Below are 107,734 nucleotides of genomic sequence, written 5' to 3'. Positions count from 1 at the left end.
CCGCCCCCGCGGTTTTGCGCCTGACTTGTTAACCCACCGTCCCCACGATCGACACATCCCGGTTCTCGGGAATCTCGTTGTACGACAGCACATGCAGCCCCGGCGCGAACAGGCGCGCGTAGCGGGCCAGCAGCGGGCGCACCTGCGGCAGCACCAGCAGCAGCGGCGGCGTGTGCGCCTGCTTCATTTGCTCGCGCGCCACCGGCATGTTGATCTGCAGCTGGGACAGCAACTGGGGATCGATCGGGAAGTTGTCCAGCGCCACCTTGCCGCCGCCGTTCTGGCGCGCCTGGTTCAGGGAACCGAGCAGCATGTTCTCCAGTTCGGCCGACAGGTTAAAGGCCGGCATCTCCTTCTTCTTGCCGTACAGGCCGGACACGATCTGGCGGCGCAGCGCGCAGCGCACCTCGGCCGCCAGCAGGATCGGATCCTTGGTGGTTTCCGAGCTGTCCAGCAAGGTGGTGGCGATCACCACGATGTCCTTGAGCGAGACGCTCTCGGCCAGCAGCACGCGGAACACACGCAGCAGCTGGGTGTGGGTCAGCGCCTTGTCCAGCGCGGCGGCCAGCTTGGGCGAGAGCGCGGTCAGGCGCTCCAGGATGGCCGGCACGTCTTCGTGACGGAACAGCTCGTGCAGGTATTCGCGCACCACCTTCGAGGTATGGGTCGCGATCGCGCTCGCCACTTCGACCACCTGGTAGCCCAGGCCCAGCGCATGCGCCTTCTGGTCCGGCGTGATCCAGGTGATCGCCATGCCGTAGGCCGGCTCGATGCCCGGGATGCCGTCCAGCTGGCCGTAGACGTTGGGCGACGGGATCGCCATCAGGTGCTCGGGCATGACCTCGGCCTCGGCCACCACGGTGCCCGACAGGCTGATCGAATACTGGGACGGACGCAGGGCCAGGTCGTCGCGCACGCCGATCGCGGGCAGCAGCATGCCCATCTGCTCCGACAGGCTCTGGCGCACGCCCTTGATGCGCTTCGTCAGCGTCTCGCCCTGGGCCTTGTCCAGCATGCCGACCAGCTTGTAGCCGACCGCCACCGTGACCGGCTGGACCACCGGCAGCGCCTGCCAATCCAGTTCCGGCGCGCGCTCGTCGCGCAGGGCCGCTTCGATGGCGGCCACGCCCGCGGTGTCGGGCGCCTTGACGCGCTTGCTCAGCTTCCAGCCGACATAGAACAGCACGCCGGCGAAGATGAAGAAGGTAATGGTCGGCATGCCCGGCACCAGGCCGAGGATGACCATCACGCCACCGGCCGCGAACAGCACCGCCGGCTGGGCCAGCAGCTGGCCGCCGACCTGGTTCTCGAGGTCGCCCGACTCGCCGATGCGGGTCACCAGGATCGCGGCGGCGGCCGACAGCAGCAGCGCCGGGATCTGGGCCACCAGGCCGTCACCGATGGTCAGCAGCGCATACACGCGGAAGGCTTCGCCCATCGGCAGGCCGTGCATCAGGGCGCCGATGGCGATACCGCCGACCAGGTTGATGATCAGGATCAGGATCGACGCGATGGCGTCGCCGCGCACGAACTTCGAGGCGCCGTCCATGGCGCCGTAGAAGTCGGCCTCGGCCGCCACGTCCTTGCGGCGCTGGGTAGCCTGTTCCTGGTTGATCAGGCCGGCGTTCAGGTCGGCGTCGATCGCCATCTGCTTGCCCGGCAGCGCATCCAGGGTGAAGCGCGCCGACACTTCGGAGATACGTTCCGCGCCCTTGGTCACCACGATGAAGTTGATGATCATCAGGATCACGAACACCACCAGGCCGACCACGAAGTTGCCGCCGATGACGACATTGGCGAAGGATTCGATCACATGGCCGGCCGCGTCCGGGCCGTTGTGGCCATTCAGCAGGACCACGCGGGTCGAGGCCACGTTCAGCGCCAGGCGCATCAGGGTGGTGCCCAGGATCACGGTCGGGAAGACCGAGAAGTCGAGCGGCCGCTTGGCCGAGACCGAAACCAGGATCACGATCAGCGCCAGCACGATGTTGAACGTGAACAGCACGTCCAGCAGGATCGGCGGCAGCGGGAGCATGATCATGCCCAGGAGCGCGATCAGGAAGATGGGAGCGGCGAACTTCTGGCGCTTCAGCTCCGAGATGAAGGCGTTGAAGGAATTCATGCGGAAACCTCACTCAGGTGAGATGGCACGGCCACCTCGTTGGGGAACCGTGGGGGCGCGGGGCGCCGGCCTGCACGGAACGCATTCAGTTGTAGGACGTAATTCAGGACCTGCGACACCGCCTGGTACAGCTGGGCGGGAATCTGCTGCTGGACCTGGCTGGTGTTGTAGATCGCGCGCGCCAGCGGCGGCAGCTCGAGCGTCTCGATCCTGTGCTCGCGCGCGATCTGCTTGATGTACAGCGCCATCTCGTCCACGCCCTTGGCCACCACGAAGGGGGCTTCGGCGCGGCTGGTGTCGTACTTCAGCGCGACCGCATAGTGTTCCGGGTTGACGATCACCACGTCCGCCGTCGGCACCGTCTTGCGCACGCTGCGGCGCGCCATCTGGTGCTGCAGCTGGCGGATGCGCTGCTTCACCTCGGGCTTGCCCTCGCTGCTCTTGTGCTCTTCCTTCACTTCCTGCTTGCTCATGCGCTGGTTGCGCATGAACAGGAAATACTGGACCGGCACGTCGATCAGGGCGAACACCAGGAACACCGCCACCAGGGCCATCAGCGCGTCGAACATCATGCCGCTGCCGTGCAGCATGGCGTCGCCCAGCGGCATGCGCTGCAGCTCGAGATAGGCCTTCATGCCGGCCCGGCTCACGTACCACAGCACCAGGCCCAGGGCCACCGCTTTCGCCGCCGAGGTCGCGAAGCCGATCCAGTGCTTCTGCGTGAACAGGTTGCCCAGGTTCTTCATGGGGCTCAGGCGGTCGAAGCGCGGCGCCAGGTTCTTGCTCGAAACCATCAGGCCGCCCGGCACCACGCTGGCCACCATGATCGCCACCGGCACCGCGGCCAGGGGCAGCACCATCTTCACCAGCAGCAGCAGCGCGCCGCTGAACACCACCGACATCGCATTCTCGACCGCACCGGTCTCGCCCAGCGGGGCGTAGACCAGCCGGAACAGGCCGCGGAAGTCATCCACATAGCCCGGCAGCAGCATCGACAGCAGCTTGAGGCTGATCAGGATGCCGACCGCGGTCGACAGGTCGCGCGAGCGGACGACCTGCCCTTCCTCGCGCGCCTTCTTCAGCTTTTGCTGTGACGGCTTTTCTGTCTTGTCGCCGCCGGTGCCGCTATCGGCCATGGGCAATCCTCATCTGCTCGCCGAGCATCTCGAGCACCTGGTTGGTCATGGAAACGTAATGGTCGGGGATGAAGCGCACCAGCTGCACCAGCATCAGCAGGCCGAAGATGGTCACCAGCGAGAAGCCCAGCGAAAACAAATTCAAGCTGGGCGCCACGCGGTTCAGGAAGCCGAAGCCGACCTGCACCACCATGGTCGAGAACACGATCGGCAGGGCCAGCAGGATCGCCGCCGCGAACACCCAGCCCAGGTTCAGGGCCACCGATTCCAGCAGCATCGGTCCCCAGCCGCCGCCCACCGGCCAGGCCTTGAAGCTCTGGGCCAGCACCGTCATCAGGATCAGGTGGCCGTCGATGGCGAAGAACACCAGCATCGCCACCAGGGCCATCAGGCCGGACACCACGTCGGACACGGCGCCGTTGACCGGATCGTTCATCTGCGCCATCGAGAAGCCGATCTGGCTCGAGGCCAGGAAGCCCAGCATCGAGATCACGGCCATCGCGAACTGCAGGGCCAGGCCGATCACGCCGCCGATCACGGCCTGCTCGAACATGGCCACCACGCCCGCCAGCGAGAACGGATCCGGCATGGCCCCGCCCTTGGTAATTGGCAGCATCAGGAAGGCCAGCACCACCGACAGCAGGGCCTTGACCGGCATCGGCACCGTGGCTTCGCCCAGCACCGGGGCGGTGGCCATCATCGCCATGATGCGGGCGAAGGGCCACCACAGGGCGCCGAGCAGGGGCAGCAGGAAGCTGACCAGTTCCATCGGGGTTCAGGTTACCAGGGTGGCGGCGCGCTGGAATACCGAGATGCAGTAATCCATCAGGGTGGTCGTCATCCAGTGGCCGGCCAGGATCAGGGCCAGCAGGGTCACCAGCAGGCGCGGCAGGAAGCTCAGGGTCTGCTCGTTGATCTGGGTGGCGGCCTGCACCAGCGCCACCACCAGGCCCATGAGCAGGCCCGGGATCACCAGGACCATCACCAGCAGCATCACGAGTTGCAGGGCTTCGACCACCAGGTCGACAGCGATATCGGGACTCATGCGAAGATTCTCTCTATCTCTAATAGCCGTGGATGCTGCCGACCAGGGTATTCACGGTCAGGGTCCAGCCATCGACCAGCACGAACAGCAGCAGCTTGAAGGGCAGCGAAATCACCAGGGGCGACAGCATCATCATGCCCATCGCCATCAGCACCGACGACACCACCAGGTCGATGATCAGGAAGGGAATGAAGAGCATCGCGCCGATCTGGAACGCGGTCTTCAGCTCGGACAGCACGAAGGCCGCCAGTTTCACGGTGAAGCCGCGCTGCTCCGGGGCCAGGTTGGCCGGCTCGCCCGCCAGGCGCGCGACCTGGGCCAGCGAGGTCTTGCTGGTCTGGGCCAGCATGAAGCGCGAGACCGGCACTTCGGCGATCTTCAGGGCCTGCTCCAGGCCGATCTTGTCCTTGTCGTAGGGCAGGAAGGCGTCGCGCCACACGGCTTCGCCCACCGGGCGCATCACCAACAGGGTGAGGATCAGCGCGATGCCGGTGATGATGCGGTTCGGCAGGCCCTGCTGCAGGCCGAGGGCCTGGCGCAGCAGCGACAGGATGATCACGAAGCGGGTGAAGCTCGTCATCATCATGACCATGACGGGCAGCAGCCCGAGCAGGGTCATGAGCACCAGGATCTGCGACTTGACCGTCATCCCCTGGCTGGAGCCGGGAATCACCCCGGGCAGCACGTCCTGCTGCTGGGCCGCGACAGGCAGGGCGATCAGCAGCAACGCCCCCGCAAGGGGAGCGGCGCGGCGCAGCCATGCGCCGCGGGAGACACCCATCATGACGCCAGCAGGTCCAGGTTCAGGCCGTCGAGATCGACGACCTTGAGGCCATACTGTTCGCCGGCCACCACGACTTCGGCGCGGCCGATCGCAGTGCCGTTCACCTTGATGACCAGCGGCTCGCCGGCCAGGGCGTCGAGCGGGACCACCGAGGACGGGCCGATGGCCATCAGTTCCTGCAGCGAGACGCGGGCCGAGCCCACTTCCAGGGTCAGGGTGACCGGGATGCGCCGCATCATCTGCGGCAGCTGGCGGCCGGCCTTCTTGCCGGCGGCGGCGGTGGCGGCTTCGACGCCGTCGAGGTCGTCGATGATGAGGTCCGCGCCAGCCAGTTGCTCGTTGAGATTCATATCCATTTATTCGGCATCTTCAAAAGAGGTTAAACACAACTTCCCTTTGTGTTCGGCCACGGCGGCCGTGAACAGGCGCGATTCATCCAGCAGCACGTCGGCGCGCCCGACCGACACGGAGATCACGTCGCCGACCTGGAGGTCGAACAGCGCCGCGAGCGTGATCTCCTTGCTGACAAGACGGCCGTCGAGCTTGACGTGCAGGCTCGCGGCCAGCGGCTCCTGGGCGCCGCGCGTACTGCGCGTACTGCCCTTCTCCGCCATCAGCCCCTGAAGGACATGGCCCATCAGTTGCTGGTCGAGACCGATCCACAGCAGGCTGTCCTGCTCGGCCTGGGGGGCGCGCAGCGCCACCCGGATCACCCAGCCGGCCTTGCCCGGCGCGGCGGCCGTGCCGACCTGGCCCGGCGGGGTCTCGGCCGGCACCGGGGCGCCCACCGCCGCCATGCCCTCGGCCACGCGGGCGTCGAGCAGCGCGGCCAGCTGCTGGGTCAGGGTCGCCGCCAGGCGTTCCTCGGTGGCGGTGACTCTTTCATTGGCCAGGTCGCGCTGGCCCGCCTGGTTGGGCGCGCGGCGGGCGTAGCGCCCTTCCAGCAAGCCCAGCAGCAGGAAGCGCTCGAAGGCGACGGCGGCGACGCCGAAGCGCCCCGCCACGCCTTGCCAGCGCAGGCCTGCCTGTTCAGGGGCGCGCTCGAACTTGAGTTCAATAAGACGGTAAGCGCCCCAATAGCGGCGCCCGGCCGGCGAGGCCATGGCTTCGCCCAGCGATTCGAACAGGCGGGCGGCGAAGGTCGGCAACAAATGCACGGGCCGGCCCAGCAGGGCCGGATCGATCACTTGATAGTCTCGCGAACGGTCGGGTGGATTGATCGGCATATGTAATTGTTACGAAGTAACGAGAAATGACGTTTTTTCATTCCCACAAGCAACTATTATACAGGGATATTTGCGTACGACACTTTGAGATTCTCCTTTGATTTCCTACTTGCCCTACGGTAAGATCTCTTCATCGCATCGCAGCAACAAGGGCCCTCTCCTCTACGCACAGAGGTAAATACAGCGTGAGAGGGGCAGAAACAAACGGGCGTTCGTAGATCAAGATTTAACAATTCAGGCCCTCTTCGAGGCTGCGGGACAACAAAATAAGTCACATTTTGTCGTCGTCAAACAACACAGAAACTGCATGGGAACCCAAATGGCTACCGAACTCGCCGGCTTGATCAAAGCCGACCTTGCACAACTGACCAATGAAGCCAACCGTCTCGCGATCCAGCCTGCCGCCGACTTCTCGGCCCAGGGTGCATTTAACAATTCGCAAGGCAGCTTCTCGTTTGCTCAGACCATGAAGGACGCCATCGCCGGCGTCGACGCCGAAGACCGCGCCGCAGGCGAGCGCATGGCGGCCGTCGATGCCGGCAAGAGCGACGACCTGGTAGGCGCGATGCTGGCGTCCCAGCAGGCCAGCCTGTCCTTCTCGATGCTGATGCAGGTCCGCAACAAAGTGATGGGCGCAGTCGACGAACTGCTCAAGCTCCCGGTCTGATCTTTTTTCCTTAACGAGACGTTCCAGTGATCTCTACCCTCAAGTCCGCTATCGGCGGCAAGCTCGCGGTTCCCGCGCTGCCGCCGGCGCTGCGCAACAACCTGTCCCTGCTGCTGGGCCTGGCTGTGGCCATCACGGCCGCCGTCATGATGTTCCTGTGGCAAGACCAGGCTAGCTACAAGCCGGTCTTCGGCGCCCGCGAGAAGGTTTCCGCGAGCGACATGATGAGCGTGCTCGAAGCCGAGCAGATTCCCTACCGGGTGCATCCGGAAAGCGGCCAGGTGATGGTCCCGTCCGGCGAGCTGGGCAAGGTGCGCATGCTGCTGGCCGCCAAGGGCGTGACCGCCCAGCTGCCGTCCGGCCTGGAACTGATGGACAAGAACGATCCGCTGGGCGTGTCGCAGTTCGTGCAGGACGTGCGCTTCCGCCGCGGCCTGGAAGGCGAGCTGGCGCAGAGCATCCTGACCATGGACGCCATCGCCTCGGCGCGCGTGCACCTGGCGATCGCCAAGACCAGCGCCTTCGTCACCGGCGCGGGCGACCAGTCCTCGGCCTCGGTCGTGGTGGCGCTGAAACCCGGCCGCAGCCTGTCGAACGAGCAGATCGCGGCCATCGTCAACATGGTCTCGAGCAGCGTCGCCAACCTGGCGCCGACTCGTGTGTCGCTGGTCGACCAGGCCGGCAACTACCTGTCCTCGCGCGTCGACCTGAGCGACGGCTTCGAGGGCGCGGTCCAGGGCGACAGCGCATCCAAGCGCTACACCGACGAGGTGCGCACCAACGTCAACGAACTGCTGGCCCCAGTGCTGGGCGCCAACAACTTCAAGCTCAGCGTCACCGCCGACGTCGACAACGACAAGGTCGAAGAGACCCAGGAAAAATACGGCGAGGCGCCGAAGGTCACCAGCGAAGCGATGCGCGAAGAGATGGAGCGCAACCGCATGGCCCTGGGCGTGCCGGGCACCCTGTCGAACCGTCCGCCGCAGCCGGCCGAAGCCGCGCCGGAAGGCCAGGCCGCCGATCCGGCCGCCGCGGCCGCCGCCGCCGCCAAGCAGGACGACGGCAGCGCGCGCAAGAACGCCACCACCCGCCAGTACGCCTACGACCGCGCGATCACCCAGATCAAGCGCTCGCGCGGCCGCCTCAAGAAGCTGTCGGTGGCGGTGGTGCTGAACAACGCGACCGCGGCCAACCCGAAGCTCGGCTATACCCCGGCCGAACTGGCCAACATCGACAAGATCCTGCGCAGCGGCCTCGGTATCGACGCGGCGCGCGGCGACGTGCTGGCTGTTTCAAGCCTGACATTCCCGGCCGCGCCGGCCGCGCAGGAATGGTGGCAGGAACGCGACAACGTGGTCGACATGACGGGCTGGGCCGTCTATGCTATCGCTGCCCTGCTCGCCTATCTCCTGCTGGCCCGCCCGCTGCTGCGCGCGGTGACCACGCGCCTGGCGCCACAGCCGCCCTTGGCCCCTGCCGCCCCTGCCCTGCCGGGTGGCGCGCCGAACGGCGCTGCCGCCGCACTGCCGGGCAACGACACCGCGCCTGCATTGGCAGGCAACCCCGCCCTGAACGCGCCGCAGCTTGCCGGCGACAAAGGCCCGGGCGCTGTCGTCCCGCTGCTCGAAAACTACGACCTGCCGCCGGCCGGTTCGCCCGTCGACGTCATGGTCGACCATTTGAAAGTCCTCGCCGGCAAAGAGCCTGAGCGCGTTGCCGAAGTCGTCAAACAATGGGTACAGAAAAAACATGGCCGAACTGAATAACTTCGACGGCGCGGAAAGCACCGTTTTGACCCCGGTCGAACAGGCCGCCATCGTGCTGCTGTCGATCGGCGAGGAAGGCGCCGCCGCCGTCCTGCGCTGCCTCGAGCGCGACGAACTGCTGGAGCTGACCCAGGTCATGTCGCGCATGAGCGGCATCAAGGTCGACGCCGTCAAGTCGGCGATCCAGACCTTCTTCGACGACTACCGCCAGCAAAGCGGCCTACACGGCGCGTCGCGCAGCTACCTCAAGCGCTCGCTCGACCTGGCGCTGGGCAGCGACATCGCCAACAGCGTGCTGAACACGATCTACGGCGACGCGATCCGTCCCAAGATGGCGCGCCTGCAGTACGCCTCGCCCAAGTGGCTGGCCGAATTCGTCGCTTCCGAGCACGTGCAGATGCAGGCCGTGTTCCTGGCCTTCCTGCCGCCGGTGCTGGCTTCCCAAATCCTGGAAGCCCTGCCTTCCGACGGCCGCGAACTGGTGCTCCTGAACATGGCGCGCCTGGACGAGATCGACCGCGACGTGCTGTACGAACTGGAAGAGCTGGTCGGCCGCTGCCTGTCGGCGCTCGACACCCAGAGCGCCAGCGTGGAAGGCGTGCGCCAGGTGGCCGAGATCCTCAACCGCCTGCAGGACAACCGCGCCGGCATGGTGGAGCTGCTGCGCGCCCACGATCCGGAAGTGGTGTCGCAGATCGAGATGTCGATGTACGACTTCTTCATCCTGTCGCGCCAGACCGAACAGGTCATCACCCGCCTGCTCGACGACGTGCCGCTCGAGCAGTGGGCGATCGCGCTCAAGGGCGCCGAGCCTGCGCTGCGCGACGCCATCCTGACCGCGATGCCGCGTCGCCAGGCGCAGAGCTTCGAAGACCTGATGCGCCGTTCGGGCCCGGTCCCGATGTCGCGCATCGAACAGACCCGCCGTGAAATCATGGTCAGCGTGAAGGCGCTGGCCGACGCCGGCGAAATCGACATCCAGCTGTTTGCCGAGGCGACCGCCGAATGAAGCAATTCCGGCCTTATCACTTCCCGCCGCTGCACCAGTTCACGACGGCGCTGCCGCCGGGCGCATCCAGCCCCGGCAACGGCGCCGGCTCGGCCGAGGAATGGCAGGCCGCGCTGGCCGACGGCTACCGCCAGGGCCAGCGCGAAGGCTATGAAGCGGGCCTGGACCAGGGCCGCGCCGACGGCTATCCGATGGGCCAGTCCGAAGGCCTTCAGCGCGGCATCGAAGAAGGCCGCGCCATGGCGCTCGAGGGGCTGGAACAGATCGCCCGGCCGGTCGACGCCATGCTCAAGGGCCTCAAGAAACTCAAGACCGACCTGCGCGCCGCGCAGCGCAAGGAAGTGGTGGAACTGGTCGGCAAGATCGCGCGCCAGGTGATCCGCGCCGAACTGGCCCTGCAGCCGGTGCAGCTGCTCACCCTGGTGGAAGAAGCGCTGGCCGTGATGCCGCCTTCGCGCGAACAGGTCGAGGTCTTCCTCAATCCGGAAGAACTGCGCCGCGTGCTGGAGCTCGATCCGAAGCGCGCCAAGAAATGGACCCTGCTGCCCGACCCGGCGCTCGAGCCGGGCGAATGCCGCGTGCGTTCGGGCGACCATGAAGTCGACGCCGGCTGCCAGGGCCGCCTCACCGCCGTGATGGACCAGGTGCGCGACCAGCTGCTGGCCGACGAGTCGGAAGAGGAAGACGCATGACCGCCCTCGCCCAACGCCTGCGTTCCGTCGAACTCGGCGCCGTGCCGGTGGCGCTGCCGACCGGCCGCCTGGTCGGCGCCCAGGGACTCCTGCTGGAATCCAGCGGATGCCGCCTTGCTACCGGCCAGCGCTGCCGCATCGAGACCGTCGACGGCGGCTGGCTGGACGCGCAGGTGGTCGGCTTCAAGGAAAAGATCTCCTACCTGATGCCTTTCAAGCAGGCCAAGGGCCTGGTGACCGGCGCGCGCGTGCTCCCGGTCCAGGAAAAGAGCGACCTGATGATCGGTCCCTCGTGGATGGGCCGCATGGTCAACGGCCTGGGCGAGCCGATCGACGGCCTGGGCAAGCTGGGCGGCGACCAGCCCCTGTCGACCACCCCGCCCAAGGTCAACCCGCTGCGCAAGGCCCCGGTCGAGGAAGCGCTCGACGTGGGCGTGCGCGCGATTAACTCCATGCTCACCATCGGCAAGGGCCAGCGCGTCGGCCTGATGGCGGGTTCCGGCGTCGGCAAGTCCGTCCTGCTGGGCCTGATCACGCGCCAGACCGTGGCCGACGTGATCGTGGTCGGCCTGATCGGCGAACGTAACCGCGAGGTGCGCGAATTCGTCGAGAAATCGCTCGGCCCGGAAGGCCTGAAGCGCGCGGTATTGGTCGTGGCCCCGGCCGACGAATCGCCCCTGATGCGCGTGATGGCGACCGAGATGTGCCATTCGATCGCGGCCCACTTCCGCGACCGCGGCCAGAACGTGCTGCTGCTGTGCGATTCGCTGACCCGCTATGCGATGGCGCTGCGCGAAGTGGCCCTGTCGCTGGGCGAGCCGCCGGCCACGCGCGGCTATCCGCCCTCGGTGTTCTCGAACCTGCCGCAGCTGGTCGAATCGGCCGGCAACGGCGAAAACCCGAAGGGCAGCATGAGCGCGATCTACACCGTGCTGGCCGAAGGCGACGACCAGCAGGACCCGGTGGTCGACTCGGCGCGCGCGATCCTGGACGGCCACATCGTCCTGACCCGCGAGCTGGCCGAGCGCGGCCACTATCCGGCGATCGACGTGGCGCAATCGATCTCGCGCTGCATGGCCCAGGTGGTGAGCCCGGAACATTCGGCCGCCTCGCGCAAGCTCAAGGCCGCGATGGCGCGCCATGCGCGCGTGCGCGACCTGATTCCGCTGGGCGCCTACGTGCCGGGCGCGGATCCGGAAACCGACAAGGCGGTGCGCCTGCAGCCGCAGATCGAAGCCTTCCTGTGCCAGGGCACGCGTGAAGAAGCGCCCCTGCCCGGCTGCATCGACCAGCTGAAAGCGATGATGGCATGAGCGGAAACAAGCAACAGATGATCGCCAGCCTCGGGACCATGGTGCAGCTGCGCAGCACCGAAGTCGAGCGCCTGCAGGCCGACCTGGCGAGCCAGGAAGCGACCCGCACCCGCTACCAGAACAACCTGGCGCGCCTGGCCTCGCTGGCCGAGGGCAGCGGCCCCTCCGGCGCGCTGGCGCCGGTGCTGGCCCTGAACTGCGGCGCCTACAAGCAGAACGTGCTGGCCATGGCCGACGCCCACAAGGTCGACCTGCAGCTGCACGAAGCGAACATGGCGGTCTCGCAGCGCAAGCTGACCGACGCCTGGACCCGGCGCGAGCTGCTGGGCAAGGTGCTGGAGCAGCAGCAGGCGCTGGCCGCGCGCGACCAGGAACGCGCCATCCGCAAGCGCGAAGACGATATCGCCACCCAGTCATGGATGGCCGGAAGGACGGCCTGAGCCGGACCCGCAGCACCAGCAGCAAGCACGACAACAAGGAGAACGACATGGCAATCAACGCACCGACCTACGATCCGACCAAGACGGCGGCAGCGCTCGCAGAAAAATACGTCTCGGCGCGCCAGCAGATCCTGGACACCCAGACCAAGCAGGCGAACGCCACCGAGTCGGCCCTGACGGAACTGGGCTCCGCCATGCGCGCTTTCCAGAACAGCCTGGCGTCGCTGACCGGCCTGAACAAGACCGTGTTCGCCCAATCCGCGACCTTCGGCGACACCGCGATCGGCAGCGCCACCGCCAAGTCGACCGCCGCCGCCGGCAGCTATTCCTTCTTCGTGCAGCAGCTGGCCAAGGCCAGCCAGGTGTCCTACTCCGGCCTGGCCGACGATACGCCGGCGACCGGCACCCTGGGCGTGCAGCTGAATGGCGCGACCGCGATCACCATCGACCTGACGGACCCGGCGCTCAACACCGACGGCGTGGCCGGCCTCAGCCCGCGCGAGCTGGCGGCGGCCATCAATGGGGATTCGGAGAACGCCTCGCTCGTGACCGCCTCGGTGATCAACACCGGCACCAGCTTCGAACTGGTCCTGACCGCCAAGTCGACCGGCGCGAACAGCGTGATCTCGCTCGACACCGGGGCCATGGACCCGGCGTCCAGCCTGGCGGCCGCCAACACCCCGATCGTCGATCCGACCGACCCCTACGCGGCTTCCGGCCGCCGCGTGCTCGTGAAAGCCCAGGACGCGATCGTGCGCGTCGGCTCCGAGACCGGCACCGCGATCACCAAGACCAGCAACACCTTCTCCGACGTGATCGACGGCGTCTCGATGACCTTCACCAAGGCCCAGGCCAGCGGCGACGCGCCGGTGACCGTGAGCGTCGGGCCCGACAACAGCGGCACCACGGCCAACGTGCAGGCCTTCGTCGACGCCTTCAACAAGCTAAAGGCGACGCTCAACAAGCTGACCGACCCGGGCGACCCGTCCAAGGGCGTGGCGGCCGGCACCTTCGCGCGCGACGGCGGCGTGCGCGCCCTGAACGCCCGCCTCACCGACCTGATGCGCCCGTCCGGCGGCGATTCGCTCGCGGCCTACGGCATCCTGGCCACCAAGCAGGGCACGCTGGAACTGCGCCCGGAGCGCCTGATGCGCCAGCTGGCGGCCAACCCGACCGGCCTGGATACCCTGATCGGCAAGGCGACCGCCTCGACCCCGACCGGCATCGCCGGCGCGCTCGACACTTACCTGAAATCCTGGAGCAACACCGTTGACGGCCAGATCACCCTGCGTAACGAAGCCACGAGCGACCTGAGAAACACCCTGGTCGACCGCCAGGCGACGCTCGACAAGGAATTCGACGCGGCTTACCAGCGCTACCTGATCCAGTTCACTCAACTGCAATCGCTGCAAGGCATCATGAACAACAACTCCTCGTTGTTCGACGCCCTGTTCAGCAAAGACGACTGAAGAGATAAACGATGTCCTATCATGAAGCCTACGGCAGCTATCATGCCGTCGACCTCGACGCGCAGACCTCGCGCGCGTCCCCGGTGGAGCTGGTCCTGCTGCTCACCAACGGCCTGCTCGACGAGCTGGCCCGCGCCCGCGCCCACATCGTGGCCAAGCGCTACGAGCAGAAGGCCGCCAGCATCGACAAATGCGTCGAGATCATCAACGGCCTGTCCAGCTCGCTCGACTTCGACAACGGCGGCGAAACCGTCGCCAACCTGGCGAACATCTACGATTTCTGCGCCCAGCACCTGCAGGGCGCCGGCATCAAGCTCGACCCGGCCATGGTCGACGAGGTGATCCGCATCCTGACCACCATCCGCCAGGGCTGGCAAGGCGTGCAGGACCGCAATGGATAGAACCCGCGCCATCGACGCCCTCGCCGCCGCGCTGGCGGACGCGGGAGCGCGCGCCGAATGGAGCAAGCTCGGCGCCGCGGCGCGCGAGCTCGGCCCACGCATCCAGGCACTGGCCGCGGCCGGCCGCTGGAGCGCCGCCGAGCGCGCCGCGCTGGCCCGCCTGCGCGACGCGCATGAACGCGCGCGCGTCCAGGCGGACGCCGCCAGCGCCCAGCTCCAGGCGCGCCTGGACGAAATGGCCGGCAACAAGGAAGGCTGGATGGCCTACGCCCTCGCGGGCGAACCCGACACCGAACAAAACAACGCATGATGATTTCGATGAACAGCGCCCCGATGAACAGCGCCGCTATCCCGGCTGTGGCCGACGCCGCCGCCCCTACCGGCCCTGCCGCCGGCGCGCCAGGCGCCCTGCCGGCGGATCCGGCGCAAGCCGCCCTGGCTTTCCAGCAGTGGCTGGGCCTGGACCAGCTGGCGCTGCCCGCCGACGCCTTGCCGGCGCCGGACGGCGCCGCCGCCCAGCCTGAAAGCGGCGGCGACGTCCCGGCTGCGGACGAAGCGCCGGCCGCCGAGGCCGCCGCTGCGCCGGCCGACAATCTGCTGGCCGCGATGGCCTTGCCCATGATGCCCGCCTCGATGCCGGCGGCCATGCCGGCCATGATGATGGCGATGCCGGCTTCCCCGGCGCCCCAGCCGCAAGGCCAGGGCCGGCAGGCCGCCGCCACGGCGGTGCCCGCCGCGGCCCCGGCGCCGGTGCCGGTGCCGGGCATGGTGGCGCAGGACATCCTGCCGCAAGCCGCCATCCCGGCCGCGGCAGCGCCCCTGCCGGCAGCGGCCGCTGTACTCCCGGCCGCGCAAGCGCCTGCCCAGGCGAGCGGCCGCCCGGCCGACAGCGCAAGCTTTGCCGCCACTACGGCTGCCGCCGCGCCCGCAGCCTCGCGCGACGGCCAGGCCGGCGCGATGAGCCTCGACGGCGCCGCCGGCGCCGGTTTCGGTTTGAGCGCCGCGAGCGCCCCTGCCGCTCCGGCCCGTACTGAAGCGCCGGTGACCCTGGCCGGCCCGCCGGCCGCATGGCGCCAGTCGCTCCAGGAAGCCCTGGGCGATCGCCTACAGCTGCAGGTCGGCAAGCACGCCGAACAGGCGGTGATCCGCCTGGAGCCGCCAATGCTGGGCCGGATCGACATTTCGATCCGCCACGCCGCCGGCTCGCTCGAAGTGAATATCTCGGCCACCCACGGCGAAGTGCTGCGCCAGCTGAACGCGGTGAGCGACAACCTGCGCAACGACCTGGCCCAGCGCCAGAGCGGCGAGGTGTCGGTCAACGTCAGCCAGGCGCCGCGCGCCCAGCCCGGCGCGCAAGCCGGTTCGCAATTCGGCCAGGAGCCCCAGGGCCGCGGCCGCCAGCCGGGCCAGGAACAGGAGCGCACGCCGGGCCAGGGCCTGGCGGACGCCGGCAAACAAGACTCGCAGTTCTCCCTGAACGGACGTGCATAAGCCCATGAAAGCCAAACTGATTCTCGCATTCGCCGGCGTCGCGCTGGCAGCCGCCGCCGCCGCAGGCGGCGCCATGTGGTACCTGAACCCGGCCCCGCTCAAGGGCGGCGCCGAAGCCAAGGTCGAGCCCAAGCCGGAACCGGAAAAGAGCCTGACCAGGTACGTCACCCTCGACAAGGTGATCGTGATGCTGCGCCGCGCCCCGAACGAGCCGGCCGCCCACTACCTGTCGGTGGACCTGGTGCTGGCCACCACGCCGGAACTGGAAAAGGAAGCCAAGGAACACCTGCCGCTGCTGCGCAGCATCGTCGTGTCCAGCCTGTCCACCCGCACGCTGTCGGAAGCGTCGGCGATGTCGGTGGACCAGTATGCCGAGCAGCTGAACAAGACCTTCGACGCCAGCTATGCCAAGGAAAACCACCTGAAGCCGTTTTCCGAAGTCAGGATCGGCAAGCTGATCATTGAATAAGCATCCGCCCGGAGCCAACGTGGCCTATTCAGCCGAATACCTCGACCCCGCCGCCGCGGGCGACTACCAGGACGCCGCCAACGCCTGCGCCATGAGCCCGGCGGAGGAGCAGCGCCACCTGCTGGCCTATGCGCCGCTGGTCAAACGCATCGCACGCCAGCTGAACTCGCAGGCGTCGAGCGTGATGTCGCGCGAGGACATGGAACAGATCGGGCTCATGGGCCTGCTCGAAGCCCTGCGCCGCTACGGCGCGCCCGACACCGGCTTCGGCAGCTATGCCTCGCTGCGCGTGCGCGGCGCAATTCTGGACGAGCTGCGCCGCCAGGACTGGCGTCCGCGCACGGTGCGCCAGGACAGCCACAAGCTGCGCGACGGCCTGCGCGCCCTCACCCGCCGCCTCGGCCGCGAGCCGACCGAGAAGGAAGCGATGGAAGCGCTGGGCGTCGACGCCGCCGACTACCACCAGCACCTGCTGGACGAAGGCGCAGAAGAGATGCTGAGCTTCGACGAAGTGCTGCAGGAAGCCACCGAGCACGCGCACAGTTCGCCCGGCCCGGAAGAAGGCTTCCTGGTGCGCCGCAGCCTGGAGCAGGTGCTGGGCAGCCTCAACGAGAAAGAACAGCGCGTGATCCAGATGATCTACGAGTTCGAACTCAGCTACAAGGAAATCGCCGCCGTGCTCGACCTGTCGGACGCCCGCGTCTGCCAGCTCAACAAGAGTGCGCTGGCCAAGATGAAGGCGGCGCTGCAGCGCGCCTGAACACATAACCAAGAACGCCAGAAAGGCCAGACGTCATGCAGCAATTACTAGGAATCGCCATCGTGCTCGGGTGCGTGTTCGGGGGCTTTACCCTGATGGGCGGCACCTTCTCCGCCATCTTCCACCCGGTCGAACTCCTCATCATCGGCGGCGCCGCCTTCGGCGCCCTGGTCCTGGGCAATCCCAAGCACGTGCTGGGCGAGCTGGCCCACCAGCTCAAGAAAGTCGCCGCCCGCAAGAAGCACGACTCGGAGTTCCAGCGCCAGCTGCTGCTCCTGATGTACGAACTGCTGCAGACCGCCGCCGGCGGCCTGAAGGCCCTCGACGCCCACGTCGAGGCGCCCGCCGAGAGCCCGCTGTTCCAGCGCTACCCGCGCATCCTGGAAGAGCCGAAGCTGCTGGCTTTCATCGTCGACAACTTCCGCCTGATGGCGATGGGCAAGATCAACGCCCACGAACTGGAAGGCGTGCTGGAGCAGGAACTGGACGCCATCCACGAGGAGCTGACCCAGCCGGCCAAGTCGCTGCAGAAGATCGCCGAGGCGATGCCGGGCTTCGGCATCCTGGCCGCGGTGCTGGGCATCGTGATGGCCATGTTCTCGGTCTCGGGCGGCGCGGATTCCGGCGAGATCGCCGAGAAGATCGGCGCGGCCATGGTCGGCACCTTCATCGGCATCTTCTTCTGCTACGGCCTGCTCGAGCCGCTGGCCAACATGATGAAGCAGCTGGTCAATTCGGAAGCCTCGACCATGGAAACCGTCAAGGTGGTGCTGTGCACCCACGTGGCCGGCAAGCCGGCCCTGCTGGCGATCGACGCCGGCCGCCGCCTGATCCAGCTGAACACCAAGCCCAGCTTCGCCCAGCTCGAACAATGGATCAACGCCATGGGCGGCGAAGATGAATCGCAGAACAAGCGGCGCCGCACGAGCGACCGCATGACGGGGTAATCGTGGCTGCGCTCAAGAACGACAAGCACGAAGCCACCATCGTCAAGCGCGGCGGCGGCAAGCACGCGCACGACGAGCACGGCGGCGCCTGGAAGGTCGCCTTCGCCGACTTCTGCCTCGCATTGATGGCATTGTTTCTAGTGCTGTGGCTGATTGCCGCGCGAGAACAACAGAATCTCAAGAAAATCGTGCGCGACGCCACCGAGAGCGGTATGCTCGAAGGGCTTGGCCGGAAACCCGAGATCGCTTCCGAGCCGAGCGGCAGTCTGATCGAACGTTTCGAATTGCCGATGACCGGCAAGAGCAACAGCGACGGACCGGGCGCCCCGAGCGCGCCGCGCGTGGCCTATGAATCCGCTTCCGACCTGGCGGCCTTGTCCAAGGCCCTGGGCGAACTGAGCGCCGAGGCCGGCCTGGCTTCCAACCTGGCCACCGTGGTGACGCCCTACGGCTTGCGGGTGATGCTGCACGACACCGACAAGCAGGGCATGTTCATGCGCGGCAGTGCGCTGCCGACCGGCCGTTTCGCCCGCCTGCTGCGCAAGATGGGTCCCCTGTTCGCCCAGATGAAGAACCAGATGCTGATCGTCGGCCATACCGATGCTTCCCGGTTTGCCGGTCCCGACAGCGGTGGCTACTCCAACTGGGCCTTGTCGACCGACCGTGCGCTGTCGGCCCGGGCCGAACTGCTGGGCGGTGGAATGCGCGCCGACAGCGTGCTGCAGGTGGTGGGCATGGCCGACCGCGGCCCGCTCGACGCCAAGGAACCGCTGGCCGGCGTGAACCGCCGCATCGAACTCCTGATCCTGACCAGCGCCCAGTCGCGCGCGGTGTCGTCGATGTTCGGCACCCCGGCCAAGTCGACCAGCCTGGGCGAGGACCTCTCCGTCAGCATGCCGGACGCGGAGACGCTGGAAGAACTGCGCAAGCAACTGCCGAAGTAAACCATGACGATCCAATCGAAAACCCGAGGTAACCGCATGAAAGTCACCGGCTCGTCCGTCACGACCGTCACGATGGGCACCCAGCGCGTCAGTGTTCCCATCGAGACCGAAGCGCCGGCCGCTCCCGGCGCCGCCCTGCAGTCGGAAGTGCTGAAGCCTGCCGCCGAAGCCATGAAAGCGATGCCGGACTTCGACGCCGCCCGCGTGGCCGAACTGCGCGACCAGCTGGCGCGCGGCGAGCTGCCTTTCGATCCGGCGCGCCTGGCCGGCCTGATCCAGAAATTCCACGGAGGCCGCTGAGATGGCGAAGCTGACCCGCCAGCAGGCCAACGCCCTGCTGCTCGACGGCGTGCACCTGGACGTGCAGGACGGCGCCGCGGTGCACGGCCTGCTGGAACGCCAGTTCGAAGCCGCCGTGCGCCATCGTACGGCCGAGCTGACTACGCTGGCGGAGCAGCTGACGCCCCTGCTCGACGCCATGGAAGCGCGCCGACAGCAGCGCGTGTCGCTGGTGCGCGCCCTGTTCGGGCCCGAAGGCGGCATGGACCAGTTCTTCGCCACCCTGGAAGCGGGCGCGCGCGCCCAGGCCCAGGCGGCCTGGCAAGAGCTGGAAACCATCGTCACCGCCTGCAAGCAAGCCACCACCCGCAACGCCAGCTTGCTGGCCGAGCAATATTCCGTGATGCAGCGCGTGCTGCACGGCGAGGAAGCCATTTATGCGCCCCGCTGATTTCCTGTCCACCCGCGTCGAGCCGCTGGCCCCGACCAGCGCCACCCGTCCGACCGCGCCCATGGGCGGCGCCGGCAGTGGCTTTGGCGCCATGTTCAGCGAGGTCCAGGGCGAAGTGGCCGCTTACATCCAGAACGGCGGCGGCAGTGACAGCGGCGCGAGCGCGCTGAGCGCCGAAGGCGCCCTGCTGCGTGCGCGCGCCAATGGCCTGATCATGGGGGCGGAAGAGTCGGGCGAGGTCGAAGGCGTCGTGCCGATGGGCGGCGCGGCCCTGGAATCGCCCCAGCAGCGTGCGTTTTTGGAAAGTATCGCCCCCTGGGCGCGCGAAGCGGCGGATCAGCTGGGCGTGGCGCCGGAACTGGTGTCGGCCCATGCCGCGCTGGAATCGGGCTGGGGCCAGCGTCCGCTGCGCACCGCCAATGGCGCCTCCAGCCACAACCTGTTCGGCATCAAGGCCGGCAACGGCTGGGACGGCGCGGTGACCGATTCCGCCACCACCGAGTATGTGAACGGCGCCGCGATCAAGACCCGCGAGCGTTTCCGCGCCTATCCGGACGGCGCCAGCGCCTTCCGCGACTATGCCCAGATGCTGATCGACAATCCGCGCTACCGCGGCGCGCTGGGCGTGGGCAACGATGCCCGTGCCTTCGCCCAGGGCCTGGCGCGCGGCGGCTATGCCACCGATCCCGCCTATGCGGCCAAGCTGACCCGCCTGGCCAGCAAGCTTCAAGAACTCAGCGGCGACTGACGGGAAGGTCGACCGGCTCGACCGTGCCGGCGCCGCTGACGCGCATGCGCACCACCTGGCCGGAGGCCGCATTGCGCACCCTTACCACGGCGCCGCGGGCGCCGGCGTCGAGCGCCTCCCCCGCCATGCTGACTTCGATTCCCTCGTAACGCGCCACCATGATGACCTGGTCGCCGCGCTTGACCACGATCGGCGCCGTCAGCTGGCTGGCGCGCAGGATCTCGCCGGGGCGCAGGCTGCGCCGGGTGCTCTGGCCGAGGATCCGGGAAGTGTCGCCGACGGCGTCCGGGATATTGGTGATGTCGCGCTTCTCGAGCGTGATGTCGGCGTCGGTGAGGGGCTGGTTGGGACCGACCTGGGCGGCGGTGACCGCCACCTGGGCCGAGATGCGGGCGCGCACCACGAAATCGTGGCGCCAGCCCTTGCCTGCGGCACAGCGGGCGACGAAGCGCATGCGGGCCGGCTGGCGGGTATCGAGCGCCTCGACCTCGACCGGGCCGGCGCAGGGCGGCGCGGGACGGCTGCTCACCACCGACAGCTCGTAGTCGGGGTCGGCGAGGCCGTTGGCCGCGGCGAGCTTGTCTAATTGTATACGGGCAGCCTGCTCTATCTCACCAGTAATTGTTTGTGCATACACGGTTGTGGCGCACAAAAGACAGGTTACAATGATTAGGGTTGCCCTATGGAAAGCAATCATTAGAAAATGTGTCCTGCGAAAAATCACATTGTAAATCACTGCAGTATTCCGACGAAGGATCGCCATGACGATTAATTTCAAAGACGCCCTCGGGGTGCACGCCGACGCGCTGCAGCTGCGCGCGGAACGTACCCGCGTGCTGGCCTCGAACATCGCCAACGAAAGCACGCCCGGCTACACCGCGCGCGACATCGACTTCGCCCAGGCACTGCAGGAGCGCATCGACCAGGAAGCCGGCGAGCCGACCCTGTCGGAAGACGGTCCGCTGTACCGCGTGCCCTTCCACCCCAGCGCCGACGGCAACAGCGTCGAGATCGGCGTCGAGCAGGCCGCGTTTTCGCAGAACGCATCCGATTTCCAGACCAGCCTCACCTTCATCAACATGAAGCTGCGCGGCCTGGCCAAGGCCATCGACGGCCAATAAACAGGATACGCATCATGGGTTTCAAGGATATCTCCAACATCGCCGGTTCGGCCATGGCCGCCCAGACCGTGCGCCTTAACACGATCGCCAGCAACCTGGCCAACGCCAACGCCGTCGCCGGCTCCGAGACCGAGGCCTACCGTGCGCGCAAGCCGGTGTTCGCGGCCATGGTCGGCGAGGAAGGCGTGGCGCGCGTCCAGGTGCTGGACGTGGTGCAGTCGGCCGAGCCGCTGCGCAAGATGCACGAGCCGGACAATCCCCTGGCCGACGCCGACGGCAATGTGTTCTATGCCAACGTCAACGAAGTGGCCGAGATGGCGGACATGATGGCCGCCTCGCGCGCCTTCGAGACCAATGTCGAAGTGATGAGCCGCATCAAGTCAATGCAGGCCTCGCTGCTCAAGCTGGGCGAGAGCTGATCATGGCCACGACCACCAATACCACCAACGGCGCCAACGCCTTCGGGTTCAACAACAACACCCAGGCCAGCGACAAGGTCAAGACCAGCGTCGAGGTCAGCGAGAACAAGGACATGTTCACCAAGCTGCTGGTCGCGCAGATCCGCAACCAGGACCCGCTGGCCCCGTCCGATCCGAGCCAGTTCGTCAACCAGCTGTCGCAGCTGTCCCAGACCGAGGCCCTGCAGAACCTGGCCCAGACCACCAGCGCCAGCGCCAGCATGCTGCAAAGCCTGCAGACCCTGGCCATGGGCGGCCAGGTCGGTTCCGAGGTGTCGGTCTCGGCCAGCCGCGTGCGCCTGGGCGAAGACAAGATTTCCGGCAGCATCCAGCTGGGCGGGATCAGCAGCCTGAGCCACGTCGTCCTGACCGGCGTCGACGGCCAGCAGCACCGCATCGAACTGCCGGCCCACGCCAGCGGCGCGCAAGCCTTCACCATCGACCCGGTCGCGCTGGGCCTGGCGCCGGGCAACTACAGCATTTCGGCGGAAGCCTCGGACGGCACCAAGCCGGCCGTGGAGATCACCGGCCGCCTGGACAGCGTGCGCATGTCCGCGGGCGGCATCCTGCTGCAGGTGGCCGGCATCGGCGACGTCGATCCCGCGATGATCACTGGTTTCAAAGGCAAGCCGTCTGCCCAGGTGGCGGCACATTCCGACAACTAAGCGGACAACGAAAAGGATTCCCCATGAGCTTCAATATCGCCCTCTCCGGCATCCAGGCCATCAACGAGCAGCTGGAAGCGGTCTCCAACAACATCGCCAACGCCGGCACCTACGGCTTCAAGGCCAGCCGCGCCAACTTCTCGTCGGTCTACGCCGGCGAGCAGGCCAACGGCGTCGAGGTGTCCTCGCTGACCCAGAACATCGGCCAGAACGGCAGCCTGCAAACCACCGGCCGCGGCATGGACGCCGCGATCCAGGGCCGCGGCTTCTTCACCACCCGCGACGCCCAGGGCGTGATGAACTACACCCGCGTCGGCATCTTCGCAGCCGACAAGGAAGGCTTCCTGGTCGACGCCACCGGCAAGAAGGTCCAGGGCTACGGCAAGACCGTGGGCGGCGTGCTCGGCACCATGGGCGACGTCCAGATCCCGACCGGCCAGATCCCGGCCGTGGCCAGCACCGAAGTGTCCTACGTCGGCAACCTGTCGGCCGACTGGCAAGTCCCGACCGTGACCCCGTTCGACGCCACCAACCCGTCCAGCTACAACATGGTCAAGCAGTCGGTGGTGTTCGACTCGCTCGGCACCCAGCACACCGTGTCGCAGTACTTCGTCAAGGCCGCCGCGCCGGCCAACACCGTCAACGTGCACTACGCCTTCGACGGCGGCGCCCCGACCGGCACCACCAAGGCCCTGACCTTCAGCGCCACCGGCCAGCTGCCGGCCGGCACCACCCAGGCCCTGACCCTGACCCCGACCAACGGCGCCAACCCGATCGCCTTCGACATCGAATACGACGGCACCACCATGTTCGCCGGCGAAGCCACCACCACCACCAACCGCAGCGACGGCTATGCCTCGGGCAGCTTCGTGGGCGTGGAACTGGCCGAAGACGGCTCGGTCGTCGCCAAGTACAGCAACGAACAGCAGCAGGTGGTCGGCACCCTGGCGATCGCCACCTTCCCGGACGAAGGCGCGCTGGCCTCGATCAGCGACACCGCCTGGGTCGCCAACAATTCCTCCGGCGCGCCGCTGTACAGCACCCCGGGCGTGGGCCTGGCAGGCAAGCTGTCCAAGGGCACCCTGGAAGGCTCGAACGTGGACATCACCTCGGAACTGGTGGGCCTGATGACCTCGCAGCGTAACTACCAGGCGAACTCGAAGGTCATCACCGCCGAGAACCAGATGATGCAAGCCCTGATGCAGGCGCTGTAAGCGAGCAAAGAAGCGCATGGACAAACTGATCTTCACCGCCGTCAGCGGCGCCGAGCGTACGATGCGCGCCCAGCAGGTGCGCGCCAACAACCTCGCCAACGCCGACACGCCGGGCTTCCGCGCCAACATCGAGCTGGCTTCGCAGCTGGGCCTGAAAGGCGTCGGCTACGACGACGTGCACCTGTCCACGATGGAAGCGGACGCCGTCTCGACCCGCGCCGGCGCGGTGCGCGAGACCGGCCGCTCGCTCGACGTGGCCATCAACGGCAACGGCTACCTGGCCGTGCAGTGGGGCGAGGGCGAAGCCTATACCCGCGCCGGCGCCATCGACATCGACGCCACCGGCGCGCTGTCGGTGCAGGGCCGTCCGCTGCTGGGCGAAGGCGGGCAGATCACCCTGCCCCCGCACACCGCGGTCGACATCGCCGTCGACGGCACGATCTCGGTGATGCCGGAAGGCGGCACCACGATGCAAGTGGTGGACCGCCTGCGCCTGGTGAGCGCGGAGGGGGCCGAACTGACCAAGAACGAGGCGGGCCTGATTGTCTCGCGCGGCGGCGACCCGCTGCCGGCCGACCCAAATGTCTCCGTGCGCGGCCGCGCGCTGGAAGGCAGCAACGTGTCGGCGGTCGAAGAGATGGTGGCGGTGATGAGCCTGAACCGTTCTTTCGAGATGCAGATGAAGCTGTTCAAGGCCAGCGACAGCATGAACGAAGCGGGTAACCGCCTCATCGGCGGCTAAGTCCGTCCTACTGAATTAATAAGGGAGCAAGCATGAATCCAGCAATGTGGATCAGCAAGACCGGCGTGCAGGCGCAAGACGCCAAGCTGCAGGCGATCGCCAACAACCTGGCGAACGTCAACACCGTCGGCTTCAAGCGCGACCGCGTCGTGTTCGAAGACCTGTTCTACCAGGTCGACTCGCAGCCGGGCGCCCAGAACGCCGACAACACCGTGTCGAACGGCGTGCAGCTCGGTAATGGCACCCGCGTGGTCGGCACCCAGAAGGTGTTCACCAACGGTAACCTGCAGACCACCAGCCAGCCGCTGGACGTCGCCATTTCCGGCGCCGGCTTCCTGCAGGTGCGCCGTCCGAACGGCGAGCCGGGCTACACCCGCGCCGGCCAGCTCCAGGTCGACGCCAACGGCACCCTGACCAACGCCCAGGGCCTGCCCCTGGTGCCGCAGATCACCGTGCCGGCCAACGCCACCGCCATCACCATCGGCGAAAACGGCATGGTCTCGGCCACCATCCCGGGCCAGGCCGCACCGACCGAACTCGGCCAGCTGACCCTGACCTCCTTCGTCAACCCGGCCGGCCTGCTGGCCCTGGGCGACAACCTGTTCCAGGAAACCGCGGCCAGCGGCACCCCGAACGAAGGCCGTCCGGGCGACGCCGCTTTCGGCAAGCTCAAGCAGGGCGCGCTGGAAGGCTCGAACGTCCAGGTGGTCGAAGAGATGGTGGACATGATCGCCGCCCAGCGCACCTACGAGATGAACACCAAGGTGCTGTCGGCGGCCGACAACATGCTGCAATACCTCGCAGGGGCTGCACGCTAAATGAAATACCTGACTGCGGCGCTGTGCGCCTTCTTGCTGGCCGGCTGCGCATCGCGCGCACCGGTCGCGGCGACGACGAACGACGACGACCTGGTGCCGATGCAGCGCATGGCGTCGCGTGGCGGCGTGTCCGGCGGCGTGTTCACGGGTGATGCCGTGCCGCTGACCTCGGACAGCCGCGCCTACCGCGTGGGCGACGCGGTCACTGTTATCTTGCAGGAAACCACCCAGGCGAGCAAGCGCGCCGGGACCAGCTTCTCCAAAGGCTCCTCGGTCGGCGTGAGCCCGCTCGGCGCCCTCGGCAAGACCTTCGGCAAGACCGGCATCGACATCGCCGCCGACCGCAGCTTCGAAGGCGACGCCACCAGCACCCAGCAGAACGCCCTGTCCGGCGCACTGACCGTGATCGTGCAGGAAGTGCTGCCGAACGGCCTCCTGCGCGTGGCCGGCGAAAAGAACCTGACCCTGAACCAGGGCGAGGAATTCGTGCGCCTGAAAGGCTATGTGCGCGCCGCCGACATCGACGCCGACAACCAGGTGTCCTCGCTGCGCGTGGCCAACGCCCGCATCGCCTACTCGGCCAAGGGCGCGCTTGCCGACGCCAACACGCCGGGCTGGCTGACCCGTTTCTTCACCAGCCCCCTGATGCCTTTCTAAGGAAGCCATGATTCGCTTGTTTAACGCAGGCCGCATTTCCGGCGCCTTTGCTGGCATCATCGCGGCGTTCGCTTTCTCCGCAGCCCTCCCCGCACAAGGCGCGCAGGCGCTGCGCAACCTGGTCAGCGTCGAAGGCGTGCGCGAAAACCCGCTGGTCGGCTACGGCCTCGTGGTCGGCCTGAACGGCAGCGGCGACTCGACCCAGGTCAAGTACGCCAGCCAGTCCGTGGTCAACATGCTCAAGCAGTTCGGCGTCAAGCTGCCGGAAGGCGAAGACGCCAAGAACAAGAACGTGGCCGCCGTCATGGTCTCGGCCGTGTTCCCGCCGGGCTACCGCCGCGGCCAGGCGATCGACGTCACCGTCTCCTCGCTGGGCGACGCCAAGAGCCTGCGCGGCGGCACCCTGCTGCTGACGCAGCTGCGCGCGGCCGACAACGAAGTCTATGCGCTGGCCCAGGGCAACCTGGTGGTCGGCGGCCTGAACGCCACGGGGAAAAGCGGCTCGTCGGTCACCGTCAACACCCCGACCACCGGCCGCATCCCGAACGGCGCCATGATCGAGCGCGAGATCGCGACCGACTTCGCGACCCGCCCGCAAATCATGCTGCGCCTGCGCCAGCCGCATTTCGAGACCGCCACCAACGTGGTCGAGGCGATCAACAAGAAGTACGGCCCGATCGCCACCACCGCCGACGGCACCAGCGTGGAAGTCATCGCGCCGGAAAATCCGACCGAGCGCGTGGCCTTCATGGCCAAGCTGAACAATTTGCCGATCGATGCCGGCGTCGAAGTGCCGAAGGTCGTGTTCAACTCGCGCACCGGCACCGTGGTCATCGCCGACGGCCTGCGCGTGAAAGCCGCCGCCGTCACCCACGGCTCGCTCAAGGTGATCATTTCGGAAAGCTCGCGCGTGTCCCAGCCGGGCCCCTTGTCGCGCGGCCAGACCGCCGTGACCCCGGAATCCAAACTCTCCGTCGACCAGGGCTCGGGCCAGATGTTCCGCTGGCCGGCCGGCGCCAAGCTGCAGACCATCATCGACGTGGTCAACAGCCTGGGCGCCTCGCCCGACGACATCATGGCGATCCTGCAAGCCCTGGACCAGGCAGGCGCGATCGAAGGCGAACTGGTGGTGATCTGATGCGCATCGACGGACAACAGCCCATTCCCCTGAACCCGAAGGACGCGGCGCCGGTGGCGCCCGCCGCCGACCAGCCCGACCCGGCATATGTTGCCAAGGCAACCAAGGCCTCGGTCGAGTTCGAGCGCTTCTTCGTGTCCAACATGCTCAAGCAGATGCGCTCCTCGACCCGCGAAATGGCCGGCGAGGACAGCGTGTTCAAGGACCGCGTCAACCAGGACATGCAGGACATGGCCGACGACCTGCTGGCCGGCCACCTGGCCGGACAGCGCGCCTTCGGCATCGCCGACGCCATCCTGCGCCAGCTGGTGCCCAACAAGAAAGCCTGAGCGCCCGGGCCGGAAAAACTTCGGCTCCGCTCCACTTAATATCCGGCAGGAAACGGTCGCCTTACATGGTTAACTGCCTCCAGGACGAATAGCACCATGACGATCATCAATAACGCACTCTCTGGCGCGCTCGCCGCCCAGGTTGCCATTTCCGCCAGCAGCCAGAACATCGCGAACCTGCAGACCAAGGGTTATACGCGCCAGGGCGCGCTCCTGACCGCCGTCGGTCCGGACGCGAGCGGCCGTTCGGCGGGCAACGGGGTGCAGGTGAATTCCCTGCTGCGCTTCTCGGACAACTACAAGAGCCAGGCGATGTGGCGCGCGGCCTCGGAACAGGGCGTGTACTCGCAGAGCCAGCCCTACCTGACGCAGCTGGAAAGCGTCATGAGCGACGAGGACGCCAGCATCTCGGCCGGCATCGACAAATTCTTCCAGGCGCTGAACGCGGTCGCCGGCGATCCGGGCTCGACGCCGCTGCGCCAGCAGGTGCTGACCTCGGCCGGCCTGATGGCCGAGCGCTTCAACGGCCTGAACAACGTCTTCAACGCCCAGCTTAACTCCGTGCGCCAGCAGCGCAGCGCGATCGTCGACTCGGCCAACGCCCAGATCGCCACCATCGCGCGCCTGAACCAGCAGATCATCGAAACCCGCGCGACCGGCGCCTCGGTGTCGGCCCTGATCGACACCCGCGACCAGGCCATCGACGACCTGGCCGGCAAGATGGCGCTGGAAGTGCAGGACAATCCCGACGGCAGCCGCGACATCTCGCTCAAGTCCGGCCAGGCGCTGGTGCTGGGCAGCATGCACGGCAGCCTGAGCGCGGCCGCCACCGCCACCTCGCCCCAGGAATTCCGCCTCGAGTTCGCCGGCACCAGCTACGTCCTGGACGCCAACAAGATGGGCGGCCAGCTAGGCGGCCTGGCGCAGTACGAAACCAATACCCTGCTCAAGCTGCAGGCCGACACCGCGGAACTGGCCCGGCAAGTGGCCAACCGCATCAACACCCAGCTCTCGTCCGGCTTCCAGCCGAACGGCGCCGTCGGACGTGCGTTACTGGTCTATACCCCGGGCAGCGGTTCCGACATGCTGAAAGTAGCCTCCGGATTCAAGGCCGAAGAGCTGGCCTTTTCCGCTGATGGCCAGCCGGGCGATACCCGTAATCTGCAGCAGCTGGTGGCGATCCGGAACCAGTCGGTCACCCTGCCCAACCTGGGCACGATGCTGCTGAGCGACGCCGACACCCAGATCGTGGCCAAGCTGGCCGTGGACAGCCAGCTCAACAAGGCCGCGCTGAAGACCTCCTCGACCGTGCGCACCCAGGCAGTCGACGACTGGCAGTCGACCAGCGGCGTGAACCAGGACGAGGAAGCGGTCAACCTCGTGGAGTACCAGAACATGTATCAGGCGAACATGAAAGTGATTTCGGTCGCCAATGCGCTCTTCGACGCCACCCTGGCGATGATGGGTTAAAGGACAAGCCATGCGTATCGCGACTACCCAATACCAATCGACGATGAACCAGTCGCTCCAGACGAACCAGGAGCGCATCTCTACCCTGACCCAGCAAATGGCCACGGGCAAGCGCATCCTCGTGCCCTCGGACGACCCGGTCGCCAGCGTGCGCGTGTCGCGCCTTAACCGCGAAGAAGCGACCGTTCAGCAATACCGCGACAACATCAACACGCTCAAGCTGCGCCTGACCAAGTCCGAAGGCTACCTGAGCAACATGAGCAACGAGATGATCAGCGGCCGTGACCTGATGGTCTGGGCCTTGGACGGCGGCAACGCGCCGGACGACCTGAAGGCAATGATCAGCCCGCTAACCAGCCTGCGCGACAGCCTGTTCTTCAACGCCAACACCATCGACCAGGAAGGCAACTACCTGTTCTCCGGCACCGCCACGAAAACCGCGGCAATGCGCTTCGACCCCCTCCAGCCGGTCGGTTCGCGCTACGTTTTCCAGGGCAACACCAATCCGCAGAGCGTGGTGGTAGGCAACGGCATCACCCAGAGTTCGAACGAGAACCTGGACGGCCTCGAGCAGCTGCTGAATCACCTCGACAAGACCATCGAGGCCTTGAGCCTGCCTACCGCATCGGCCAACAATCCTTCCACCCGGGGCATCCTCACCGCCAGCCTCGACGGCTTCGACGCCGCGCTCCGGCTGGTCTCGGGCAAGGTGGCCACAATGGGTGGTGTCCAAAACGTGATCGCCAACCTGGACGCCAACCACGCTAATATCAGCCTGTCGAACAAGATGGCGATGACCGATATCGGCCAGCTCGACATGGGCGAGGCCGCGACCGAGCTGAACGGTTATTCGACCGCGCTCCAGGCCACCTACAAAGCGTATAGCCGTATCGGTACGATGTCCCTGTTCGCGGTCCTCTGATCATGGAAGCTACCCTGCGTCCGGCCAACAACCTGGCCCCAGCCAACAACACCAGCGCCACCTCCGGCAGCACCGGCGCCCAGAGCACCGCTGCGACCGGCCGCGCCACCGCGGTGCGTCCGGCGGATCCCGACAGCCGCCTGGTCACCCGCACCCCGGCCAGCCCGGCGCCGCTCAAGCGCGGCATCGACTGGAACCAGAACCTGCAAAGCGAAGTCGCGCGCGCGCAACAAGCGCTCGACTACCTGGAACGCGTGGCCAGCCAGCTGGAAGCGCTCAAGTCCGAGCTCTCGGCCAAGCTGTCCGGCCGCAGCAATCCGGCGCGCCAGATCGAAGCGCGCGCGCGCCAGCTCGGCAACACCCTGGATGCGCGCCGCAACCAGGGCGGCGGCGGCATCGACGCCGACCTCGACTTCAACGACGGCCAGCCGGCCGTGAAGCGCTTCCGCATCAAGGGCATGGACCTCGCCTCGCTGAAGGCCGGCGGCCCGCAGACCCTGGGCTTTTCGGTCGGCAGCGCCGGCGGTCCGCAGCTGGCCGCGAGCATCGAGCCGGGCATGACGCCGGAAGAGATCGCCCAGCGCCTGGACCGCGCCCTGTCGCCGGTCAAGGTCCGCGTCGGCCTGGACAACCAGGGTGAATTGATCTTCAGCACCAACGAGTCCGAGTGGAACGGGGTCAAGGACAGCATCGCCGTGACCGGCCGCGGCCGCGTCGACACGGTCGAGGAAGAACCCCTGCTGGCGCCCCAGGACTGGGAACTCGGCAATGCGGACGCCCTGCGCCAGAGCCTGCGCGAAGTGGTGCTGGCGCTGGCGCGCGTGCGCCGCTCGCAAGAGGCGGCCTCGGCCGCCCTGTCGGCGGCCATGGCGCGCACCTCGCAGCCGGAAGTCCCGAACGACGCCCTGGCCATGGTCTCGGGCGACTTCGCCGCCAGCGCCGCCGGCCACGACTATGCTTCGCTGCTGGCCATTACCTCGGCCCTGACCGGCGTCAACCGCGAAAGAGTGCAGGCCCTGCTCGGCCTGCGCTGATTCTCTCCCAATAAAAAAGCTCCCCCCGCGCTGGCGCGCGGCGGGAGCTTTTCATTGCTGGGGGTGGCGAACCGAAGCTTAGAAGCCGTAGTTCACGCCCACGCTCCAGACGTCGGCCTTGGCGCCGACATCCTTGTCCTTGCCATAACGCTCGTACTCGGCGACCAGGGCGGTGTTCTGGTTCAGCTTGTACTGCATGCCCACGCCGGCGTAGAGGCCGCTGTCCTTGTCCTTGAAGTTGCCCACGGTGGTGTTCAGCTTGCGCTCGCTGTGCTGCACGCCCAGCTTGCCGTAGGCCGACACTTGCTCGTTCACCGGCATGGTGTATTTGGCGGCGACGTAGGTGCCGTAGCCTTCGGTGCTGCCGTTGACGCCGGCGCGCTGGAAGTCGGTCTTGTGGAAGTTGGTCACGCCGGCTTCCACGCCCAGCTTCTCGTCGAAGTTGTAACCGGCGAACAGCTTGCCGTCGGCCTTGTGCGCGTCGACGGTCTGGTTCTTGGCGGTCACGGCCGAGGCGCCGACGTAGGCGCTGCCAGGGGTGTTCTGGGCTTGGGCGGCAGTCATGGCGGTGGCGCCGGCGATCAGGGCGATAATCAGCTTCTTCATAATATTTCCTTCCATTTGTATTGCAACTGTTGCGCAATTCACAGTAAATCGCGTTATGGTCAAGATAGCAGCTAGTTGCTTTTAGAACAGTCGCAAACTCGTAAGAACTGTAACAAAATGAAAGTAAGTGACTATTTAGTCAGATATGTACGTGAACTTACAGACCATTGACATACAGATGTGCGAAGTAGACGCTGATAATGAAAAAGCCCGCTGCATGCAGCGGGCTTTTTGCTTCGCGAGCCTGGAAGGCTTATGCGCCTTCGCGGCTGGCCTTCTTGCGCTCGTGCTCTTTCAGGAAGCGCTTGCGCAGGCGGATCGATTTCGGCGTGATCTCGACCAGTTCGTCGTCCTCGATGAACTCGACGGCGTATTCCAGCGACATCTGGATCGGCGGCACCAGGCGCACGGCTTCGTCGGTACCCGACGAACGCACGTTGGTCAGCTGCTTGCCCTTGATCGGGTTGACGACCAGGTCGTTGTCGCGCGAGTGGATGCCGATGATCATGCCTTCGTAGACCGGGGTGTTGTGCTCGACGAACATGCGGCCGCGATCCTGCAGCTTCCAGATCGCGTAGGCAACGGCGGCGCCGTCGTCCTGCGAGATCAGCACGCCGTTGCGGCGGCCGGCAAGGTCGCCCTTGGTGTTGTCGACCGGTGCGTATTCGTGGAACACGTGGCTCATCAGGCCGGTGCCGCGGGTCAGGGTCATGAACTCGCCCTGGAAGCCGATCAGGCCACGGGCCGGGATCAGGTACTCGAGGCGGACACGGCCCTTGCCGTCCGATTCCATGTTCTGCAGGTCGCCACGGCGGCGGCCCAGTTCTTCCATCACCCCGCCCTGGTTCACTTCTTCCACGTCGACGGTCAGGTTCTCGTACGGCTCGCACTTGACGCCGTCGATCTCCTTGAACACCACGCGCGGACGGGACACGGCCAGCTCGAAGCCTTCGCGGCGCATGTTTTCCAGCAGAATGGTCAGGTGCAGCTCGCCACGGCCCGAGACTTCGAAGATGGTGTCGTCGTCGGTCGGCAGCACGCGCAGCGCCACGTTGGCCTTGAGTTCGCGCTCCAGGCGCTCACGCAGCTGGCGGCTGGTGACGAACTTGCCTTCGCGGCCGGCCAGCGGCGAGGTGTTGACCATGAAGTTCATGGTCAGGGTCGGCTCGTCGACGGTCAGCATCGGCAGCGCTTCCGGGGTGTCCACGGCGGTCACGGTCACGCCGATGCCGATGTCCTCGATACCGTTGATCAGCACGATGTCGCCGGCGACGGCTTCTTCCACCTGCACGCGCTCCAGGCCCTTGAAGTTCAGCACCTGGTTGATGCGGCCCTTGATCGGGTTCTTGTCGTCCTGGCCGTTCACGACCAGCACGTCCATGCCCGGCTTGACGCGGCCGCGGTTGATGCGGCCGATGCCGATCTTGCCCACGTAGGACGAGTAATCCAGCGAGGTGATCTGCATCTGCAGCGGGCCGTCCGGGTTGTCGTCACGCACCGGCACGTATTTCAGGATCGCGTCGAACAGCGGCTTCATGTCGCCGCCGCGCACGCTTTCGTCCATGCCGGCGTAGCCGTTCAGGCCCGAGGCGTAAACGATCGGGAAGTCCAGCTGCTCGTCGGTGGCGCCCAGCTTGTCGAACAGTTCGAAGGTCTGGTTGATCGCCCAGTCGGCGCGCGCGCCCGGACGGTCGATCTTGTTGACGACCACGATCGGCTTCAGGCCCAGGGCCAGCGCCTTGCGGGTCACGAAGCGGGTCTGCGGCATCGGGCCTTCCTGGGCGTCGACCAGCAGCAGCACCGAGTCCACCATCGACAGCACGCGCTCGACCTCGCCGCCGAAGTCGGCGTGGCCCGGGGTGTCGACGATGTTGATGTGGGTGCCTTCGTACTCGACCGCGCAGTTCTTCGACAGAATCGTAATGCCGCGTTCCTTCTCGAGGTCGTTCGAGTCCATCACGCGGGTGTCGACCGCCTGGTTTTCACGGAAGGTGCCCGACTGACGCAGCAGCTGGTCCACGAGCGTGGTCTTGCCGTGGTCAACGTGGGCGATGATTGCGATATTACGAATCGCGCGTTTGGTGTTTGACATGTGTTCTCGAGAAGTTGCGTGTTGTACGAAAGTGTACGAGTGCTGCCGATTACTGAAACCGACTAGTATAGCACGGATCCAGGCTCTTCTAAATGGAGCGCCGGAAAAACCGTGGAATTTCAAGAGCTTGCCGGGCTGTCTATCCGTGTTGACAGACAGGGCCCGGCTCAGCATGGCCGCCCTTTGTGACGGCCTGATGACTTCGGTTTATGCCGCCTGGGCGGTGGAGATCAGGCGTTCCGGGGCCAGGATGGCGTATTCCCCCAGCTGCCCCGTGCCCAGCAGGCGGCCGTCGTGGTAGACGCGCACCCTGCCCTGCTCCTCCGGCACCGCGACCGCTTCCTTGCCCAGCGCCAGGCGCTGGCCCTGCAGGAAGCGCTTGGCCAGCTCGGGCGTGAGCTCGAGCGCCGGGAAAGTCGACAGCAGCGCATCGACCGGCTTCAGGAGCGACATCGGGTCCGGATGGGCCAGCAGGTCCTCGAGCGTGATCATGTCCTGGCCGGCCAGGCTGCCGACTTCCACGCGGCGCAGCGCGTTCAGGTGGGCGCCGCAGCCGAGCGCGGCGCCGATGTCTTCGCCCAGCACGCGCACATAGGTTCCCTTGCTGCAAGTCACCAGGATCTTCAGGAAAGGCGCCGTGTACTCGACCAGGGCCAGGCCGTGGATCGTCACCGGGCGCGCGTCGCGCTCCAGGGTGATGCCTTCGCGCGCGTACTCGTACAGCGCCTTGCCGTCGCGCTTGAGCGCGGAATACATGGGCGGCACTTGCAGGATGGGACCGCGGAAACGCGCCAGCACGGCCTCGATCTGCTCGACCGTGGCCTCCACCGGCAATTGCTCGACCACCTCGCCTTCGGTGTCGCCGGTGGTGGTCATGATGCCCAGGTGCACCGTCGCTTCATAAGTCTTGTCGGCTTCCAGCAAGTCCTGGGAGAACTTGGTGGCTTCGCCGAAGCACAGCGGCAGGAGGCCGGTGGCGAAGGGATCGAGCGTGCCGGTGTGGCCGGCCTTCTTGGCGTTGAGGACACGCTTGGCCTTGATCAGGGCGTCGTTGGACGACAGGCCGACCGGCTTGTCGAGCAGGAGGACGCCGTCGACCAGGTCGCGCGGCTTCTTGACGGGGCGGGAGTTCACTCTGCGTCCGCGTCTTCGTCGCGGTCCGCCGGTGCGGAATCGGCGGCGCGGGTGGCGTTGGCCTTCTCGATCAGCGCCGACATGGCCAGGCCGCGCGAGGTCGAGGTGTCGTGCACGAAGTGCAGCTGCGGCAAGGTGTGGATGTGCAGGCGCTTGCCGAGCTGGTTGCGCAGGTAGCCGGCGGCCTTGCTCAGGCCTTCCAGGGTCTGCTTGACCTCTTCCGGGCTGTCCTTGAGCAGGGTGAAGTAGACCTTGGCGTGGGCGTAGTCGGGGGTCAGCTGGACTTCGCTCAGGGTGACCATGCCGACGCGCGGATCCTTCAGTTCGAAGGCGATCAGTTCCGACAGGTCCTTCTGGATCTGGTCGGCAACGCGCAGGCCGCGCGAGGGGATGCTTTTGCTGTGTTTTGCCATGATGTTGCTTGTGTGTGTTGTTCTTGTGGTGTTCTGCTGGAGCTGTAGAGCGCTTCTTCCTCACCCCGCAGCTTTAGCACGTCATCCCGGCGAAGGCCGGGATCCAAGTTTGCTCGCGTACCAATATGTTTGAAGCTAATGGCAGCGCAATGAGCTTGGGTTCCGGCCTTCGCCGGAACGACGGTCTCTGGGACGAAGGTGTACGCGTACGGCGGGAGCCTGGCGCCCTAAAAACAAGGGCCAGGCCCCCGCAGCATTCGCCGCGAAGCGCCCTGGCCCCATGGTACGCCAAGTGCGTAAATTACAGCGTACGCGCCACTTCCTGGACTTCGAACACTTCCAGGGTGTCGCCAACCTGGATGTCGTTGTAGTTCTTGAGCGACAGACCGCACTCGAGACCGGCACGGACTTCCTTCGCGTCATCCTTGAAGCGCTTGAGCGAGTCGATCTCGCCGGTCCACACGACGATGTTGTTGCGCAGCAGGCGGACCGAGGAGGTACGCTTGACCACGCCATCGGTGACCAGGCAGCCCGCGATCGCGCCGACCTTCGACACCAGGATGACCTGGCGAATCTCGACCTGACCGGTGACGTGCTCGCGCTTCTCCGGCGCCAGCATGCCCGACAGTGCCGTCTTGATCTCGTCAATCGCATCGTAAATGATGCTGTAGTAACGGATGTCGACGCCGTTGGCTTCGGCCAGCTTGCGCGCCTGTGCATCGGCACGGGCGTTGAAGCCGATGATGACCGCCTTCGAGGCCACCGCCAGGTTGACGTCCGACTCGCTGATGCCGCCGACCGCCGCGTGGACGATCTGGACGCGCACTTCCGAGGTCGACAGCTTCTGCAGCGAACCGACCAGCGCTTCCTGCGAACCCTGCACGTCGGTCTTGACGATCAGCGGCAGGTTCTTGACTTCGCCTTCGGCCATCTGGTCGAACATGTTCTCCAGCTTGGCGGCCTGCTGCTTGGCCAGTTTCACGTCGCGGAACTTACCTTGACGGAACAGGGCGATCTCGCGCGCCTTGCGCTCGTCCGCCATGACCATGGCTTCTTCGCCGGCGCTCGGCACTTCGGTCAGGCCCTGGATCTCGACCGGAATCGACGGACCCGCTTCCGAGACCGACTTGCCGTTCTCGTCCAGCATCGCACGGACGCGGCCGAAGGACGAACCCGCCAGCACGACGTCGCCGCGTTTCAGGGTGCCCGACTGCACCAGGATCGTCGCCACAGGACCACGGCCCTTGTCGAGGCGGGCTTCGACCACCAGGCCGCGCGCCGGCGCTTCGACCGGCGCGGTCAGTTCCAGCACCTCGGCCTGCAGCAGCACTTGCTCCAGCAGGTCGTCGATACCCGTACCGACCTTCGCCGACACCGGGACGAACGGCGAATCGCCGCCGTATTCTTCCGGCACCACGCCTTCGGCCACCAGTTCCTGGGTGACGCGGTCGGGGTTGGCGCCCTGCTTGTCGATCTTGTTGATCGCCACCACCAGCGGCACGCCGGCCGCTTTCGCGTGGGCGATCGCTTCCTTGGTCTGCGGCATCACGCCGTCGTCCGCCGCCACCACCAGGATGACGATGTCGGTCGCTTTCGCGCCGCGGGCACGCATCGCCGTGAAGGCCTCGTGACCCGGGGTATCCAGGAAGGTGACCATGCCGCGCGGGGTGTCCACGTGGTAGGCGCCGATGTGCTGGGTAATGCCGCCGGCTTCGCCCGCGGCGACCTTGGCGCGGCGGATGTAGTCCAGCAGCGAGGTCTTGCCGTGGTCGACGTGGCCCATGACGGTCACGACCGGCGCACGTGGCTTGGCCTCGAACTCGGTGTGCTCGCCCTGGTCGGCCAGCAGCGCTTCCGGATCGTCCACGGCCGCGGCGAAGGCCTTGTGGCCCATTTCCTCGACCACGATCATCGCGGTTTCCTGGTCCAGCACCTGGTTGATGGTGCACATCTGGCCCAGCTTCATCAGCTGCTTGATGACTTCCGACGCCTTCACCGACATCTTGTGCGCCAGTTCGGCCACGGTGATGGTTTCAGGCACGTGCACGTCCTTCACGATCGCCTCGGTCGGCGCCTGGAAGTTCGATTCGCGGTCGTCGCCATGGCCACGGCGTCCGCCGCGGCCGCCACTGCGCCAGCCGTCGCGTCCGCCGGCGCCCGCGCCGGCGCCGCCGCGCGTCTTCACGCTCGGGCCGCCGCGCTTCTTGGCGTCGTCCGACCAGGTCGACGACACATTGGCCGACTTGATCGATTTCTTGTCGCCCGGCTTCTTGTCGCCCGGCTTGGCTTCGGCCGGCTTCTTGTCCGCAGGCTTGTGCAGGGTGCCGGTCGCGGCCGGAGCGGCTGCCGGAGCAGCCGGCTTGACCGGTTCCGGCGCCTTGATCACGCGGCGCGGCTGGCTCATCATGAGCTTGATCTGGGCCACTTCGTCGGCCACGGCCTTGCGTGCGCGCTCGGTGGCGGCAGCGCGCTCGGCGGCTTCCTTGGCAGCCTCTTCGGCGCGCTTCTTGGCTTCGTCGGCGTCGCGCTTGGCTTTTTCGTCAGCTGCGGCGGAGTCCGCCTTGGCGGCGCCGGCGCTGGCCTGGGCTGCGGCAGCAGCGGCCTGGGCGGCGGCTTCACGCTTGGCCTGCTCGGCCGCTTCGCGCTTGGCCTGCTCTTCCGCAGCCTTGGCCTGGGCCGCCTCTTCGGCTTCCAGCTTGGCCAGGCGCTCCTGCTTCTCGCGCAGGTCGGCTTCCTGGCGCGCGATCAGCTCTTGCTGGCGGCGCGCCTCTTCCTCGCGACGCGCCTGCTCGGCGGCGTCGATCACCGGCGCGGCTGGCGCCGCCGGCTTGGTGGTGACCAGGTCGTCACGCTGCACGAAGGTACGCTTCTTGCGAACTTCGACCTGGATGGTGCGCGATTTGCCCGATGCGTCAGCCTGCTTGATCTCGGTGGTTTCCTTGCGGGTGACCGTGATCTTTTTCTTTTCACCGGTTTCGCCTGCGCCATGGGTACGGCGCAGGTGGTTCAGCAGCTTGTCCTTATCATCTTTCGACAATGGATCTGACGTCGAACTTTTCTCGACGCCGGCCGAGCGCAGCTGCGTCAGCAGCAGGTCTGCAGGCATCTTCAGTTCGGTGGCAAATTGGGCTACGTTGTTACTCGCCATTCAGTCCTCTTTTCTTTGTGTCGCTGAGATGATAAAGATTTGCAAATTATGCCTTGGCCGTTTCTGCCAGGCTCCAGGCCTTCGCCTGCAGCGCCTTGGCGCGGTCATCATATTTGCTGTCGACCAGCTTCATCTCGTCGTCGGTCACATCATTGAATTCGTTGTTGATCAGGTCACGGGCACGGTCCGACGACAGCGCCAGGATGGCGCCGAATTCGTCATAGGCGAGTGCCGCGAAGGCTTCGACCGTCTTGATGCCAGCCAGGCCGAGCTTGCCGGCGGTGGTACGGTCCATGCCTTCCAGGTTGACCAGGGCTTCTTCCATGCCCTCGAGGCCTTCCTCGGAAGCGATCGCTTCGGTCACCAGCGCATCGCGGGCGCGAGTACGCAGTTCGTTGACGGTGTCTTCGTCGAACGATTCGATTTCCAGCATTTCGGAGATCGGGACGTAAGCGATTTCTTCAAGGCTCGAGAAGCCCTCTTCCACCAGGATGTCGGCCACTTCCTGGTCGACGTCCAGCTTTTCCATGAACAGCACGCGGATCGCGGCGGTTTCCTGGGCCACCTTGTTGGCCGATTCCTCGGCCGTCATGATGTTGATCTTCCAGCCGGTCAGCTCGGAGGCCAGGCGCACGTTCTGGCCCGAACGGCCGATCGCGATCGCCAGGTTTTCTTCGTCGACCACCACGTCCATGGCGTGCTTTTCCTCGTCGACCATGATCGACGAGACGTTCGCCGGCGCCAGCGCGCCGATGACGAACTGGGCCGGATCGTCCGACCACAGCACGATGTCCACGCGCTCGCCGCCCAGCTCGCCGGTCACGGCCTGCACGCGCGAACCGCGCATGCCGACGCAGGTCCCGATCGGGTCGATGCGCTTGTCGGCAGTGTAGACCGCGATCTTGGCGCGGACACCGGCGTCACGTGCGGCCGATTTGATCTGCAGCAGGCCTTGTTCGATTTCCGGCACTTCCAGCTCGAACAGCTTCATGATGAATTCCGGCGCGGTGCGCGACAGGATCACCTGCGGGCCGCGCATATTGCGGTCCACGCGCAGGATGTAGGCGCGGACGCGGTCGCCGATGCGCAGGTTTTCCTTCGGGATCATCTGGTCGCGCGGCAGGCGCGCTTCGATCTTGCCCGATTCCACGATGGCATCGCCGCGCTCCATGCGCTTGATGGTGCCGGTCACGAGCGAGTCGCCGCGCTCCAGGAAGTCTTGCAGGATCTGTTCGCGCTCGGCGTCGCGCACGCGCTGCAGGACCACCTGCTTGGTGTCCTGGGCGAAGCGGCGGCCGAACTCGACCGACTCGATCGGTTCTTCGATGTATTCGTCGACTTCGATGTCCGGAATCTGTTCCTTGGCTTCGAAGTGCAGGATTTCCTGGTCGGGCAGCTGCAGGCCGGCTTCGTCGGGAACGACGTGCCAGCGGCGGAAAGTCTCGAATTCGCCGGTGTCGCGGTCGATCGACACGCGAATGTCGACGTCGCCTTCGTAGCGTTTTTTCGTGGCTTGCGCCAGTGCGAACTCAAGCGCTCCGAAAACGACTTCCTTGTCGACGTTCTTTTCGCGCGCGAGCGCATCCACCAGTAACAAAATTTCGCGACTCATGCTTTGCGACTCCTAAAATCCACCTGCGGCACCAGACGTGCCTTGTCCAATTCGGCCAGCGTAAATTCCAACAACGCCGAACCATCTTTATTTTCAAATTCCAAACCGACCTTGTCGCCTTCGACGCCGCGCAGGATGCCCGTGAAGGTCTTGCGATTGGCGGTGCCGGGCATCGGAGTGCGCAGCTTGACCGTGCATTCATGTCCCGCGAAGCGCGCAAAGTCGGCCAGCGTACGCACCGGGCGATCGAGGCCCGGCGACGAAATTTCCAAACGTTCGTAATCGACGTTCTCGACGGTGAGCACGTGCGACAACTGGTGGCTGACCGTGGCGCAGTCCTCGACCGTGATCGGGCCCTTCTCTTCCACGACGTCAGCCGGAAAATCGATATACACGCGCAGGATCCCGCGCTCGCCCCGTTCCACGTCAACGAGTTCGTAGCCGAGGCCACTGACTGTCTTGGCGATTAATTCAAACTGCTGCACGGCACTTCTCCAGGGCTTTAAAACGATTTACCAAAAAAAAAATGGGCATCTGCCCATCTTTTTGTATTCACAACCCAACCAGATGAAAGCACTTGCACCAAGAACATAAATGGGAAGAACTTTGATTAGGGAGCAAATTATAACGCTTTCCAGCTTCTCTCGCAATCGCCCCTGCCAAAATGATCAGCAAGTGAGCAGCTATACAACAGTTGGCAGGGTGACCACAGTGGGCAGATCGCATTCTACGGCGTTTGCGCTTCGAATGCTCGGCGCGCGCAGTTTATTTGCGCGCGCCAAGACCGAAAAGCTCAGCCGCGGCGGCCGCGGCGCGGCAGGCCGTGCTCCGAGCCGCGCGGGCCTTGGCCGCCACGGCGCCCGCCGCCACCGCCGGCGAAGCCGAAGGTGGTTTGCAGCGGGTCCGGCTGGCGCGGACGGTTGCTGGCGCCGCGCTCGCCCTGGCCCTTGCCGAAGGACTTGCCGCCCTTGCCGCCACCCATGCCGCCGCCTGCGCCCGGACGGCCGCCGGCCGGCTTGCCGCCGATCGGACCGCCGAGCATGCCCTGGCCGCGCTGGGCGCCGGCGCGCGCCACCGGCGGGCCGAAGGGGTCGACGTTGCGGTTGGCGTCGGCGCGGTCGATGCGGTTGCCGTCGGAACGGCGGGCATCGTCGCGGTTGTCGCGATCGCGGTTGCCGCCCTTGGCCTTGCCCTTGGCGTCGCCGGCGCCGCCCGCGGCGCCCTTCTTCTCGATACCGAAGGCCGCCATCAGGGCGCGCACATCGTTGTCTTCCAGCTCTTCCCAGCGGCCGCGCTTGAGGCCGGTCGGCAGGGTCATGGCGCCGTAGCGGGTACGGATCAGGCGCGAGACGGTCAGGCCGACCGCCTCGAACATGCGGCGCACCTCGCGGTTACGGCCTTCGCCGATGACCACGCGGTACCAGTGATTGACGCCTTCGCCGCCACCATCCTGGATCTTGGAGAAGTTGGCCTTGCCGTCCTCGAGCTCGACGCCCGACAGCAGCTTCTGGCGCATGCCTTCTTCCAGCACGCCCAGGGTGCGCACCGCATATTCACGATCGATGTTGTAGCGCGGGTGCATGAGCCGGTTGGCCAGGTCGCCCGAAGTCGTGAACAGCAGCAGGCCCTCGGTATTGAAGTCGAGGCGGCCCACGGCCAGCCACTTGCCGGTCTTCATGGTCGGCAAGCGGTCGAACACCGACGGACGGCCTTCCGGATCGTCGTGGCTGACGATCTCGCCGGCCGGCTTGTGGTACACCAGCACGCGCGGCGGCTTGGTGTTGTTCACGCGGCGGGCAAGCAGCTTGCCGTTGATGCGCACGGCATCGGTCGGCAGGATGCGCTGGCCGATGTGGGCCGGCTCGCCGTTGACCGACACGCGGCCGGCGATGATCAGTTCTTCCATGTCGCGGCGCGAGCCCAGGCCGGCCTCGGCCAGCACCTTGTGCAGCTTCGGCGCGTCGTCGTCGGCGGTCAGGTCGCGGCGCACCTTGGACGGCTGCGCGTTGCCGCGGCCGCCTTCGTTGGCGTCGAAAGCATCCGAGGTGACGAAGGAGAACACGGCGTCGGCGTCGTTGGCCTTGCCCTGCTGCTGCTTACCCTGCTGCTTGCCTTGCTGCTTGCCCTGTTGCTGCTTGCCCTGCTGCTTGCCCTGCTGCGGGCGGTTGCTTTGCTGCTGGCCGAACTTGCCCTGCTTCTGCTGGCCCTTGCCGCGTCCTTCCTGGCGGCGGCCCTCAAGCGGCTGGGGCGCGGCTGCGCCCTGCTCGACGGGAGCCTGTTCGGCGGCTGCCGGCACGGCGTCCGCCGCCGGCATGCGTTCCTGCTGGAGCGCTTCGCGCTCGGCGCGCTTTTCACGCATCTGGCGCGGGCCGCGCGGCTTGCGCGTCTCTCCGTCCAGCGCCGGCGCGGCCGCCGGAGCCGCTTCGATCACGGCGGCAGGGACAGCGGCGGGAGCCGCTTCCTGGGCGGCCTTGACGGCGCGCGGCTTGCGCGGCTTGGCGGCCGGCTTGTCGGCTTCGGCGGCGGGCGCTTCGGCGGCGGGCGCAGTCTCGGCGGCGGCCGACGCGGCCGGCTTGCGGGTGCGCTTCGGCTTGGCCAGTGCGGCGTCGGCGCCGGTTTCCACGACGGGCGCAGCCTCGGCGCTAGCGGCCGCCTTGGTACGGCGCTTCGGCTTGGCGGCGACCTCGCCCGCTTCCACGGGCTTCGTCTCGTTCTGTTCAGTAGTCATCATTCGTATCTTTATTGTGCAGACCCGGCCCAGCGTCGGCCGCCGTCTCCCGGTCATGAATCGGGACTTCAACAGGTGAAGTAATCGTTTCCGTGTCGTCGGCGGGCATGGGGACGTCCGCCTTGTCAAAATTTTCTTTCAGCGCCGCTTCCAGGGCTTCCAGGCTGCGGCTGTCCGGCGCATCCGCCACTTCCTGCAGCGGCGGCAGCTGGGACAGCGAAGCCAGGCCGAGGTCGTCCAGGAACTGCTTGGTGGTGCCGAGCAGGGCCGGCCGTCCCACCACTTCGCGGTGGCCGACCACGTCGATCCAGCCACGGTCTTCCAGCATCTTGATGGTCTGCGAATTGACCGCGACGCCGCGGATCTCCTCGATGTCGCCGCGCGTCACCGGCTGGCGGTAGGCGATGATCGCCAGCGTTTCCAGGGTCGCACGCGAATACTTGGGCGGCTTTTCCGGCGCCAGGCGGTCGAGATAGACCTTCATCTCGGGCCGGCTCTGGAAGCGCCAGCCCGACGCCAGGCTGACGATCTCGATGCCCCGGTCCTGCCAGTCCAGGCGCAGTTCCTCGAGCAGGATCTTGATCGTGTCGCTGCCCACGCCGGCGCCGATCTGGCGCCCGTTGGCGTCGACTTCGGCGAACAGCTTCTTCATGCCATGGATCGACATCGGCTCCCGGGCGCACAACAAGGCGGTCTCGAGGACCCGCTTGGCCTCGTCTGTATTCATATCACGATGTCGTCAGGCTCGAATGCAAAGAACATCAAACAATACCGGGTTAGCAGACCAGCGCGGAGACATCGCGGATGTCCGGCGTTCGGCGGGCCGGAATGGGCGCGGCCGCCACGGTCTACTGCGTTCGTCAAACTGGAATCAAGGGCCCGGGCTTGGACGCATCGGGCTGACATTACGTGGCAGGCAGGGACTAGGGACCTGCGCTGCGCAGGCTGCCCGCCGGATGGCTGGGCTGCTCGCTGTCGAGTTTCAAGCGAAACGCGGGCTCGGCTTCACGAGGATACCGGGCGCTTGGAACGCACGGGCGTGAGCGGACAACGTCGTTTCATTCAACTGCCGGCCATTGTAACCGATAAAACCCTCTACTACGCAAGGGTTTCGGAGGCGCATGCGCGCGATTTGGCTCAGCCGGACAGTTTTTCCGACAAAATCGCCGATACGCCCAGGAAGGCCGGGTAGTCGGCGGTGATCACATAAGTCGGAATCTGGCCCAGGTAGCCGGCAAAACGGCCCTTCTGCTCAAAGCGGCTGCGGAAGGACGAGCGCGCGAAGCGTTCGCCCAGGCGCGGCACGATGCCGCCGCCGATGTAGACGCCGCCCTGCGCGCCCAGGGTCACCGCCAGGTTGCCGGCCACGGTGCCGAGCATGCCGCAGAAGGCTTCCACGGTCTCGTCGCACAGCGCGCACTCGCCCGCCAGGGCGCGGCGCGAGATTTCCGGGGCCGCCAGGCTCTCGCCCGGACGGCCGGCGCGGTCGGCCAGCGCGCGGTAGATCAGTTCCACGCCGGCGCCCGACAGCAGACGCTCGGCCGAGACGTGCTCGAACTCGCGCCAGGCGAACTGGAGGATCGCCACTTCGGTCTCGTTGGCCGGCGAGAAGCTCACATGGCCGCCCTCGCTGCGCAGCGCGGTCCAGCTGGCGCCGCAGGGGATCAGGCCGGACACGCCCAGGCCGGTGCCGGCGCCCAGCAGGCCCAGGGGCGCATCCGCCACCGGGGCGCCGCCGCCGATCTGCAGCTTCTGGCCGCCCAGGTGGGGCAGCGAGCGCGCCAGCGCGGAGAAATCGTTGACCACTTCCAGGATCTCGAAACCGCACTCCTGGCGCAGCGCCTCGATCGAGAACTCCCAATGATGATTGGTCATGCGCACGTAGTCGCCCACCACCGGATTGGCGATGGCGATCGCGGCATGGCGCACCGGACCGGGATTGGCCTCGGAGACTGCCGGCGAAGCCAGGTAGGCGCGCACGGCGGCGGCCAGGGACAGGTGATCGTTACAGGCCAGCACCTCGATCAGTTCGATCCGGCCCGGCCCGAACTCGAGGGCGAAGCGCGCATTGGTGCCGCCGATATCGGCAAGCAGGCGGGCGCCGCCGGCATGGGTGACGGACGCGGAGCTGGCGGTGAGCGAGGAAGCAGTCATTGCAGATCAAAAAGAAGCGATGATCAAGCTTACTAAACTTTTTGCTGCGATTACAAGAAGATTTTGTAGTTTAGGTACAGGCAGCCGCTTAAGGGACCGAATTCCGCACAAACTGTGCATCAAAAATGTAGTAGTCCGACTACTTCATCGAAAAGGAAGAGGAAACGGGCACGCCGGCCCGCTGCCGGGAGGCGCGGCCGGGGATGCAGGAAGGGAGGTCAGCAGGTCGCCGGGTCGAGGGCGGCGTCGGGATCGTGATGCGCGTTCCACGCGTCGAGCCCGCCCTTGAGCGGACGGGTGCGGTGGAAGCCGTTGGCAAGGAACTGCTTGGCCACCTCGGCGGCCGTGACGTCGTTGGGGCAGCTGCAGTAGACGACGATGTGGCGGTCGCGGTCGAGCGAGGCCATCAGCTGGTCGGGCTGGCAGGCCTGGTACACGATGGCGCCCGGAATCGCCGCCTCCAGCTGCTGGGCGGTCAGGCTGCGGGCGTCGATGATGAGGGGCTGGTGGCCGCCGTCGATCAGGCCCAGCAGTTCGCCGACCTCGATGCGCGGCATGGACGTGCGGGCGCGGTGGCGACGGCGCTCGATGTACTTGACCACGATGAACAGGCCCAGCAGGCAGAGGACGACCGAGAGCGCGGTGCTGCCCATGGTCGAGAGCAGGTCCAGCACCGTGTCGATGCTGTCGTGGAACAGCGAACCCAGCAGGATGCCGGTGCCGCTCCACAGCGCCGCGCCGGTGATGGAAAACGCCAGGAACTGACGGGTGTGGGTGCCCATGGCGCCCGACAAGGGGGCGGCGATGGTGTTGAAACCGGGGATGAACTTCGACACCAGCAGCGACTTGACGCCGAAGCGGCGGAAGCGGTCTTCGGTCTGGTTGACGCAGGAATCGGGGGACAGCGAGATCTTGCACAGCAGCCGCAGGATACGCTTGCCGTAGAAGCGCCCGGCGCGGAACCAGAACAGGTCGCAGATCAGGCAGGCGCCCACCGCCGCGGCCAGGCACAGCTCCCAGCTGACCCCGCCGTCGACCGCGACCGCGCCGGCCACGATGAGGATCGGATAGGCGGGGATAGGCAGGCCGAACTGTTCGACAAGGACGATGCCGAACACGATCAGCACGCCGTACATCTGGATCAGGTCGGATAACGGGGGCATTGTTCTATATTAGCCCAATTCAGAAGCGCTCACAGGGCGGCGCTGGAGGCGGTTTGGCATATTCGCAACGGTGAGTGCCGAGCGTGCGCACAGCACACTTAACACGTTAGTCCCGCAGCCCCAAGACCGTCATTCCGGCGGAGGCCGGAATCCAAGTTTGCATGCATATCGGCTCGGTTTGATTTGGACGGCTGCTCGACGAACTTGGGTTCCGGCCTTCGCCGGAACGACGGTTTTGCGGGTGCGGGACCTGCGCGCAGAACCGCCGCTACGCCCCGCGCGGAATCGCCGCCAGCAGCGAGCGCGTGTATGGATGCTGCGGATCGCGGTACAAGTCGTCCGAATCCGCCATCTCGACCACGCTGCCGTGATGCATGACCATCACCTGGTCGGAGATGTACTTCACCACCGACAAGTCGTGCGAGATGAAGATGTAGCTCATCCCGTACTCGTCCTGCAGATCCTGCAGCAGATTCAGCACCTGGGCCTGGACCGACACGTCCAGCGCCGACACCGATTCGTCGCACACCAGGATCTCCGGCTTCATGGTCAGGCAGCGCGCGATCGCGATGCGCTGGCGCTGGCCGCCCGAGAACTCGTGCGGATAGCGGTGATAGGCCTGCTCCGGCAGCCCCACCCGCTTGAGCAGGGTATGCGCCATCTCCACGCGCTCGGCATCGCTGGCGCCGATGCGGTGGATGCGCATCGGCTCGAGCAGGATCTGGCCCACCGTGAAGCGCGGATTGAGCGAGGCGTAGGGATTCTGGAAGATGATCTGGATGCGCCGCTTGTAGGGCTGGTAGTCGCGGTCCGACATCGTCACCAGGTCGCGCCCTTCGAACAGCGCACTGCCGCCAGTCGCGCGGTGCAGGCGCAGCAGGGTGAGCCCGACCGTGGTCTTGCCCGAGCCCGACTCGCCCACCACGCCCAGGGTCTTGCCGCGCCCCAGCGTGAACGAGACGTCCTTGACCGCCTTGAATTCGCGCTTGCCGAACAGGCCTTCGCGCAGCCAGAAGCTCTTGGCCAGGTTCTTCACCACCAGCACCGGCTGGTCCTGGGCCGAGCTTCCGCGTTCGCGCTGCTCCAGCGCCGCGCCAGGCACCACGCTGCCACTCATGAAGTCGTCGATCACCGGCAGCCGCACCGGCCGCTCGTCGAGCCTGGGCCGGCAATGCAGGAGCGCGCGCGTGTAGGCATCGGCCGGCGCCCCGAACACCTGGGCCGCCTCCCCTTCCTCGCGCACCACGCCATGGCGCATCACGATCACGCGGTCGGCGATCTCGCCCACCAGGCCCAGGTCGTGGGTGATGAACAGCACCGCCATATGGTGCTTCTTCTGCAGCCGCGCGATCAGCTCCATGATCTGCTTCTGGATGGTGACGTCGAGCGCCGTGGTCGGCTCGTCGGCGATCAGGAGCTTGGGCTCGCAAGCGATCGCCATCGCGATCATCACGCGCTGCTGCTGGCCGCCCGACATCTGCGAGGGATAGGCGTCGATCTTGTTGTCGGGATCGGGAATGCCGACCTCGGCCAGCAATTCCAGGGTGCGGGCGCGCGCCGCGCGCTTGTCCATGCCCATGTGCAGGCGCAGGACTTCGCCGATCTGGAAGCCGACCGTGAACACCGGATTGAGCGAGGACATCGGCTCCTGGAAGATCATCGCGATCTCGCGCCCGCACAGCTTGCGGCGCTCGGCAATGGGCAGTCCGAGCAGTTCGCGGCCGTCGAAGCGCACGCTGGCGCCCTCGTGCACGATGGTGGTGTCGGGCGGCAGCAGGCCCATCACGGCCAGCGAACTGACCGACTTGCCGCTGCCGGATTCGCCCACCAGCGCCACGGTGGCGTTCTTCGGCACATCGAAGGAAATGCCCTTGATCGCTTCGACCGTGGTCTTCTTGTCGACCCTGAAGGAGATGCGCAGGTCGCGCACAGACAGCAGCATGGAGGAATCCTGGTTCATATCACTTCAGCTTCGGGTCGAGGGCGTCGCGCAGCGCGTCGGCGAACAGCGAGAAGGCCGTCACCAGCAATGCCATGGCGCCGCTGGCCGCCGCCAGCTGCCACCACTTGCCCAGGATGAGTTCGTTCTGCGCCTCGTTCAGCATGCTGCCCCAGGACACCACGCCGACCGGTACGCCGAAGCCCAGGAAAGACAGGATCACCTCGGCCTTGATGAAGCCGACCACCAGGATCGACATCTGCACCAGCGCCACGTGCGAGACATTCGGCAGGATGTGGCCGAACATGCGGCGCCAGCCGGAGGCCCCGATGGCGTCGGCCGCCATCACGTATTCGCGCGCCTTGTGCTTCATGTACTCGGCGCGCATCAGGCGGTAGGGCCCGGTCCAGCCGGTGAGGCCCAGGATCAGGACGATGGTCGTCACGCCCTTCTGCTGCAGCACGGCAGCCACGGTGAGGATCATCAGGATCGAGGGAATCGAGGTGAAGACGCTGTAGAACCAGTTGAACAGGTCGTCGACGAGGCCGCCGTAGAAGCCCGAGACGGCGCCGAACACGGTGCCCAGCGCGACCGCGACGAAGGCCGCGACCAGTCCCACCACGATCGAAGTCTCGCCGCCCTTGATGGTCTTCTTGATGACGTCATGCCCCCATTTGTCGGCGCCGAAGGGCAAGGTGGTGCGCTTTTCCGCCGGCGGCCCGGATGCCGCCGCCTGCGCCTTGAGCTCGGCCAGCTCGGCCGCCAGCGGATCGAAGGCGTTCGGCGGGACCGGGCGCGGCGCCTGGGCCGCGGCCAGGGCGCGGGTGGCGGCGTCGGCGCCGACGAAGCTGGGTGGCGCATAGTTGACGGCGACTTCTTCTTCCCAGTCGGCGGCCACCAGGCCGGCGCTGGAGAGCAGCAGCAGCACCAGGAAGCCGGCCACCACGGCCAGCGCAGCCATGGCGATGCGGTCCGCGCGCAGGCGGCGCCAGGCCAGGGTCCACAGGCCGGGGGATGCGGGATGCGTGGTCATGGTCGAGACTGGATTCATTCGAGCTGCACGCGCGGGTCGACCGCCTGGTACAGCAGGTCGGCCAGCAGGTTGAAGACCATGGTCGCGGCGGCCACGTAGACCGTGATCGCCTTGATGACCGGGAAGTCGCTGCGCTCCACCGCCAGGATCACTTCGCGCCCGATGCCGGGAATGCCGAAGAAGCGCTCCAGCAGGAAAGCGCCGATCAGGAGCGCCGGCAGGTTGGCCATGACGTGGGTGATGATCGGGATCGCGGCATTGCGCAGCACGTGCACCCAGACGATGCGGCGCTCGGCCAGGCCCTTGGCGCGCGCGGTGCGCACGTAGTCCTGGCCCACTTCGTCGAGCACGAAGCTGCGGTACAGGCGCAAGGTGGGCGCGACCGACACCGCCAGGCCGATGATGATGGGCAGCAGCGCATAGCGCAGCAGGTTCTCGCCCAGCGACTCGCCCCAGCCCTGCACCGCGAACAGGCCCAGCTTGTAGGCGAAGAAGTACTGGAACACGATGATGTAGACCAGGATCGAGATCGACATGCCCACCGTGCACGCGACCATCACGGCGCGGTCCGTCAGCGATCCGCGCACGAAGGCGATGCCGAGGGCCAGCGCGATGCCGAACAGGGTTTCGAGCACGGTCAGCGGAACCAGCACGGTCAGCGACGGCCCCAGCCGGCTGGCGATGATTTGCGAGACCGGCTCGCCGGTGCTCCAGGCGTTGCCGAAGTCGAAGGTGAGGATCTGCTTGACGAAGATCCACAGCTGCACCGTATAGGGCTGGTCGGTGCCGAGCTGGCGGCGGATGTTCTCGATGGCGGCCGTGTCCGCCATCTTCCCGGCCAGCAGGTAGGCGGGATCGCCGCCGACCCAGTTGAACAGCGCGAACACCAGCACGACGACGCCCGCCATGGTCGGCAGCATCTGCCACAGCCGGCGGAGGATATAAGCGATCATGAAACTCCCGATTGGCGCCGGCGCGTGCGCGCCGGCTTGCCGTCCAGCCACCCGAAAAGGCGACACCCTACCTGAAACCAGCGCGCCCTGCCCGGCCGCGCGCCGTGGACAGGATACAGACTGGGCAAGCTCCCCGCGTATAAAAAGGTGACGCCCAGTCATTACCTTTTTTTATTTCCCAGCCATAACACGAAATGTTACTCAAGTAAATCTTGCGGTGCACACAGTTGTTTTTTTTACTTGCCTAATTTTTACAATTGACAATATATGCACCCAAATGTTTTTATTTCCTTGCGGTAAAGATGCCGTTTTAACATGACGGCTTGTATCAACGACTGTGCCGGCGGTCGTCGCTGGCAGAGCTAACTGGGAAACTCACATGATGGTTGAAACAGTTTTATCTCGTTCAGTACGTTTGATGTTCGCAAGTGGCATGGCGGTCGCCGCCTCTGCCTATGCGCAGGAAGCGCCGCAGGCGCCGGCCGAGGGCCAGCTGCAGCGCGTCGAAGTCACCGGTTCGCGCATTCCGATGGCCAACCTGGAAGGCACCAGCCCGGTGACCGTGGTCAGCGCCCAGGAAATCAAGATGGACGGCGTGCGCTCCGTCGAGAACCTGCTGAACAACCTGCCCCAGGTGTTCGCCGACCAGGGCGGCACGATTTCCAACGGCTCGAGCGGCACCGCGACGGTGAACCTGCGTAACTTCGGCGCCGACCGCACCCTGGTGCTGGTCAACGGCCGCCGCCTGCCGGCTGGCAGCCCGTCGAATACCGCGGCCGACCTGAACCAGATTCCGGCGCCGCTGATCAAGCGCGTCGAGGTGCTCACCGGCGGCGCATCGGCCGTGTACGGCTCCGACGCCGTGGCAGGCGTGGTGAACTTCATCATGAACGACAAGTTCCAGGGCGCCCAGATCGAACTGAACCACAGCTTCTACAACCATCAGCAAAACAACGGGCGCGTGGCCGATGCGACGCGCCGCAGCAATTACCCGCTGCCGGGCGACAAAGGCGCCGACGGCAAGATCAGCGACGCCAACCTGCTGTTGGGCGGTAACTTCGCCGACAACCGCGGCAACGTGACGGTCTTCTTCAACTACAAGAAGGAAGACGCGCTGCTGCAATCGGAACGCGACTACTCGGCCTGCGCGCTGGGCGGCACCGAGGGCAATACCTTCAACTGCGGCGGCTCCTACACCTCCTTCCCGGGCCTGTTCGTGACCGACGGCGGCGACCTGACCGTGGCCGACGCCAACGGCGGCGTGCGTCCCTTCGCCGACCCGGCCGACCTGTACAACTACGGTCCGCTGAACTATTTCCAGCGCCCGTCGGAGCGCTACGGCTTCAACGCCTTCGCGCACTACAACATCAACGACAACACCCGGCTCTACACCGAGGCCAGCTTCCACGACGACCACACCGTGGCCCAGATCGCCCCGTCCGGCATCTTCGGCCTGACCGTGCCGGTGAGCTTCGAGAACCCCTTCCTGTCGAGCGCCTGGCGCAGCGCGCTCGGCCTGAACGCGCCGGGCGACACGGCCGACGTGTTCATCCTGCGCCGCAACGTCGAAGGCGGCGGCCGCCAGGACAACCTGCGCCACACCTCCTTCCGCGGCGTGGTCGGCCTCAAGGGCGACATCGGCAACTGGAACTACGACGTGTTCGGCCAGATGGGCAAGGTGCTGTTCCAGGAAAACTACCTGAACGACTTCTCCAACACCCGCCTGCAGGCCGCCCTCGACGTGGTGGCCGACGCCAGCGGGGCGCCGGTGTGCCGCAGCGGCCTGGCGGGCTGCGTCCCCTACAACATCTGGGCGCTGGGCAAGGTGACCCCGCAGATGCTCGAGTACCTGCAGACCCCGGGCTTCCAGAAAGGCTACACCAGCCAGAGCGTGATCGGCGCCAACGTCGGCACCAACCTCTCGGACTACGGCTGGACCATGCCGGGCACCGAGGAAGGCATCGGCGTCAACTTCGGCTTCGAGCACCGCACCGAGAAACTGGAGCGCACCGTCGACACCGCCTTCGCCACCGGCGACCTGGCCGGCCAGGGCGGTCCGACCCAGAACGTGGGCGGCGAGTACAGCGTGAAGGACTACTTCGCCGAAGCACGCATCCCGCTGCTGTCGAAGAAGCCGTTCGCGGACGACCTGTCGCTGAACGCCTCCTACCGCCGTTCGGACTACAACACCGGCTACAAGACCAATTCCTACGGCCTGGGCCTCGAATGGGCGCCGATGTCGCTGGCCAAGGTGCGCGCCTCGTACCAAAGGGCGGTGCGCGCCGCCAACGTGGTCGAGATGTTCACCCCGGTCGGCCTGGGCCTGTACGACAACGACGAAGATCCGTGCGCCGGCGCCACCCCGAGCGCGACCCTGGAGCAATGCGCCCGCACCGGCGTGACCGCCGCCCAGTACGGCAATATCCGCGACAACGCGGCCGGCCAGTACAACGCCCTGTTCGGCGGCAACGCCGACCTGAAGCCGGAAACCGCCAAGACCTACACCGTGGGCCTGGTGCTGACCCCGATGCGCAACCTGTCGCTCACCCTCGACTACTTCAACATGAAGGTGGAAGACGTGATCTCGGCCCTGCCGGCGACGACCACCCTGAACGACTGCCTGGAAACCGGCAATCCGGCCGCCTGCTCGCTGATCCAGCGCGACAGCCAGGGCTCGCTGTGGATGGAGACGACGGCGCGCATCATCGCCAACAACCAGAACCTGGGCATGCGCAAGACCTCGGGCCTGGACGTGGCGGCCAACTTCCGCCAGAACCTCGGCAGCGGCCTCGGCTCGCTGGACTTCGCGATGACCGGCACCTGGCTCAAGGAGTTCCTGCAGGAAGACGCGCCGGGCAAGGGCGCCTACGACTGCGCCGGCCTGTTCGGGCCGAGCTGCGGCACCCCGCTGCCGGAATGGCGCCACAAGCTGCGCGTGACCTGGTCCTCGCCGTGGCGCATGGACCTGGCCCTGACCTGGCGCTTCATCGACGAGGTGAAACTGTCCTCGACCAGCAGCGACCCTCAGCTCAAGGGCAACTTCGAGACGGGCGACGCCACCTTCGGCCGCCAGAACTACCTGGACCTCGCCGCCAGCTGGCAGGCGACCAAGTGGCTGGCCCTGCGCGCGGGCATCAACAACCTGCTCGACAAGGACCCGCCGGTGGGCGCCGTGACTTCCTCGACCTTCGGCAACGGCAATACCTTCCCGCAGGTGTATGACGCCCTCGGACGCCGCGTGTTCCTCAACCTGACCGCGAAGTTCTGAGCCTCGTCAAGGCTGCAAAAACAAAACGGCGCACTTCGGTGCGCCGTTTTTCATTCGGTGTCTGATTGTGAAGCCATGTCGACGCGGACAAACTTGGATCCCGGCCTTCGCCGGGATGACGTGCTAGAGGAGCGTGAACTAAGGACAGCGCCTATTTTCAAACGTACTTCATGAACTTCATCCCGGCGAAGGCCGCCGCGCAGTGCCGGCCTTATTCCTGCCGCACCCGGCGCTGGCGCACCGCCTGCGCCAGCCCTTCCAGCACGCCGACGCTGGTGTCCCAGTCGATGCAGCCGTCGGTCACCGACTGGCCGTAGGTCAGCTCCTGGCCCGGCACCAGGTCCTGCCTGCCGCCCACCAGGTGCGACTCGATCATCACGCCCACGATGCGGTCGTCGCCGGCCGCGATCTGCTTGCCGATGTCGGCGCACACCGGCACCTGGTTCTGCGGATTCTTGCTGCTGTTGGCATGCGAGGCGTCGATCATCAGGCGCCCGGCCAGGCCGTTGGCCGCCAGCTGCCTGCAGGCGTCCTCCACGCTGGCCGCGTCGTAGTTCGGCGCCTTGCCGCCGCGCAGGATGATGTGGCAGTCCTCGTTGCCCGAGGTCGAGACGATCGCCGAGTGGCCGCCCTTGGTCACCGACAGGAAGTGGTGGGGCTGCGAAGCCGCCTTGATGGCGTCGGCGGCGATCTTGATGTTGCCGTCGGTGCCGTTCTTGAAGCCGACCGGACAGGACAGTCCCGACGCCAGCTCGCGGTGCACCTGCGACTCGGTGGTGCGGGCGCCGATCGCGCCCCAGGAAATCAGGTCGGCGATGTACTGCGGGCTGATCACGTCCAGGAACTCGGTGCCGGCGGGCAGGCCCATCTCGTTGACGTCGCGCAGCAGCTCGCGCGCCATGCGCAGGCCGTCGTTGATGCGGAAACTGTTGTCCATGTACGGATCGTTGATCATGCCCTTCCAGCCGACCGTGGTGCGCGGCTTCTCGAAATACACGCGCATCACGATCTCGAGTTCGCCCGCGAAGCGGCGGCGCTGCTCCACCAGGCGGCGCGCATACTCGAGCGCGGCCTTCGGATCGTGGATCGAACACGGGCCGACCACCACCATCAGGCGGTCGTCCTGGCCGTGCAGGATGCGGTGCAGCGCCACGCGCGCGTCCGCGGCGGTCTGCTCGGCCTGAGGGCTCACCGGGAACTCGCGGATCAGGTGCGAGGGCGGCGTCAGTTCCTTCATTTCGCGGATGCGTAAGTCGTCGGTGCGAGGCATGCTGTACTCCGTTTCGTGATGTCTGGGCTGAAAATGAAAAAACCGCCATCGCTGGCGGTTTGTCTGGATTTGCTGGGACTTGTTCGTTGTCGCGTGAACCTGCCGCTACTCCACCGCCATCGGGCTGGAATCGCTAAAGTAAAAGTAGCAGGTAAAGAAGACGTTCTGGCGCATACGAGGTCCGGTTGTTCGTCTGACTATAACAACAAGCTGTGAAGATTGGCAAGCCTTTTATCGGCTGATTCACGCTTGTACAGACAACAATTAGTGGCGACAAGCCGACACCCTCTTCCCCTCCCGACCGGCCCCTTGAGACAGATCAGCGCTCTTCCGGCTGCCGATGCAAAAGTCGCTCCCAGCCCGGCCGCCGTGCGCAGGCTCACTAGATCAAGAAATAGAGCGTTAGCAATTGATGCGCCTCAAAGCCACAGCGAGCGCGCGGCCGGGACCATGCCAACTACCTGCAGTCCGATCCATGACTGAGACCGTTCTTCCGGACTTGCGCATAGCTATCCATAGTTAACTTTGCTGCCGGATTCCTACTTCACAGGGGCCGATTTCGCCCCGCTCGCGCGCTGGGCCAGAGCCTTCCCCTCCGCAGGCAGACACGGTGGAACTCACCGCGTGACTTCTCAAGTTCACGGCGGCATTGACGTCGCGCTCGTGCGCCGTCCCGCATCCCGGGCAGGCCCAGTGGCGGATCGCCAGGTTTAGCGCTTCCATTCGATAGCCACAGCCGGAGCACAGCTTGCTGCTCGGGTACCAGCGGTCCGCCACCACCACCCGGCCGCCGCGCCACGCCGCCTTGTATTCCATCTGGCGGCGCAGCTCGTGGAAACCCATGTCCGAGATCGCCCGGGCCAGGCAGCCATTGGCCAGCATGCCCTTGACGTTCAGGTCCTCGATTCCGATCGTGTGGAAGCGGCGCGTAATGCTCGTGCTCAGTTGATGCAGGCTGTCGCGTCGAATGTTGCCGATCCGTGCGTGCAGGCGCGCCAGTTTCAGCTTCTCCTTCGCCCGGTTGCGCGAACCCTTCACCTTGCATGACAGGCTGCGCGACAGGCGGCGCAGGCGCGGCAGCAAGGCGTGCAATGCCTTCGGTCCTTCGAATTTCTCCCCGGTCGACAGGGTTGCCAGCGTCGAGACTCCGAAATCCACCCCGACCGCGCCTTGGTTTTCGGCTGGCGGCAGGGACAGTTCATGAGTGTCGACGGTGATGCTGGCGTACCAGTGATCGGCGACGCGGCAGACCGTGGCCGATACGATCCGGCCGGTAAAACGCAGGGCTTCGCACATGCGGACCCAGCCCAGCTTCGGGATGCGGATCCGCTTGTCCTCGACCCGGAACTGATCGTTGCTCAATGTAAACCGGTCATCGCGCCCTTTACGGCGGAAGGTCGGATAGCGGGCGCGCTTGTTGAAAAAATTGTCGAAGGCGCGGCCCAGCTGCATGATCGCCATCTGGGGCGCATTCTTGGTTACTTCCAACATCCAGGGAAATTGTTCGCGCTTGATGGCATTGAGCTGGCGCCGCAGCGCCGCTTCGGACGGCTTGGGCAGCGATGGATCGGCCTTGCAGGCTTCGTACTGTTTGCCCCACTCGTCTAAAGCCCAGTTGTAGGCGAAGCGCGCCACGCCGGCCGCCCGAGAGAGATACGTCGCCTGGACATTGTTGGGATCGAGCCGAATGCGATGCGCTATGAGCACGGCGCCTCCCGGTGGCGCAGCCTGCTACCGCACCTGGCCGCTGCCGTGCTGCGGCCGGCCGTCGTCCGTACAACGGCGCTGGACTGCGTGCCGGCGCGAATTGAAACGGTTTCGATGGAGACGTATGTTTTCATATTCCTTGAGACCGTGCAGCTGTAGCCAAATTCCCGGCAAACTGCTTGAACCCTGTTCAAGGACAACCCCGACGGTTGCGCCAGCCATTCCGCCCACGGCAACGATGCGCCGACGAATTGCGAACTGGCCTCGTTCACCACGGTGGGCCTGGTGCTGCGCTGGAAGCCGCAGCCGCGCTGGGAAGTGTTCGGCTCGATCCAGAACGTGTTCGACAAGCTGCCGCCGCTCGACCCGCTGACCTATGGCGCCACCTCCTACAACCCGCTCGACTACTACGGGGCGATCGGGCGCTTCTTCACCCTGGGGGCGAAAGTCAGCTTCTGATGGCCGGCGCCGCGGCGCATTGCCCTAGAAACGACAACGCCCGGCGACAACCGGGCGTTGGGGATGGCGCGGCCGTGGATCAGGCGGTGCCGCCCACCGTCACGCCGTCGATGCGCAGGGTCGGCTGGCCGACGCCCACCGGCACGCTCTGGCCTTCCTTGCCGCACACGCCGACGCCGGTATCGAGCTTCATGTCGTTGCCGATCATGGAGATGCGGTTCATCACGTCCGGGCCATTGCCGATCAGGGTTGCGCCCTTGACCGGATAGCTGATCTTGCCGTTCTCGATCATGTAGGCTTCGCTGGCCGAGAACACGAACTTGCCGTTGGTGATGTCGACCTGGCCGCCACCGAAATTGACCGCATACAGGCCGTTCTTGACCGATTCCAGGATCTCTTGCGGGTCCTTGTCGCCGGCCAGCATGTAGGTGTTGGTCATGCGCGGCATCGGCAGGTGGGCAAAGGACTCGCGGCGCGCGTTGCCGGTGACCGGCATCTTCATCAGGCGTGCGTTCATGGTGTCCTGGATATAGCCCTTCAGGATGCCGTCCTCGATCAGGGTGGTGCACTGGGTCGGGTTGCCCTCGTCGTCCATGTTCAGCGAGCCGCGGCGGTCCTTGATGGTGCCGTCGTCGACCACGGTGACGCCCTTGGCCGCCACGCGCTGGCCGATCATGCCGGCGTAGGAGGACGAGCCCTTGCGGTTGAAGTCGCCTTCCAGGCCGTGGCCGACCGCCTCGTGCAGCAGCACGCCGGGCCAGCCCGGTCCCAGCACAATGGTCATCGGACCGGCCGGGGCCGGGCGCGCCTCCAGGTTGACGCAGGCCGACTTGACCGCTTCAGTCGCGTAGAAGTCGAGGATGTCGTCGGTGAAGTAGCCGTAGTCGTAGCGTCCGCCGCCGCCCGAGGAACCGACTTCGCGGCGGCCGTTCTGCTCGGCGATCACGGTCAGCGAGACGCGCACCAGCGGGCGGATGTCCGCGGCCAGCACGCCGTCGCTGCGCACCACCAGCACCACGTCGTATTCGGCGGCCAGGCCGGCCATCACCTGGACCACGCGCGGGTCCTTGGCGCGCGCCATCTTCTCGACGCGCTCGAGCAGGCGCACCTTTTCGGTGGCGTCGAGGGAAGCCAGCGGATCGTGCGGCAGGTAGAGCGAGCGGCCGCCGGTCGGGCGCGCCGCGCCCGCGACCTTCACCCGGCCCGCGCCGGCGCGCGCGATGGTGCGGGTGGCGCTGGCCGCGTCCAGCAGCGCGCGCTCGGAAATCTCGTCGGAATAGGAAAAGGCGGTCTTGTCGCCCGAGATGGCGCGCACGCCGACACCCTGGTCGATCGAGAAGCTGCCGGTCTTGACGATGCCCTCTTCCAGGCTCCAGCCCTCGCTCTTGGTGAACTGGAAATACAGGTCGGCGTAGTCGACCTTGTGCGTGAACATCGTACCCAGCGCGCGCAGCAACTTGCCCTCGTCGAGGCCGAAAGGCGTCAACAGCACGTCGCGGGCGACGGCGATGGAGGAAAGGTTCGGTTCGAATGGAGTCATTTTGCGTTCGGTCTCTCTTGTGGAATGGGCATTGTGCCATATCCGGGCCCGTCGTACCGGACGCAAGTCAGGCTGCCGCGCGCACCGCACGGGGGTCCGGCGCAAGCCTGGCGTCACTTCATCCAGGCCGCATTGCCACCGGCTTTCCTCGATGGCAATATCGTAGAAAACCTCCAAGGAGTTGCGATGCGCTTGAAACAGGTAGTCCCGCTTGCCGCCGCCCTGCTCTGCAGCGCCGCACCAGCCCATGCCACGCCTGCGCCCGCCCAGGTGGTGGTCGTCGAAGTGTGCGTGGATGAGAAGGCTGCGGCCAGCATCGTGAACAGGGTCACTGCGCCTCTCGAAAAGCTGCTCCTCAAGCTGCCCAATGTGGCCGACTTGCAATCCATGACTTTTGAAGGCGTTGTACGGTTCGAGCTTCTCTACACCGACGGCGCCGGCAGGAGCGAGCTGGCCGCCGCCCAGGAAGCGATCGACCGGGCGGCCATCGCCCCCGGCGTGCGCATCCTGTCGCGCTCGGCCCAGCTGGCCTCGGAGAGCCAGGACAAGCCCTACCTCGCCGAGCGCAGCTGTGGGGCGGCGCGTCCTTAGGCGCCGCCCTTCCCCGCCCTTACATCTTCCGGTGCCGCAGCGCCGGCAGGCTCTCGCGCACCCCGGCCAGGAAGGCCGGATTCAGCTCGCCGCAGACCACGCCCTCGCCTTCCGGCAGCACCGCCTTCACTTCGCCCCAGGGGTCGATCAGCATGCTATGGCCGAAGGTGCGGCGGCCGTTCTCGTGCAGGCCGCCCTGGGCCGCCGCCAGCACATAGCACTGGTTCTCGATCGCGCGGGCGCGCAGCAGGACTTCCCAGTGCGCGCGGCCGGTGGTGTGGGTGAAGGCTGCCGGCACCACGATCAGGGCGCACTCGCCCATCGCGCGGAACAGTTCCGGGAAGCGCAGGTCGTAGCAGATCGACAGGCCGACCCGCCCGAAAGGCGCCTCGAAGCTGCCGATGGTCTCGCCCGGCACGATGGTGCGCGCCTCGTCGTAGGATTCGCTGCCCTTGTTGAAGCCGAACAGGTGGATCTTGTCGTAGCGGCTCACGGCCTGCCCCTGCGGGTCGTAGACCAGGGTGGTGTTGAGCACCTTGCCGTCTTCCTTCGACACCAGCGGCAGGGTGCCGCCGATCAGCCAGACGCCGTGCTCGCGCGCCAGCGCCGCCATGCAGTCCTGGATCGGTCCGCTGCCCGGCTGCTCGGCATGCGCCACCTTGTCGGCGTCGCTCATGCCCATGATCGGCCAGTATTCCGGCAGGGCCACCAGGCCGGCGCCCCTGGCGGCGGCCTCGCCCACCAGGCGGCGGACGGTGGCCAGGTTGTCGCTGACCTGCGGAGTGGAAACCATCTGGACTGCGGCTACGGTCGTCATCTCATTCCTTTTTCGCGTTGGCGCGCGCGGCGGCGGCCGATGCGGCGGCAGCGGCGGCCGCGGCCGGCGGCGGGTTGTCGAGCTTGGTAATGGTCGGGGACTTCCACGGTCCCGTGACCTGCATCTGGTAAGTGAGCGCCTTCATCACCGGCGCCCGCAGGAACAGCTGGGCCAGGAAGCCGCCCAGGCCGATCACCGGGTTCACCGCCAGGCCATAGACCAGCGGACCAGTGCCGAGGTTGAATTCCGGGATCACGACCACGCGCAGGTTGGTCGTCTCGTGGGCGATGTCGGCGGTGCCGTCCATCAGCACGGTGGCGGCCACGCCATGCATCTTGAGGTTGTCGGTGCGCAGCACGCCGCGCTGGATCATGGCGTTGGCGCTGATGCCGTCGAAGGCCAGGCCTTCCGAGAACACGTCGTGGAAATCGAGCTTGAGCAGGCGCGGCAAGGCCTGCAGGCTGAGCACGCCCAGCAGCTTGGCCGCGCCCGGATCCTGCTTGAGGAACTGGCCCGACTCGACATTCATCTCGATCTGGCCCGACAGGCTGGGAATGTCCATCGCGTACGGCAGCCCGGCCCAGGAAATATCGCCCGACATCTTGCCTTTGCCGCGGCGCAGGGTTTCGGGGAAACCCAGGCGGTCCAGCAGGCGGCCGGCGTCGAGGATGTCGAGCGAGAAGTTGAGGCTGGTATTGCTCTTGCCGTCCTTGGTCAGCCAGCGGCCGGCGGCCTTGAGCTGGCCGTCCGGGTTGTCCAGCGCCAGGCGGTCGATGCGCCATTCGCGCCCGGCCAGGGCTTGCACGTTGCTGGCGTGCAGTTCCAGCCGGCCCAGACGCTTGTCGAACAGCTCGAAATGCTCGGCCACGATGTCGAGCGAAGGAATGGTGGCGCTGGCGCCGCGGTGCGATTCGAGCAGGTCCTTGACCTCGGCCTCGGCCGAGGGCGGGATCACGAGCGAGGCCAGGCGCGCGGTCACCTTGCCCACGCCGCTGGAGGCGTCGGCCCAGGTCACGTAGCCGACCGCCTGGCGCGAATGGATGCTGGCCTGCCAGGTGTCGCGCTGGTGGGTGACGCCGGCCACCACCTCGGCCAGCCTGCGCTCGCCGAGCGTCACCTCGCCCACCCTGCCGCTCATGACCGAGGGCAGCACATACTGGGCCACGCCGCCGCTCCCGGCAGGCGTGCCGCCGGCCGGCCCATCCTCGCCGGCGATCGCGCGCCCGGCCGCGATCCACTGGTCGATGTTGAGGGCCTTCATGTTCACGTTGAGCATCAGGCCGCTGTCCGGCTCCGGCGCCGGCAGGTTGACGCCGATGCCGCCGCGGGTCACGATCCAGGGACCGCGTCCCTGCTTTTCGCGCAGGTAGCGCGCCGCCAGGTTCTGGCCCAGGCTGACCCGGATCTCGTCGCGGCCCTGCCCGTTCACGCCGGGCTCGCCGGCCAGGGTAAAGTGCAGCGGCAGGATGTCGCCCTGCGGCTTGTTGAGCGGGGCCGGCAGTTCCAGGCCCAGCCCGGCCAGGCTGGAGTCGAGCGTGACCGTGCGCCGGCCTTCCTTCACCGTCACCAGGCCCATGTAGCGCGTGCTGCCCGACAGGCGCTGGCCCAGGCGCGCCAGCTCCGGCATCGGCGCGGTGCGGCGCATGCCCTCGGCCGACAGGGTGCCGCCCAGGCGGATCGCGATGCTGCCGTCGCGCTGGGTGCCGCCCGCCAGGCTCAGCGGCCCGCCCAGGAAGCTCGCGCCGACGCCGTTCAGGTTGACGCCGCGCTCGAAGAATTCGATCCGGCCCAGCGCCGCCTGCAGCGGCGGCAGTTCCGGGAACAGGCTGACGTCATTGCCCAGCAGTTGCAGGCTGCCCTGGACCTTGGTGTCCGGCAGGTGGTGCAGCGGCATGCGCAGCTTCAGGCTAAGCCGCGCGTTACCACTGGCGCGGGTTTCCTCGGTGAAGTGGCCGATCCATTCCAGCACCGGCGTGACCGATACGTAGCGCAGGAATTCCTGCATCGGTCCGGCGGCGTTGCCGTCGATTTCCAGCGTCAATTGCTCGTGCGCGCCCAGGTCCGGGATCACGGCCTTGACGTTCGACAGCGCCACCCCCAGGGTGCGCAGGGTGTCGCCGCGGATCTCCATGCGCGCGCGGTCGAACTCGATGTGGCCGTTGATCTGCTCGGCCAGCGGCCACTGCGGGGCGCCGTCCGGGTGGCGGTGGCCGGGCGCGTATTCCAGGCGCGCGTTTTCCAGGCGGCCGGCGACGCGGAACTCACCGCGCGCCCGCTCGGCCAGGCTGCCGGCGCGGAACGGGAACTCGGCCAGGTCGCCGCGCAGGCGCAGGCTGGTGTCGCGCAGGCGCCCGCCCTGCAGCGCGCCGATCAGCCAGTGCCGCAGGTTCTCGGGCGTGGCCAGCGGCAGGAAGCGTCCCACCTGGCCGATCTCGAAGCCGTCCAGCTTGCCGATGAAATCGGCATTGCCGGGGCCGTGGCCCGGCTCGAGCGGCAGCAGGTGGCGGCCCGAGAGCTTCGCGTTCAGCGCTCCCTGGTGGAATTCGAAGTTCTCGACCTCGAGCAGCAGCTGGCGCGCCGGCTCGTAGTTCCAGCGCGCCTTGAGCAGCAGGCGGTCGAAGTCCATGGCCGGCTCGGCGAACCAGGCCGGCATGCGCAGCGCCAGCCGGCTGGAATCGAGGTCCACCGAACCGCCGCGCTCGGTGGCGTCGATGCTGCCGCTCAGGTTGTCGAAGCCGGGCATCGCCGCGCGCGCCGGCACCGCGGCAATCCCCGGACGGGCGGGCTGGGCCGGGCGCGCCGGCTGCGGGTTCACAGCCAGGCCCTCGACTTCGCCGCGGATGCGGTAGCCGCTCACCTGCGGGAAGCGCCCGGTCCACTCGGCGGTGACGTCGACCAGGCGGCCGCGCGGCGCGTAGTCGGCCAGCAGCTGGCGCTGCAGCGGGGTGATCGGCATCGACTGCGCCAGCACCGCCAGCGCGCCCAGGTCCAGGTGGCGCGCGGTGAGCTCGCCCTGTTCGGGGCGGCCGGCGCGCGCCGGGCGCCAGGTTTCTTTCAGGGTGGCCGGCGGCAGCGCGCGGCCGTCGCGGGTGACCACCGCCAGGTTTTCCAGGCTGAGCGTGTGGCCGTGGGCGCCGAAGGTGGGCTTGCCGTCGTCCTTACCTGCAATCATTTCCTCGCGTGCCGACAGGCGGCCGCTCAGGCGCGCCAGCGCCAGCGGGGCGGCGTCCTTGCCCAGGCGCGCGGCGACGTCGGCCAGGGCCAGGTCGGCGGTGAAGCCGGCCAGGCGCGCCTGGTCGACGCTAAGCCAGGCGCGCAGCGAGCCGCGCCCCTGGGTCAGCTGGACCGGATAGTCGATATGGCGCTTCCAGGCGGCCAGGTCGGCGTCGCGCAGCTCGGCGTAGAGTTCGCCTTTCCAGCGGTAAATGTCGGAGGGACGGGCGCCGAAACGGTGGCGGAACTGGGCGCGCAGCTCGACCGGACTGCCGAGCGCGCGCGGCGGCGTGGCGCGCAGGGCGGCGTGGTGGGTTCCCCAGCGGTTCAGCAAGGCGAAGGTGACGCCGCTCAGGCGCAGGGTCTCGCGCCCGCGCAGCTCGTCGGTCCAGTCCACCTGTCCGCCGCGGATCACGATCTCGCGCTGGCGGAACAGCCAGTCGGCGCCGCCCTTGTCCTCGCTCTTCGGGTCGAGGCGCACGCCGGCCACTTCGATCACGCCGTCCGGCCCGCGGCGCACGCTCAGCCGCGGGTTGCGGATCTCGAGCTGCTCCAGGCGCGGCTCGAGGGCGGCCACGGTCCACCAGGACAGGACCGCCGAAACGCCCGGCAGCGCCAGCGCCTGGCGTCCGGCGCGGTCGTGCAGGCGCACGTCCTGCAGCGAGAGCGCGGGACGCAATCCCTTCCAGGAAGCGTCGATGGCGGCGATGGTGACCTGCCCGCCCAGCGCGCGGCTGGCGGCGCGCTCGATATCGCCCTTGTACATATCGATATTCGGCAGCACCGCGTAGCGCAGCACCAGGAACAGCACGGCAAGCGAGAAATAGACGAGCAGGATGAGCTTGATGGTAAAGCCGAGCACATGGTGCGAGGCCAGGTTCGCCACCCGATAGGCGGCGCGCAGCCGCCGCCAGCGCACGGCAAGCGGCAGGTGCGCAGGCGCGGCCTGCGGTTCCTGGTTGTCCATCAAAGTGCTCAACTCAAGGCTCGCCGTTAGGGAAGCCCGGCGCACGAGCCGGCCTCCCGAATTAATTCTTTATCAACAACATCGCTTGCAACAGTCGCGGCGTCTACCTTACCATCATGCTGACCCCGGGCAGCATGGCGGGCAATTCTACCGCATAGCACCGCCTGCCGGAACGCAACACTTTCACGGATACACTGAATGAACCCTGCTTCCCCGGCGTGCGCGTCGCGCTTTTACCAACGCTGGCTCGATGCCGCCCCCACCCGGGCCGCCCAACTCGCCGAGCTGACCCGATTATCGCTGGCCCAGGCCGATTTCCGCGCCTTGCTGGAACACGAGCTGGCCGCCGGCCTGCCGCCGGAACGCGCCATGCGCCGGGTGCGCAACCTGCTCGTCGCCGCCATCATCGAGCGCGACCTGGCCGGACAGGCCGACCTGCACGAGGTGGTGACGGCCATGACGGCCTTCGCCGACTTCGCGATCCAGACCCACGCCGAGCTCCTGCGCGCCGAACTCGAGGCCGCCCATGGCGTCCCGATGGGCGAGGAATCCGGCCGACCCCAGCGCATGATGGTGCTGGCCATGGGCAAGCAGGGCGGCGGAGAACTGAATGTCTCTTCGGACATCGACCTGATCTTCGTCTACCCCGAGGACGGCGAGACCGCCGCCGGCCCCGGCCAGCGCCAGCTCTCGAACCACGAATTCTTCGTGCGCCTGGGGCGCCGACTGATCGCCGCCCTGTCCGAAGTGATCGAGGACGGCTTCACCTTCCGGGTCGACATGGCGCTGCGCCCGAACGGCAAGTCCGGTCCGCTGGCGGCCAGCCTGGCCATGGTCGAGGAATACCTGATCGTCCAGGGGCGCGAATGGGAACGCTATGCCTGGGTCAAGGCGCGTGCCGTCACCGGCGAGGCCGAGGACATCGCGGCGCTGGACGCGATCGTGCGCCCCTTCGTGTTCCGCCGCTACCTCGACTTCGGCGTGATCGACGCGATCCGCAACATGCACGCCCAGATCCGCGCCGAGGTCAAGCGCCAGGAGCGCCTGCATCCCGAGCGCAGCCACAACGTCAAGCTGGGCCGCGGCGGGATCCGCGAGATCGAATTCCTAGCCCAGGTGTTCCAGCTGATCCGCGGCGGGCGCGACCCGGCCCTGCGCGAACGCTCCACCCGCGCGACCCTGCGCCTGCTGGCCGAGCGCGAGCTGCTGCCGCCGGAGACGGTCGAGCAGCTGCTGCAGGCCTACACCTTCCTGCGCAACCTGGAGCACCGGCTGCAATACCTGGAAGACGCCCAGACCCACACCCTGCCCGCCAACGAAGCCGACCGCCTGATCGTCGCGCGCATGATGGGCCTGGCGGACGAAGCCGCCCTGCTGGCGCGCATGGAAGAGCAGCGCGCCTTCGTCGCCGCCCAGTTCGACGCCATCTTCGCCGACAAGAGCGAGGGCGCCGACCCGGACGCGCCGGCGCTGGCGGACGATCCGGAAAACCGCGAAGCGCTGGGCGCCCGCCTGGCCCAGCTGGGCTTCGACGATCCCGAGGGCGGCGCCGCGCGCGTGGTGGCCACCCTGCAGGGCCCGCGCCTGGCCAGCCTGCCGGACGCCAGCCGCCTGCGACTGCTGACCCTGCTGGACGCGGCCCTGCCCCAGATCGCCACCGTGGTGCGCGAGGCCGGCATCGGCAGCCATGCCGCCACCCTGGGCCGCCTGCTCGACTTCTTCGAGGCGATCGCGCGGCGCTCGGCCTACCTGTCGCTGCTGACCGAATACCCGCACACGCTCGAGCGCGTGATCCGCATGATCAACGCCAGCGGCTGGGCCGCGACCTTCCTGACCCAGCACCCGATCCTGCTCGACGAGCTGCTCGACGACCGCAACAACGGGGCGGACGAGCTGCCCCAGCTGGCCGCCACCCTCGACCAGCAGCTCAACGAGGCGCAGGGCGACACCGAGCGCCAGCTCGACATCCTGCGCGAAAGCCACCACGCCCAGCTGTTCCGCCTGCTGGCCCTGGACCTGGCCGGCGAACTCTCGGTCGAGCGCCTGGCCGACCACTTGTCGGCCCTGGCCGACACCATCGTCGGCGCCGCCATCAAGCACGCCTGGCGCGCGGTCGCCAGCCGCCACCGCGAAGAGCCGCGCTTCGCCGTCATCGCCTACGGCAAGCTGGGCGGCAAGGAGCTGGGCTATGTGTCCGACCTCGACGTGATCTTCCTGTACGACGACGAGGACGACATGGCGCCGTCCAACTACGCCAAGCTGGCCCAGCGCTTCATCACCTGGATGACGGCCCACACGGCCGCCGGCATCCTGTTCGACGTCGACATCGCCCTGCGCCCGGACGGCGCCAGCGGCATGCTGGTGTCCTCGGTAGCGGCCTTCGAGCGCTACCAGGACAGTTCGGCCTGGCTGTGGGAGCACCAGGCCCTGACCCGCGCCCGCTTCTGCGCCGGCGACGCCGCCATCGGCGCGCGTTTCGAGGCCATCCGCGAGCAGGTATTGCGCAAGGACCGCAGCGGCCGCGAGACCGAGCTGAAACGCGAGGTGACGGACATGCGCCGCCGCATGCGCGACGCCAACGTCAACCGCAGCGAACTGTTCGACCTCAAGCACGATCCGGGCGGGATGATCGACATCGAATTCATCGTCCAGTACCTGGTGCTGCGCCACGCCTGCGCGTGGCCGCAACTGACGGCAAACGCCGGCAACATCGCCCTTCTGCGCCTATGCGGCGAACTGGGCCTGATCGACGCCGAGCTCGGCACCCAGGTCGCGGACGCCTACCGCGCCATGCGCCGGCTCCAGCACCAGGTGCGCCTGCAGGGCGACGGCAAGGCGCGCGTCGAACCGGCCCTGGTGGACGGCTACCCGCAGCGGGTAGAGCAGCTTTGGTATGTATTGCTTGAGTGACTTGTGTCAACCTCCGGCACCGTCAATACACAAATTTACAACAGGTCGTATGCATTTCGCACGTTCAATTGACACTCGTACATCCTTTATGAAGAATGCAAGGTTGGCTGTACCTCAACCCACCTGAATGGTGGACATGGCTGCCTGAACCCAGCTGTGATTATCCTTCCTTGGAGTATTTAAAAGATGATGGAAACTATCCTGTCCCGCTCGATCCGGCTGATCTGCCTGGGCGGTGTGACTCTCGGCATGCAAGCCGCCTACGCACAGACCGCACCGGCGCCTGCCAGCGCACCGGCAGTCGTGACGGTGACCGGTTCGCGCATTGCAGCACCTGGCGCCGAGTCCCCTTCTCCTCTGCAAGTGCTGAGCGCTGCGGACATCGCCGCTTCGGGCGCTACCAACCTGCAGGAACTGCTGCTGCAGAACCCGACCATGGGTACCCCGGCCGTCAGCCGTACCAACTCGAACTTCTCGACCTCCAGCGCCGGCGTGGCCACCATCGACCTGCGTAACCTGGGCACCTCGCGCACCCTGGTGCTGCTGAACGGCCGCCGCTTCGTCGCCGGCATCCCGGGCGAGTCCGCAGTCGACCTGAACACCATCCCGACCGACTTCATCGAGCGCGTCGAACTGCTGACCGGCGGCGCCTCGGCGACCTACGGCTCGGACGCGGTTGCCGGCGTGGTCAACATCATCACCAAGCGCAACTTCAAGGGCGTCCTGCTGGACGCGCAGATGGGCGAAACCTACGAACAGGGCGACGACCAGAAGCGCAAGATCTCGGCGACCTTCGGCACCAGCAACGACGACGGCAGCGCACACATCATGGGCCACATCGGCTACTCGCGCCAGGGTGCGGTGATGTCGCGCGACCGCAGCTTCGCCGCGGTCGACCAGTTCTCGCGCATGGCCGGCGTGACCGGCGAAGCCGCCGACGCCTTCGTCGCGCAGCGTCCGTTCTTCTCGAGCTTCGCACCGCAAGGCCGCTTCTTCTACGGCGACCCGGATGTCGGCGCCAACTACACTTACGACGCCGCCGGCAACCCGCGCCCGTTCAGCACCAACGGCAGCGCCACGCTGAGCGCGACCGGCTTCAACCGCTCCCAATATCGCGCCATCGCCATCCCGACCGAGCGTTTCCTGACCGCGATGACCGGCGAGCTGCAGCTGAGCGAGAACCACTCGGCTTTCTTCGAAGGCAACTACGCATCGACCCGCGTCTCGACCAATATCGAGCCGTACCCACTGGGCGCTGAAGACATCTACCCGTCCACCGGCGGCCAGGTTCCGACCGAATTCCAAATCGGCAACAGCATCGTGCGTAACGCGGTCATTCCGCAATACCTGTACGACCGCGCCACCGACACCGACGGCGACGGCCTGCGCGATTTCTACTTCACGCGCCGCATGTCGGACTTCGGCAACCGCACCAGCCGCGCCGAACGCGACACCTTCCGCATCGCCACTGGTGTGAAGGGCCTGGTGTTCGACAAGTTCAACTATGAAGTTTATGGCGCCTACGGCTCGACCAAGGAAGCCCAGAGCTCGACCGGCCAGGTCAACGTCCTGAACTTCCGCAACGCGCTGGAAACCATCGCCGACGTCGACGACCTGAACGGCAACGGCAGCGTCACCGACGCGATCTGCCGCGACGCCAACGCGCGCGCCCAGGGTTGCGTCCCGGCGAACATCTTCGGCGCCAACACCCTGAGCCCTGAAGCGGTCCGCTACATCGCCGCCCCGGGTTCGCTGGAAACCACCACCACCCAGAAACTGGTGGGCGGCTCGCTGTCGGGCGACGTGTTCACCCTGCCGGCAGGCGCGGTGTCGTTCGCAACCGGCTTCGAATGGCGCAAGGAAGAGTCGCGCGCGACGCCTGACGCACTGACCCAGGCTGGCCTGAACGCCGGCAACGCGATCCCGGAAACCGAAGGCGCATTCAGCGTCAAGGAAATCTTCCTCGAAACCCGCGTGCCGGTGCTGAAGGATGCACCGTTCGCCAAGTCGCTGACCCTGCTGGGCGCGTTCCGTGCGGGCGACTACTCGACCGTCGGTCGCACCAACGGCTGGAACGCCGGCTTCGAATGGAGCCCGATCTCGGACGTCAAGCTGCGTGCAACCCGCGCACTGTCGACCCGTGCTCCGAACATCAACGAACTGTTCCAGGCGCCGAGCCAGGACTTCCCGACCGGCATCCAGGATCCGTGCGTGGGCGTGACCGCCACCTCGACCGGCGTGTATGACGCGGCTTGCCGCGCTGCACCTGGCGTGATGGCCAACATCAACGCCAACGGCGCGTTCACCCTGAACCAGTCGGACATCCAGGGCATCAGCGGCTACAACCGCGGCAACCCGAACCTGCGCGAAGAAAAAGGCCGCTCGACCACCGTCGGCGTCGTCTGGACCCCGCGCTCGATCGCTGCCCTGAACCGCCTGACCTTCACCGCCGACTACTTCAAGATCGACATCTCGGATGCGATCGTGGGTACCGACCGCCAGTACGCCCTGCGTAACTGCTACGGTGGCGGCGACCAGTCGTTCTGCGACTTCATCACCCGCCGTCCGGCGGCTGTCGGCGCCAACAGCGCCGGCTCGCTGGAGTTCATCGACACCGCCGTCAGCAACAGCGGTGGCCTGGGTACCGAAGGCGTCGACCTGACCGCAGCCTGGAACGACCGCGTCGGTCCTGGCCGCCTGAACAGCCGCCTGGCCTACACCTACGTCCGCACCCTGTGGAACCGTCCGCTGCCGGATGCTGATCTCGACGAAGGCGCAGGCGAAATCGGCGCCGCCAAACACAAGGCATCGCTGAACGTCGGCTACCAGGTGGGTCCGTTCAACCTGCAGACCACCTTCAGCTACATCGGCAAGTCCTACCTGGACGACCAGTTCCTGTCGCAGTTCGACCTGCCGGCCAAGTCGCTGGGCGTCGGTTCGCGTACCTATACCGACCTGCAGCTGACCTACGCCCTGCGCAAGTCGACCGAGCTGTACTTCGGTCTGGACAACGTGTTCGACACCAAGGCTCCGCCGATCATCAGCGGCCTGCCGGGCAACACCACCGGCGCCGAAACCGATGCCGGCACCTACGACGCCATCGGCCGCCGCTTCTACGTCGGTGTGCGCTTCAAGCTGTAATCCGCGTACCGGGCAGGCTCGCCTGCCCGGTTCCGGTGCACACCAGAAAACGCCCTTCGGGGCGTTTTCTTTTTTTGGCGCCGCTGCTTTTCCGGCGGCGCGGTATGATGAGCGTTTTGCGCGCCCTCCCCCAACAGCCCATGGCAATCAAACTCAAGAACGACAAGGACATCGCGAAAATGCGCGTCGCCGGCCGCCTGGCCTCCGAAGTGCTCGAGATGATCGGCGAATACGTGGTTCCCGGCGTCAGCACCGAGGAACTCGACCGCCGCTGCAACGAATACATCCGCAAGGTGCAGAAGGCCACCCCGGCCAACGTCGGCTACCACGGTTTCCCCAAGACCCTGTGCACCTCGATCAACGGCGTGGTCTGCCACGGTATCCCGAGCGAGAAGGACGTGCTCGGGGATGGCGACATCGTCAACATCGACGTCACCGTGATCAAGGACGGCTGGCACGGCGACACCAGCCGCATGTACTATGCCGGCGCACCGCGCCCCGAGGCGCAGCGCCTGGTCGAGACCACCTACAAGGCGATGATGGCCGGGATCCGCGCGGTGCGCCCCGGCGCCCGCCTGGGCGACGTCGGCCACGCCATCCAGAAGCTGGCCGAAGCCGCCGGCTATTCGGTGGTGCGCGACTACTGCGGCCACGGCATCGGCCGCGTCTACCACGAAGAGCCGCAGGTGCTGCACTACGGGCGCCCGAATACCGGCTTGCTGCTCAAGGAAGGCATGACCTTCACCGTCGAACCGATGATCAACATCGGCGGCGCCGACGTCGACCAGCTCGAGGACGGCTGGACCGTGGTGACCAGCGACGGCTCGCTGTCGGCCCAGTGGGAGCACATGGTGGCGGTGACGGCCAACGGCTATGAGATCCTGACTTCCGGCAGCCAGGATCGCTAACCGTCCGCGACCAAAAAAAACGCCAGCCCCGCGGGGCTGGCGTTTTTGTTTGCAGCGCAGTACGGCTTAGAACAGGTATTCCGCCGACAGCTTCACCGAGCGCGGACGCAGGGCATAGCCACCGCGCAGGTCGACCGGAGCCGACTCCAGGAACAGGTTGCGGATGTTCAGCGACAGGCGCAGGTCCTTGATTCCCGTATAGGCGACGTTCAGGTCGGCGCGCATGTCGGACTTGCGGTAGCACGGCAGGTCGTCGGTCGGCTTGATGCGCGCCTTGCAGCCCGCTTCATTCCAGGTCGCGACATCGGTCTCGTCGAAGTTCAGGGCGGTCTTCGAGGTGCGGTTCACACGCAGCGCGGTGGTGAAGTCGCCCTTCCTCCAGACGGCGCTGAACAGCGAGCTCAGGCGCGGTGTGCCGCGCAGGCCGACCGTGTTCGGACGATAGGTGCCTGCGCTGACGTCCCAGGTGCGGGTGCTGAGCGCGATGGTGTTCATCAGGCTGAAGTTCAGGGTGCCGATGGCGCCCAGGTTATGGCGCGACGCGAAGTCGACGTCGATGCCCTTGACTTCGGTCTTGCCGAAGTTCTCGTAGTTCAGCAGCAGCGACTGGATGTTGCCGACTGGGAAGGCCAGGTTGGCACCCGGGCTCAGCTGGTTAGCGCGATCGGCCAGGCGGCGGTCGGTGTCGCTGACCGCATTACGCACGATCAGGGACGAGTACTCCGGCTGGTCTTCGCGCGCCAGCACGTAGGACACGGCGCGGTAGGCGATCTCGTCGCGGCGCTCGATCTGGAAGTAGTCGAGGCTGATGTTGAGGTTCTTGGTCGGCTCGAACACGAAGCCCAGGGTGGCGCTGCGCGAGGTTTCCGGCTTCAGGTCGCGGTTGGCCGAGATCATCGCCGGGATCGAGGTCAGGCAGCCCGAGTTGTAGGCGGTGGTGGCGTCGTTCTTGTCGGTGGCGTTGCCGTTCTTCAGGATGTCGCGGATCTTGGTGGCGGTGTCGCAGCGCTTCGGATCCAGGGTGCTGTTGAAGAAGCCGGTCAGGCCGACCTTGCCCAGGGTCTCGGGGATGTTCGGCGTACGGAAGCCGCCCGCGAAGGTGCCGCGCACCAGCAGCTGCGGCACGACGGTGTAGCGCAGGCCCAGCTTCGGCGACACGTGGGCGTCGAAGCCCTGGCTCTTGTCGAGGCGCAGGGCCCCGTCCAGCTGCAGCTTTTTGGTCAGCGGCGCCTGCAGCTCGCCGTAGATGGCGCTCATGGTGCGCTCGCCGTCGATCCACAGCGAACCGCGGCTGATGATCTCGGCATTGACCACGTTGTCGGTCGAGCGCACGTACATGCTTTCGCGGCGCACTTCGCCGCCGAAGGCGAAGGACAGCGGACCGCCGCCCAGGGCCATCAGTTCGCCGGTCAGCTTGGCGTCGATGAAGTCCTGCGACAGGTCGGCGTCGGTGCCGATTTCCGGGAACATGCGGGCCAGCAGCTCGGGGCTGTTCGGGCCGCCGATCTTGTATTCGCCGCTGGTGACGGCGTTCGGCATCGCGGTGCGGTGGGCGCCGTGGTCGCGCGACTTGGCGTCGGCGCCGATCCGGCCGGCGGCCGCTTCCCATTCCCAGCCGTTGGCCAGGCTGCCCTGCAGGCCGGCCATCAGGCGGAACTGGTTGGCTTCGGACGGGCTGACCCACATGTCCAGGTCGTCCATGAAGCGGTAGTCGATGCCGACCGGGACGTTGAACGGGTTGGCCGGGTTGCCGACCGCCAGCTTGGGCTTCGGCACCGACTGCGAGGTCTTGGTGTTGCCGTCGAACCAGTTGGACGGCGAGCCGGCCGAGTTGGCGTAAGGCAGCGAACGGTAGGTCGTCTCGGTGCGCGAGTAGGACGCTTCGGCGAAGCCGCGCAGGTCGGCGCCCAGCTTGAAGCGCGCCTGGCTGAAGAAGTTCAGGCGCTTGGCCGGGTCCGACCACGGGGTGATGCCGGTCAGGTCGCTGGTGCACAGGCCGGTGGCGTTGCGCTGGGTGGCCGGGCAGGAAGCCACGGCCTGGCGGATCGCGGTCGGGTTGGTCGCCGATTTCGGCTCGTTCAGGTTGCCCGGGAAGGAGAACAGGCTCGGATCGCCGAAGGCCGGGCTCACGTACTGGCGGTGCCACGGGGCGTAGTCGCCGATCACGTCCGACTGCATGTAGCCGCGGCGCTTGTAGGCTTCGAGGTTGGCGAAGACGTTGTAGCCGTCGCGCTCGAGGTTGCCCATGCCGCCCAGGATGGCGGCGGTGTCCTGGCCGCCGAAGTCGTGGCTCTGGTTGCGCTCGACGCTGGCGCTGGCGCGCACGCCTTCGAAGGTGTTGCGGGTGATGATGTTGATCACGCCGGCCATCGCGTCGGAACCGTAGATCGCCGAGGCGCCGTCCTTCAGCACTTCGACGCGCTCGACGGCGTCGGCCGGGATCGAATCGACGTTGACGAAGACTTCCTTGCCGCCGTCGGCGAACGCGTAGTTCGAGACGCGGCGGCCGTTGACCAGCACCAGGGTGGCGGCCTTGCCCAGGCCGCGCATCGAGGCGCCGGATGCGCCCCGGGCGAAGCTGCTGGCGCTGCCGTCGTCGCGCAGGGTGCCGGTGTCGAACGCGGTCAACGTATCGAGCACCTGGCGCACCGTATTGGCGCCCGAGGCCTTGATGTCTTCACGGCGCAGCACGGTGACCGGGGATGCGGTCTCGCCGTCGATGCGCTTGATGTTCGAACCGGTCACGACCACACGTTGCATGTTGTTCGCCGGCGCTTCCTGGGCGCCGGTTTGCGCCACGACGTGCGTGCTGCCGATGGCCAGCGCGACTGCAATGACGCTCTGTTTGACTACCAACTTCTTCTTCACTTTTCCGTCCTCTTTATAGGTTTGATGTTGCTGTTTTATATGTACGTGTACATATGGCGCAGATTCTGGCAGCAACTTTATGCAAGGAAAATAATTTTTTCTCTTTTTGGCAATGTTTGTTGCATAAATATAACAAAAAGGCGGAAGCGCGCGTGTTGTCTTGACAGCTCCGCCTGGCGACGAGCTAAAGGGAACGGAGGACGAGCCCGGGTGTCGCGGGCATCGACTACAGGTTGGCGCGCAAATGAAACAGAGATTGGCTATTTAATTGAATATTCTGCGTATTTCGTAATTACATTCGACCGGATAAAACAGGAAGAACGAATGGAATTCCACGGATTATCACGCATCGATATGCCGACGGAATTAAATGAAGGGACTGCCGTTTATCGGCGCTATTCTTATTGCGCCAATAAAATCGAATTGTTATAGTCATTTCGCTTTCACTGCTGAACTTCGTTCAACAGGGCAGCGAACAATTCAACTTAATGAGGTTTGAAATGATCGATCTGAACGAGCAAGAAATCCACTTTATCTCCGGCGGCGTGGTGGTTGAAGGCTATCCGACGAGCGACCCGAATGAATCGGATCCTCTGAAGAAGCCGGGCCCGTACAACGCCTACTACGCGATGTAATCAGGTCGAGACCCCATTCGCCGCGCGGCGGCGCGTGGGGTCTTTCATTTCGCATTGTTAGCGAATACCTTCCCCCGCCTGTTAATACAAAATACAGGCGCCAATACCTCCTTCCCGCTGTTCGATTAACGAGTTCCAGGCCTGCTGATTCCAGGATCATGCTCATCCATTCAGCGCCCATCGAATAATCTCCGCCAAGTCTCCCGTCAGAACGCGTCGGCATGAAAAAACCCCGGGAACCTTGCGGCCCCCGGGGTTTCGGATGCTGCTCGAGCAGTCTTGATTACTTCGCGTTCATCAGCGCGACGGTGGTGTCGAGCATGCGGTTCGAGAAGCCCCACTCGTTGTCGTACCAGGACGACACCTTCACCAGGCGGCCCGAGACCTTGGTCAGGGTGGCGTCGAAGTTCGACGATGCCGGGTTGTGGTTGAAGTCCACCGAGACGAGCGGGTCGGTGTTGTAGGTCAGGATGCCTTTCAGGGCGCCTTCCGACGCGGCCTTCATGATCTGGTTGACTTCGTCCACGGTGGTGTCGCGCTTGGCGATGAAGGACAGGTCGACGATCGACACGTTGATGGTCGGCACGCGGATCGCGAAGCCGTCCAGCTTGCCGTTCAGCTCAGGCAGCACCAGGCCGACCGCGGCGGCGGCGCCGGTCTTGGTCGGGATCATCGACTGGGTGGCCGAACGGGCGCGGCGCAGGTCTTCGTGCATCACGTCGGTGAGCACCTGGTCGTTGGTGTAGGCGTGCACGGTGGTCATCAGGCCAGTTTCCAGGCCGATGGCGTCGTGCAGGGGCTTGACCAGCGGGGCCAGGCAGTTGGTGGTGCAGGAAGCGTTCGAAATCACGGTGTCGGTCGACTTCAGCACGTCCTGGTTCACACCAAAGACGATGGTGGCGTCGACGTCCTTGCCGCCCGGGGCCGAGATAATGACCTTCTTGGCGCCGCCCTTCAGGTGGGCCGAAGCTTTTTCCTTGGTGGTGAAGAAGCCGGTGCACTCCAGGACCACGTCCACTTTCAATTCGCCCCACGGGATTTCGGCCGGGTTACGCTGCGCGAACACGCGGATCTTGTCGCCGTTGACGATCATGTTGTCGCCTTCGACCGTGACGGTGCCCGGGAACTTGCCGTGGGCGGTGTCGTAGCGGGTCAGGTGGGCGTTCGATTCGGCGTTGCCGAGGTCGTTGATCGCCACGATCTGGATGTCTTGCTTCTTGCCGCCTTCGTAGAAGGCGCGCAGGATGTTGCGGCCGATGCGGCCATAACCGTTGATTGCTACCTTGATCGTCATGCTTTGCTCCTGATTAGAAAAAAACTTTTTTCACAACGCACATGCGAAACGGGCCGCCAGAGGCAGCCCGTAGAAAACATTACGCCGAGATGACGGACTTGGCCTTGGCCACGACGTTCTCGACGGTGAAGCCGAAGTGCTTGAACAGCACCGGCGCCGGCGCCGATTCGCCGAAGGTGTCGATACCGACCACCGCGCCTTCCAGGCCCACGTACTTGTACCAGAAGTCGGTCACGCCGGCTTCGATCGCGACGCGCGGGATACCGCGCGGCAGGACCTGGGCTTTGTAGCCTGCGTCCTGGCGTTCGAACACATCGGTCGACGGCATCGATACCACGCGCGCCGCCACGCCTTCAGCTGCCAGCGCATCGGCCGCCTTCATCGCCAGTTCGACTTCCGAACCGGTGGCGATGAGAATGATCTTGGCGTCGGCGGCGTCGCGCAGCACGTAGCCGCCCTTGGCCACGTTGGCGATCGCGGCGGCGTCACGCTCCATGAACGGCAGGTTCTGGCGCGAGAAGATCAGGGTCGACGGACCGTTCTTGCGCTGCACGGCGGCGCCCCAGGCCACCTGGGATTCGACGGTGTCGCACGGACGCCAGTTGTCCAGGTTCGGGATCAGGCGCAGTGACGAGACGTGCTCGATCGACTGGTGGGTCGGACCGTCTTCGCCGAGGCCGATCGAGTCGTGGGTGAACACGAACAGCGAACGGATCTTCATCAGCGCGGCCATGCGCAGGGCGTTGCGGCTGTAGTCCGAGAAGGTCAGGAAGGTCGCGCCGAACGGGATGAAGCCGCCGTGCAGGGCCACGCCGTTCTGGATCGCGGCCATGCCGAATTCGCGCACGCCGTAGTTGATGTGGTTGCCCGGGATGCCCGAGCGCACCGCCACCGATTCCTTCCAGTTGGTCAGGTTCGAGCCGGTCAGGTCGGCCGAGCCGCCCAGGAATTCCGGCAGCACCGGGGCCAGGGCCTGGATCGCGTTTTGCGAGGCCTTGCGGGTAGCGATGGTTTCCTTCTTCTCGACGCAGGCGGCGATGGCGGCGTCCAGCACTTCATTGAAGTTGCCCGGCAGCTCACCCTTCATGCGGCGCTCGAATTCGGCGGCCAGCTGCGGGTGGGCTTCGCGGTAGGCCGCGAAGCAGGTATTCCACGCGCCTTCGGCCTCGGCGCCGCGCTGTTTCGCGTCCCATGCTTCGTAGATCTCGCCCGGGATGTCGAAGGGGATCGGATCCCACAGCAGGTGCTGGCGCACGGCCGCGATTTCCTTGTCGCCCAGCGGGGCGCCGTGGACCTTGTCGCCGCCTTCCAGGTTCGGAGCGCCCTTGCCGATGATGGTCTTGCAGCAGATCAGGGTCGGACGGTCCGACTGCTTGGCCTGCTCGATCGCGGCCGAGACAGCGGCGACATTGTGGCCGTCGACCTTCGGAATCACGTTCCAGCCGTAGGACTCGAAGCGCTTCTGGGTGTCGTCGGTGAACCAGCCTTCGACGCGGCCGTCGATCGAGATGCCGTTGTCGTCGTACAGCCAGATCAGCTTGTTCAGGCGCAGGGTGCCGGCCAGCGAAGCGACTTCGTGCGAGATGCCTTCCATCAGGCAGCCGTCGCCCAGGAAGGCGTAGGTGTAGTGATCCACCACCTCGTAGCCCGGACGGTTGAATTCATAGCCCAGCAGCCATTCGGCCAGCGCCATGCCGACCGAGTTGGCGATGCCCTGGCCCAGCGGGCCGGTGGTGGTTTCCACGCCCGGGGTGATGCCCACTTCCGGGTGGCCCGCGGTCTTCGAGTGCAGCTGGCGGAAGTCGCGCAGGTCGTCCATGCTCAGGTCGTAGCCGGCCAGGTGCAGCATCGCGTAGTGCAGCATCGAGCCGTGGCCGTTCGACAGCAGGAAGCGGTCACGGTTGAACCAGCCCGGATTGGCCGGGTTATGGCGGTAGTGCTTGTCCCACAGCGCGACGCCGATCTCGGCCATGCCCATAGGCATGCCTGGGTGGCCAGAGTTGGCTTTCTGGACGGCGTCCATCGCCAGCGCGCGGATCGCGTTGGCCATCAGGGTGGTGGTTTGCGTAGATTTCATGGGATACGAAGATCAGGGATTGGTAAGCGGTGGCGGTGCGGCTGGCCGTAGCCCGTTATTTTACCAGACCCGGTCGGCTGGAATTCAAAAGCGGGAAGAAAGCAATCGATTCCGGCGCGGCCGGGCGAAAAAAAGCCCGGCGCCAGGCGCCGGGCTTTTACGGGGCGAAACGATCAGAACTTGACCGACGCGCCCAGGGTGATGTAGCGGCCGATCGCGTCGTAGCTCTGCGGGAAGGTGTTGCCGCTGTTCGGACCGGTGCCGCCGATGGAACCGCCGACGATCGGCGGCTTCTTGTCGAAGGCGTTGGTGACCGATGCGGTCAGGCGCACGTTCTTCATGACGCTCCAGGACGCATGCAGGTCGACGTAGTGGTACGCGTCGATGGTCGAGAAGCGCGGCAGGAAGACGGTGCCGCCCGGCTCTTCGTTGACGCCGCTCACGTAGCGCCAGTTGTAGCCGACCGACCAGGCGCCCATGTTCCAGGTGGTGCGCTGGGCGAACTTGCGCTTGTACACCGGCGCATTGACCACGTTGTTGCAGGCGATCGAGTAGTAGCCGAGGCAGTCGCGGTTCACCGAGGTCGGGGTGGCCTGGTAGTGGTAATCGGTCACGAAGTTCGAACCGAGGCTCATGTCCAGGCTGCCCCAGTTCGCGCCCAGGCCGACCTGGCTCAGGTTCAGGCGGTAGGCCACGTTCAGGTCGACGCCGGCGGTGCTCTGCTTGCCGAGGTTCGACAGCGGGGTGGCGACGCCGCGCGCTTCGTTGCCGTTGAAGGTGCCGTTGATGGTGTTACGGCCGATCATGCCGCAGAACTCGTTCATGGTGAAGCCCGGGTTCTGCGCGGCGCTGTAGCAGCGGTCCAGGATGTCGGTGGTCGACGGCGACGAGACCGCGTCCGTGATCTGGATCTTGTAGTAGTCCACCGACACGGCCAGGCGCGGCAGCGGCTCGACCACGAAGCCGAAGGTGCGGGTCTTGGCCGATTCCGGTCCCAGGTTCGGGTTGCCACCGCTCAGGTTGTTGATCTGGCCCGAGGACGGCGCCGGCAGGCTGCCGATCTCGCTCAGCGGCACGCCGGTCAGGCGGCACAGGTTCGACAGGGTGCCCGCGGTGTTCGCCGCGGCCTGGTTGATGTTCGCGCCCTGGCAAGGATCGGCCGCCAGGTTCGACAGGCCGGTGACGTTCGGTGCGAACAGTTCGTTCACGTTCGGCGCACGGGTAGCCTTCTGCAGCATGCCGCGGACACGGAAGGATTTCACCGGCGCCCATTCGCCGCCGGCCTTCCAGCTGCCGTAGCTGCGCGAGTTGCTGGCGGTCTTGAACTCGGTTTCGCGGTAGCCCAGCTCGGCGTTCAGGCTGCGCACGAAAGGCTTGTCCTTGAGCAGCGGGATGAACAGCTCGACGGCGTACTCGTTCAGCTTGAAGCTGCCGCGGCGGTCCGGGGTCGGCGCGCCGGTGCCCAGGACTTCGCCCTGGATCTGCGAGGCGGCGTCGGACTGGGTGCCGGCGCTCACCTTGCGGCGCTCGGCCAGCAGCGACACGGCGATCGGGTCTTCCGCCCACGGGCTGCGGAGGGTGTCGCCCAGGTTGCCGGACACCGAAGCCTGCGCCACGTCCTGCTCGACGGTCTGCATCAGGATCGCGGTCTGGTTGATGAAGGCGACCTGCTGCGGGGTGATCGAACCTTCTGCGCCGAACACGTTCAGCGGCACGCAGCCGTTGGCCGGGTTGACGCAGGCGGTGGTGCTGAGCGCGTTCAGGGCCTGGCCGACCTTGGCCAGCGAACCCCAGTTGCGGCGCATCTGGGTCTGGTCCGAGGTGCCGCGGCTCCAGTAGGCGTCATAGGTCCACTCGCCCACCAGGTCGCCCTTCACGCCCAGGGTGTACTGCAGGGTGTCGGTGTCGAAGTCGTTGTAGCGCGGGCCCAGCTCGGTGATGCGGCGGTTGACCAGCAGCGGCACCATGGTGGCGTTGCCGGCCACGCAGTTCGCTGCCGGGATGCCGCGGCGTGCGCAGATCTGCTCGCGCGCAGGCTGCGGAATGTAGGGGTTGCCGATCGGGACCTGGAAGGTGTTGCCGAAGGTGCCGGACGAGGCCAGCGCCGACGCGACCTTGCTGGTCGTGTAGAACACTTCGGTGTAGACGTCGGCGTAGTTGTTGATCTTGTAATTGCCCAGCACGGTCGCCTGGGTGCGGTCCAGGCCGGTCTGGTAGAAGTTCGGCGGGTTGGTGTTGTACGGCACCACCGGCTGGACGAGCTGGCCGGTGGTCGGATTGATCTGCCATGCGCCGGACAGTGCGGTGGTGCCGCCGACGCCCTGGCTGGTCGAGAACTGGGCCGGGACGGCGGTGGCCGAGCCGGTCGGGGCGCCGGTCACCGAGTTCAGGCTGGTGATGCCGTAGTCGCGCTCGCCCTGGGTCAGCGGGTCGGTGGTGGTCTTGCCGATGCTCAGCACCACGTTGCCGCGGCCGTCGGCCAGGCTGCTGCCCATGGTGATGTCGGTGCGGCGGCGCTTGGCGTCGCGGTGCTCGCTGGTGGCGCCGTAGGTGCTGGTGATGTCCAGGCCGGTGAAGTTGCGCTTCAGGGTGAAGTTGGCCACGCCGGCGACGGCGTCGGCGCCGTACACCACGGAGGCGCCGCCGGTCACCAGGTCGACGCGGTTGATCAGGGCCATCGGAATGGCGTTGGTGTCGACGGTGCCGCTCAGGTTGTACGGCACCAGGCGGCGGCCGTTGACCAGGACGAGGGAGCGGTTCGAGCCCAGGCCGCGCAGGTCGATGGTGGCCGCGCCGCCGGTGCCGTTATTGGTGCCCGGGCCGATGGCCGGGACGGCGGCCGGGAGGGCCTTGAAGAACTCTTCGACGGCGACCGGCTGGGTGGTCTGGATTTCAGCGGCCGTGATCGACGAGATCGGGCTGTTCGAGGTGATGCCCGGGGAGGTGATGCGGGTACCCGTCACCTCGACGACGGTCATTTTTTCTTGGGCCAGCACCGGCTGGGCCACGGCGCCCAGGCCTGCGACCAGCAGGGACATACGTACAGCGCGCGATATCAGCTTCTCTTTAATCATTTTTATAATCCGACGTAATGAACAACATGAATGCGTTCCGGCTCCCGGATGAAGACGCCGGCCCCCATTCCCTCTGCAAGCACACACAGCTGCCTCCTGAGCATGGTTGTATGTACTTGTAAATAGATCAAAACATTATGCTTGCTGACTGTCAATACTTAGTGACGCAGATGTACATACCTGGGCTTGCCTGTATCTAAAAAGAAACAAACTTCCCCATCGCGAGCGGGGACGGCCGGACCGTGCGCGCCCCGTCTTGCTTGTCCTGCATGCGGCGCGAACCCTACAATACGTGTCCTCCCCCAGCCCATCGAACGCATGCCCCGCTTCTATTGCCCTCAAGACCTGCTGCCCGGCGCCCTCGTGGCCTTGCCGGCCAATGTCGCCCACCACCTGCACGTCGTGCGCCTGCAGGCGGGCGCGGCGCTCACCCTGTTCGACGGCCGCGGCGGCCAGTACGCCGCAACGCTCGTCGAGGTCGACAAGAAGCGCGCCACGGCCCAGGTGAGCGCCTTCGAAGCGGTCGAGGCCGAAGCGCCCTACGCGCTGACGCTGGCCCAGGCCTTGCCGGAGGGCGCGAAAATGGACTGGATCGTCGAGAAGGCGGTCGAACTCGGGGCGAGCGCGATCCAGCCGCTGGCGGCCGCGCGCAGCGTGGTGCGCCTGTCCGGCGAGCGCGCCGACAAGCGCCTGGAGCACTGGCGCGGCGTGGTGGTCGCTGCCTCCGAGCAGTGCGGGCGCAACCGGCTGGCGGAAGTGCGTCCGCTGGCCACGCTGGCGGAATGGCTGGCCCAGCCATCCGGCGGGCCTGTGATCCTGCTCAGCCCGCGCGCCACCGAGTCGCTCGCCGGTTGGGCGCGCGCCACGGCGCCGCAAGCGGCCACCCTACTGATCGGGCCGGAGGGCGGCTTGAGTCCGCAGGAAGAAGCGGCCGCCGTCGCCGCCGGCGCGCTCTCGCTGAGCATGGGGCCGCGGGTGCTGCGCACCGAGACCGCCGGCCTGGCCGCCCTGGCCATCCTGGCCGGGGCCTGGGGCGGCGTCTAAGCTCCCGTCTTTTCCACATCCTCTCCCGTTCCGCCGGCGCGGAACGCGGCATCCGACTTCCGACCTTACGACAACGCCAATAAAAAAAGCCGCCCGAAGGCGGCTTTGCGGAATGGCGGCCCGAAGGCCGCGTCAACCGTGATTAGAACTTACGATCGTACATCACCGACAGACGTGCCGAACGCGGTGCGGTCAGCGACAGCGGGGTCTGGTACAGGCTGCTGATACGGGTACCGTTGTTGTACGCTTCGGTCACGTTCTGGACGGTCTGGCTGTTGAACAGGTTGAACACGTCCACGCGGAACTGCAGACCCTTCGCCCACATCGGCTTGTACGCCACGTTCACGTCATAGCGGTGATCCCATGGCAGGTTGCCAACGGTGCCGCGCGGCGTGAGGACGTTCTGCGAACGGCTTGCGCCACCGCAGTAGAAGGTCTGGTTGCTGTAGTTCGGCGAATCGCCCGGGTTAGCCGCGCTGCCGATGCAGCTGCGCGGACGGCCCGATGCGATCAGCATGTTACCGCCGACCACGATTTCCTTGGTGACTTCGAAGAAGCCGAATGCCTTCACCTGGTGCTTGCGGTGGTTAGGCAGGTAGCCGTACGCGCCTTCCATCAGCTCCGGGTAGTCCCAGGTCGAGGTCACGGCGACGTCAGCCTGGCCGTTGTCCGAACGGACCTGGCCCTCGGTGTTGCCCTTGTTGCGCGACCAGGTGTAGCTCACCTTGCCGTACCAGCCGTTGCGGAACGGGTGCTCGGCGAACAGGTCGACCGCAGCGTAGGTACGCTTCGGCTTGTCGAAGCCCTGCTCTTCCGCGCTCAGGAAGACCTTGGTCAGGCGGGCCGGATCGCCAGCGAAGTCCACCATGAAGGTATTGTCCTGACCCGGGTTGAAGGTCTGGCAAGTGTTACCCCACAGCGGGTTGGTGATGGCGATGCCGTTGGCTTCAGCGTAACGCTCGAACGGACGCACGTCGCAGAAGTCGTCGATGGTCGACTTCAGCTTACGGTAGGTTGCCTTGGCGCCGAAGTTCAGCTGCGGCGAGAAGGCCTTCTCGAAGCCGACGGTCAGCTCGTCCTGGTAAGCCGGATCCATGTCCAGGGCCGCCAGGGTGGCGACCACCTTGTCCTGGCCGTACTCGTTGTTGTTCGACAGCGGCTCGCTCAGCTGCACCAGGCCGGTCGGTGCGCCGTTGGCGTCCGTGCCGCTATAGGTGAAGTACTGGGCGGTGAAGGTCGAACGGCCAGCGCCACGCACCGAGATGTGGGTCGGGATCGGCACCGAGTAACGGCCCGCGGTCGCGAACACCTTCATGCTCGAATCGCCGTTCACGTCCCACGATGCTGCGATACGCGGGTTGATCTGGTTCTTCATCTCCAGGAAGGTGGTCTTGGTATCGTTCTGGTTCTTGAACGATTCGCTACGCACGCCCAGGGTCACCATCAGGTTGTTGGTGACCTGGTACTTGTCTTCCAGGTAGAACGCGCTCTGCTCGCCGTACGAGTCGGTCACGGTCGAGAACAGGTCGCGGGTCACGTAGTAACCCTGGGTACCGTAGCCGCCGCCGGTTGCCGGCGCCGGGATCTCCACGCCTGCCGGGCCGTCCAGCGCCTCGTTCGGGGTGTCGGTACGGAAGTAGGTCCAGATGCCGCCACCGGCGCGGAATTCACCGGCGCGCAGCGATTCGATCTTCGACTGGTCCAGACCGGCGCGCAGGGTGTGGGCGCCCAGACGGTATTCGATGTCGAAGCGGCCCGACTTGACGATGTCCATCGAGCCAGGAGCCAGCACGGTGCCCGAGATCGCCTGCGGGTTGTTGTAGTTCAGGCCAGGAACGCGGTCCGACGGGGTCGACGAGATCTGGAACAGGTCCGGCTGGTAGCCCGGGAAGATGTTCTCGTGGGTCGACTTGGTGCGGCCGTACAGGGCGGTCACGGTCAGGTCGTCGGTCAGGTTACCAACGTACTTCAGCATGTTGGTCTTGCCGCCGTTGTTGTCGACGTTGATGCGGGTCGCGGTCGAGGTGACGGTGCCGGTGCGGGTGCGGGTCGCGTAGTTGAAGCCGCTGTCCTGGTTGGTCACTTCCGGGGTGTCGCCCAGGGTGGTGAACTCGAGGCGGTGGTTGTCGGTGATGTTGAAGTCCACCTTGGCCATGTAGCGCTCGATCTTGGTGTTGCGATCGCGCCAGCCGTTGCGGTCGTTCGAGGTGCCGACGCGGAAGCCGTTGACCAGGCCTTCGTCGGTGTCGGTCTTTTCAGCCGCTGCGAAGAAGAACAGCTTGTCCTTGATGATCGGACCGCCGACATAGGCGCCGTAGACCTTGCGGTCCAGGGTGTTTTCCTGGCGCGCCAGGCGCAGGGTGCCGTCGGTGCCCGAGTTGTACGATGCGCCGGTGCGCGCATAGTAGATGTCGTGCGGCTTGGCGCGCCACGACTTCGGCTCGACGGTCACGATGCCGCCGGCTTCCCAGGTGTTGGTACCGCTCTTGGTGATGATGTTGACCACGCCACCGATCGAACGGCCGAACTCGGCGCCGAAGCCGCCGGTCAGGACCTGTGCTTCAGCGATCGCGCCGAACGGCAGCTGGGATGCGCCCAGGCCGGTCAGCGGGTTCACGACCGGGAAACCGTTGATGTAGTACGAGTTTTCGGATGCTGCACCACCGCCGAACGAGGCGCCGCCGGCGAAGCGCGAGTCGGCGCGGGTGGTGTTCGGGGCCAGCTGGATGATTGCCTCGACGTTGCGGCCGATCGGCAGGGCTGCCAGCTGCTTGGCGCTGAAGGTTGCGCCGCTGTTGGTACTGGTCACGTCGATCGTGGTACGGGTGCCGGTGACCTGGACGGTCTGCACGTTAGCCGACGGGAAGATCGCTTCCGAGTTCTGGCCGATGCTGGTCTCGACTTGGGTGGTGGCGATGACATTGCCGTCACGCACTTGCGAAACACGGTAGGAACCGGTCGGCAGCGAGCTCGCGGTGAAGCGGCCCTGTGCGTCCGGGGTCAGCGTACGACGCAGGCCGGTTTCGACGTTTTCCACGATCACCTGGACCTTGGCGCCCGGGGCGACGGTGCCGTAGACGGTACCGGTAGCGTTGGACTGTGCCATTGCCGGTGCCATCACGCCGACGCCGATGACGGCGCCGCCGAAGGCCAGGCTCAAAGCGTGAACTAGTACTGTTTTTTTCAACATGTGATTTCCTGTTCTTGGGGCCGGCTGCTGTAGCAACCGGCCAATGGTGGTCATATTTGAATCACTTGACTCCACGATTCGCCGCTCCCGGTGTAACGGGCTCTCCTCTGCGGCAAAAACGTTCATTCTCTCGAAAGGCTGACAATCGATACGAACTCACATATGAGAGCATGCCAAAAATTGCTCCGTCAATAAAAATTAGAAAAATATGCAGGCATACAACACTTTCAGTTTAAAAATATTTAAAATGGATGTTTTTGGTGCGGCGCAGCACCGTTTTCGCTGGGGAGCGCACCGCAATGGTGCGCAACAAGACGACTGTACGGAGCGGAATTATTTTACGGAAATTCAATCGTAAATTTGCAACAGAACGATAAATGCCGAATATTGTTCCGATTTAGTTTTGTAGTGGAAACATTTTGCCTTTTAGTTAGGCAAAGAATGGCTATTCCGGAAAACTAGGGAATGTGTATGTATTTATTCTCTCATGATACATACAGAGCCTGGAAGACGTGCAAACGGTAAAATAGAACCTTTGTCCGCTCACCTGTTGCCTCACTAGCAACCGTTCTCCATGCTCCGAATTAACGAACTCAAGCTTCCCCTGAACCATCCGGAACCCGCCCTGCGCGCCGCCATCCTGGCCCGCCTCGGCGTCGCGGATGCCGACCTGACCGATTTCACGGTCTTCAAGCGCAGCTACGACGCCCGCAAGAAATCGGCCATCGTCCTGATCTATTCCATCGACGCCGAGGTGCGCAACGAGGCCGCCGTGCTGGCGCGCCTGGTCAAGGACCAGCACGTCATGCCCTCGCCCGACACCGGCTACAAGTTCGTCGAGGCCGCCAGGCCGGCACCCGGCACCCCGCGTCCGGTCGTGATCGGCATGGGACCCTGCGGCATGTTCGTGGCCCTGATCCTGGCGCAGATGGGACTGAACCCGATCGTGCTGGAGCGCGGCAAGATCGTGCGCGAGCGCACCGTCGACACCTTCGGCTTCTGGCGCAAGCGCAAGCTCAACACCGAGTCGAACGTGCAGTTCGGCGAAGGCGGCGCCGGCACCTTCTCGGACGGCAAGCTGTACAGCCAGATCAAGGATCCGAAGCACTACGGCCGCAAGGTCCTGACCGAGTTCGTCAAGGCCGGCGCGCCGGAAGAGATCATGTATGTCAGCAAGCCGCACATCGGCACCTTCCGCCTGGTGAAGATGGTCGAGCAGATCCGCGCCGAGATTCAATCCCTGGGCGGCGAGATCCGCTTCGAGTCGCGCGTCGAGGACGTCATGATCTCGGAAGAAAACGGCGTGCGCCAGGTCCAGGGCGTGCGCCTGGCCAGCGGCGAGGAGATCCCGACCCGCCACCTGACCATCGCCATCGGCCACAGCGCGCGCGACACCTTCGAGATGCTGTACGAGCGCGGCGTCTACATCGAGGCCAAGCCCTTCTCGATCGGCTTCCGGGTCGAGCACCCGCAGTCCCTGATCGACGTCTGCCGCTTCGGCCCGAACGCCGGCAACAAGCTGCTCGGCGCGGCCGACTACAAGATCGTGCACCACGCCTCGAATGGCCGCTCCGTGTACAGCTTCTGCATGTGCCCGGGCGGCACCGTGGTCGCCGCCTCGAGCGAGGAAGGCCGCGTGGTCACCAACGGCATGAGCCAGTATTCGCGCGCCGAGCGCAACGCCAACAGCGCTATCGTGGTCGGCATCACGCCCGAGGACTATCCGGGCCACCCGCTGGCCGGCATCGCCTTCCAGCGCGAGCTGGAGTCGCGCGCCTACGTGCTGGGCGGCAGCAACTACGACGCGCCGGGCCAGCTGATGGGCGACTTCGTGCGCGGCGTGCCTTCGACCGAATTCGGCTCGGTGACGCCTTCCTTCAGGCCGGCCGTGCACCTGACCGACCTGGCGCCTTCGCTGCCGGACTACGCCATCCTCGCGCTGCGCGAAGCCTTCGTCGCCTTCGACAAGCAGATCAAGGGCTATTACAAGGAAGACGCGGTGCTGACCGGCGTCGAAACCCGCACTTCCTCGCCGATCCGCATCAAGCGCAACGACAGCGACCTGCAAAGCCTGAACACGCGCGGCCTGTTCCCGGCGGGCGAAGGCGCGGGCTACGCGGGCGGCATCATGTCGGCCGCGGTGGACGGCATCCGGGTGGCCGAAGCGGTCGCCCTGGCGATGGCCGGCTGAACCGCTTCGTGCGTGGTGGAGTGAGGGCCTTCGGGCCCGGCCTGGCGATCCTGGGATCGATGGTGTCGGTGAACGCCGGCGCCGCCTGGGCCAAGCAGCTGTTCCCCGTGGTCGGCAGCGCCGGCATGACGGCCCTGCGCGTGGGCCTGGCCGCCCTCATGCTGCTGCTGGCCGTGCGCCCCTGGCGCAGCCTGCCCAGCCGCGAGGACGCGCGCAACCTGCTGGTCTACGGCGTGATGCTGGGCCTCATGAACCTCCTGATCTACGGCGCATTCGCGCGCATCCCGATCGGCATCGCGGTGGCGATCGAAGTCACCGGGCCGCTCGCGGTCGTGATCCTGTCCTCGCGCCGCGCGCGCGACTTCGCCTGGGTGGCCTGCGCCGCCCTCGGCCTGGGCCTGCTGCTGCCCCTGCAGACGGACAGCGTGGCGCTCGATCCGCTGGGCGTGGCCTGTGCGCTGGGCGCGGCCTTCTGCTGGGCGATGTACATCGTGTACGGCAAGCGCGTGTCGTCCCTGCGCGGCGCCGACGCGGTGGCCTGGGGCATGCTGGCGGCCAGCGTGTTCGCGGTGCCGGTGGGCGTGGCGCAGGCGGGCGCCCTGCTCTTCACGCCGGCGATGCTGGGCGGCGGGCTGCTGGTGGCGCTGCTGTCGTCGGCGATTCCCTATACGCTGGAAATGATGGCGCTGGCGCGGCTGCCGCGGCGGGTGTTCGGGATCCTGGTGTCGGCCGGCCCCGCGCTGGCGGCGCTGGCCGGGTACCTGATGCTGGGTGAAAGCTTGACGGGGATGCAGTGGGCGGCGATTTGCCTGGTGATCTTTGCATCGGCGGGGGCGGCGGCGACGGCGCGGGGCAGCGAGTAGCTCCGTAAACGCTTGCACGTCGTTCCGGCGAAGGCCGGAACCCAAGTTTGCACGCATATCGCTATCGTTTGAAGTCGGCGGCCGCGCTTCGAACTTGGGTTCCGGCCTTCGCCGGAAGTCGTAGCTGCCAGTGGCAGGTACGACGTACTGAGGCAGCAGGCCGCTAGATCCAGCCGGCTTTCTTGAACCGCCAGTACAAATACCCGCACACCGCCACCATCGTCCCCAGCGCGAACGGATACCCCCACTTCCACTTCAGCTCCGGCATGAACTCGAAGTTCATCCCCCACACTCCGGCGAATGCGGTGAACACCGCGAAGATCGCCGCATAGGACGCCAGCTTCTTGCTGATGTCGTTCTCTTCGATCGCCACCATCGACAAGGTCACCTGGATCGCGGTGTTGATGGTGTCGCGCACCGCATCCAGCCTGCCGGCGATGCGGACCAGGTGGTCGTGCACGTCGCGGAAGTAGTCCTGGGTCTCGATCACCACGCTCGGCACGCGCCCGCCGTACAGTCGGCCGACCGCGTCCATCAGCGGCACCACGGCGTGGCGCAGCAGCTGGGCCTTGCGCTTGAGCTCGTACAGGCGTTCGACATTGGCGCGCTGCTGCTTGCCCTGCTGGCCGAAGATGTGGTCCTCGATCGATTCGAGCTCGGATTCGAGCATGTCGACCACCGGGAAATAACGGTCCACCACGGCGTCGACCAGCGCGTACAGCACGAAGCCGGCGCCCTTGCGCAGCTGGTGCGGCTCGCGCTCGGCGCGGGCGCGCACGCCGAGGAAGCCCTGGCTGGAATCGCGCCGCACCGACAGCACGTAGTTCGGCCCCGCGAACACGGCCAGCTGGCCGACGCACAGCTCGTCCTTGTGCATTTCGACGATGTGCGCGACCACGAAGATGCTCTCGCCGTATTCCTCCAGCTTGGGCCGCTGGTGGCCGCGCGCGGCGTCTTCGATGGCCAGCTCGTGCAGGCTGAACTCGTCCTGCATGGCGGCGATCTCGGCTTCGGTGGGATCGCGCAGCGCGACCCAGACGAAGGCGTCGGGTTGTTTCAGGTATTCGCTGATGTCCTCGACCGGGACATCGGACAGCTTCTTGCCTTCCTGGTAGGCGACACAGTTGATCAGCATGAGTGAAGTGACATGACGGGCCGACGAAGGCCGATGCATGAGCTTACACCATCGCCCCTGCCCTGCCCGTCATTTTCCTCACTCGTCGCGTGCGCCGTCGATCCCCAGCTCGCCGATCTTGCGCGTGATCGTGTTGCGGCCGATCCCGAGCCGCATCGCGGCGTCGTTCTTGCGCCCGTGGGTGTGCTTGAGGGCGGTGCGGATCAGGGCCGACTCGAACTGGCGCCCGAGCACGTCCATCACGTCCATCTGGCCGGCGCTCAGCATGCCGGCAGCCTGCAGCTCCAGCAATCCCACCCAGCCTTCCGGCGACAGCGGCAGCGCCTGGACATCGCCTCCCTGCATGGCGGGCGCCACCGCGGGCTGGGACGCGCCCAGCGTGCCTTCCGACAGCGGCACGGCCTGCTGCTGGCCCTGGCCGCCCTGGGTCAGGTCGCGCGGCAGGTCCTTGACCTCGACCGTCTGGCCCGGGGCCATCACGGTGATCCAGTTGCACAGGTTTTCCAGCTGGCGCACGTTACCCGGCAACTCCAGCCCTGCCAGGTAGCGCGTCGCCTGCTCGCTCAGGCGCTTCGGTTCGACGCCCAATTGTCGTGCACTCTGCACCAGGAAGTGGCGCGCCAAAATGGGGATGTCGTCGCGCCGCTCGCGTAGGGACGGCAGGCGCAGGCGGATCACGTTGAGGCGGTGATACAGGTCTTCGCGGAACAGGCCGTCGCGCACGCGCTGCTCCAGGTTCTGGTGGGTGGCCGCGATCACGCGCACATTGGCCTTGACCGGCTGGTGGCCGCCGACGCGGTAGAAGTGGCCGTCGGACAGCACGCGCAGCAGGCGCGTCTGCAGGTCGAAGGGCATGTCGCCGATCTCGTCCAGGAACAGGGTGCCGCCCTCGGCCTGTTCGAAGCGGCCGCGCCGCATCGCCTGGGCGCCGGTGAAGGCGCCGCGCTCGTGGCCGAACAGTTCGGATTCCAGCAGGTCCTTCGGGATCGCCGCCGTGTTCAGGGCGATGAAGGGATCGTGGGCGCGCGGGCTGTGCTTGTGCAGGGCTCGCGCCACCAGTTCCTTGCCGGTGCCGGACTCACCCGTGATCAGGACCGTCACGTTCGACTGCGACAGGCGGCCGATGGCGCGGAAGACTTCCTGCATGGCGGGCGCATGGCCCAGGATCTCGGGCGTTTCGGCGGGCGCCGCCTCAACGCTGGCCTCGCGCAGGCTCTCTTCCAGCGCGCGCCGGATCAGGGCCACCGCCTTGTCGATGTCGAAAGGCTTCGCGAGATAATCGAAGGCGCCGCCCTGGAAGGAAGCGACCGCGGAATCGAGGTCGGAAAACGCCGTGATGATGATGACCGGCAGGCCGGGATGGCGCGCCTTGACCGCCTGCAGCAGGTCGATGCCGGACTCGCCGGGCATGCGGATGTCCGATACCAGCACCTGCGGCGCATCAAGCTCGAAAGCGGCCAGGGCGTCGCGCGCGTTGGCGAAGCTGCGGGTCTCCAGGCTTTCGCGCGCCAGGGCTTTTTCCAGCACCCAGCGGATCGATGCATCGTCGTCGACAATCCAGATTGGTTTCATGTATTCGTGTTTCCCGCAACATGGCTTCAATGGAGGACTGCTTCTTCCCTCCCCTGCGTCCAGCTTATGGCAGCGGCAGCAGGATGCGGAAATCCGTCAGTCCAGGCCGGCTTTCGCACTCGATCACCCCCAGGTGCTGCTGCACGAAGGTTTGCGCCAAGGTGAGCCCAAGGCCGCTGCCGCCTTCGCGTCCCGATACGAGCGGATAGAAGATGCGGTCGCGGATCTCCGGCGCGATGCCCGGTCCATTGTCGATGATATGCAAATCTAGTGCCAGCCCATAACGGACCTTGGCCAGGGTGACCTGGCGCGCCACCCTGGTGCGCAGCACGATCTCGGCATCGCCCTGGGCGATACGCCCGGCCAGGGCCTGGGCGGCGTTGTGGGCGATGTTCAGGACCACCTGGATCAGCTGCTCCATGTCGCCACGGAACTCGGGAATCGAGGCGTCGTAGTCGCGCCTTATGGTGAGCCCGTGCGGGAACTCGGCCAGAATCAGGCTGCGCACGCGCTCGCAGACTTCGTGGATGTTGACGTCGCCCACGATATGGGGTTTCCGATGCGGCGCCAGCAGGCGGTCGACCAGGGTCTGCAGGCGGTCGGCTTCCTTGATGATGACTTGCGTGTATTCCTGCAGGTCCGCCAGGTGGTGCGGCGGGAGCTCGAGCTCGAGCAGCTGGGCCGCGCCGCGGATGCCGCCGAGCGGATTCTTGATTTCGTGGGCCAGGTTGCGGATCAGTTCCTTGTTGGCCTGGCTCTGGTCGAGGATGCGCTCTTCGCGGTCGAGCTTGAGCTGCTGGACGTTCTCGCGCAGCTCGATCAGCAGTTCGCCGTCGCCGAGTGCGCTGACGATGCTGTTGACCTGCAGGGGCTCGCGCCCCGCGCGTTGCAGGCTCAGGTCCTGGCGCAGATCGGCGTACTGGTGGGCCAGCGCCTGGGCGCACAAGGCGCTCAGTTCGGCGCCGTTGGTGAAGAGTTCCGGCAGCTTGTAGCGCTGCAGCGACTTGAGCGAGAGTTCAAGGAGGTTTTCCGCCGCCGGGTTGGCGTAGCGGACCTGGCCGGCGCCGTCGGTCAGCAGCACGGCCGAGGCCAGCAAGTCCAAACCTGCGAAGCGGACAGCGTCCTCGCGCGCGCTCATCGCAGGTTCGCGATCTCGCGCCGCAGCGCCTCGACGTTGCGTTCGCTGCGGTTGATGTCGTCGCGCATGCCGGACACGCGCTCCTGGTATTTCGCGTAATTGCGCTCGTTGCCTTGGCGCTCCGGCTCGCCGTTATTGAATTCGCGCTTCAGGTCGGCCAATTTCTTTTCCTCGGAACGCAGTTCGTCATGCAGGATCTCGCGGCGGTCGTTGTCGCGTTCACGCTGCTGGGCGCTGTCGACGCGCGGGAAGGCGGCCGGGCTCACTGCGGCGGCAGGCGGCGGGCTGCTCGGGCGCACCGCTGGAATCGGCGCGGACGCACGCGGCGCCGCCGGCGGCAGGTAGCCGAGGTCGAGCGGCTTGCAGCCGCGCCGGCTGCTGTCGGTGAACTCGACACGGCCTTCGGCGTCGACGCATTTATAGACGGGAGTCTGGGCGGCGGCGGTGTTGCTGAGTACGATGCCGGCGGCCAGTGCAAGGGTAGCGCGGGTGAATGTCATTCTCATCAGAAACAAATTTGCACAATAAACGTGCACACATTTTAGTTCACCCGGACTATACCCGATCCCGAAAACAGCACGGGGAAAGCCATGGCTTTCCCCGTTTTTGTTACACGGCCTTACAGCTTACGTTGCCAGGCCGCAACACTTCGCTTGCCAGCCTGATTACGACGAGTAGTACATGTCGAATTCGGCCGGGTGCGGGGTCATGCGCATGCGCTGCACTTCCTGCATCTTCAGGTCGAGGTAGGCGTCGATCATGCTGTCGCTGAACACGCCGCCACGGGTCAGGAACTCGCGGTCCTTGTTCAGGGCGTCCAGCGCTTCTTCCAGCGAGGCGCACACGGTCGGGATCAGCTTGTCTTCTTCCGGCGGCAGGTGGTACAGGTCCTTGGTCGCGGCTTCGCCCGGGTGGATCTTGTTCTGGATGCCGTCCAGGCCGGCCATCAGCAGCGCGGCGAAGCACAGGTAGACGTTGGCCAGCGGGTCCGGGAAGCGCACTTCGATGCGGCGGCCTTTCGGGTTCGCCACGTGCGGGATGCGGATCGATGCCGAACGGTTCTTGGCCGAATAGGCCAGCTTGACCGGGGCTTCGTAGCCCGGCACCAGGCGCTTGTACGAGTTGGTGCCCGGGTTGGTGATCGCGTTCAGGGCCTTGGCGTGCTTGATGATGCCGCCGATGTAGTACAGGGCGGTTTCCGACAGGCCGGCATAGCCGTCGCCTGCGAACAGGTTCTTGCCGTCCTTCCAGATCGACTGGTGCACGTGCATGCCCGAACCGTTGTCGCCAGCCATCGGCTTCGGCATGAAGGTCGCGGTCTTGCCGTAGCTGTGGGCCACGTTCCAGATCACGTACTTCAGGTTCTGGGTCCAGTCGGCGCGCTCGACCAGGGTCGAGAAGCGGGTGCCGAGTTCGTTCTGGCCGGCGCCGGCCACTTCGTGGTGGTGCACTTCGACCGGGATGCCCATCGATTCGAGGATCAGCGACATTTCCGAACGCATGTCCTGGAAGCTGTCGACCGGCGGGACCGGGAAGTAGCCGCCCTTGACGGTCGGACGGTGGCCGCTGTTGCCGCCTTCGATTTCCTTGTCGGTCGACCAGGAGGCTTCATCCGAGTCGATCTTGACAAAGCAGCCCGACATGTCGATGCGCCAGCGGACCGAGTCGAAGATGAAGAATTCCGGCTCCGGGCCGAAGTAGGCGGTGTCGCCGATGCCCGAGGATTTCAGGTAGGCTTCGGCGCGCTTGGCGATCGAGCGCGGGTCGCGGTCGTAACCCTTGCCGTCCGACGGTTCGATCACGTCGCACTGCATGAACAGGGTGGTCTCTTCCATGAACGGGTCGAGGTTGGCGGTGTTCGGGTCCGGCATCAGGAGCATGTCCGACGCTTCGATACCTTTCCAGCCGGCGATCGACGAACCGTCGAAAGCGTGGCCCGATTCAAACTTGTCCAGGTCAAAGTGCGACACGGGCACGGTCACGTGCTGCTCTTTGCCGCGGGTATCGGCGAAGCGAAAATCAACGAACTTGACTTCGTTGTCCTTAACCATCTGCATTACGTCTGCGGCGGTCTTTGCCATTCGGAATCTCCTAGTTGAAAAGGGTGTGTCGCGCATTAATGCGAACCGACAACATACGTCTTCTTAAAGCAGGAACCATGCCAAGCTTGAAGCATGAGCAAATGCATAATTCGTTCTTTGGAAACGGGCGAGTTTACCCATAAAATCGCCCTATACGGATGCACGGCCGTCCGATTCAGTCCCGGCCTACGCGCACCACTTTGGTGCAATCCATGCAAAATGCACCACGGCAGCGCAGCATACACTGATCCAGGATGGTGCATCGCGCTTTTATGCTCGAAAACGGACATACGAAATGACTCCCGAACAAATTCTCGAGGCCGCGCGCCAGCGCGCCGCAGGCCAGCCCTATGCGGGCGCGGTGACCCCGGACGAGGCTTTCGCCCTGCTCCAGGCCGATCCGAATGTGAAACTGGTGGATGTGCGCACCAATGCCGAACGCGACTGGGTCGGCCGGGTGGCGATTCCCGACGCCCAGCATGCGGCGGTGCAGTGGGCCACCTATCCCGGCGGGGTGCCGAATCCGGAGTTCGGTGCGCAGCTGGAGAAGGTGGCGCGCAAGGATGAGGTGCTGCTGTTCCTGTGCCGCTCGGGGGTGCGCTCGCGGCATAGCGCGCGGGTGGCGACCGAACATGGATTCGCGCAGTCGTATGACATTCTCGAAGGTTTTGAGGGGGACAAGGATGCGGAGGGGCACCGCAAGACCATCGGGGGGTGGTGTAAAGCTGGTCTGCCGTGGATCGGAGCGTAAGAACGGTGATGTTTGCCGAGAACTTGGGTCCCGGCCTGCGCCGGGACGACGATTCCAATGCTAGTGGCAAGCCCACAGACCGTCATTCCGGCGAAGGCCGGGACCCAAGTTTGCGTAAAGATCTACTCCGTCACCGTCCCCGCCATGATCCGCTGACGGACGATGTTGATATGGCTCCTCAGCCCATATAAAGCATCCGCAAACGCCAGCGGGATCGAAATGTGATTCACCCGTTCCTCGATATCGTCCAGCCGGTGCAGCAGATCCTGCCTGACGACCTCGCGCTCCTCGCCCTGCGCCCTTTCCATCGCCTGCTCCACCGCCCTCAGCTCGCCATACCAGCGGTAAACGCGGGAGCGCACCCGCCACACGTACAGCGGCGGCACGATCTTCGATAAGGGAATGAGCAAGGCCGCCAGCGCCACCGCGATCACGCCCAGCCGGTCGAGCAGGTTGGCCAGCCAGAAGCTCATATAGCGCTGCAGGAAAGGCGGCCCGTCGCGGTAATAGCGCGCCGCCTCGCCCGCCACCGGGATCTCGGTGTACTTCGGCGAGGGGAACTGCCCCTGCTGCTGGAACCACCCCGCCCCGCCGTGGATGGCGTAGGCCGCCTTCACGAACAGCCCCACCAGCGCCGGATGCAGCTCCTCGCGCGCCACCAAAGTAGCGGTCGGCGCGATCAGGTGATAGTCCTGGGCGGGAATATTGCGCCCCAGGTCGACGATCCCGCGCGGCAGCACCACATGGGTCAGGAAAGGCAGGCGCCGCGTATACGCCTCGGCCTGGGAAAAATCGAACAGCCGGATGCCCGGCGTCTGCAGCAGCATCTGGATCAGCGGCGCTTCCGGCGCCGAGCTGAACACGAGGCCGTCGATGCGCCCTTCCAGCAGTTCCACCGTGGCGGGCGTGTTGGCCAGGGTGCCGATGCGCAGGTCCGCGGGCTCGACGCCGTTGGCCGCCAGCACTTGCCGGAACAGGCGCGGCACGCCGGTGCCGGCCGGGCCGAGGTTGATGCGCTTGCCCTTCAGGTCGGTCAGCTTGGCGACCTTGGCTTCGGCCCGCAGGAACAGCCAGACCGGCTCGGTGAACAGGCTGCCGAGCGAGACCAGCCCGTGGCGCGCGGCCTGGCCGTCGTCGGTCGAGCCGCTCTGCACGAAGGCGATGTCGGCCTTGCCCGCGATGAGGCGTTCGAGGTTTTCCTGGGAGCCCAGCGAAGGCTGGAGTTCGACCGTGATCTCGTCGCGCGCGAGGATCCGGGCGTACTGCTTGCCGAACTCCTCATAGGCGCTGTTCTCTTGCCCGGTGGCCAGCACCAGCCGGCGCGGCGGGGCCGGATCGACCCACCAGTAGGCCAGTGCGACGGCGGCGATCACGATCAGGATGGTGGGACCGGAGGCCACCAGCAGGTCGCGCAGCGACACGATGCTGAAGCTGCGCACCTTCAAGACCGCGCGGCGCATTGCGCCGCGCTTTTTTTCCTCGGCTTGCCCGCTCAACGGACGCACGGAGGCCGTGCCGCCACCACCCGGGCCACAGGAACCGGCGCTGGAGCCGGGGCCGGCAGGCCGGTCACCGGATCAATCACGGCCGGCGGCGCAGGCGGGGCCGGTGGCACCAGGCCAGGCACCGTGGTCAGCTGCGCAGCGCCCGGGGTCGGCTCGATCATCGGCATCAGGCTCGGCGCCAGGGTCGTCAGCAACTGCACCGGCAAGGCGCTGGTGAAGTCGTAGTCGCCCGATTGCGGGCCATGCACATAGGCGGTCATGCTGCCGAAGAAGCGCTCGCCGATGTTGAATACGAAGGTCGCCGACCGGTTCACGAAGCGCGACTCGATCACGCGGCCGCCACGCGCATACACCTCGAAGCGCTGGTCGCCGGTACCGGTCTTGCCGCCCACCGCGATCACGCTGCCGTCGGACTGCACGAAGGCGGTCTTGACGCGCTTGGCGGTGCCTTCCCGGACCACGCCCTGGATCGCATCCGCGACCTCGCGCGCCACCTCGGGAGCCAGCACCTGTTCCTTGCCGCCGCCCTTGTTGCGCTTGACCAGGGTCTCGTAAGGCGTGTCCTTGGCGAAGTGCAGCGAGTCGATGCGCTCCACCGGCTTCCTCACGCCGCCGTTGACGATGATGCCCATCAGCTCGGCCAGCGCGGCCGGACGGTCGGCCGAGGCGCCCAGGGTGGTCGCATAGGACGGCACCAGCGATTCGAACGGATAGCCCATCTTCTTCCACTGGGCGTGGATCTTGAGGAAGGCTTCCACTTCGAGCAGGCCGGCGATGCGCTTGTCCTGGGCATGCTTGCGGTGGGTCTTGAACAGCCACGAGTACACTTCCTGGCGTTCCTTGACGCTGGCATTGGTCACTTCGGTCCAGCCGGCCTTCGGATGGGTGCGCAGGTAGCTCACCAGCCACAGTTCGAGCGGGTGGACCGAGGCCACGTAGCCGCGGTCGGCCAGCGACATGTTCTTCGGATCGTACATCTCGTACATCTTCGGAATGCGGTCCGGATCCATGTCGTTGCTCGACGGCAGAGACTTGTCGATGAACTCGGCGAACTGTTCCAGGGTCGCGTTCGGCGCCACGGTGCGGTGCGCGGCGGCCAGCTTGGACGCCATCGGACGCACGCCCGAGAACAGCATGGTCTCGATCTCGGCCGGGGTCTTGCCCTTGTACTTGTTCCAGAACTTGGCCAGGAAGTCCTTGCCCTCGCGGTCGGCAAAGCGCGCCAGGTATTCGGCGCGGCGCGGATCGTCGGCGTCGGCCAGCAGCTGGGCCGAGGAGCCCGGCAGCTGGAACATGTAGTAGCGCACCACGTCGCGCATCATGCGTACGAACACCAGGTTGGTCGACTGGCGCAGCGCTTCGTGCACCGTCATGATCTTGCTGTTGTCCAGCTTGCTGAAGTTGCCGAAGGTGTGCAGGCCGCCGCCGGTGAAGAAGGCTTCGCCCGGGTTGGCGGAATACTTGCGCTCCATCGCGGCCTTGAGCATCGGGGTCAGGCCGCGGTCGGCGTTCTCCGGCAAGCTGCGGAAGTACTCGATCGCCCACTGCGACATGCGGTCCTTCGGATCGACGTTCACGCCCATCAGGCCGATCTTGTCCATCGGCTCGTAGCGCTTGTGCAGCTGGTCGACGATGTCGAGATAGGTGACCAGGGTGCGCAGCTTGGCCGTCGAACCGAGGTCGAGCTTGGCGCCTTCGTTGATGTCGAGCGGCTGGTCGTAGTTGTCGGTCTGCACGCGCAGGTAGTTGACGTGCTCGCCCCGCTCCATCAGGGTGAAGCTGTACACCACCTTGGCCGGGTCGCCGTTGCCGAGCAGGCCCTTGCCGGTCAGGCCGGCTTCCTGGGCGTGGCCCGGGTCGGTCAGCTTGCGCAGCGCCGCGGTCACGGCCTGCTGCACTTCCGCATCCAGGGTCGAGACCACCGACAGGTCGAGGCGGTCGATGTTGTACAGGCGCGAGTCGCCGATCAGGTAGCCGAGGTGGTTGCGCACCGCGTTGGCGGCCTTGCGCGACACGAAGGCGTCGGCCGGCGGCGGCGCCACGCCCGAGCCCTGGGCCGGGTGCAGCTGCGCCTTGAGCGCGGCGTCGCGCAGCTGCGGCGAGATCACGCCGGCCTGGGCCAGCACGCGCAGGTGGCTGTTGGTGAGGGTTTCGAGGTCGTTCTCGCCCGCGCCCAGGTAATAGGCCGGACGGCGCTGGGCGATCATCAGCGACAGCGCTTCCTTATACGCCAGCACCGCTTCGGGGCTGGTCATCGGCCCTTTCAGCATCTGGGTGACCTGGTTGAAATCGCGGCCGTACCAGACCCACATGCCGTCGCCGATGCCGTTCACTTCGCCGTAGCCGAGCTTGGCCGACAGCGGCACCGTGTTCAGGTAGTCGAGCACGATGCGGCGGCGCGCCTGGGTGGTGTCTTCACCGTCCTGGTAGGCGCGCAGGGTGGCCGAGGCCATCTGGATCAGCTTGTCGGAGAGCGAGCTGGTGCGGCCTTCCGGCGAGTGGCGGTACTTCTCGATCTGGGTGGCCAGGGTCGAGCCGCCGGCCACGCGGCCTTCGCCGCCCAGGCCGACGCTGGACAGCGATTTGTCGAACACGGCCTTCGAGAAACGGTCCCATTCGACCGCCGGGTTGCGGCTCGGGTGCTTCGCGTCGAGCAGCTCGCGGTTCTCGATGAACAGCAGGCTCTGCACCAGCAGCGAGGGCGCCTCATCGAACTTGTGGTAATAGCGCTCCGGGAAGCGCGAGGTGAACAGCGGCTGGCTGCGGCAGTCGAGGATCTCGAGGCCGACCTTGGTCTTCTCGTGGAAAGTGGCGTACAGGCCGCGGTCGGCGAACTCGACCATCTTGGGCGACATGCGCGCCTGGGCCGCGACCGAGTACTCGCGCGCCTGCAGCTTGTCGATGTACTGCGGCAGGCTGGCGTAGCCGAGACGCGTGTCGTAGGGGCTGGCGGCCGGGAAGCGGATCGCGTTGCTCGGGCCTTTTTCGACGCGCCAGTTCAGGTCCTCGGCCATCTCGGCGAAGATCTTGGCCTGCAGGCGCGAGGTTTTCATCTCGAGCGCGGCCCAGGCGGCCAGCAGGGCCGCCAGCAGGGCCGAACCGAAGAACAGCCAGAGCTTCCAGCGGCGCTTGCGCGGCTTGGGCTCGGGCGCATCGGAACCACCGCCGCCTGGCGCGCCGCCGAGGTGGGGATAGGCTTCGTAGAGGGGAACATCGTTGCCTCCCGCGGAGGCGAGCGCCGGCGCTGGGGCCGCATGCACAGAAGGCGTCGCGGCAGCGGGGCGATCGCGCCACCTGCCGAATACATCGAATACAAAACTGGGCCGTCCGAAACGGCGAATACTTTCCATGATGATGGCTTAACTGGTCTGAATCGTTTTACGTGCAATCCCCGCCAACCTGCTCGCCATCTGCTACTGGTCTGTTCGAGTGATCGAGGTGGTCATTGGTTCGCATACAGCGGCCGATGCGATCTCACTCCAGATGGCACCGTCCGTAGGTAATATTCCACCACATCAATACGACACGCGCGAGACACGGTTTAACAATTTTGATGTGCGTGGAATATTTTCGCAAAAAAACAACGACTAGCTTAACTGCGCGACATGCCTATTTATAAAGGTCGATACTCTGCTTTTATCCGATCGAGCTCGGCGCACATCGCGGCATAGGCCGCCACCACCGATTCCGGCCTACCCTTCACTCCCAGTTCGATATGCCGGCGCGTCTGCGCATCGCCCACGCTCGGCAGGCTGAACACCCGTGCACCCTCGTGCTCGCGCTGCAGGCGCTCCATCAAGGGCGTGAGCGCGGCCTCCGCCTGTTCGTAGACCAGCAAGGCCCGTTCGGCATAGGCCTCGCGATGGAACAGGTGGGGGTAATGGGTATCGAGCACCCACGCGATCATGGGCCAGGCCATGACCGGGAAGCCGGGCACGAAGTGATGCGGCGCGCGGCCCTCCATGATCGAGAAGCCGGCGATGCGGTTGTAGGGATTCGGGATCAGCTGCGCGCCCTGCGGGAACTCGGCCATCTTGAGGCGCTGCAGGTTCTCCGGTGCGCTGAAGTCCGGCTCCCTGCCCGCTTCCAGCGCCGTCTCGCGGATACGCTCCTCGATGTGGCGCCGGCCCTCGGCGTGCAGCATCAGCGGCAGGCCCAGCGCCGCGCCCGCGCACTGGCGCGTGTGGTCGTCCGGCGTGGCCCCGATGCCGCCGCAGGAAAACACGATGTCCTGGCCCGCGAAGCTGCGCCGCAGGGTCTGCGTGAGGCGCACGGGGTCGTCGCCGACGAACTCGGCCCAGGACAGCTGCAAGCCGCGCTCGGCAAGCAGTTCGACCACCTTGGAAAAATGCTTGTCCTGGCGCTTGCCGGACAAAATCTCGTCGCCCACGACGATCAGGCCGAACCCCATGCGTCCCCCCGTTTTATGCTGAAGCTTGTTCAAGCCTCCAGTGTGCCACTACGGGAGAATCGCCGTTTGTGGCCGCCCATGCCATCAACGCGCGAACCCGTGCAGCCGTGCACACGCCGGGCTCAAACCGCCTGCGCCACCCCTTCCGCCCGCAACTCTTCAAGTGCCTCCAGGCAGTAATACTGAAACCATAGCCCCGCGAACAAAAAGATCATGATGTAGAGCCAGAGCGACAGCAGGGCCAGCAAGGGAAAGAGCACGATCGAGATCACGGCGCCGCCCATCCAGGCGATGCCGGGCAGCGCGCCGGCCAGGCCGGTGGCCAGGCCGATCGCCAGCAGCGGCATGCGGCGCGTGCGCATCAGGGCCTGGCGCTCGGCCGGGCTGGCGTGGGCCGCCAGTGCGTCGTAGCTCATCACGCGCGAGGTCACCCAGGCCCACAGGCTGGCCTGCACCAGCCAGGCCAGCGGCGGGATCGCGTACAGCGGCAGGGTGAACAGCCACAGGACGGCGAACATGGCCGAGCTGCCGAGGTTGATGGCGACACTGCCGACGAAGCTGCCGCCCTCCTTCTTTTCGAGCTTGGGATACTGGCGGTTGCCGACATGGCGCTCGATGGCCGGCATCGCGGCCACGCCCATGAACAGCAGGCTTGATGCGATCATCAGCGGCAGCAGCAGCGCGATCGCCAGCAGCGGCACCACGACCACCTTGAGCATGCCCAGGCCCAGGGTGGCCAGCACGTTGCCGCTGGTCTCGAAGGCGTCATACTCGGAGAACAGGCCATGCAGCCAGTCGAGCAGCGGCTGCAGCCCGAACCACAGCACCACGCCCCACAGCAGCAGCGACAGGACCAAAGGCGTGGCCGAGAGGAGAAGCATGCGGCCGGTGAACTGGGCGCGCAGCGCGCGGCGGTAGGCGGTGGCGACGCCCTTCATTGGCGGACTCCGGGGCGGGCGGCAAGCGGCATGCATCCTCCTTCTAGGTCGGTTGGCGGTATTGTCATTTTACGCACATCGCGGCCCTGCCCCGTGCCGTGCGTGACGCCTTGGCGCGCCATGGACTACAATCCCCGTTCAACTTGAACAACAAGGAATACCATGTCCACCATCACCACTGATTCCGGCCTGCAGTACGAAGACACCGTTGTCGGCGACGGCCCGGAAGCCAAGGCCGGCCAGTACGTCACCGTCCACTACACCGGCTGGCTGCGCAACGACGACGGCTCGACCGGCGCGAAGTTTGACTCGAGCAAGGACCGCAACGATCCGTTCCAGTTCGCCCTCGGCGCCGGCCACGTGATCCGCGGCTGGGACGAAGGCGTGCAGGGCATGAAGGTCGGCGGTTCGCGCCGCCTGACCATCCCGGCCAGCCTGGGCTACGGCGCGCGCGGCGCCGGCGGCGTGATCCCGCCGAACGCCACCCTGATCTTCGACGTCGACCTGCTCGCCGTCTGATCGGAAAGCACAAGGGACGCCGCGGCGTCCCTTGTCATTCGAGCTTCCCCTCTAAAATGCGGCCGTTTCCTCCGTCCGCGCCGAGCTCCTGCGCTAAGATGCCTGCCGCATTGCCCAGACGGCAAGCACATCAACCAACCACACAGGAGTTTCCATGAGCTTGCAGGAACAGTTCACCCAGGCCCAGCAGGATTCGAAGAATCTGCCGGAGCGTCCGGATAACATGACCTTGCTGAAGATTTACGCGCTGTTCAAGCAGGGTTCGGCAGGCGACGTGACCGGCGAGCGTCCGGGCATGACCGATTTCGTCAACCGCGCCAAGTACGACGCCTGGGCCGCCCTGAAGGGCACCGCGCAGGAAGACGCCCAGCAGCAGTACATCGACCTGATCGAAGAGCTGAAGGGCTGATCGGGCTGCGCCGCCTGCACGGCGGCGCATCGTTCCCTCAGGCGGGAGCGAACACTTTCCGCATTTTCTCCGTCACCTTGGCCTCGATGGCCGGCGCGAAGGCGCTCATCAGCATGCCCAGGCGGATGCGCAGCGACGCGTTCTGCCCTTCCAGCCGCAAGTCCCCATCCACGCCGCTGCGCTCGAAGCGCAGTACGTCGCCATCCCATTTGCAGGCCAGTCCAAACTCCGCCGCCAGGCGCTGCGCCACCTGTTCCGCCGCCGTGCGCGCCGCCGCCGGGCTCAGGCTGTGCTCCTGGACGATCTTCAATTCCGCCATCTGACGCTTTCCTTCCTAATCGATTGCAAGACAATCCGCAATGATGCCAGTTGGAAGCGGTCCATGCCAGAGTCCGCCACATTCCACGGCTTGGAGCGGCATCAATTGATGAGTGTCAATGCTTGAGCAGCGCAGCGCGCGACCATAAAAGCGCAGCCCGCGACATATCAAGGAGTTGACATGGAAGCACATGCCCTGCTGCCGGAAACGCCCGGCGAAGCCGATAATGAAGCCGGCTATGAAGCCGGCAACGAGAACCTCATCGAAGCGCCCGCCCTGCCCCAGGCCTTCGGCGCGCGCGTGCTGATGTGGAAGCAGGACCCTTCGGTGAGCGAGATCGGCACCCGCCGCGCTTACTTGCCCGAGGCGGTGCTGGCCGGCCCGCGCGACGCCCGCATCGCACCCGGCGAGCCCGGCATCGATCCGGTGCAGCCGAACGAGGCCGGCGACTTCGTCACCCAGCCCGACACGCCCCAGTTCGACGCCGTGCACACCTTCGCCGTGGTGCGGCAGACGCTCACCATGTACCAGCGCGCCCTGCTCGCGGCCGGCCTGAGCCTGCCCCTGCCCTGGCAATGGAACAGCGGCATGGACAGCAGCCCCTTGCGCATCTACCCGCACGGCCTGACCGACGTCATGAACGCCTTCTACAGCCGGGCCCAGGCCTGCCTCAAGTTCGGGCACTTCATTCCCGACGGCACCAACGAACCGGCCGATCGGGTCTACACCTGCCGCTCCTTCGACATCGTCGCCCACGAGACGGCCCATGCCGTGCTCGACGGGCTCAAGCCGCGCTGGCTGCTGGCCGACGCGCCGCCCCAGACCGGCGGGCTGCACGAATCCTTCGGCGACCTGAGCGCGATCTTCCTGGCCCTGTCCCAGCTCGACCAGTGCGAAGCCGTGGTGGCCCAGACCAAGGCGCAGCTGCACGACAAATCCTTCCTCGCCATCATCGCCGAGCAGTTCGGCGTGGCGATCGGCATGGGCGCCGGGCTGCGCAACGCCGACAACGACCTCAGGCTGAGCCAGGCCGGCACCCAGGTGCATGCGATCTCGCAGGTGTTCACCGGCGCCGTCTACGATGTGCTGGCCGACCTGTTCGCCTACGAACGCGATCCCGGGCGCGAGGACGACGCCGCCGTGCTGCACCGGGTTGCCGCCTACCTGGGCGGCGTGGTGCTGCGCGCCCTGATCGCCGCCCCGGACGATGCCGCCAGCTATGCCGACGTGGTCAACGAGATGCTGCGCATCGTGGGCGAAGATGGCCGCCCGGCCGCCTACGCCAACTTCATCCGCAACCAGTTCACCCGGCGCGAGGTGGTCGAGGCCGGCGCCGCCCTGGCCCAGGATTACCGGCCCGGCACCCGGCTCGCGCCCTGCGTCTGCGACGCGCCCGGCGCGCGCCAGGACCGCCACGCCTGCTGCGGGACCATGCAGCTGCCCGAATATCACCCGGACGGACAACGGACGCCATGAGGATCAGCGCACGCGCCTGCGGCGGCTTTGCCGGCCTGGCGGAATCCTACGAACTCGACACCGCCGCCCGGCCCGAGGGCGCGGCGCTCGAAGAGCTGCTGCGGCGGCTCGACTTCTTCCAGGCCGAGCCGCCCTGCCCGCTCGGGGCCGACATGCCGCGCTGGGAAATCACGGTCGAGGACGGACTGCGCTGCCACACGGTCTTCCTGCGCGAGGATGGCAGCGGCGGGGACTGGCAGCACCTGCTGGACGGGCTGCGCCGCAGCGCCTGACAGCGGGCGATCGGGCTGGCCGTGGATTGCGCGGCAAGGCTTCGGGACATATTAAAATTGCACGCTCGTGCAGGTTTTCGACGGCACAAGGGCCTTTTTCCCTTCATTTGCTTATGTGTATTGTGTATAAGGCTAATTTGTAGGAAAACCCGAATTGCCCTAAAATACAGTGCTTTGCATTGTCCCGCCGGCCCACTTTCCAAGCGCACGGCGACGCGACACCCCCACCATTGATAGGACTGTTATGACCCACGTTGTCACCGAATCGTGCATCCGTTGTCGCTATACCGACTGCGTCGATGTATGCCCGGTAGATTGTTTCCGGGAAGGCCCGAATTTCCTTGCCATCGACCCCGACGAGTGCATCGACTGCGCCGTTTGCGTGGCCGAGTGCCCGGTGAATGCGATCTATGCCGAAGAGGACGTGCCTGGCGATCAGCAGCAATTTATCAAGCTCAACGCGGACCTCGCGCGTTCCTGGCCGTCGATCACCAAGACCAAGCCGGCCCTGCCGGACGCGGAAGAGTGGAAGGACGTCAAGGACAAGCTGAGCCAGCTGGCTCGCTGACGCGTACGGCGCCCGGGTTCGCTTAGCGGACTGCGCCGCAGGGTGTCGCCACCGATGGCGGGAAGGCCCGCCATCGCCCAACCATCCAGAAAATCACAGGAAGTAAGCATGACTATCAGTGCCACCCACGAAGCGGGCAGCATCGCTCCCAACAGTTCGTTTGCCGGCGCCATCGAAGCCGACGCCGTGATCATCGGCGCCGGTCCGGTTGGCCTGTTCCAGGTCTTCGAACTCGGCCTGCTCGAAATCAAAGCCCACGTCATCGATTCGCTGCCGGCCGTCGGCGGCCAGTGCGTGGAACTGTACCCGGACAAGCCGATCTACGACATCCCGGCCGTGCCGGTATGCACCGGCCAGGAACTGACCGACAACCTGCTCAAGCAGATCGAGCCGTTCGAGCCGACCTTCCACCTGGGCCAGGAAGTGACCACCGTCCAGCGCCGTGAAGACAGCCGCTTCAACGTCGAGACCTCGACCGGCACCCGCTTCATCACCAAGACCATCTTCATCGCGGCCGGCGTCGGTTCGTTCCAGGCGCGCACCCTGAAGGTCGACGGCATCGAGAAGTTCGAAGCCGAGCAGCTGTTCTACCGCGTCAAGGATCCGGCTCTGTTCGAAGGCAAGAACCTGGTCATCTGCGGCGGCGGCGACTCCGCACTGGACTGGGCCCTGAACTTCGTCGGCAAGGCCGAGTCGGTCGTGCTGGTGCACCGCCGCGAGGACTTCCGCGCCGCGCCGGCCTCGGTCGCCAAGATGAAGGCCCTGTGCGACGAGTACGAGATGCAGCTGATCACCGGCCAGGTGACCGGCTTCGACGAAAAAGACGGCAAGCTGAGCGAAGTGAAGGTGACCGGCGCCGACGGCGTGACCCGCCGCGTGCCGCTGGACATGCTGCTGGTCTTCTTCGGCCTGTCGCCGAAGCTGGGCCCGATCGCCGAGTGGGGCCTGGACATCGAGCGCCGCCAGCTGAAGGTCATGGACACCGAGAAGTTCGAGACCAACGTGCCGGGCATCTTCGCCGTGGGCGACATCAACACCTACCCGGGCAAGAAGAAGCTGATCCTGTCGGGCTTCCACGAAGCCGCGCTGGCCGCCTTCGGCGCCGCGCCGTACATCTTCCCGGACAAGAAGATCCACATGCAGTACACGACCACGTCGCCGAAGCTGCACAAGATCCTGGGTGTCGAGACGCCGGTGTTCGACTAAGCGATCTCTTCAGGTATCGACACAATGCCGCCCTTCGGGGCGGCATTTTTTTTACCTGCTGCGGTGCGCAAGCAGACCAACAACGCTTCTTCCCCATAGTGACGAAGTAGCATCGCCCTCCCGTGTTCAGTAACGCCCCCGCGACAAACTCCCCGTTACAAGCACGGGTATATCCACTTATGTGGGAAGCCTCACCGAACCGCACTGCACAAATATGCTACAAGTGAACCATACGTAGCAGGGGTGTGAAAACGACTGTTTCCACAAGTAAATCAGTATCCCCTATAATTGATTGCAGCTACGCGCAAACGATTGCGGCGCGCACTGTCTACTGAAGGATTTACCTATGCTTTACCAACTGCACGAGATGCAACGCTCCTTCCTGACCCCGCTGATGCAGTGGGCCGATGCGTCCTCGAAACTATTTTCCAACCCCGTCTCGCCGTTCGCGCATACCCCTTTCGCCCAGCGTATCGCTGCTGGCTACGAGCTGATGTATCGCTTGGGGAAAGACTACGAAAAGCCGGCGTTCGGCATCCATTCCGTGAAGATCAAGGGAGAAGACGTCGGCATCATGGAGCGCACGGTCGTTGAAAAGCCGTTCTGCAAGCTCCTGCATTTCAAGAAAGACCTGGGCGACCAGGCCTTCGAGGCCCTGAACCAGCCCAAGGTGCTGGTGGTCGCTCCCCTGTCGGGCCACCACGCCACCCTGCTGCGCGACACCGTGCGCGCCCTGCTGGTCGACCACGACGTCTGCATCACCGACTGGACCGATGCGCGCATGGTGCCGCTGTCCGCCGGCCCCTTCCACCTGCACGACTACATCTACTACGTGCAGGACTTCATCCGCCTGCTCGGCCCGGACGTGCACGTGATCTCGGTGTGCCAGCCGACCGTGCCGGTGCTGGCCGCGATCTCGCTGATGGCGTCGAACAATGACCCCAAGCTGCCGAAGACCATGACCATGATGGGCGGCCCAATCGATCCGCGCAAGTCGCCGACCGCCGTCAACGACCTGGCGACCGAGAAGCCCTTCTCCTGGTTCGAGAACACCGTGATCTACTCGGTGCCGGGCAACTACCCGGGCTTCGGGCGCAAGGTGTATCCGGGCTTCCTGCAGCACGCCGGCTTCATCGCCATGAACCCGGGCCGCCACGCCCAGAGCCACCGCGAGTTCTACCAGCACCTGGTGCGCGGCGACGACGACTCGGCCGAGGCGCACCGCCAGTTCTACGACGAGTACAACGCGGTGCTGGACATGCCGGCCGAGTACTACCTCGAGACCATCAAGACCGTGTTCCAGGAACACCGCCTGCCCAAGGGCACCTGGGAAGTCGGCGGCCAGCTGGTCCGTCCGCAGGACATCAAGACCGTGGCCCTGATGACCGTGGAAGGCGAGCTGGACGATATCTCCGGCCTGGGCCAGACCAGCGCGGCGCATGAGCTGTGCAGCGGGATCCCGAAGGACAAGCATCTCAAGTTCGTCGCGCCGAAGTGCGGGCACTACGGCATTTTCTCGGGCCGCCGCTGGCGCGAGATTATTTGCCCGAAGATTACGGAGTTTATTCAGGCGAATCGCTGATGCGCTTCGGCGCAATGAAAATGCCGCGGAGGTCCGCGGCATTTTTTTGCGCTCGTGGTTTGCAACGAACTTGGGTCCCGGCCTTCGCCGGGACGACGGTCTCCGAGCTAGAGGTAGAGGAAA

General features: G+C 66.0%; 89 protein-coding genes. 47 read left to right on the top strand and 42 right to left on the bottom strand.

Features of this window, described 5'->3' with window-relative positions; genetic code table 11:
- Positions 1-28: 28 nt before the first annotated feature.
- The 7 genes from KBW95_RS10895 to KBW95_RS10865 are packed head-to-tail and all read right to left on the bottom strand — an operon-like array spanning position 29 to position 6,313.
- The gene (locus tag KBW95_RS10895) at positions 29-2,122 is read right to left on the bottom strand and encodes a flagellar biosynthesis protein FlhA (RefSeq protein WP_211526547.1); all 2,094 of its coding nucleotides are present in this window, start codon (positions 2,120-2,122) and stop codon (positions 29-31) included.
- Entirely contained in the window at positions 2,119-3,258 is a 1,140-nt protein-coding gene (gene flhB / locus KBW95_RS10890) for a flagellar type III secretion system protein FlhB (RefSeq protein ID WP_211528245.1), read from the bottom strand. Before flhB ends, KBW95_RS10895 begins: the two co-directional genes overlap by 4 nt.
- Positions 3,248-4,027, bottom strand: coding sequence for a flagellar biosynthetic protein FliR (fliR, locus tag KBW95_RS10885; RefSeq protein WP_211526545.1), 780 nt, complete (start codon positions 4,025-4,027; stop codon positions 3,248-3,250). The genes flhB and fliR overlap by 11 nt, the downstream gene beginning before the upstream one ends.
- A gap of 6 nt (positions 4,028-4,033) precedes the next feature.
- Entirely contained in the window at positions 4,034-4,303 is a 270-nt protein-coding gene (gene fliQ / locus KBW95_RS10880) for a flagellar biosynthesis protein FliQ (RefSeq protein WP_211526544.1), read from the bottom strand.
- Between the two features lie 19 nt (positions 4,304-4,322).
- The gene (fliP, locus tag KBW95_RS10875) at positions 4,323-5,087 is read right to left on the bottom strand and encodes a flagellar type III secretion system pore protein FliP (protein WP_211528244.1); all 765 of its coding nucleotides are present in this window, start codon (positions 5,085-5,087) and stop codon (positions 4,323-4,325) included.
- Entirely contained in the window at positions 5,084-5,443 is a 360-nt protein-coding gene (locus KBW95_RS10870; RefSeq protein WP_211526543.1) for a FliM/FliN family flagellar motor switch protein, read from the bottom strand. Before KBW95_RS10870 ends, fliP begins: the two co-directional genes overlap by 4 nt.
- Entirely contained in the window at positions 5,444-6,313 is an 870-nt protein-coding gene (locus KBW95_RS10865; RefSeq protein ID WP_211528243.1) for a FliM/FliN family flagellar motor switch protein, read from the bottom strand.
- Positions 6,314-6,632: 319 nt separating this feature from the next.
- Between KBW95_RS10865 and KBW95_RS10860 the strand changes: the two genes are divergently transcribed.
- From KBW95_RS10860 to KBW95_RS10780, 17 genes are read left to right on the top strand one after another with little or no spacing between them, the layout of a single operon-like run.
- Complete coding sequence (locus tag KBW95_RS10860) at positions 6,633-6,980, top strand: flagellar hook-basal body complex protein FliE (protein ID WP_211526541.1); 348 nt, start codon at positions 6,633-6,635, stop codon at positions 6,978-6,980.
- Between the two features lie 26 nt (positions 6,981-7,006).
- Entirely contained in the window at positions 7,007-8,746 is a 1,740-nt protein-coding gene (fliF, locus tag KBW95_RS10855; protein ID WP_211528242.1) for a flagellar basal-body MS-ring/collar protein FliF, read from the top strand.
- Complete coding sequence (locus KBW95_RS10850) at positions 8,730-9,755, top strand: FliG C-terminal domain-containing protein (RefSeq protein WP_211526539.1); 1,026 nt, start codon at positions 8,730-8,732, stop codon at positions 9,753-9,755. Before fliF ends, KBW95_RS10850 begins: the two co-directional genes overlap by 17 nt.
- The gene (gene fliH / locus KBW95_RS10845; protein ID WP_211528241.1) at positions 9,752-10,447 is read left to right on the top strand and encodes a flagellar assembly protein FliH; all 696 of its coding nucleotides are present in this window, start codon (positions 9,752-9,754) and stop codon (positions 10,445-10,447) included. The genes KBW95_RS10850 and fliH overlap by 4 nt, the downstream gene beginning before the upstream one ends.
- Entirely contained in the window at positions 10,444-11,760 is a 1,317-nt protein-coding gene (fliI, locus tag KBW95_RS10840; RefSeq protein WP_211526537.1) for a flagellar protein export ATPase FliI, read from the top strand. The genes fliH and fliI overlap by 4 nt, the downstream gene beginning before the upstream one ends.
- Positions 11,757-12,200, top strand: a complete 444-nt coding sequence (locus KBW95_RS10835; protein WP_211526536.1) for a flagellar FliJ family protein — start codon at positions 11,757-11,759, stop codon at positions 12,198-12,200. Before fliI ends, KBW95_RS10835 begins: the two co-directional genes overlap by 4 nt.
- Before the next feature lie 47 nt (positions 12,201-12,247).
- On the top strand, positions 12,248-13,669 hold the full coding sequence (fliD, locus tag KBW95_RS10830) for a flagellar filament capping protein FliD (RefSeq protein ID WP_211528240.1): 1,422 nt from the start codon (positions 12,248-12,250) through the stop codon (positions 13,667-13,669).
- An 11-nt stretch (positions 13,670-13,680) separates the two neighbouring features.
- Entirely contained in the window at positions 13,681-14,070 is a 390-nt protein-coding gene (gene fliS, locus KBW95_RS10825; protein WP_211526534.1) for a flagellar export chaperone FliS, read from the top strand.
- Positions 14,063-14,380: a hypothetical protein gene (locus KBW95_RS10820; protein WP_211528239.1), complete on the top strand. Its 318-nt coding sequence runs from the start codon at positions 14,063-14,065 to the stop codon at positions 14,378-14,380. Before fliS ends, KBW95_RS10820 begins: the two co-directional genes overlap by 8 nt.
- Complete coding sequence (locus KBW95_RS10815) at positions 14,377-15,561, top strand: flagellar hook-length control protein FliK (RefSeq protein ID WP_211528238.1); 1,185 nt, start codon at positions 14,377-14,379, stop codon at positions 15,559-15,561. The genes KBW95_RS10820 and KBW95_RS10815 overlap by 4 nt, the downstream gene beginning before the upstream one ends.
- A 4-nt stretch (positions 15,562-15,565) precedes the next feature.
- The gene (locus tag KBW95_RS10810; RefSeq protein WP_211526629.1) at positions 15,566-16,030 is read left to right on the top strand and encodes a flagellar basal body-associated FliL family protein; all 465 of its coding nucleotides are present in this window, start codon (positions 15,566-15,568) and stop codon (positions 16,028-16,030) included.
- A gap of 19 nt (positions 16,031-16,049) precedes the next feature.
- Positions 16,050-16,790, top strand: coding sequence for a FliA/WhiG family RNA polymerase sigma factor (locus KBW95_RS10805; protein ID WP_373888787.1), 741 nt, complete (start codon positions 16,050-16,052; stop codon positions 16,788-16,790).
- 35 nt (positions 16,791-16,825) lie between these two features.
- Positions 16,826-17,737 carry a flagellar motor stator protein MotA gene (motA, locus tag KBW95_RS10800; protein ID WP_211526630.1) on the top strand — a complete coding sequence of 304 codons (912 nt, stop codon included), beginning with the start codon at positions 16,826-16,828 and terminating at the stop codon, positions 17,735-17,737.
- A complete protein-coding gene (locus KBW95_RS10795; protein ID WP_211528250.1) occupies positions 17,737-18,681 on the top strand; it encodes a flagellar motor protein MotB in 945 nt (314 codons plus the stop codon). Before motA ends, KBW95_RS10795 begins: the two co-directional genes overlap by 1 nt.
- A gap of 3 nt (positions 18,682-18,684) precedes the next feature.
- On the top strand, positions 18,685-18,981 hold the full coding sequence (gene flgM / locus KBW95_RS10790) for a flagellar biosynthesis anti-sigma factor FlgM (RefSeq protein WP_211526631.1): 297 nt from the start codon (positions 18,685-18,687) through the stop codon (positions 18,979-18,981).
- 1 nt (position 18,982) lies between these two features.
- Positions 18,983-19,411: a flagellar export chaperone FlgN gene (gene flgN / locus KBW95_RS10785; protein WP_211526632.1), complete on the top strand. Its 429-nt coding sequence runs from the start codon at positions 18,983-18,985 to the stop codon at positions 19,409-19,411.
- A complete protein-coding gene (locus KBW95_RS10780; protein WP_211528237.1) occupies positions 19,398-20,159 on the top strand; it encodes a glycoside hydrolase family 73 protein in 762 nt (253 codons plus the stop codon). Before flgN ends, KBW95_RS10780 begins: the two co-directional genes overlap by 14 nt.
- Here KBW95_RS10780 and flgA read toward each other — a convergent pair.
- Positions 20,146-20,688, bottom strand: coding sequence for a flagellar basal body P-ring formation chaperone FlgA (gene flgA / locus KBW95_RS10775; RefSeq protein ID WP_373888786.1), 543 nt, complete (start codon positions 20,686-20,688; stop codon positions 20,146-20,148). The genes KBW95_RS10780 and flgA overlap by 14 nt on opposite strands.
- 232 nt (positions 20,689-20,920) lie before the next feature.
- Here flgA and flgB point away from each other — a divergent pair, with 232 nt between their 5' ends.
- From flgB to KBW95_RS10715, 12 genes are all read left to right on the top strand, one after another.
- Complete coding sequence (gene flgB, locus KBW95_RS10770) at positions 20,921-21,280, top strand: flagellar basal body rod protein FlgB (protein WP_211526635.1); 360 nt, start codon at positions 20,921-20,923, stop codon at positions 21,278-21,280.
- Between the two features lie 14 nt (positions 21,281-21,294).
- Complete coding sequence (gene flgC, locus KBW95_RS10765) at positions 21,295-21,699, top strand: flagellar basal body rod protein FlgC (protein WP_211528235.1); 405 nt, start codon at positions 21,295-21,297, stop codon at positions 21,697-21,699.
- Between the two features lie 2 nt (positions 21,700-21,701).
- Positions 21,702-22,403: a flagellar hook capping FlgD N-terminal domain-containing protein gene (locus KBW95_RS10760; RefSeq protein WP_211526637.1), complete on the top strand. Its 702-nt coding sequence runs from the start codon at positions 21,702-21,704 to the stop codon at positions 22,401-22,403.
- Positions 22,404-22,426: 23 nt separating this feature from the next.
- Positions 22,427-23,617 (top strand): flagellar hook protein FlgE, encoded by a 1,191-nt coding sequence (locus KBW95_RS10755; RefSeq protein WP_211526638.1) that lies wholly within the window; start codon positions 22,427-22,429, stop codon positions 23,615-23,617.
- Between the two features lie 16 nt (positions 23,618-23,633).
- Entirely contained in the window at positions 23,634-24,359 is a 726-nt protein-coding gene (locus KBW95_RS10750) for a flagellar basal body rod protein FlgF (RefSeq protein WP_211528234.1), read from the top strand.
- Between the two features lie 32 nt (positions 24,360-24,391).
- Complete coding sequence (flgG, locus tag KBW95_RS10745) at positions 24,392-25,177, top strand: flagellar basal-body rod protein FlgG (RefSeq protein WP_211526640.1); 786 nt, start codon at positions 24,392-24,394, stop codon at positions 25,175-25,177.
- Positions 25,178-25,834 (top strand): flagellar basal body L-ring protein FlgH, encoded by a 657-nt coding sequence (flgH, locus tag KBW95_RS10740; RefSeq protein ID WP_211526641.1) that lies wholly within the window; start codon positions 25,178-25,180, stop codon positions 25,832-25,834. It begins immediately after the preceding gene.
- 7 nt (positions 25,835-25,841) lie between these two features.
- The gene (locus tag KBW95_RS10735; RefSeq protein WP_229429677.1) at positions 25,842-26,972 is read left to right on the top strand and encodes a flagellar basal body P-ring protein FlgI; all 1,131 of its coding nucleotides are present in this window, start codon (positions 25,842-25,844) and stop codon (positions 26,970-26,972) included.
- A complete protein-coding gene (locus tag KBW95_RS10730; RefSeq protein WP_211528233.1) occupies positions 26,972-27,301 on the top strand; it encodes a rod-binding protein in 330 nt (109 codons plus the stop codon). The genes KBW95_RS10735 and KBW95_RS10730 overlap by 1 nt, the downstream gene beginning before the upstream one ends.
- Positions 27,302-27,397: 96 nt before the next feature.
- Positions 27,398-28,771 carry a flagellar hook-associated protein FlgK gene (gene flgK / locus KBW95_RS10725; protein ID WP_211528232.1) on the top strand — a complete coding sequence of 458 codons (1,374 nt, stop codon included), beginning with the start codon at positions 27,398-27,400 and terminating at the stop codon, positions 28,769-28,771.
- A 10-nt stretch (positions 28,772-28,781) separates the two neighbouring features.
- Positions 28,782-29,693, top strand: coding sequence for a flagellar hook-associated protein FlgL (gene flgL, locus KBW95_RS10720; RefSeq protein WP_211528231.1), 912 nt, complete (start codon positions 28,782-28,784; stop codon positions 29,691-29,693).
- 2 nt (positions 29,694-29,695) lie between these two features.
- Complete coding sequence (locus KBW95_RS10715; RefSeq protein WP_211526646.1) at positions 29,696-30,727, top strand: hypothetical protein; 1,032 nt, start codon at positions 29,696-29,698, stop codon at positions 30,725-30,727.
- Positions 30,728-30,805: 78 nt separating this feature from the next.
- Here KBW95_RS10715 and KBW95_RS10710 read toward each other — a convergent pair whose 3' ends face one another.
- The 14 genes from KBW95_RS10710 to KBW95_RS10645 form a co-directional block, all read right to left on the bottom strand.
- A complete protein-coding gene (locus tag KBW95_RS10710; RefSeq protein WP_211526647.1) occupies positions 30,806-31,333 on the bottom strand; it encodes a porin family protein in 528 nt (175 codons plus the stop codon).
- A 253-nt stretch (positions 31,334-31,586) separates the two neighbouring features.
- Positions 31,587-33,425: a translational GTPase TypA gene (typA, locus tag KBW95_RS10705; RefSeq protein ID WP_211526648.1), complete on the bottom strand. Its 1,839-nt coding sequence runs from the start codon at positions 33,423-33,425 to the stop codon at positions 31,587-31,589.
- A 207-nt stretch (positions 33,426-33,632) separates the two neighbouring features.
- Positions 33,633-34,559, bottom strand: a complete 927-nt coding sequence (gene truB / locus KBW95_RS10700) for a tRNA pseudouridine(55) synthase TruB (protein ID WP_211526649.1) — start codon at positions 34,557-34,559, stop codon at positions 33,633-33,635.
- The gene (gene rbfA / locus KBW95_RS10695; RefSeq protein ID WP_211528230.1) at positions 34,556-34,972 is read right to left on the bottom strand and encodes a 30S ribosome-binding factor RbfA; all 417 of its coding nucleotides are present in this window, start codon (positions 34,970-34,972) and stop codon (positions 34,556-34,558) included. The genes truB and rbfA overlap by 4 nt, the downstream gene beginning before the upstream one ends.
- A 301-nt stretch (positions 34,973-35,273) precedes the next feature.
- Entirely contained in the window at positions 35,274-38,120 is a 2,847-nt protein-coding gene (infB, locus tag KBW95_RS10690; RefSeq protein ID WP_211528229.1) for a translation initiation factor IF-2, read from the bottom strand.
- A 46-nt stretch (positions 38,121-38,166) separates the two neighbouring features.
- Positions 38,167-39,732 carry a transcription termination factor NusA gene (gene nusA, locus KBW95_RS10685; RefSeq protein ID WP_211526652.1) on the bottom strand — a complete coding sequence of 522 codons (1,566 nt, stop codon included), beginning with the start codon at positions 39,730-39,732 and terminating at the stop codon, positions 38,167-38,169.
- On the bottom strand, positions 39,729-40,217 hold the full coding sequence (rimP, locus tag KBW95_RS10680) for a ribosome maturation factor RimP (RefSeq protein WP_211526653.1): 489 nt from the start codon (positions 40,215-40,217) through the stop codon (positions 39,729-39,731). The genes nusA and rimP overlap by 4 nt, the downstream gene beginning before the upstream one ends.
- 308 nt (positions 40,218-40,525) lie before the next feature.
- A complete protein-coding gene (gene rluB / locus KBW95_RS10675; RefSeq protein ID WP_229429676.1) occupies positions 40,526-42,463 on the bottom strand; it encodes a 23S rRNA pseudouridine(2605) synthase RluB in 1,938 nt (645 codons plus the stop codon).
- The gene (gene scpB, locus KBW95_RS10670) at positions 42,450-43,187 is read right to left on the bottom strand and encodes an SMC-Scp complex subunit ScpB (protein WP_211526074.1); all 738 of its coding nucleotides are present in this window, start codon (positions 43,185-43,187) and stop codon (positions 42,450-42,452) included. The genes rluB and scpB overlap by 14 nt, the downstream gene beginning before the upstream one ends.
- Before the next feature lie 410 nt (positions 43,188-43,597).
- Positions 43,598-44,614: a glucokinase gene (locus KBW95_RS10665; protein ID WP_211528228.1), complete on the bottom strand. Its 1,017-nt coding sequence runs from the start codon at positions 44,612-44,614 to the stop codon at positions 43,598-43,600.
- A 218-nt stretch (positions 44,615-44,832) separates the two neighbouring features.
- The gene (locus KBW95_RS10660; RefSeq protein WP_211526072.1) at positions 44,833-45,777 is read right to left on the bottom strand and encodes a VTT domain-containing protein; all 945 of its coding nucleotides are present in this window, start codon (positions 45,775-45,777) and stop codon (positions 44,833-44,835) included.
- A 268-nt stretch (positions 45,778-46,045) separates the two neighbouring features.
- Positions 46,046-47,737 carry an ABC transporter ATP-binding protein gene (locus KBW95_RS10655; protein WP_211528227.1) on the bottom strand — a complete coding sequence of 564 codons (1,692 nt, stop codon included), beginning with the start codon at positions 47,735-47,737 and terminating at the stop codon, positions 46,046-46,048.
- Between the two features lies 1 nt (position 47,738).
- The gene (locus KBW95_RS10650; protein WP_211526070.1) at positions 47,739-48,767 is read right to left on the bottom strand and encodes an ABC transporter permease; all 1,029 of its coding nucleotides are present in this window, start codon (positions 48,765-48,767) and stop codon (positions 47,739-47,741) included.
- Positions 48,764-49,702, bottom strand: a complete 939-nt coding sequence (locus KBW95_RS10645; RefSeq protein ID WP_211528226.1) for an ABC transporter permease — start codon at positions 49,700-49,702, stop codon at positions 48,764-48,766. The genes KBW95_RS10650 and KBW95_RS10645 overlap by 4 nt, the downstream gene beginning before the upstream one ends.
- Before the next feature lie 433 nt (positions 49,703-50,135).
- On the opposite strand from KBW95_RS10645, the gene KBW95_RS10640 reads away from it, so the two are divergent.
- A complete protein-coding gene (locus KBW95_RS10640; protein WP_229429675.1) occupies positions 50,136-52,970 on the top strand; it encodes a TonB-dependent receptor domain-containing protein in 2,835 nt (944 codons plus the stop codon).
- A gap of 211 nt (positions 52,971-53,181) precedes the next feature.
- Here KBW95_RS10640 and aroG read toward each other — a convergent pair whose 3' ends face one another.
- Both aroG and KBW95_RS10630 read right to left on the bottom strand, forming a co-directional pair.
- Positions 53,182-54,240, bottom strand: coding sequence for a 3-deoxy-7-phosphoheptulonate synthase AroG (gene aroG / locus KBW95_RS10635; protein WP_211526067.1), 1,059 nt, complete (start codon positions 54,238-54,240; stop codon positions 53,182-53,184).
- A 519-nt stretch (positions 54,241-54,759) separates the two neighbouring features.
- Positions 54,760-55,947 (bottom strand): RNA-guided endonuclease TnpB family protein, encoded by a 1,188-nt coding sequence (locus KBW95_RS10630; protein ID WP_211528224.1) that lies wholly within the window; start codon positions 55,945-55,947, stop codon positions 54,760-54,762.
- A gap of 285 nt (positions 55,948-56,232) precedes the next feature.
- Here KBW95_RS10630 and KBW95_RS24865 point away from each other — a divergent pair, with 285 nt between their 5' ends.
- Positions 56,233-56,406 carry a hypothetical protein gene (locus tag KBW95_RS24865; protein ID WP_373888785.1) on the top strand — a complete coding sequence of 58 codons (174 nt, stop codon included), beginning with the start codon at positions 56,233-56,235 and terminating at the stop codon, positions 56,404-56,406.
- 79 nt (positions 56,407-56,485) lie between these two features.
- Here the strand turns inward: KBW95_RS24865 and tldD are convergent, their stop codons facing one another.
- Positions 56,486-57,946, bottom strand: a complete 1,461-nt coding sequence (gene tldD, locus KBW95_RS10620; protein ID WP_211526065.1) for a metalloprotease TldD — start codon at positions 57,944-57,946, stop codon at positions 56,486-56,488.
- A 186-nt stretch (positions 57,947-58,132) separates the two neighbouring features.
- On the opposite strand from tldD, the gene KBW95_RS10615 reads away from it, so the two are divergent.
- A complete protein-coding gene (locus KBW95_RS10615; RefSeq protein WP_211528223.1) occupies positions 58,133-58,537 on the top strand; it encodes a hypothetical protein in 405 nt (134 codons plus the stop codon).
- A gap of 19 nt (positions 58,538-58,556) precedes the next feature.
- Here the strand turns inward: KBW95_RS10615 and KBW95_RS10610 are convergent, their stop codons facing one another.
- Entirely contained in the window at positions 58,557-59,354 is a 798-nt protein-coding gene (locus tag KBW95_RS10610; RefSeq protein ID WP_211528222.1) for a carbon-nitrogen hydrolase family protein, read from the bottom strand.
- A 1-nt stretch (position 59,355) separates the two neighbouring features.
- Positions 59,356-63,534 carry a YhdP family protein gene (locus KBW95_RS10605; RefSeq protein WP_211528221.1) on the bottom strand — a complete coding sequence of 1,393 codons (4,179 nt, stop codon included), beginning with the start codon at positions 63,532-63,534 and terminating at the stop codon, positions 59,356-59,358.
- Positions 63,535-63,732: 198 nt separating this feature from the next.
- On the opposite strand from KBW95_RS10605, the gene glnE reads away from it, so the two are divergent.
- The 3 genes from glnE to map all read left to right on the top strand — a co-directional run bounded on the left by glnE (position 63,733) and on the right by map (position 70,493).
- A complete protein-coding gene (gene glnE, locus KBW95_RS10600; protein ID WP_211528220.1) occupies positions 63,733-66,444 on the top strand; it encodes a bifunctional [glutamate--ammonia ligase]-adenylyl-L-tyrosine phosphorylase/[glutamate--ammonia-ligase] adenylyltransferase in 2,712 nt (903 codons plus the stop codon).
- A gap of 186 nt (positions 66,445-66,630) precedes the next feature.
- A complete protein-coding gene (locus tag KBW95_RS10595) occupies positions 66,631-69,585 on the top strand; it encodes a TonB-dependent receptor domain-containing protein (RefSeq protein ID WP_211526060.1) in 2,955 nt (984 codons plus the stop codon).
- Positions 69,586-69,725: 140 nt separating this feature from the next.
- Positions 69,726-70,493: a type I methionyl aminopeptidase gene (gene map / locus KBW95_RS10590; RefSeq protein WP_211528219.1), complete on the top strand. Its 768-nt coding sequence runs from the start codon at positions 69,726-69,728 to the stop codon at positions 70,491-70,493.
- A gap of 66 nt (positions 70,494-70,559) precedes the next feature.
- Here map and KBW95_RS10585 read toward each other — a convergent pair whose 3' ends face one another.
- Positions 70,560-73,361 carry a TonB-dependent receptor domain-containing protein gene (locus tag KBW95_RS10585; RefSeq protein WP_211528218.1) on the bottom strand — a complete coding sequence of 934 codons (2,802 nt, stop codon included), beginning with the start codon at positions 73,359-73,361 and terminating at the stop codon, positions 70,560-70,562.
- A gap of 500 nt (positions 73,362-73,861) precedes the next feature.
- Here KBW95_RS10585 and KBW95_RS24735 point away from each other — a divergent pair, with 500 nt between their 5' ends.
- Positions 73,862-73,996, top strand: coding sequence for a hypothetical protein (locus KBW95_RS24735; RefSeq protein WP_267875458.1), 135 nt, complete (start codon positions 73,862-73,864; stop codon positions 73,994-73,996).
- Positions 73,997-74,279: 283 nt separating this feature from the next.
- Here KBW95_RS24735 and gap read toward each other — a convergent pair whose 3' ends face one another.
- The 3 genes from gap to KBW95_RS10570 form a co-directional block, all read right to left on the bottom strand.
- The gene (gene gap, locus KBW95_RS10580) at positions 74,280-75,290 is read right to left on the bottom strand and encodes a type I glyceraldehyde-3-phosphate dehydrogenase (protein ID WP_211526057.1); all 1,011 of its coding nucleotides are present in this window, start codon (positions 75,288-75,290) and stop codon (positions 74,280-74,282) included.
- Positions 75,291-75,369: 79 nt separating this feature from the next.
- Positions 75,370-77,367 (bottom strand): transketolase, encoded by a 1,998-nt coding sequence (gene tkt / locus KBW95_RS10575; RefSeq protein WP_211526056.1) that lies wholly within the window; start codon positions 77,365-77,367, stop codon positions 75,370-75,372.
- 173 nt (positions 77,368-77,540) lie between these two features.
- Positions 77,541-80,405 (bottom strand): TonB-dependent receptor domain-containing protein, encoded by a 2,865-nt coding sequence (locus KBW95_RS10570; protein ID WP_211528217.1) that lies wholly within the window; start codon positions 80,403-80,405, stop codon positions 77,541-77,543.
- A gap of 354 nt (positions 80,406-80,759) precedes the next feature.
- On the opposite strand from KBW95_RS10570, the gene KBW95_RS10565 reads away from it, so the two are divergent.
- A complete protein-coding gene (locus KBW95_RS10565) occupies positions 80,760-81,485 on the top strand; it encodes a 16S rRNA (uracil(1498)-N(3))-methyltransferase (RefSeq protein WP_211528216.1) in 726 nt (241 codons plus the stop codon).
- Between the two features lie 142 nt (positions 81,486-81,627).
- Here KBW95_RS10565 and KBW95_RS10560 read toward each other — a convergent pair whose 3' ends face one another.
- The gene (locus KBW95_RS10560) at positions 81,628-84,591 is read right to left on the bottom strand and encodes a hypothetical protein (protein WP_229429674.1); all 2,964 of its coding nucleotides are present in this window, start codon (positions 84,589-84,591) and stop codon (positions 81,628-81,630) included.
- 658 nt (positions 84,592-85,249) lie between these two features.
- Between KBW95_RS10560 and KBW95_RS10555 the strand changes: the two genes are divergently transcribed.
- Together KBW95_RS10555 and KBW95_RS10550 are read left to right on the top strand one after the other, a co-directional pair.
- Complete coding sequence (locus tag KBW95_RS10555) at positions 85,250-86,866, top strand: NAD(P)/FAD-dependent oxidoreductase (protein WP_211526051.1); 1,617 nt, start codon at positions 85,250-85,252, stop codon at positions 86,864-86,866.
- 59 nt (positions 86,867-86,925) lie between these two features.
- Complete coding sequence (locus KBW95_RS10550) at positions 86,926-87,729, top strand: EamA family transporter (RefSeq protein WP_211528247.1); 804 nt, start codon at positions 86,926-86,928, stop codon at positions 87,727-87,729.
- Between the two features lie 163 nt (positions 87,730-87,892).
- On the opposite strand, the gene corA is transcribed toward KBW95_RS10550, so the two are convergent.
- The 5 genes from corA to glnA form a co-directional block, all read right to left on the bottom strand.
- Positions 87,893-88,864, bottom strand: a complete 972-nt coding sequence (corA, locus tag KBW95_RS10545; RefSeq protein WP_211526050.1) for a magnesium/cobalt transporter CorA — start codon at positions 88,862-88,864, stop codon at positions 87,893-87,895.
- A gap of 78 nt (positions 88,865-88,942) precedes the next feature.
- Positions 88,943-90,436 carry a nitrogen regulation protein NR(I) gene (gene ntrC, locus KBW95_RS10540; protein ID WP_211526049.1) on the bottom strand — a complete coding sequence of 498 codons (1,494 nt, stop codon included), beginning with the start codon at positions 90,434-90,436 and terminating at the stop codon, positions 88,943-88,945.
- 64 nt (positions 90,437-90,500) lie between these two features.
- Positions 90,501-91,574 carry a nitrogen regulation protein NR(II) gene (gene glnL / locus KBW95_RS10535; RefSeq protein WP_211526048.1) on the bottom strand — a complete coding sequence of 358 codons (1,074 nt, stop codon included), beginning with the start codon at positions 91,572-91,574 and terminating at the stop codon, positions 90,501-90,503.
- Positions 91,571-92,074: a DUF4124 domain-containing protein gene (locus KBW95_RS10530; RefSeq protein WP_229429673.1), complete on the bottom strand. Its 504-nt coding sequence runs from the start codon at positions 92,072-92,074 to the stop codon at positions 91,571-91,573. The genes glnL and KBW95_RS10530 overlap by 4 nt, the downstream gene beginning before the upstream one ends.
- Before the next feature lie 165 nt (positions 92,075-92,239).
- Positions 92,240-93,655, bottom strand: a complete 1,416-nt coding sequence (gene glnA / locus KBW95_RS10525) for a type I glutamate--ammonia ligase (protein ID WP_211526046.1) — start codon at positions 93,653-93,655, stop codon at positions 92,240-92,242.
- 295 nt (positions 93,656-93,950) lie between these two features.
- Here glnA and KBW95_RS10520 point away from each other — a divergent pair, with 295 nt between their 5' ends.
- Complete coding sequence (locus KBW95_RS10520; protein WP_211526045.1) at positions 93,951-94,406, top strand: rhodanese-like domain-containing protein; 456 nt, start codon at positions 93,951-93,953, stop codon at positions 94,404-94,406.
- A gap of 122 nt (positions 94,407-94,528) precedes the next feature.
- Here KBW95_RS10520 and KBW95_RS10515 read toward each other — a convergent pair whose 3' ends face one another.
- From KBW95_RS10515 to KBW95_RS10500, 4 genes are all read right to left on the bottom strand, one after another.
- The gene (locus KBW95_RS10515) at positions 94,529-95,866 is read right to left on the bottom strand and encodes a TAXI family TRAP transporter solute-binding subunit (RefSeq protein ID WP_211528213.1); all 1,338 of its coding nucleotides are present in this window, start codon (positions 95,864-95,866) and stop codon (positions 94,529-94,531) included.
- Positions 95,867-95,898: 32 nt separating this feature from the next.
- Complete coding sequence (locus KBW95_RS10510; protein WP_373888784.1) at positions 95,899-99,171, bottom strand: transglycosylase domain-containing protein; 3,273 nt, start codon at positions 99,169-99,171, stop codon at positions 95,899-95,901.
- A 353-nt stretch (positions 99,172-99,524) separates the two neighbouring features.
- Complete coding sequence (locus KBW95_RS10505) at positions 99,525-100,322, bottom strand: molybdopterin-binding protein (protein ID WP_211528246.1); 798 nt, start codon at positions 100,320-100,322, stop codon at positions 99,525-99,527.
- 122 nt (positions 100,323-100,444) lie between these two features.
- The gene (locus KBW95_RS10500) at positions 100,445-101,260 is read right to left on the bottom strand and encodes an EI24 domain-containing protein (RefSeq protein ID WP_211526623.1); all 816 of its coding nucleotides are present in this window, start codon (positions 101,258-101,260) and stop codon (positions 100,445-100,447) included.
- Positions 101,261-101,422: 162 nt separating this feature from the next.
- Here KBW95_RS10500 and KBW95_RS10495 point away from each other — a divergent pair, with 162 nt between their 5' ends.
- The gene (locus KBW95_RS10495) at positions 101,423-101,779 is read left to right on the top strand and encodes an FKBP-type peptidyl-prolyl cis-trans isomerase (RefSeq protein ID WP_211526622.1); all 357 of its coding nucleotides are present in this window, start codon (positions 101,423-101,425) and stop codon (positions 101,777-101,779) included.
- A gap of 154 nt (positions 101,780-101,933) precedes the next feature.
- Positions 101,934-102,188, top strand: a complete 255-nt coding sequence (locus KBW95_RS10490; RefSeq protein WP_211528211.1) for an acyl-CoA-binding protein — start codon at positions 101,934-101,936, stop codon at positions 102,186-102,188.
- A 37-nt stretch (positions 102,189-102,225) separates the two neighbouring features.
- Here KBW95_RS10490 and KBW95_RS10485 read toward each other — a convergent pair whose 3' ends face one another.
- Positions 102,226-102,507 carry a polyhydroxyalkanoic acid system family protein gene (locus KBW95_RS10485; RefSeq protein ID WP_211528210.1) on the bottom strand — a complete coding sequence of 94 codons (282 nt, stop codon included), beginning with the start codon at positions 102,505-102,507 and terminating at the stop codon, positions 102,226-102,228.
- Between the two features lie 180 nt (positions 102,508-102,687).
- Here KBW95_RS10485 and KBW95_RS10480 point away from each other — a divergent pair, with 180 nt between their 5' ends.
- The 5 genes from KBW95_RS10480 (at position 102,688) to KBW95_RS10460 (ending at position 107,611) form a co-directional block, all read left to right on the top strand.
- On the top strand, positions 102,688-103,983 hold the full coding sequence (locus tag KBW95_RS10480) for a hypothetical protein (RefSeq protein WP_229429672.1): 1,296 nt from the start codon (positions 102,688-102,690) through the stop codon (positions 103,981-103,983).
- Complete coding sequence (locus KBW95_RS10475; protein WP_211528209.1) at positions 103,980-104,255, top strand: protealysin inhibitor emfourin; 276 nt, start codon at positions 103,980-103,982, stop codon at positions 104,253-104,255. The genes KBW95_RS10480 and KBW95_RS10475 overlap by 4 nt, the downstream gene beginning before the upstream one ends.
- Before the next feature lie 244 nt (positions 104,256-104,499).
- Positions 104,500-104,823 (top strand): ferredoxin FdxA, encoded by a 324-nt coding sequence (gene fdxA, locus KBW95_RS10470; protein WP_211519300.1) that lies wholly within the window; start codon positions 104,500-104,502, stop codon positions 104,821-104,823.
- A 108-nt stretch (positions 104,824-104,931) separates the two neighbouring features.
- Positions 104,932-106,029 carry an NAD(P)/FAD-dependent oxidoreductase gene (locus KBW95_RS10465; protein WP_229429671.1) on the top strand — a complete coding sequence of 366 codons (1,098 nt, stop codon included), beginning with the start codon at positions 104,932-104,934 and terminating at the stop codon, positions 106,027-106,029.
- Positions 106,030-106,375: 346 nt separating this feature from the next.
- Entirely contained in the window at positions 106,376-107,611 is a 1,236-nt protein-coding gene (locus KBW95_RS10460) for a polyhydroxyalkanoate depolymerase (protein WP_211528208.1), read from the top strand.
- The last annotated feature ends 123 nt before the right edge of the window (positions 107,612-107,734 follow it).

This window comes from Massilia sp. ZL223, assembly GCF_018119395.1.
Lineage (GTDB): Bacteria > Pseudomonadota > Gammaproteobacteria > Burkholderiales > Burkholderiaceae_D > Telluria.
The sequence above is the reverse complement of the archived record's forward strand: the minus strand, read 5'-3'. Positions and strand labels throughout refer to the sequence as shown.

Bases quoted from the DNA above. Each gene is read 5' to 3' on its own strand.
- KBW95_RS10560 (WP_229429674.1), bottom strand. From the start codon at position 84,591: ATGGCACAGTCCAACGCTACCGGTACCGTCTACGGCACCGTCGCCCCG.
- KBW95_RS10655 (WP_211528227.1), bottom strand. From the start codon at position 47,737: ATGAACCAGGATTCCTCCATGCTGCTGTCTGTGCGCGACCTGCGCATC.
- flgH (WP_211526641.1), top strand. From the start codon at position 25,178: ATGAAATACCTGACTGCGGCGCTGTGCGCCTTCTTGCTGGCCGGCTGC.
- KBW95_RS10555 (WP_211526051.1), top strand. From the start codon at position 85,250: ATGCTCCGAATTAACGAACTCAAGCTTCCCCTGAACCATCCGGAACCC.
- KBW95_RS10640 (WP_229429675.1), top strand. From the start codon at position 50,136: ATGGCGGTCGCCGCCTCTGCCTATGCGCAGGAAGCGCCGCAGGCGCCG.
- KBW95_RS10730 (WP_211528233.1), top strand. From the start codon at position 26,972: ATGCGCATCGACGGACAACAGCCCATTCCCCTGAACCCGAAGGACGCG.
- corA (WP_211526050.1), bottom strand. From the start codon at position 88,864: ATGCTGATCAACTGTGTCGCCTACCAGGAAGGCAAGAAGCTGTCCGAT.
- flgN (WP_211526632.1), top strand. From the start codon at position 18,983: ATGGCGAAGCTGACCCGCCAGCAGGCCAACGCCCTGCTGCTCGACGGC.
- fliD (WP_211528240.1), top strand. From the start codon at position 12,248: ATGGCAATCAACGCACCGACCTACGATCCGACCAAGACGGCGGCAGCG.
- KBW95_RS10530 (WP_229429673.1), bottom strand. From the start codon at position 92,074: ATGACATTCACCCGCGCTACCCTTGCACTGGCCGCCGGCATCGTACTC.
- KBW95_RS10475 (WP_211528209.1), top strand. From the start codon at position 103,980: ATGAGGATCAGCGCACGCGCCTGCGGCGGCTTTGCCGGCCTGGCGGAA.
- KBW95_RS10665 (WP_211528228.1), bottom strand. From the start codon at position 44,614: ATGACTGCTTCCTCGCTCACCGCCAGCTCCGCGTCCGTCACCCATGCC.
- motA (WP_211526630.1), top strand. From the start codon at position 16,826: ATGCAGCAATTACTAGGAATCGCCATCGTGCTCGGGTGCGTGTTCGGG.
- KBW95_RS10750 (WP_211528234.1), top strand. From the start codon at position 23,634: ATGGACAAACTGATCTTCACCGCCGTCAGCGGCGCCGAGCGTACGATG.
- infB (WP_211528229.1), bottom strand. From the start codon at position 38,120: ATGGCGAGTAACAACGTAGCCCAATTTGCCACCGAACTGAAGATGCCT.
- rluB (WP_229429676.1), bottom strand. From the start codon at position 42,463: ATGATGACTACTGAACAGAACGAGACGAAGCCCGTGGAAGCGGGCGAG.
- flgC (WP_211528235.1), top strand. From the start codon at position 21,295: ATGGGTTTCAAGGATATCTCCAACATCGCCGGTTCGGCCATGGCCGCC.
- aroG (WP_211526067.1), bottom strand. From the start codon at position 54,240: ATGCCTCGCACCGACGACTTACGCATCCGCGAAATGAAGGAACTGACG.
- KBW95_RS10480 (WP_229429672.1), top strand. From the start codon at position 102,688: ATGGAAGCACATGCCCTGCTGCCGGAAACGCCCGGCGAAGCCGATAAT.
- KBW95_RS10760 (WP_211526637.1), top strand. From the start codon at position 21,702: ATGGCCACGACCACCAATACCACCAACGGCGCCAACGCCTTCGGGTTC.
- fliR (WP_211526545.1), bottom strand. From the start codon at position 4,027: ATGGAACTGGTCAGCTTCCTGCTGCCCCTGCTCGGCGCCCTGTGGTGG.
- tkt (WP_211526056.1), bottom strand. From the start codon at position 77,367: ATGAAATCTACGCAAACCACCACCCTGATGGCCAACGCGATCCGCGCG.
- fdxA (WP_211519300.1), top strand. From the start codon at position 104,500: ATGACCCACGTTGTCACCGAATCGTGCATCCGTTGTCGCTATACCGAC.
- flgK (WP_211528232.1), top strand. From the start codon at position 27,398: ATGACGATCATCAATAACGCACTCTCTGGCGCGCTCGCCGCCCAGGTT.
- KBW95_RS10500 (WP_211526623.1), bottom strand. From the start codon at position 101,260: ATGAAGGGCGTCGCCACCGCCTACCGCCGCGCGCTGCGCGCCCAGTTC.
- scpB (WP_211526074.1), bottom strand. From the start codon at position 43,187: ATGAATACAGACGAGGCCAAGCGGGTCCTCGAGACCGCCTTGTTGTGC.
- ntrC (WP_211526049.1), bottom strand. From the start codon at position 90,436: ATGAAACCAATCTGGATTGTCGACGACGATGCATCGATCCGCTGGGTG.
- KBW95_RS10505 (WP_211528246.1), bottom strand. From the start codon at position 100,322: ATGGGGTTCGGCCTGATCGTCGTGGGCGACGAGATTTTGTCCGGCAAG.
- KBW95_RS10645 (WP_211528226.1), bottom strand. From the start codon at position 49,702: ATGATCGCTTATATCCTCCGCCGGCTGTGGCAGATGCTGCCGACCATG.
- gap (WP_211526057.1), bottom strand. From the start codon at position 75,290: ATGACGATCAAGGTAGCAATCAACGGTTATGGCCGCATCGGCCGCAAC.
- KBW95_RS10870 (WP_211526543.1), bottom strand. From the start codon at position 5,443: ATGGATATGAATCTCAACGAGCAACTGGCTGGCGCGGACCTCATCATC.
- KBW95_RS10780 (WP_211528237.1), top strand. From the start codon at position 19,398: ATGCGCCCCGCTGATTTCCTGTCCACCCGCGTCGAGCCGCTGGCCCCG.
- flgG (WP_211526640.1), top strand. From the start codon at position 24,392: ATGAATCCAGCAATGTGGATCAGCAAGACCGGCGTGCAGGCGCAAGAC.
- KBW95_RS10605 (WP_211528221.1), bottom strand. From the start codon at position 63,534: ATGGACAACCAGGAACCGCAGGCCGCGCCTGCGCACCTGCCGCTTGCC.
- map (WP_211528219.1), top strand. From the start codon at position 69,726: ATGGCAATCAAACTCAAGAACGACAAGGACATCGCGAAAATGCGCGTC.
- KBW95_RS10850 (WP_211526539.1), top strand. From the start codon at position 8,730: ATGGCCGAACTGAATAACTTCGACGGCGCGGAAAGCACCGTTTTGACC.
- flhB (WP_211528245.1), bottom strand. From the start codon at position 3,258: ATGGCCGATAGCGGCACCGGCGGCGACAAGACAGAAAAGCCGTCACAG.
- flgL (WP_211528231.1), top strand. From the start codon at position 28,782: ATGCGTATCGCGACTACCCAATACCAATCGACGATGAACCAGTCGCTC.
- KBW95_RS10595 (WP_211526060.1), top strand. From the start codon at position 66,631: ATGATGGAAACTATCCTGTCCCGCTCGATCCGGCTGATCTGCCTGGGC.
- KBW95_RS10895 (WP_211526547.1), bottom strand. From the start codon at position 2,122: ATGAATTCCTTCAACGCCTTCATCTCGGAGCTGAAGCGCCAGAAGTTC.
- KBW95_RS10815 (WP_211528238.1), top strand. From the start codon at position 14,377: ATGATGATTTCGATGAACAGCGCCCCGATGAACAGCGCCGCTATCCCG.
- fliP (WP_211528244.1), bottom strand. From the start codon at position 5,087: ATGATGGGTGTCTCCCGCGGCGCATGGCTGCGCCGCGCCGCTCCCCTT.
- KBW95_RS10735 (WP_229429677.1), top strand. From the start codon at position 25,842: ATGATTCGCTTGTTTAACGCAGGCCGCATTTCCGGCGCCTTTGCTGGC.
- KBW95_RS10615 (WP_211528223.1), top strand. From the start codon at position 58,133: ATGCGCTTGAAACAGGTAGTCCCGCTTGCCGCCGCCCTGCTCTGCAGC.
- KBW95_RS10820 (WP_211528239.1), top strand. From the start codon at position 14,063: ATGGATAGAACCCGCGCCATCGACGCCCTCGCCGCCGCGCTGGCGGAC.
- rbfA (WP_211528230.1), bottom strand. From the start codon at position 34,972: ATGGCAAAACACAGCAAAAGCATCCCCTCGCGCGGCCTGCGCGTTGCC.
- KBW95_RS10660 (WP_211526072.1), bottom strand. From the start codon at position 45,777: ATGCCCCCGTTATCCGACCTGATCCAGATGTACGGCGTGCTGATCGTG.
- KBW95_RS10550 (WP_211528247.1), top strand. From the start codon at position 86,926: ATGGTGTCGGTGAACGCCGGCGCCGCCTGGGCCAAGCAGCTGTTCCCC.
- KBW95_RS10485 (WP_211528210.1), bottom strand. From the start codon at position 102,507: ATGGCGGAATTGAAGATCGTCCAGGAGCACAGCCTGAGCCCGGCGGCG.
- flgM (WP_211526631.1), top strand. From the start codon at position 18,685: ATGACGATCCAATCGAAAACCCGAGGTAACCGCATGAAAGTCACCGGC.
- typA (WP_211526648.1), bottom strand. From the start codon at position 33,425: ATGTCAAACACCAAACGCGCGATTCGTAATATCGCAATCATCGCCCAC.
- KBW95_RS10810 (WP_211526629.1), top strand. From the start codon at position 15,566: ATGAAAGCCAAACTGATTCTCGCATTCGCCGGCGTCGCGCTGGCAGCC.
- KBW95_RS10465 (WP_229429671.1), top strand. From the start codon at position 104,932: ATGACTATCAGTGCCACCCACGAAGCGGGCAGCATCGCTCCCAACAGT.
- glnA (WP_211526046.1), bottom strand. From the start codon at position 93,655: ATGGCAAAGACCGCCGCAGACGTAATGCAGATGGTTAAGGACAACGAA.
- KBW95_RS10570 (WP_211528217.1), bottom strand. From the start codon at position 80,405: ATGTCCCTGCTGGTCGCAGGCCTGGGCGCCGTGGCCCAGCCGGTGCTG.
- KBW95_RS10715 (WP_211526646.1), top strand. From the start codon at position 29,696: ATGGAAGCTACCCTGCGTCCGGCCAACAACCTGGCCCCAGCCAACAAC.
- fliI (WP_211526537.1), top strand. From the start codon at position 10,444: ATGACCGCCCTCGCCCAACGCCTGCGTTCCGTCGAACTCGGCGCCGTG.
- nusA (WP_211526652.1), bottom strand. From the start codon at position 39,732: ATGAGTCGCGAAATTTTGTTACTGGTGGATGCGCTCGCGCGCGAAAAG.
- KBW95_RS10515 (WP_211528213.1), bottom strand. From the start codon at position 95,866: ATGCGCCGCGCGGTCTTGAAGGTGCGCAGCTTCAGCATCGTGTCGCTG.
- glnL (WP_211526048.1), bottom strand. From the start codon at position 91,574: ATGAGCGCGCGCGAGGACGCTGTCCGCTTCGCAGGTTTGGACTTGCTG.
- fliQ (WP_211526544.1), bottom strand. From the start codon at position 4,303: ATGAGTCCCGATATCGCTGTCGACCTGGTGGTCGAAGCCCTGCAACTC.
- fliH (WP_211528241.1), top strand. From the start codon at position 9,752: ATGAAGCAATTCCGGCCTTATCACTTCCCGCCGCTGCACCAGTTCACG.
- flgB (WP_211526635.1), top strand. From the start codon at position 20,921: ATGACGATTAATTTCAAAGACGCCCTCGGGGTGCACGCCGACGCGCTG.
- KBW95_RS10490 (WP_211528211.1), top strand. From the start codon at position 101,934: ATGAGCTTGCAGGAACAGTTCACCCAGGCCCAGCAGGATTCGAAGAAT.
- KBW95_RS10865 (WP_211528243.1), bottom strand. From the start codon at position 6,313: ATGCCGATCAATCCACCCGACCGTTCGCGAGACTATCAAGTGATCGAT.
- KBW95_RS10495 (WP_211526622.1), top strand. From the start codon at position 101,423: ATGTCCACCATCACCACTGATTCCGGCCTGCAGTACGAAGACACCGTT.
- fliS (WP_211526534.1), top strand. From the start codon at position 13,681: ATGTCCTATCATGAAGCCTACGGCAGCTATCATGCCGTCGACCTCGAC.
- glnE (WP_211528220.1), top strand. From the start codon at position 63,733: ATGAACCCTGCTTCCCCGGCGTGCGCGTCGCGCTTTTACCAACGCTGG.
- KBW95_RS10460 (WP_211528208.1), top strand. From the start codon at position 106,376: ATGCTTTACCAACTGCACGAGATGCAACGCTCCTTCCTGACCCCGCTG.
- KBW95_RS24735 (WP_267875458.1), top strand. From the start codon at position 73,862: ATGATCGATCTGAACGAGCAAGAAATCCACTTTATCTCCGGCGGCGTG.
- KBW95_RS10610 (WP_211528222.1), bottom strand. From the start codon at position 59,354: ATGACGACCGTAGCCGCAGTCCAGATGGTTTCCACTCCGCAGGTCAGC.
- KBW95_RS10860 (WP_211526541.1), top strand. From the start codon at position 6,633: ATGGCTACCGAACTCGCCGGCTTGATCAAAGCCGACCTTGCACAACTG.
- KBW95_RS10835 (WP_211526536.1), top strand. From the start codon at position 11,757: ATGAGCGGAAACAAGCAACAGATGATCGCCAGCCTCGGGACCATGGTG.
- KBW95_RS10565 (WP_211528216.1), top strand. From the start codon at position 80,760: ATGCCCCGCTTCTATTGCCCTCAAGACCTGCTGCCCGGCGCCCTCGTG.
- KBW95_RS10710 (WP_211526647.1), bottom strand. From the start codon at position 31,333: ATGAAGAAGCTGATTATCGCCCTGATCGCCGGCGCCACCGCCATGACT.
- tldD (WP_211526065.1), bottom strand. From the start codon at position 57,946: ATGACTCCATTCGAACCGAACCTTTCCTCCATCGCCGTCGCCCGCGAC.
- KBW95_RS10650 (WP_211526070.1), bottom strand. From the start codon at position 48,767: ATGAATCCAGTCTCGACCATGACCACGCATCCCGCATCCCCCGGCCTG.
- KBW95_RS10755 (WP_211526638.1), top strand. From the start codon at position 22,427: ATGAGCTTCAATATCGCCCTCTCCGGCATCCAGGCCATCAACGAGCAG.
- KBW95_RS10520 (WP_211526045.1), top strand. From the start codon at position 93,951: ATGACTCCCGAACAAATTCTCGAGGCCGCGCGCCAGCGCGCCGCAGGC.